Source organism: Pararhodobacter oceanensis (genome assembly GCF_003076755.1).
Lineage (GTDB): Bacteria > Pseudomonadota > Alphaproteobacteria > Rhodobacterales > Rhodobacteraceae > Pararhodobacter > Pararhodobacter oceanensis.
Genome location: NZ_QDKM01000001.1, coordinates 800,809 through 913,969, shown reverse-complemented (window position 1 = coordinate 913,969; position 113,161 = coordinate 800,809). Strand labels below are relative to the sequence as shown.

The 113,161-nt window shown below is 62.9% G+C and carries 104 protein-coding genes, 1 pseudogene and 1 riboswitch (2 of these 106 running past the window's edge); of the genes and pseudogenes, 65 read left to right on the top strand and 40 right to left on the bottom strand.

The window, feature by feature from the left end; translation table 11 throughout:
- From dctP (DDE20_RS04090) to DDE20_RS04080, 3 genes are all read right to left on the bottom strand, one after another.
- A protein-coding gene (dctP, locus tag DDE20_RS04090; protein WP_116557129.1) for a TRAP transporter substrate-binding protein DctP crosses the window boundary here: on the bottom strand, window positions 1-444 show its start. 558 nt of this gene lie to the left of the window's left edge; the window shows 444 of its 1,002 coding nt (coding positions 1-444); the start codon lies at window positions 442-444; its stop codon lies off the left edge, out of view.
- 369 nt (window positions 445-813) lie between these two features.
- Window positions 814-2,310: a carotenoid oxygenase family protein gene (locus DDE20_RS04085; protein ID WP_116557128.1), complete on the bottom strand. Its 1,497-nt coding sequence runs from the start codon at window positions 2,308-2,310 to the stop codon at window positions 814-816.
- A 30-nt stretch (window positions 2,311-2,340) separates the two neighbouring features.
- Window positions 2,341-3,534 carry an acetyl-CoA C-acyltransferase gene (locus DDE20_RS04080; protein ID WP_116557127.1) on the bottom strand — a complete coding sequence of 398 codons (1,194 nt, stop codon included), beginning with the start codon at window positions 3,532-3,534 and terminating at the stop codon, window positions 2,341-2,343.
- A 303-nt stretch (window positions 3,535-3,837) separates the two neighbouring features.
- Here DDE20_RS04080 and DDE20_RS04075 point away from each other — a divergent pair, with 303 nt between their 5' ends.
- The 8 genes from DDE20_RS04075 (at window position 3,838) to DDE20_RS04040 (ending at window position 12,672) form a co-directional block, all read left to right on the top strand.
- On the top strand, window positions 3,838-5,526 hold the full coding sequence (locus DDE20_RS04075) for a class I adenylate-forming enzyme family protein (protein ID WP_116557126.1): 1,689 nt from the start codon (window positions 3,838-3,840) through the stop codon (window positions 5,524-5,526).
- 16 nt (window positions 5,527-5,542) lie between these two features.
- Entirely contained in the window at window positions 5,543-6,358 is an 816-nt protein-coding gene (locus DDE20_RS04070) for an alpha/beta fold hydrolase (protein WP_165814413.1), read from the top strand.
- A complete protein-coding gene (locus DDE20_RS04065) occupies window positions 6,351-6,782 on the top strand; it encodes an acyl-CoA thioesterase (RefSeq protein WP_116557124.1) in 432 nt (143 codons plus the stop codon). Before DDE20_RS04070 ends, DDE20_RS04065 begins: the two co-directional genes overlap by 8 nt.
- Before the next feature lie 354 nt (window positions 6,783-7,136).
- Window positions 7,137-7,652 (top strand): TRAP transporter small permease, encoded by a 516-nt coding sequence (locus DDE20_RS04060; RefSeq protein WP_116557123.1) that lies wholly within the window; start codon window positions 7,137-7,139, stop codon window positions 7,650-7,652.
- Entirely contained in the window at window positions 7,649-8,959 is a 1,311-nt protein-coding gene (locus DDE20_RS04055) for a TRAP transporter large permease (protein WP_116557122.1), read from the top strand. Before DDE20_RS04060 ends, DDE20_RS04055 begins: the two co-directional genes overlap by 4 nt.
- A 92-nt stretch (window positions 8,960-9,051) precedes the next feature.
- On the top strand, window positions 9,052-10,008 hold the full coding sequence (locus DDE20_RS04050) for a winged helix-turn-helix transcriptional regulator (protein WP_116557121.1): 957 nt from the start codon (window positions 9,052-9,054) through the stop codon (window positions 10,006-10,008).
- Window positions 10,009-10,206: 198 nt separating this feature from the next.
- Window positions 10,207-11,151, top strand: a complete 945-nt coding sequence (locus tag DDE20_RS04045) for an NAD(P)H-dependent flavin oxidoreductase (RefSeq protein ID WP_240607828.1) — start codon at window positions 10,207-10,209, stop codon at window positions 11,149-11,151.
- A gap of 60 nt (window positions 11,152-11,211) precedes the next feature.
- A complete protein-coding gene (locus tag DDE20_RS04040; protein ID WP_116557120.1) occupies window positions 11,212-12,672 on the top strand; it encodes an MFS transporter in 1,461 nt (486 codons plus the stop codon).
- Window positions 12,673-12,686: 14 nt separating this feature from the next.
- On the opposite strand, the gene DDE20_RS04035 is transcribed toward DDE20_RS04040, so the two are convergent.
- Window positions 12,687-13,442, bottom strand: a complete 756-nt coding sequence (locus DDE20_RS04035; RefSeq protein ID WP_116557119.1) for an SDR family NAD(P)-dependent oxidoreductase — start codon at window positions 13,440-13,442, stop codon at window positions 12,687-12,689.
- Window positions 13,443-14,071: 629 nt separating this feature from the next.
- On the opposite strand from DDE20_RS04035, the gene DDE20_RS04030 reads away from it, so the two are divergent.
- Genes DDE20_RS04030 through DDE20_RS04020 form a run of 3 tightly spaced genes read left to right on the top strand, consistent with a single transcriptional unit; the run spans window position 14,072 to window position 17,582 of the window.
- Window positions 14,072-15,736 (top strand): class I adenylate-forming enzyme family protein, encoded by a 1,665-nt coding sequence (locus tag DDE20_RS04030; protein WP_165814412.1) that lies wholly within the window; start codon window positions 14,072-14,074, stop codon window positions 15,734-15,736.
- On the top strand, window positions 15,733-16,683 hold the full coding sequence (locus DDE20_RS04025; RefSeq protein WP_116557117.1) for a DUF1295 domain-containing protein: 951 nt from the start codon (window positions 15,733-15,735) through the stop codon (window positions 16,681-16,683). Before DDE20_RS04030 ends, DDE20_RS04025 begins: the two co-directional genes overlap by 4 nt.
- Window positions 16,683-17,582 (top strand): SDR family NAD(P)-dependent oxidoreductase, encoded by a 900-nt coding sequence (locus DDE20_RS04020; RefSeq protein WP_116557116.1) that lies wholly within the window; start codon window positions 16,683-16,685, stop codon window positions 17,580-17,582. Before DDE20_RS04025 ends, DDE20_RS04020 begins: the two co-directional genes overlap by 1 nt.
- A 554-nt stretch (window positions 17,583-18,136) precedes the next feature.
- Here the strand turns inward: DDE20_RS04020 and DDE20_RS04015 are convergent.
- From DDE20_RS04015 to DDE20_RS04005, 3 genes are all read right to left on the bottom strand, one after another.
- Window positions 18,137-19,216 carry a quaternary amine ABC transporter ATP-binding protein gene (locus DDE20_RS04015; protein WP_116557115.1) on the bottom strand — a complete coding sequence of 360 codons (1,080 nt, stop codon included), beginning with the start codon at window positions 19,214-19,216 and terminating at the stop codon, window positions 18,137-18,139.
- Window positions 19,217-19,228: 12 nt separating this feature from the next.
- Window positions 19,229-20,263 (bottom strand): ABC transporter permease, encoded by a 1,035-nt coding sequence (locus DDE20_RS04010; protein WP_116557114.1) that lies wholly within the window; start codon window positions 20,261-20,263, stop codon window positions 19,229-19,231.
- A 222-nt stretch (window positions 20,264-20,485) separates the two neighbouring features.
- Entirely contained in the window at window positions 20,486-21,466 is a 981-nt protein-coding gene (locus DDE20_RS04005) for an ABC transporter substrate-binding protein (protein ID WP_205961613.1), read from the bottom strand.
- A gap of 647 nt (window positions 21,467-22,113) precedes the next feature.
- On the opposite strand from DDE20_RS04005, the gene DDE20_RS04000 reads away from it, so the two are divergent.
- On the top strand, window positions 22,114-23,025 hold the full coding sequence (locus DDE20_RS04000) for a NifU family protein (protein WP_116557112.1): 912 nt from the start codon (window positions 22,114-22,116) through the stop codon (window positions 23,023-23,025).
- A gap of 9 nt (window positions 23,026-23,034) precedes the next feature.
- Here DDE20_RS04000 and DDE20_RS03995 read toward each other — a convergent pair whose 3' ends face one another.
- From DDE20_RS03995 to DDE20_RS03975, 5 genes are all read right to left on the bottom strand, one after another.
- Window positions 23,035-23,745, bottom strand: a complete 711-nt coding sequence (locus DDE20_RS03995) for a type 1 glutamine amidotransferase (protein WP_116557111.1) — start codon at window positions 23,743-23,745, stop codon at window positions 23,035-23,037.
- Window positions 23,746-23,767: 22 nt separating this feature from the next.
- Window positions 23,768-25,063, bottom strand: a complete 1,296-nt coding sequence (locus tag DDE20_RS03990) for a TRAP transporter large permease (protein WP_116557110.1) — start codon at window positions 25,061-25,063, stop codon at window positions 23,768-23,770.
- 1 nt (window position 25,064) lies between these two features.
- Entirely contained in the window at window positions 25,065-25,571 is a 507-nt protein-coding gene (locus DDE20_RS03985; protein WP_165814411.1) for a TRAP transporter small permease, read from the bottom strand.
- Window positions 25,572-25,640: 69 nt separating this feature from the next.
- Complete coding sequence (gene dctP, locus DDE20_RS03980) at window positions 25,641-26,624, bottom strand: TRAP transporter substrate-binding protein DctP (RefSeq protein WP_116557108.1); 984 nt, start codon at window positions 26,622-26,624, stop codon at window positions 25,641-25,643.
- Window positions 26,625-27,190: 566 nt separating this feature from the next.
- Window positions 27,191-27,805 (bottom strand): hypothetical protein, encoded by a 615-nt coding sequence (locus tag DDE20_RS03975; protein ID WP_116557107.1) that lies wholly within the window; start codon window positions 27,803-27,805, stop codon window positions 27,191-27,193.
- Between the two features lie 307 nt (window positions 27,806-28,112).
- Between DDE20_RS03975 and DDE20_RS03970 the strand changes: the two genes are divergently transcribed.
- Genes DDE20_RS03970 through DDE20_RS03955 form a run of 4 tightly spaced genes read left to right on the top strand, consistent with a single transcriptional unit; the run spans window position 28,113 to window position 32,046 of the window.
- Window positions 28,113-29,540, top strand: a complete 1,428-nt coding sequence (locus DDE20_RS03970) for a circularly permuted type 2 ATP-grasp protein (RefSeq protein WP_116557106.1) — start codon at window positions 28,113-28,115, stop codon at window positions 29,538-29,540.
- A gap of 1 nt (window position 29,541) precedes the next feature.
- Window positions 29,542-30,483, top strand: coding sequence for an alpha-E domain-containing protein (locus tag DDE20_RS03965; protein ID WP_116557105.1), 942 nt, complete (start codon window positions 29,542-29,544; stop codon window positions 30,481-30,483).
- Entirely contained in the window at window positions 30,483-31,280 is a 798-nt protein-coding gene (locus DDE20_RS03960; RefSeq protein WP_116557104.1) for a transglutaminase family protein, read from the top strand. Before DDE20_RS03965 ends, DDE20_RS03960 begins: the two co-directional genes overlap by 1 nt.
- 34 nt (window positions 31,281-31,314) lie before the next feature.
- Window positions 31,315-32,046: a proteasome-type protease gene (locus DDE20_RS03955; RefSeq protein ID WP_165814410.1), complete on the top strand. Its 732-nt coding sequence runs from the start codon at window positions 31,315-31,317 to the stop codon at window positions 32,044-32,046.
- Window positions 32,047-32,190: 144 nt separating this feature from the next.
- Here DDE20_RS03955 and DDE20_RS03950 read toward each other — a convergent pair whose 3' ends face one another.
- The 3 genes from DDE20_RS03950 to DDE20_RS03940 all read right to left on the bottom strand — a co-directional run bounded on the left by DDE20_RS03950 (window position 32,191) and on the right by DDE20_RS03940 (window position 35,447).
- Window positions 32,191-32,649 carry a tRNA (cytidine(34)-2'-O)-methyltransferase gene (locus DDE20_RS03950; RefSeq protein ID WP_338066505.1) on the bottom strand — a complete coding sequence of 153 codons (459 nt, stop codon included), beginning with the start codon at window positions 32,647-32,649 and terminating at the stop codon, window positions 32,191-32,193.
- 334 nt (window positions 32,650-32,983) lie between these two features.
- Window positions 32,984-34,201, bottom strand: a complete 1,218-nt coding sequence (locus DDE20_RS03945) for a Vgb family protein (protein ID WP_205961612.1) — start codon at window positions 34,199-34,201, stop codon at window positions 32,984-32,986.
- Window positions 34,202-34,406: 205 nt separating this feature from the next.
- A complete protein-coding gene (locus tag DDE20_RS03940) occupies window positions 34,407-35,447 on the bottom strand; it encodes a substrate-binding domain-containing protein (RefSeq protein WP_116557101.1) in 1,041 nt (346 codons plus the stop codon).
- Window positions 35,448-35,604: 157 nt separating this feature from the next.
- Between DDE20_RS03940 and DDE20_RS03935 the strand changes: the two genes are divergently transcribed.
- The 19 genes and pseudogenes from DDE20_RS03935 (at window position 35,605) to iolB (ending at window position 55,598) form a co-directional block, all read left to right on the top strand.
- A complete protein-coding gene (locus tag DDE20_RS03935) occupies window positions 35,605-36,633 on the top strand; it encodes a sterol desaturase family protein (RefSeq protein WP_116557100.1) in 1,029 nt (342 codons plus the stop codon).
- Between the two features lie 85 nt (window positions 36,634-36,718).
- Window positions 36,719-37,696, top strand: coding sequence for a substrate-binding domain-containing protein (locus DDE20_RS03930; protein ID WP_116557099.1), 978 nt, complete (start codon window positions 36,719-36,721; stop codon window positions 37,694-37,696).
- Between the two features lie 150 nt (window positions 37,697-37,846).
- Window positions 37,847-38,866 carry an ABC transporter permease gene (locus tag DDE20_RS03925; RefSeq protein ID WP_205961611.1) on the top strand — a complete coding sequence of 340 codons (1,020 nt, stop codon included), beginning with the start codon at window positions 37,847-37,849 and terminating at the stop codon, window positions 38,864-38,866.
- Window positions 38,867-38,877: 11 nt separating this feature from the next.
- Window positions 38,878-39,921: an ABC transporter permease gene (locus tag DDE20_RS03920; RefSeq protein WP_116557097.1), complete on the top strand. Its 1,044-nt coding sequence runs from the start codon at window positions 38,878-38,880 to the stop codon at window positions 39,919-39,921.
- A gap of 50 nt (window positions 39,922-39,971) precedes the next feature.
- Complete coding sequence (locus DDE20_RS03915) at window positions 39,972-40,925, top strand: substrate-binding domain-containing protein (protein WP_116557096.1); 954 nt, start codon at window positions 39,972-39,974, stop codon at window positions 40,923-40,925.
- Between the two features lie 257 nt (window positions 40,926-41,182).
- Complete coding sequence (locus DDE20_RS03910) at window positions 41,183-42,115, top strand: ABC transporter permease (protein ID WP_205961610.1); 933 nt, start codon at window positions 41,183-41,185, stop codon at window positions 42,113-42,115.
- Window positions 42,116-42,124: 9 nt separating this feature from the next.
- A complete protein-coding gene (locus tag DDE20_RS03905) occupies window positions 42,125-42,949 on the top strand; it encodes an ATP-binding cassette domain-containing protein (RefSeq protein WP_116557094.1) in 825 nt (274 codons plus the stop codon).
- An 86-nt stretch (window positions 42,950-43,035) separates the two neighbouring features.
- The gene (locus DDE20_RS03900) at window positions 43,036-44,040 is read left to right on the top strand and encodes a Gfo/Idh/MocA family oxidoreductase (RefSeq protein WP_116557093.1); all 1,005 of its coding nucleotides are present in this window, start codon (window positions 43,036-43,038) and stop codon (window positions 44,038-44,040) included.
- Entirely contained in the window at window positions 44,037-44,996 is a 960-nt protein-coding gene (locus DDE20_RS03895; RefSeq protein WP_116557092.1) for a sugar phosphate isomerase/epimerase family protein, read from the top strand. The genes DDE20_RS03900 and DDE20_RS03895 overlap by 4 nt, the downstream gene beginning before the upstream one ends.
- Before the next feature lie 10 nt (window positions 44,997-45,006).
- A complete protein-coding gene (locus tag DDE20_RS03890) occupies window positions 45,007-45,318 on the top strand; it encodes a MocE family 2Fe-2S type ferredoxin (RefSeq protein ID WP_116557091.1) in 312 nt (103 codons plus the stop codon).
- 2 nt (window positions 45,319-45,320) lie between these two features.
- Complete coding sequence (locus DDE20_RS03885) at window positions 45,321-46,094, top strand: TIM barrel protein (protein ID WP_116557090.1); 774 nt, start codon at window positions 45,321-45,323, stop codon at window positions 46,092-46,094.
- 3 nt (window positions 46,095-46,097) lie between these two features.
- The gene (locus DDE20_RS03880; RefSeq protein ID WP_116557089.1) at window positions 46,098-47,285 is read left to right on the top strand and encodes an NAD(P)/FAD-dependent oxidoreductase; all 1,188 of its coding nucleotides are present in this window, start codon (window positions 46,098-46,100) and stop codon (window positions 47,283-47,285) included.
- An 18-nt stretch (window positions 47,286-47,303) separates the two neighbouring features.
- Window positions 47,304-48,122, top strand: a complete 819-nt coding sequence (locus tag DDE20_RS03875) for a 3-methyl-2-oxobutanoate hydroxymethyltransferase (protein ID WP_116557088.1) — start codon at window positions 47,304-47,306, stop codon at window positions 48,120-48,122.
- A gap of 69 nt (window positions 48,123-48,191) precedes the next feature.
- Window positions 48,192-49,187: an inositol 2-dehydrogenase gene (gene iolG / locus DDE20_RS03870; RefSeq protein WP_116557087.1), complete on the top strand. Its 996-nt coding sequence runs from the start codon at window positions 48,192-48,194 to the stop codon at window positions 49,185-49,187.
- A gap of 53 nt (window positions 49,188-49,240) precedes the next feature.
- A complete protein-coding gene (gene purU, locus DDE20_RS03865) occupies window positions 49,241-50,125 on the top strand; it encodes a formyltetrahydrofolate deformylase (RefSeq protein ID WP_116557086.1) in 885 nt (294 codons plus the stop codon).
- Between the two features lie 13 nt (window positions 50,126-50,138).
- Window positions 50,139-52,052 (top strand): annotated as a pseudogene (locus tag DDE20_RS03860) (bifunctional 5-dehydro-2-deoxygluconokinase/5-dehydro-2-deoxyphosphogluconate aldolase).
- Window positions 52,049-53,878 (top strand): 3D-(3,5/4)-trihydroxycyclohexane-1,2-dione acylhydrolase (decyclizing), encoded by a 1,830-nt coding sequence (gene iolD / locus DDE20_RS03855; RefSeq protein WP_205961609.1) that lies wholly within the window; start codon window positions 52,049-52,051, stop codon window positions 53,876-53,878. Before DDE20_RS03860 ends, iolD begins: the two are co-directional and overlap by 4 nt.
- Window positions 53,878-54,783 carry a myo-inosose-2 dehydratase gene (gene iolE / locus DDE20_RS03850; RefSeq protein WP_116557085.1) on the top strand — a complete coding sequence of 302 codons (906 nt, stop codon included), beginning with the start codon at window positions 53,878-53,880 and terminating at the stop codon, window positions 54,781-54,783. The genes iolD and iolE overlap by 1 nt, the downstream gene beginning before the upstream one ends.
- Window positions 54,784-54,791: 8 nt before the next feature.
- A complete protein-coding gene (gene iolB / locus DDE20_RS03845; RefSeq protein WP_116557084.1) occupies window positions 54,792-55,598 on the top strand; it encodes a 5-deoxy-glucuronate isomerase in 807 nt (268 codons plus the stop codon).
- Between the two features lie 151 nt (window positions 55,599-55,749).
- Here iolB and DDE20_RS03840 read toward each other — a convergent pair whose 3' ends face one another.
- The 3 genes from DDE20_RS03840 to DDE20_RS03830 form a co-directional block, all read right to left on the bottom strand.
- Window positions 55,750-56,178 (bottom strand): glyoxalase superfamily protein, encoded by a 429-nt coding sequence (locus tag DDE20_RS03840; RefSeq protein ID WP_116557083.1) that lies wholly within the window; start codon window positions 56,176-56,178, stop codon window positions 55,750-55,752.
- Window positions 56,175-57,572, bottom strand: a complete 1,398-nt coding sequence (locus DDE20_RS03835; protein WP_116557082.1) for an MATE family efflux transporter — start codon at window positions 57,570-57,572, stop codon at window positions 56,175-56,177. Before DDE20_RS03835 ends, DDE20_RS03840 begins: the two co-directional genes overlap by 4 nt.
- Window positions 57,573-57,882: 310 nt before the next feature.
- Window positions 57,883-58,311 carry a GNAT family N-acetyltransferase gene (locus DDE20_RS03830; protein ID WP_116557081.1) on the bottom strand — a complete coding sequence of 143 codons (429 nt, stop codon included), beginning with the start codon at window positions 58,309-58,311 and terminating at the stop codon, window positions 57,883-57,885.
- 202 nt (window positions 58,312-58,513) lie between these two features.
- Between DDE20_RS03830 and DDE20_RS03825 the strand changes: the two genes are divergently transcribed.
- Complete coding sequence (locus DDE20_RS03825; RefSeq protein WP_116557080.1) at window positions 58,514-59,161, top strand: TetR/AcrR family transcriptional regulator; 648 nt, start codon at window positions 58,514-58,516, stop codon at window positions 59,159-59,161.
- 128 nt (window positions 59,162-59,289) lie between these two features.
- Complete coding sequence (mgrA, locus tag DDE20_RS03820; RefSeq protein ID WP_116557079.1) at window positions 59,290-60,321, top strand: L-glyceraldehyde 3-phosphate reductase; 1,032 nt, start codon at window positions 59,290-59,292, stop codon at window positions 60,319-60,321.
- A gap of 91 nt (window positions 60,322-60,412) precedes the next feature.
- On the opposite strand, the gene DDE20_RS03815 is transcribed toward mgrA, so the two are convergent.
- Together DDE20_RS03815 and ettA are read right to left on the bottom strand one after the other, a co-directional pair.
- Entirely contained in the window at window positions 60,413-60,799 is a 387-nt protein-coding gene (locus DDE20_RS03815; protein ID WP_116557078.1) for a DUF302 domain-containing protein, read from the bottom strand.
- A 643-nt stretch (window positions 60,800-61,442) separates the two neighbouring features.
- Window positions 61,443-63,098, bottom strand: a complete 1,656-nt coding sequence (ettA, locus tag DDE20_RS03810) for an energy-dependent translational throttle protein EttA (protein WP_116557077.1) — start codon at window positions 63,096-63,098, stop codon at window positions 61,443-61,445.
- Between the two features lie 201 nt (window positions 63,099-63,299).
- Here ettA and DDE20_RS03805 point away from each other — a divergent pair, with 201 nt between their 5' ends.
- Together DDE20_RS03805 and DDE20_RS03800 are read left to right on the top strand one after the other, a co-directional pair.
- Entirely contained in the window at window positions 63,300-64,181 is an 882-nt protein-coding gene (locus tag DDE20_RS03805; RefSeq protein WP_116557076.1) for an SPFH domain-containing protein, read from the top strand.
- Complete coding sequence (locus tag DDE20_RS03800; RefSeq protein WP_420812353.1) at window positions 64,181-64,465, top strand: NfeD family protein; 285 nt, start codon at window positions 64,181-64,183, stop codon at window positions 64,463-64,465. The genes DDE20_RS03805 and DDE20_RS03800 overlap by 1 nt, the downstream gene beginning before the upstream one ends.
- Window positions 64,466-64,536: 71 nt before the next feature.
- Here the strand turns inward: DDE20_RS03800 and DDE20_RS03795 are convergent, their stop codons facing one another.
- Window positions 64,537-64,965 carry a MarR family winged helix-turn-helix transcriptional regulator gene (locus DDE20_RS03795; RefSeq protein WP_116557074.1) on the bottom strand — a complete coding sequence of 143 codons (429 nt, stop codon included), beginning with the start codon at window positions 64,963-64,965 and terminating at the stop codon, window positions 64,537-64,539.
- Window positions 64,966-65,056: 91 nt separating this feature from the next.
- On the opposite strand from DDE20_RS03795, the gene DDE20_RS03790 reads away from it, so the two are divergent.
- Genes DDE20_RS03790 through DDE20_RS03780 form a run of 3 tightly spaced genes read left to right on the top strand, consistent with a single transcriptional unit; the run spans window position 65,057 to window position 67,838 of the window.
- Window positions 65,057-66,007 (top strand): MBL fold metallo-hydrolase, encoded by a 951-nt coding sequence (locus tag DDE20_RS03790; RefSeq protein WP_116557073.1) that lies wholly within the window; start codon window positions 65,057-65,059, stop codon window positions 66,005-66,007.
- 11 nt (window positions 66,008-66,018) lie between these two features.
- Window positions 66,019-67,647: an FAD-dependent oxidoreductase gene (locus DDE20_RS03785; RefSeq protein ID WP_116557257.1), complete on the top strand. Its 1,629-nt coding sequence runs from the start codon at window positions 66,019-66,021 to the stop codon at window positions 67,645-67,647.
- 2 nt (window positions 67,648-67,649) lie between these two features.
- Window positions 67,650-67,838, top strand: coding sequence for a DUF2783 domain-containing protein (locus tag DDE20_RS03780; protein WP_116557072.1), 189 nt, complete (start codon window positions 67,650-67,652; stop codon window positions 67,836-67,838).
- A gap of 346 nt (window positions 67,839-68,184) precedes the next feature.
- Here DDE20_RS03780 and DDE20_RS03775 read toward each other — a convergent pair whose 3' ends face one another.
- The 3 genes from DDE20_RS03775 to DDE20_RS03765 all read right to left on the bottom strand — a co-directional run bounded on the left by DDE20_RS03775 (window position 68,185) and on the right by DDE20_RS03765 (window position 70,626).
- The gene (locus DDE20_RS03775; RefSeq protein ID WP_116557071.1) at window positions 68,185-69,375 is read right to left on the bottom strand and encodes a UbiH/UbiF family hydroxylase; all 1,191 of its coding nucleotides are present in this window, start codon (window positions 69,373-69,375) and stop codon (window positions 68,185-68,187) included.
- Window positions 69,376-69,487: 112 nt separating this feature from the next.
- The gene (locus DDE20_RS03770; protein WP_116557070.1) at window positions 69,488-69,724 is read right to left on the bottom strand and encodes a hypothetical protein; all 237 of its coding nucleotides are present in this window, start codon (window positions 69,722-69,724) and stop codon (window positions 69,488-69,490) included.
- Window positions 69,725-69,984: 260 nt separating this feature from the next.
- Entirely contained in the window at window positions 69,985-70,626 is a 642-nt protein-coding gene (locus tag DDE20_RS03765) for a pyrimidine 5'-nucleotidase (protein WP_116557069.1), read from the bottom strand.
- 156 nt (window positions 70,627-70,782) lie between these two features.
- Between DDE20_RS03765 and DDE20_RS03760 the strand changes: the two genes are divergently transcribed.
- Window positions 70,783-71,439, top strand: coding sequence for a GntR family transcriptional regulator (locus tag DDE20_RS03760; protein ID WP_116557068.1), 657 nt, complete (start codon window positions 70,783-70,785; stop codon window positions 71,437-71,439).
- Window positions 71,440-71,441: 2 nt separating this feature from the next.
- On the opposite strand, the gene DDE20_RS03755 is transcribed toward DDE20_RS03760, so the two are convergent.
- From DDE20_RS03755 to DDE20_RS03740, 4 genes are all read right to left on the bottom strand, one after another.
- A complete protein-coding gene (locus DDE20_RS03755; RefSeq protein WP_240607827.1) occupies window positions 71,442-73,442 on the bottom strand; it encodes a glycosyltransferase in 2,001 nt (666 codons plus the stop codon).
- Window positions 73,443-73,769: 327 nt separating this feature from the next.
- Entirely contained in the window at window positions 73,770-74,933 is a 1,164-nt protein-coding gene (carA, locus tag DDE20_RS03750) for a glutamine-hydrolyzing carbamoyl-phosphate synthase small subunit (RefSeq protein ID WP_116557066.1), read from the bottom strand.
- A 212-nt stretch (window positions 74,934-75,145) separates the two neighbouring features.
- A complete protein-coding gene (locus DDE20_RS03745; RefSeq protein WP_116557065.1) occupies window positions 75,146-75,601 on the bottom strand; it encodes an Lrp/AsnC family transcriptional regulator in 456 nt (151 codons plus the stop codon).
- Between the two features lie 106 nt (window positions 75,602-75,707).
- Window positions 75,708-76,166: an Lrp/AsnC family transcriptional regulator gene (locus DDE20_RS03740; RefSeq protein ID WP_116557064.1), complete on the bottom strand. Its 459-nt coding sequence runs from the start codon at window positions 76,164-76,166 to the stop codon at window positions 75,708-75,710.
- Window positions 76,167-76,296: 130 nt separating this feature from the next.
- Here DDE20_RS03740 and ilvC point away from each other — a divergent pair, with 130 nt between their 5' ends.
- From ilvC to DDE20_RS03720, 4 genes are all read left to right on the top strand, one after another.
- Window positions 76,297-77,319, top strand: a complete 1,023-nt coding sequence (ilvC, locus tag DDE20_RS03735) for a ketol-acid reductoisomerase (RefSeq protein WP_116557063.1) — start codon at window positions 76,297-76,299, stop codon at window positions 77,317-77,319.
- 208 nt (window positions 77,320-77,527) lie between these two features.
- Window positions 77,528-78,094 carry an NYN domain-containing protein gene (locus DDE20_RS03730; protein WP_116557062.1) on the top strand — a complete coding sequence of 189 codons (567 nt, stop codon included), beginning with the start codon at window positions 77,528-77,530 and terminating at the stop codon, window positions 78,092-78,094.
- 92 nt (window positions 78,095-78,186) lie between these two features.
- Entirely contained in the window at window positions 78,187-78,732 is a 546-nt protein-coding gene (locus DDE20_RS03725; protein WP_116557061.1) for a hypothetical protein, read from the top strand.
- Window positions 78,733-78,805: 73 nt separating this feature from the next.
- Window positions 78,806-79,060: a sulfurtransferase TusA family protein gene (locus DDE20_RS03720; protein WP_420812352.1), complete on the top strand. Its 255-nt coding sequence runs from the start codon at window positions 78,806-78,808 to the stop codon at window positions 79,058-79,060.
- Here the strand turns inward: DDE20_RS03720 and mobA are convergent.
- Window positions 79,057-79,659 carry a molybdenum cofactor guanylyltransferase MobA gene (mobA, locus tag DDE20_RS03715; RefSeq protein ID WP_116557060.1) on the bottom strand — a complete coding sequence of 201 codons (603 nt, stop codon included), beginning with the start codon at window positions 79,657-79,659 and terminating at the stop codon, window positions 79,057-79,059. The two genes, DDE20_RS03720 and mobA, sit on opposite strands and share 4 nt — an antisense overlap.
- 153 nt (window positions 79,660-79,812) lie before the next feature.
- On the opposite strand from mobA, the gene DDE20_RS03710 reads away from it, so the two are divergent.
- The 4 genes from DDE20_RS03710 (at window position 79,813) to DDE20_RS03695 (ending at window position 84,305) form a co-directional block, all read left to right on the top strand.
- A complete protein-coding gene (locus tag DDE20_RS03710) occupies window positions 79,813-82,293 on the top strand; it encodes a heavy metal translocating P-type ATPase (RefSeq protein WP_116557255.1) in 2,481 nt (826 codons plus the stop codon).
- Entirely contained in the window at window positions 82,290-82,712 is a 423-nt protein-coding gene (locus tag DDE20_RS03705; protein ID WP_116557059.1) for a MerR family DNA-binding protein, read from the top strand. Before DDE20_RS03710 ends, DDE20_RS03705 begins: the two co-directional genes overlap by 4 nt.
- A 118-nt stretch (window positions 82,713-82,830) precedes the next feature.
- Window positions 82,831-83,220 carry a DUF2147 domain-containing protein gene (locus DDE20_RS03700; protein WP_116557058.1) on the top strand — a complete coding sequence of 130 codons (390 nt, stop codon included), beginning with the start codon at window positions 82,831-82,833 and terminating at the stop codon, window positions 83,218-83,220.
- 191 nt (window positions 83,221-83,411) lie between these two features.
- Entirely contained in the window at window positions 83,412-84,305 is an 894-nt protein-coding gene (locus DDE20_RS03695) for a DMT family transporter (protein WP_116557057.1), read from the top strand.
- A 61-nt stretch (window positions 84,306-84,366) separates the two neighbouring features.
- Here the strand turns inward: DDE20_RS03695 and DDE20_RS03690 are convergent, their stop codons facing one another.
- Window positions 84,367-85,083, bottom strand: coding sequence for a sulfotransferase-like domain-containing protein (locus DDE20_RS03690; protein WP_116557254.1), 717 nt, complete (start codon window positions 85,081-85,083; stop codon window positions 84,367-84,369).
- Window positions 85,084-85,085: 2 nt separating this feature from the next.
- Window positions 85,086-85,907, bottom strand: a complete 822-nt coding sequence (mazG, locus tag DDE20_RS03685) for a nucleoside triphosphate pyrophosphohydrolase (RefSeq protein ID WP_116557056.1) — start codon at window positions 85,905-85,907, stop codon at window positions 85,086-85,088.
- A gap of 64 nt (window positions 85,908-85,971) precedes the next feature.
- Here mazG and DDE20_RS03680 point away from each other — a divergent pair, with 64 nt between their 5' ends.
- The gene (locus tag DDE20_RS03680) at window positions 85,972-87,126 is read left to right on the top strand and encodes a M20 aminoacylase family protein (RefSeq protein WP_116557055.1); all 1,155 of its coding nucleotides are present in this window, start codon (window positions 85,972-85,974) and stop codon (window positions 87,124-87,126) included.
- Window positions 87,127-88,130: 1,004 nt separating this feature from the next.
- Here DDE20_RS03680 and gltA read toward each other — a convergent pair.
- Together gltA and gltX are read right to left on the bottom strand one after the other, a co-directional pair.
- Complete coding sequence (gltA, locus tag DDE20_RS03675; protein WP_116557054.1) at window positions 88,131-89,426, bottom strand: citrate synthase; 1,296 nt, start codon at window positions 89,424-89,426, stop codon at window positions 88,131-88,133.
- Window positions 89,427-89,485: 59 nt separating this feature from the next.
- Window positions 89,486-90,898, bottom strand: coding sequence for a glutamate--tRNA ligase (gene gltX / locus DDE20_RS03670; protein ID WP_116557053.1), 1,413 nt, complete (start codon window positions 90,896-90,898; stop codon window positions 89,486-89,488).
- Window positions 90,899-91,078: 180 nt separating this feature from the next.
- Here gltX and DDE20_RS03665 point away from each other — a divergent pair, with 180 nt between their 5' ends.
- The 6 genes from DDE20_RS03665 (at window position 91,079) to DDE20_RS03640 (ending at window position 98,370) form a co-directional block, all read left to right on the top strand.
- Window positions 91,079-93,139, top strand: a complete 2,061-nt coding sequence (locus tag DDE20_RS03665; RefSeq protein WP_338066504.1) for a ComEC/Rec2 family competence protein — start codon at window positions 91,079-91,081, stop codon at window positions 93,137-93,139.
- A gap of 127 nt (window positions 93,140-93,266) precedes the next feature.
- Window positions 93,267-94,367, top strand: a complete 1,101-nt coding sequence (locus tag DDE20_RS03660; protein WP_116557051.1) for a Hint domain-containing protein — start codon at window positions 93,267-93,269, stop codon at window positions 94,365-94,367.
- Between the two features lie 160 nt (window positions 94,368-94,527).
- On the top strand, window positions 94,528-95,148 hold the full coding sequence (gene rpsD, locus DDE20_RS03655; protein ID WP_116557050.1) for a 30S ribosomal protein S4: 621 nt from the start codon (window positions 94,528-94,530) through the stop codon (window positions 95,146-95,148).
- A gap of 265 nt (window positions 95,149-95,413) precedes the next feature.
- Complete coding sequence (hisC, locus tag DDE20_RS03650) at window positions 95,414-96,499, top strand: histidinol-phosphate transaminase (RefSeq protein ID WP_116557049.1); 1,086 nt, start codon at window positions 95,414-95,416, stop codon at window positions 96,497-96,499.
- Window positions 96,499-97,416 carry a prephenate/arogenate dehydrogenase family protein gene (locus DDE20_RS03645; protein ID WP_116557048.1) on the top strand — a complete coding sequence of 306 codons (918 nt, stop codon included), beginning with the start codon at window positions 96,499-96,501 and terminating at the stop codon, window positions 97,414-97,416. The genes hisC and DDE20_RS03645 overlap by 1 nt, the downstream gene beginning before the upstream one ends.
- Window positions 97,417-97,419: 3 nt before the next feature.
- Window positions 97,420-98,370, top strand: a complete 951-nt coding sequence (locus tag DDE20_RS03640; protein WP_116557047.1) for an extensin-like domain-containing protein — start codon at window positions 97,420-97,422, stop codon at window positions 98,368-98,370.
- A gap of 6 nt (window positions 98,371-98,376) precedes the next feature.
- Here the strand turns inward: DDE20_RS03640 and DDE20_RS03635 are convergent, their stop codons facing one another.
- Window positions 98,377-99,408: an alcohol dehydrogenase catalytic domain-containing protein gene (locus DDE20_RS03635; RefSeq protein WP_116557046.1), complete on the bottom strand. Its 1,032-nt coding sequence runs from the start codon at window positions 99,406-99,408 to the stop codon at window positions 98,377-98,379.
- A gap of 199 nt (window positions 99,409-99,607) precedes the next feature.
- On the opposite strand from DDE20_RS03635, the gene DDE20_RS03630 reads away from it, so the two are divergent.
- Window positions 99,608-100,324 carry an alpha/beta fold hydrolase gene (locus tag DDE20_RS03630; protein WP_116557045.1) on the top strand — a complete coding sequence of 239 codons (717 nt, stop codon included), beginning with the start codon at window positions 99,608-99,610 and terminating at the stop codon, window positions 100,322-100,324.
- 130 nt (window positions 100,325-100,454) lie between these two features.
- On the opposite strand, the gene DDE20_RS03625 is transcribed toward DDE20_RS03630, so the two are convergent.
- Window positions 100,455-101,126: a nitroreductase gene (locus DDE20_RS03625; RefSeq protein WP_116557044.1), complete on the bottom strand. Its 672-nt coding sequence runs from the start codon at window positions 101,124-101,126 to the stop codon at window positions 100,455-100,457.
- A 62-nt stretch (window positions 101,127-101,188) separates the two neighbouring features.
- On the opposite strand from DDE20_RS03625, the gene DDE20_RS03620 reads away from it, so the two are divergent.
- Complete coding sequence (locus DDE20_RS03620) at window positions 101,189-102,076, top strand: hypothetical protein (protein ID WP_133240317.1); 888 nt, start codon at window positions 101,189-101,191, stop codon at window positions 102,074-102,076.
- 82 nt (window positions 102,077-102,158) lie between these two features.
- On the opposite strand, the gene DDE20_RS03615 is transcribed toward DDE20_RS03620, so the two are convergent.
- Both DDE20_RS03615 and DDE20_RS03610 read right to left on the bottom strand, forming a co-directional pair.
- Window positions 102,159-102,905: a glycosyltransferase family 25 protein gene (locus DDE20_RS03615; RefSeq protein WP_116557042.1), complete on the bottom strand. Its 747-nt coding sequence runs from the start codon at window positions 102,903-102,905 to the stop codon at window positions 102,159-102,161.
- 99 nt (window positions 102,906-103,004) lie between these two features.
- Window positions 103,005-103,460 carry a YtoQ family protein gene (locus DDE20_RS03610; protein ID WP_116557041.1) on the bottom strand — a complete coding sequence of 152 codons (456 nt, stop codon included), beginning with the start codon at window positions 103,458-103,460 and terminating at the stop codon, window positions 103,005-103,007.
- A 209-nt stretch (window positions 103,461-103,669) separates the two neighbouring features.
- On the opposite strand from DDE20_RS03610, the gene DDE20_RS03605 reads away from it, so the two are divergent.
- On the top strand, window positions 103,670-104,386 hold the full coding sequence (locus DDE20_RS03605; protein ID WP_116557040.1) for an inner membrane-spanning protein YciB: 717 nt from the start codon (window positions 103,670-103,672) through the stop codon (window positions 104,384-104,386).
- Window positions 104,387-104,523: 137 nt separating this feature from the next.
- Here DDE20_RS03605 and DDE20_RS03600 read toward each other — a convergent pair whose 3' ends face one another.
- Entirely contained in the window at window positions 104,524-105,510 is a 987-nt protein-coding gene (locus tag DDE20_RS03600; protein WP_116557039.1) for a lipase family protein, read from the bottom strand.
- A gap of 225 nt (window positions 105,511-105,735) precedes the next feature.
- A complete protein-coding gene (locus tag DDE20_RS03595) occupies window positions 105,736-106,173 on the bottom strand; it encodes a hypothetical protein (protein ID WP_116557038.1) in 438 nt (145 codons plus the stop codon).
- A 179-nt stretch (window positions 106,174-106,352) separates the two neighbouring features.
- Window positions 106,353-106,429: riboswitch (SAM riboswitch) on the top strand.
- Between the two features lie 64 nt (window positions 106,430-106,493).
- On the opposite strand from DDE20_RS03595, the gene metZ reads away from it, so the two are divergent.
- From metZ to DDE20_RS03575, 4 genes are all read left to right on the top strand, one after another.
- Window positions 106,494-107,681, top strand: a complete 1,188-nt coding sequence (gene metZ / locus DDE20_RS03590) for an O-succinylhomoserine sulfhydrylase (RefSeq protein WP_116557037.1) — start codon at window positions 106,494-106,496, stop codon at window positions 107,679-107,681.
- 148 nt (window positions 107,682-107,829) lie between these two features.
- The gene (folE2, locus tag DDE20_RS03585) at window positions 107,830-108,951 is read left to right on the top strand and encodes a GTP cyclohydrolase FolE2 (protein WP_116557036.1); all 1,122 of its coding nucleotides are present in this window, start codon (window positions 107,830-107,832) and stop codon (window positions 108,949-108,951) included.
- 60 nt (window positions 108,952-109,011) lie between these two features.
- Window positions 109,012-109,971 (top strand): 1-phosphofructokinase family hexose kinase, encoded by a 960-nt coding sequence (locus DDE20_RS03580; protein WP_116557035.1) that lies wholly within the window; start codon window positions 109,012-109,014, stop codon window positions 109,969-109,971.
- A 104-nt stretch (window positions 109,972-110,075) separates the two neighbouring features.
- Window positions 110,076-111,524, top strand: a complete 1,449-nt coding sequence (locus tag DDE20_RS03575) for a TrkH family potassium uptake protein (protein WP_116557034.1) — start codon at window positions 110,076-110,078, stop codon at window positions 111,522-111,524.
- Window positions 111,525-111,697: 173 nt separating this feature from the next.
- On the opposite strand, the gene DDE20_RS03570 is transcribed toward DDE20_RS03575, so the two are convergent.
- On the bottom strand, window positions 111,698-113,161 hold the 3' portion of the coding sequence (locus DDE20_RS03570) for a trypsin-like peptidase domain-containing protein (RefSeq protein WP_165814409.1). The gene runs 480 nt beyond the window's last position; 1,464 of the gene's 1,944 nt are visible here — the last part of the coding sequence; its start codon lies off the right edge, out of view; the stop codon is at window positions 111,698-111,700.

Below are 113,161 nucleotides of genomic sequence, written 5' to 3'. Positions count from 1 at the left end.
GGGGCCAGTGGTCCAGACCGAGACGATTTTCAGATTGTCGCCGGTTTCCAGAATACCCTCTTGGTGCAGCTGCCAAGCGACATTGCTGCCCTGTTCGACGCTGGTCACCATGCCGGGCAGTTCAAACAGCCCGTAATGCGGATAGACACCGGGATTGCGGCCGGGAACGATATGGCCGAAATCGGCAATGCCGGTCGAGACAATGCGGTCTTGCTGGTTCGGGTCACGGCCCAAAGTGCCGCCCGAATAGACCACCACCGAGAACTCGCCATTGGCCTGCTCGGTGAGCCATGCCGCGAAAGGTTCGAGCATTTCGGTGACAAAGGATGCGTTGGCCGGAAAATAGGAGGCCAGCGACATTTCGCGGGCGTCGGCCCCCTGCGGAGCGAGCCCAGCGACGCTGGCCAGCACGGCACCGGTGATCACGGATTTAAATGCGTTCATGAAGTTCTCCCATCGTTGGCGCCGATTTTGTGGTCACCAGTTATGTTGATTCGCCTGAAGCTAATGTAGGGATATGATCAATTAGATGAACCTATTGTGTCAATGATTTTCGCGCGTAAATGGCGAGAAGTTTGGCGCGATAGGTCGTTCGCCCATCTATTGCAGCGAATTTCAACGACTTGAGGCATTCCCCGCAGTGACTGTTGCGCGGCCTCGGGTCTGTTAACTGTATTGAGGTTGCGTGTTCCAGCGGGCGCCCCCGCGTTCCCCGATCCGCGCGCATGGCCTGCAGCGGGGAGGCCCCGCCCGCGCGAGGGAGGGCGCGCGGGCGGGGTTGTGGCCCTTCTCGGGGCCAGTCTTATGCGCGGATCAATCCGCCAGCGAAACGCCGTTCTCATAGAGCATATGCGCTCCGGCCCAGAAGGCATGCGCGCCGGTCGGCACCTGATACGGCATAATCACGCGGCAAATTGGGCCTTTGTCGATGTTCTGCGCGTCAAACAGCACGCATTCGCCCTTGCCGCTGTTCATATTGGTCACGAAGGTCACGATATAGCCGTCATCCTCACCCTTGGCGTTGATCCGCGGTGCGAAGGGGGCCTCGCTGACGAATTCGCCCTTGGGCATGATGAAACGGTCGGTCTTGCCGGTCTGGAAATCGTATTTCTTCAACCCGTCCAGCAGCCACTCGCCTTTGACCGGCAGGGCGTTATAGCTGAACCGCGACTTGCGCCCGTTATACATGCCGTTGACCATCGGGAATTCGCTGATCTCGTCGTCGAGCTTTTCTTCACGGGTCTCGCCGGTCTTCATATTGAAGCGCCAACGGTGCATATGGGTGCCCTGCGTGTGCATATCGAGCATCCGGCACATGCGCTCATAGCCCTCTTTCGGCAGATCGCTCAGATCGGGCACCGGATTGGGCATGATGCAGCCTTCCTGCACGACCCAATCGCCCTCTTCATAGCAGTTCGACAGATGCAGGATGTAGCAAGGCTCGGCCTCGAACCAGCGCACATCCTCATTCGAGCCAAACCGCGGGATCACCCCGAAGCGCGCCGGAACATCGCGCCAGAAGCCCAGTCTGTGGCTGCCCTTCTTGAGCCGCTCGGGATCAAAGAACATCGGCAGATCATGCAGGATCGAGTAATTCTCGGTCATCCCCATATCATGCGGCCAGCGCGGACCGGGCAGATCAATCGGCACGTAATGCACCAGATTGTTCTCGGCATCGACGACGCCGTAGTTCATATAGGGCGGTTTTTCGGCGAAGTTGAAGAACATCATATGGCCAGTATGCTCATCGACCTTGAAGTGCGAGCAAATCCCGCGATCCCCAAGTGCCGCCGCCCAATTGTCATCGGGTCCCAGCGTCTCGAGCGTCTGGCTGTCGATGCGGTAGGGTTCCGAGCATTGCGACATCGCGACGATGATCTTACCCGCATGCACCACAACGTCGGTGCCGGTGTTATCCTTCATCGCGCTGATGCTGCCCCAGCCGCGTCGCTGTTTGCGGCGGGGTTCCATGATCCCCGGCCAGAGCGATTTTCCCGCGCCTTTCTCGGCCAGAAAGCCGGTGGTCTGGGTGTAGCGGTTGCGATATTCGACCTTGCCCTCGTTGAACCAGATCGCATGCAGCATGCCGTCGCCGTCGAACGGATGATATTTGCCGATCGGCTCATGCACCTGATTGTGGCCGTTGCGCACATACATGCCCTGCAGGTCCTTGGGGATCTCGCCGATCACCTCGAGTTCGGGGCCGCGGGCGGTGTATTCCAGATCAATCGGCTTATGCGGGCCATTCAGATATGGGTTGTCGTTCTCGGCGCTGATCGTCGAGTGACCATGGGCGAAAATATCTAGCATCTGTCTCCTCCTCAATATCGGTTAACGGGCTCAGTCCACGAGTTCCAGAACCGCAGCGCTGGCGACACCGGCGGCACCGGTGATCGCAACCACGCCGCGCCGCAATCCGCGCAATTCCAATTCGTCCAGCAGGCTGCCGACCAGAACCGCGCCGGTCGCGCCCATCGGATGCCCCAGCGCAATCGAGCTGCCGTTGACATTAAACTTATCCATCGGCGCCTTCATTTGCTGGATATAATGCAGGGTGACGGCGGCGAAACTGTCGCGCACCTCCCAGAGGTCCATGTCGTCGGCGCTCATATTCGCACGGGCCAGCGCTTTGCGTGTCGCCTCAACGGCGCCGATCTGGGTGATCGCCACATTCGCCTCGGCGGTCGAGATAATCCGCGCGCGCGGCTTCAGCCCGTGGCGCTTGGCCGCCGCCTCGGAGGCCAGCACAACCAGCGCCGCGCCATCCGCCATCGCGGGGGAGTTGCCGGCGTGGTGCACGTGGTTCAGCGGCCCGAGGTCGGGGAAAAGCGCGCGCACCGTATCGCCGTCGCGGCCCTCGCCAGCTTTGACGAAAGCGGGGTCAAGCGCGGCCATCTTCTCGGCGGTATTGCCGCGGCGGATGGTCTCGTCCTGCGCAAGAATGACCTCGCCCGCGGCATTGCGCACCGGCACGATCGAGCGAAAGCGGCCCGCGTCCTGCGCCGCGGCCGCACGCTCTTGCGACAGTGCGGCATAGGCGTCGCAGTCCTCGCGGCTAAAGCCGAATTGCGTCGCCACCAGATCCGCCGCAACGCCGGGATGCATGGCGCCGAGTTTGCGCGCGATCTCGGGGTCCATGAACATCGCGCCCTTGTCCGAGAGCATCGGTGTGCGCGACATCATCTCGACCCCGCCCGCGACCGTCACCACGCCATGGATCGCCGCGCGTTCCGCCATCATCGCGGTCGCCGACAGGCCCGAGGCGCAGAAGCGGTTCAGCGTCGCCGCCGGAGCGCTATGCGCCCAGCCCGCCATCAAGGAGGCGGCCTTGCCGATATTCGCGCCCTGATCGCCAACCTGCGTGGCGCAGCCGATCAAGGTGTCATCGGCATAGCTGTCCAACCCGTCGAATCGCTGCGCCATTTCGGTGAACAGCCCGCCCAGCAGGTCAACGGCGCGCAGCTCGGAGAGGGTGGCGCCTGCCTTGCCGCGCCCGCGCGGTGTGCGAATGGCATCAATGATGAAAGCGTCCATGAGTCCTCTCCCGGATAGTCCCGTGTTTCTGGCGTCACAATACATACCCTGAACCAATAATCAAGCGATTGAATCGCGGAGGTTTCGAAAAAATCGCCGAGGGCAGGGGTGCGATCTTTGGTGGCGTGCGGTCCATGATGCTATATATATAAGGCATAGGGTGGTGTTCGGCTTGCTTTGTCCCGTGGGCTTGTGTGGCGATAAATCTGTGTTTGAGGTGCATAAGAAATATTGATTAGGTCTTTTTAATGTAATACAAGGGTGCGGAATCGAGTTCTAGTGAGAGGGTGCGCCTTGGATAAAATGCCTGAAATCAGGGTTCTTCCGGACCTTCTGGCCCGCAATCGCAGCACCTATGGCGATTGGACCTGCCTTGTTGATCCGCTCGACCGCGCGCGGATCGCTGATGGGCCGGCGCGGCGGTTGACCTGGGCGCAGTTCGGCGCGCATGTGGATCGCGTGGCGCTGGCGCTTGCACGGGCGGGGTTGCACCGCGGCGATGTGGTGGTGCTGGCCGCGCCAACGCTGAGCGAGACGCTGGTCGCGCAGATGGCCTGTCTGGAGTTGGGGCTGATCATCGCGCCGGTCGCCGCGCAGTATCGCGAGGGCGAGATCGGCGCGATCATCGATCGTCTGTCGCCGCGCGCCCTGATCGGGTTCACGCGCTTGGGCAAGCACGCCAATGCCGCGATGCTGGCTGCGCTGGCACAGGGGCGCGGGCAGGGCGGGGCGCTGGCTCCGACGGTTTTCGCGTTTGGCGATGATCTTCCCGAGGGTGTGCAGAGCCTCAATGATGATGCCGCGCTGACGCCGGATGAACAGGCCGAACTGGATGTCGCCCGCGCCGCTGCCGCGCTTACCCCCGAAGATACCGCCTTCATTATCTTTACCTCCGGCACCTCGGCGCGGCCCAAAGCGGTGCCGCGCAGCCACCGCGCGACGCTGCATGTGCGCAGCTTCCTTGAGGATGTCGCCGATCTGCCGATGGGCGGGTGTTTCCTCTCGCCGCGGCTGCTGAACACCATCGGATCGCTGGCCAACGGCCTGCCCGCGTGGCTGCATTCGGCGGCGCGTATGGTGCTGCACCACCCCTTTGATCTGGATGTCTTTCTGCGCCAGATCGTCGAGGAACGCCCCGAAGTCACCAGTTGCCCGCCCGCCATGCTCAATATGATCCTGCAGCGTATCGAGGAGGGCGAGACTGTCGATCTCGGTGGTCTCCATCATATCACCTCGGGTTCGGCGCAAATCCGGCCCGAGTTGTTTCGCGAATTCCGCGAACGCTTTGGCATCTCGCTGGTCAATGTCTACGGCTCGAGCGAAGGCGCAATGCTGATCGCCTCGGACAGGGATATCCCCAGCGAGGTGGATCGCGGCCATTGTTTCCCGCGCCATGCCGAAGGGTGCCCCGGATCGCGGCTGCGCACCGTTGCGGGCACGCAAACCCGCATTGTCGATCCCGGCAGCGAGGTGGAAATTACCCAGCCCGGCAAGAACGGCGAGTTGCGGCTGAAAGGCGTGGGCATCCTCAAGGGCTATTGGGATGATCCCGCGGTGACCAAAGAGTCCTTCGATGCGGAGGGTTGGTTCAAGACCGGCGATCTCTTCACCATTTCCGGCGACGCGGGGCAGTATCTGACATTTGCCGGTCGGTTGAAAAACATCATCGTGCGCGGCGGGCTCAATATCTCCGCCGAAGAGGTGCAGGGGCTCGCGCTCAGCCATCCTTTGGTTGCCGAGGCGGTCGCGGTGGCAGTGCCGGACGCCAAACTGGGCGAGAAAGTCGGGCTGGCGGTGGTGCTGCGCAACGGCGAGGGCCTGTCGTTGCCCGATCTCTGCGCCCATCTACGCGATCACTGCAAGGTGGCGGTTTTCAAATTGCCCGAGCATTTCCAAATACTTGACGCTTTGCCCGTGATGCCGAGCGGCAAAACCGATCTTCAGGCGATCCGGGCGCGCTTTCCGGGCAATGCCCCTCATGCAAAGGATTAAGATCATGGACAGAACCATGCCAGACTACAGCGTTACCGGCGACGGCCCCGTCACGCTTTTCTTGCTGCACGGTGCCTTTGGCGCCAAGGAATATTGGCAGAGCCAGTTGCAGGCGTTCAGCGATCTGGGCCTGCGTATCGTGGCTTGGGACGCGCCCGGCTATGGGGCCAGCGCGCTGCCCGAGGGCTTTTCGATTGAACTGGCCGCCGAGGCGCTGACCCATTTAATTGCCCGCGAAAAGACCGAAACCAACCTCGTGCTCGGCCATTCGATGGGTGGCATGGTGGCGATCCGCGCCTATGACATGATGCCCGAGGTGATCGACGGGCTGATCCTCTCGGCGACCAGCGCCGCCTTCGGCAATTCCGATGGCGATTGGCAGCAGCAATTCGTCGCCGCGCGCGTTGCGCCCTTGGATGCGGGCAAGCGGCTTGAGGAATTCGCGCCTGCGATGCTGCGGCGGATGTTTGCACCGGACGCGGATCATCCCGCAACCGATCTGGTGATTCAGGTGGTCTCGCAGATGAAGCCCGAAACCTTCCGCGCGGCGATCTCGGCGATCACCAAATTCGAGGCGCGCGATGTGCTGCCAAAAATCACCGTGCCGACGCTCTGCATCGCCGGTGCGCATGACCTTTCCGCCGCGCCGCCGAAAGTGATGGAGAAAATGGCCAGCAAGATCGCCAAGGGCGAATATCGCTGCATGGATCATGTTGGGCATTTCGGCTGGGCCGAAGATCCCAAAGGATTCAACGCCGAGATCGTCGATTTCCTGACGCAGAATATCCCTGCTGTTGCTGCGCGTGTGACGCAAGAGGTGGCGAATGCCTGAGATGCGCCGCAGCCCCACTGCCGCGCTGCCGTTTCATACGCAAGAGGGGCTGCGCTACCGCGATGTTGACCCGATGGGTCATGTGAACAACTCGGTCTACGCAACCCTTTTTGAGCAAAACCGCGTTGCCTTTCAAAGCGAGCCCGGCGGGTTTTGCGAGGCCGAGGGGCAGATCGCCGTGCTTGCCACGCAGACCATTGATTTCCTCCGCGAGATGCATTTCCCCGGCACGGTGGATATCGGCCTCGGCATCAGCCGCATCGGGCGCAGCAGTTTTGACTTCATCCAAGAGATCACCTTGGAGGGCGGGCTGATCGCGCGCGGCCGCTGCACGCAGGTGCTGATTGACGAAGGGGCGCGCACTTCGGTGCCGCTCTCGGGGTTGCAGATCGAGATGCTGAACCGCTGGCTGGTGGTGCCCTAAGCCCCCGTAAGCGCTTCAGTAGCTGGGATAAGCTGTTCCAAAGGCTCTGGCCTCGTGCCGTCGGCTTGCCGCGATATAGGGAAGGGGCGCACTCAAAAAAACCTGCAATGACCGGCGATTTTTCATTGACAAGAATGGTTCATTAATTGAACTTGTTTGCAAGGGCGGAACTGGGCCAAACCATGCTCCATCTGCCTTTGCGCATCCGCCAACCCCAGGCTGTCCTCACTTTGGCAGACCACATAAGGGGTGAGAGCGGCGCAGGGGCAAGGGGTGGTTGGTGTGGCGAAAAACAGGCGCCTGAACCCGTGAAAAGGGTCAAATGGAAATGCCAACATATAGGGGAGGCTGCAAATGATACTGGCGCGACTACATCGCTACTGCGTTGCTTTGGGCAAGCCGACAGCCGTCATCGGGATTCTGGGCCTGATGCTGATTGCCGTGATCACCATTCTGGCGGTGGTCGCGCGGGCGGTGTTCAACCATCCGCTGGTCTGGTCGCATGACGCGGCCAGCCTGATCATCATCATCGTGGTCGCCAGTTGCTTTCCCACCGGCGTATTGCAGCGCAAACATATCGCGATCGAGTTTCTCGGTGCCGCATTGGGCCAGAGGGCCAACCGCTGGCTCACCGCATTCGGCGCGGCGGTCACCACCCTTGCGCTGGCCGGACTGGCCTGGCAGTTGACCGGTTTCGCGATTCAGGAAACCCAAGGCCACGGCAGCACCATTGTCATGCGCATTCCCACCGGTCCGGTCTGGTGGCTGGCGGCGATTGTCGTCTGGGCCGCGGTGCCAATGCAAATTCTCGTCACCCTGCAAGCCATCACCGGCACGCTTTCGCGCCAAACCGACGGAGATCACGTATGAGCCCTGAAATGATTGGCCTGATGGGGATCGGCGCGCTGATGCTGATGATCCTGACGCATGTGCCGATTGGCATCGCGATGGGCGTCTCGGGGGTGCTGACCTTCGGCCTGTTGCGCAATTTCTCCGCCGCGTTCTCGATTGTCGGCACCGAAGCCTCGACGGTGTTTGCCAGCCTCGAACTGGCGATCATCCCGCTGTTCCTGATCATGGGCAGTTTCGCGGCCTCGGGCGGCATGGGCAAAGATATCTATCGGCTCGCCTTCGCCTTTCTCGGGCATTACCGCGGCGGCTTGGCGATGGCCACAATCGGCGGCTGCGCGGGCTTTGGCGCGGTCTGCGGCTCGTCCATCGCCACCGTCTCGACGATGACGCAGGTGTCTTACGGCGAGATGGTCAAACGCGGCTATGCGGCCTCGCTCTCGACCGGTTCGATTGCTGCCGGTGGCACCTTGGGCATCCTCGTGCCGCCCTCGGTGATCATCGTGCTCTATGCGGTGCTGGCCGAGCAGTTCATCCTCACCCTATTCACCGCCGCGCTGATCCCGGCGTTGCTGGCGGTGATCGGCTATATGATCTCGATCTGGATCTTTGTCGTCCTCAACCCGAATGCAGGCCCGCGCGGCGAGCGTTCGAACTGGTGCGAGCGTGCCGCTGCGGTGCGCGAAAGCTGGGCCACGCTCTTGCTGGCGATCACCGTCGCGGGCGGGATCTACACGGGCATCTTCACGGTGACCGAATCCGCGGCCATTGGCGCCATTATGGCCGTGGCGATTGCGGTGATGCGCGGCAAGATCACCTGGAAAGTGTTCTGGCACAATCTGCACAGCACCGCCGCGACCAGCGCCATGCTCTATGTCATCCTGATCGGCGCCAGCGTGTTCAGCTATGCGCTCACCCTGTCGCGGCTGCCGGCCAACATCGTGAATTATGTCGGCGCGCTGGATGTGGCGCCCTTGGTGATCATCGCGGTTTTGATGCTGATCTACATCATCCTCGGCGCGCTCTTTGACACCGTCTCGGCGATGGTGCTGACCATGCCCTTCGTCTTTCCGCTGATCCTTAACATGGGCTATGATCCGATCTGGTGGGGTATCGTGATGGTGATGGTGATCGAGATCGGCATGGTGACGCCGCCGATAGGCATCAACGCGCTGATCATAAAATCGATGTTACCGGGCAGTAAGTTGAGCGATATCTACAAGGGGATCTTGCCGTTTCTGGTCTCCGACCTTATCCGCCTGACATTGGTGATCCTGTTCCCGGCGCTGATCATGTGGCTGCCGACAATCATGGACCTTCCGCGCTAACACCCTGCAGGGATGCGCCCCTCGGGGCGCCTCCTTGACTTCCGCGCGCCAACCGGTGTGAATCCCGTCACATCATTCACAAAGGGGCTTTCATGTCCGAAAAGGAAGCCGAGTTGACCCCGAGCCCCGCGATGGTGGCCAAATATTCCGTGGTTCGCGCGCTGGCCGTGCTGGGGGACACTTGGACGCTTTTGATCGTGCTCTCGGCGTTCCGAGGCACCAGCCGGTTTACCGATTGGCAAAGCGAGTTGGATATTCCCAAAGCGGTGCTGGCCAACCGGCTCGACCGTCTGGTTGAGGTCCGCGTGTTCACCCGCCGCCCGTCGCAGGCCGGTGGCAAGCGGATGGAGTATTTTCTCGACGAGGCCGGACTTGATCTCTGGGAGCCTCTGGTCGCCATGCTGCGCTGGTCGCGGCAATGGTATGGGCCGGAGGGTCATGAGAGCCTGCACTTCCATCATGAGGGTTGCGGCGCCGATAGCGATTTGGTGCTGAGCTGCTACACCTGCGCAGGCCCTTTGACGCCTTTCAATACATTTGCTGAACCGGGTCCGGGCGAGGGTCTGGAGGCGCGCGTCGAGCCGCATTCGCGCAGGCGCGCCAATTCCGCGATCCGCCACGGCGAAGAGGCCTTCGGGTCCTCCGAGGCGCTGACCTTCTTTGGCGACATGTGGGCACCGGCGATTGTCGCCACCGCTTTGCGCGGCGGGCGGCGGTTCAACGACCTTGTCTCTTATCTGCGCATCCCGCCTTTGGTGCTGTCGATGCGGCTCAAAGAGCTCTTGGCGATGGGCGTTATCTCGCGCCGCACTATTGAGGATAGCGAGCGTTATGAGGCGTTTCACCTAACTCGCAAAGGGTTGGATTTGTTCCCATATGTGGCGATGATCGCGAAATGGGGCGATAAATGGTGCGATGATGCCAGTGGTGTGCCGCTGGTCTTTCACCATAAGGACTGCGGCCATGAATACACGCCGGTGTTCCGTTGCTCCGCATGCGGCGGGCGCATCCACCGCGCCGATGTCAAATTCCTGACCGGTCAGCCCTAGGCCGCTGCACTCTCTCACTTTGGGCCTTTGCTATGCGCGCTTCGGCGGGCTGTCTTCTGCCGTTCTACGCGCGCCGATGCTGCGCGCATCCGGCGTCTTCTGAATTGACAGGCGATTTTTCGTATGTTCTTTTAATGAAGTGAAATCCCGTTGTGCACCGCTCCCGGATCGGGTGTGCGCTGCTTGAAAGGAACTGATGTGTCCCCACGTTTTGGCTCCAAAGACCTGCGCGCAGAGCTGGTCACGCGCTTGGGCGCCGCGCTCCCCGCCATCGCCGCGCCGATGTTCATCGTCTCCGGCGTCGAGCTGGTCTCGGCGGTTTGCGCCCAAGGTATGGTCGGCGCCTTCCCCTCGCTGAACGCTCGCGATCCCGAAGAGTTGCGCGGTTGGCTGGCACAGCTCAACGCCAAGGCGCAAGAGCCCGGTCGCGCCGCCTATGCCGTTAACCTTGTCACCCATCGCAGCAACGCCCGTTTTGCCGCAGATCTCGAGGTCTGCGCCGAGGCCCGCGTGCCGCTGATCATCACCGCGCTTGGTGGTCCGAAGCCCGCAATCGAAGCGGTGCATGGCTGGGGCGGGTTGGTCTTCGCCGATGTGAACTCGCCAAAATTTGCCCGCAAAGCCGCCGAGGCGGGTGTCGACGGGCTGATCCTTGTTTGCAATGGCGCGGGCGGTCACACCGGTCTGGTCTCGCCCTTTGCCTTTGTCGATGAGGTGCGCAGTTTCTTTGATGGACCAATTGTTGTCGCTGGCGGGATCAGCAGCGGCGGCGCGATCCGTGCCACGCAGTTGATCGGTGCCGATCTGGCCTATCTCGGCACGCGGTTTCTGGCGGCGGACGAAAGCAACGCGGTCGAGGATTATAAGGCAATGGTCGTGGACAGCAGCTATGACGATATCATCGCCACCGATGCGATCACCGGCGCCTTGGCCAACAAGCTGCGTCCCAGCCTGTTGCGCGCCGGAATTGACCCGGACACGCTGCAGGGCGGCGGCGGCTTCGACCTGAGCGCGCTTGAGGGCAAGGCGAAGCGCTGGCGCGATCTATGGTCCGCAGGTCACGGCGTCGGCGCCAGCCAGCACCGCCAATCCGCCGCAGAGATCGTCGCCGAGCTCAAAGCCGGATACCAAGCCGCCGGTTGACGCGACAGGCCGTTAGGTCGGGGCAGGTCTTGTAAAGCGCCCCCCAAGAAAGCCAAACTGATGGTTAAAACCCCCGAGAGGCGCGCGCCCGCCGCCTCCGCCCATACCCATGCGGAGGGTGAAGATCCGATCCGCTGGCGCATCCTCGCGGTGCTGATCGTCACCATGTTCATGACGCTGATCAACGTCAGCATTGTGAATGTGGCGCTGCCCTCAATCGGGCGCGGATTGGGCGCGACGCCTGCGGATCTGCAGTGGGTATTATCCGGCTATGCGTTGACCTTCGGCGTGATCCTGATCGCCGCAGGGCGCGCGGGCGATATCATGGGGCGCGGCGGAATATTCGTTGCTGGCGTGGCGATATTCACCCTGTCTTCTGTCGCGGCAGGCATGGCGCCAAGCGCCGAGTGGCTCAATATCGCGCGGGTCACCCAGGGGATCGGCTCGGGTCTGTTGAACCCGCAGGGGTTGGGCATGATCCAGCAGTATTTTCGCGGCGCCGAGCGCGGACGGGCCTTTGGTCAACTCGGCATCGCGGTCGGGCTCTCGGTCGCTATTGGGCCGGTGCTCGGCGGGTTGCTGATCGAATTGGGCGGGCCAAATCTGGGTTGGCGGCTGACCTTTCTGGTCAATGTGCCCATCGGCATCGCCGCAATTGTGCTGGCGCTCAAGTGGTTCCCGCGCCCCTTGATCCGCCGCTTTCCCAGCCTTCCCGTGGCGCTGCGCGACCTCGACGCCATCGGCGCACTGCTGCTCGGCTTGGCGCTTCTGGCGCTGCTCATTCCCTTTGTCGAAGCGCGCAACACGCCGATCCTCTGGCTCCTGCTCCCCTGCGCCGCCGCGCTAACCGCGCTCTGGCTCTGGTGGGAGCGCCGCTATCAGCGGCTCGGGCTTGACCCGATGTTCGACCTGCAGATTTTCAGGCACAGCAGCTTTCGCAACGGCATTCTGGTGATCGCCTTTTTCTTTATGGGCATGCCCAGCCTCTGGGTATTGGTCGCGCTTTATGTCCAGGAGGGCGGCGGTGGCACGGCGCTGGATGCCGGTTTGATCGGCGTGCCCTCGTCATTGATCGGCGCCTATGCCGCGCATTGGGCGGGCAGCCGCGTGGCGCGCTACGGGCGCAAAATGGTGATCGGCGGGATGCTCGTCACGCTCATCGGTGTGGTGCTCTGCGTGCTGGTGATCCTCTTGCATGAGGTGGGGCAGGTCAGTCTCTGGTGGCTCGCCGGTGCGATGTGTTTTGTCGGCGTGGCGCAGGGGTTGGTGATCAGTCCGAACCAGACCCTGACGCTAGAGCAGGTGCCGCTGGATTATGCCGGCAGTTCCGGCGGGATCATGCAGACCGGCCAGCGGATCGGCACGGCGGTCGGCTTTGCGGTGATCACCGCCGCGACCTACGCCACGCTCGCGGTGAGTTCCTGGGCGCTGGCGGTGACGGCGGGGCTGGGCCTGATCGCGCTGATGGTGCTGCTGGGAATGGCGGTGGCTTACAAAGACCTGCGCGCGCGCAAAGCCTAGCGCTCGGGAAGTGGTTAATGAAACACCCGACCGCCGTTGACCAGTAGCGTCTGGCCGGTGATATAGCGCGCCCTATCCGAGGCGAGAAACAGCACCGCATGGGCGATGTCCTCAGGCTCGCAAATCACTTTCATCGGCGCCTCGTCCCGCACCTTGGCGCGGTTTTCCTCGGTCATACGCTGCACCGCGCGGGTGTTCGTCGGGCCGGGGCAGACGGCGTTCGCGGTGATCCCTGCGCGGCCGAATTCGCGCGCAATCCCGCGGGTAAAGCCCAGAATCCCTGCCTTCGCCGCCGCGTAATCGACGCAGCCCAGATCGCCGTTCAGCGCCGTATCCGAGGCAATCGAGATCACCCGTCCGGTCTTGCGCGCCTTCATCGACGGCAGCACCTCGCGGGTGCAATGGATTGCCGCGCGCAGCGAGATGTCCAGCACGAAATCGAGTGTTTCATGGCGCGCCGTGGCAAAGGACGACATATCTGCGCGCGCCGTTTGGCCGAGGTTGTTAATCAAGATGTCCACCGGTCCGAGCACCTCCGCGGCCTCGGTAAAGGCGGAGGTGATCGTTTCGAGTCGGGTGAAGTCCCCCTGCACGATATGCACGTCGCTGCCCAATGCGCTTGCGTCCCGCGCGGTTTGTGCCAGCGCCTCGCCGTCAATATCAAAGAGCGCGAGCCTCGCGCCCTCTGCCGCAAAGCCGAGCGCAATCCCGCGTCCGATCCCCTGCGCGGCGCCGGTGATCGCCACCACTTTCTTGTCGAATTGCGTCATTGTGCATCCTTTCGGTCATCGGTTTATCTGCCAGTTGCAGGTGTCGGCGCCCGTGATGTCTGGCCCGTCCTGCGCGCAGCGAATCAACGCACGGTAGGTGGCGAAGGGTCAAAGAGGGGGAGCGCTGCGGTTGCTCATCATGTTACACTTGCTGAACGTGAATAAAAGGCCGTTTCCACCGCTCTGGCGAGATATCTCGAACCAAAGCCTGCATGGGCAGGGTTTTGCAGCTTTCTCCCCCGCGTAAACCTCATCTGCGGCATGCAGAGCGCAATGTTCGCGAAATTCCCTTGAAAAATAGTGGCTAAAGTGATCCCGCGGGCGACGTTCTTCGTCAGCATCGATTGGGGCTATCCACTGCTCAGTCCATTGATCTGCGAAGTGCAGCAACCGCTCGCCAAATAATTTCGCACCCTTCGCTTGACGGGTCGATTTTAAAGTGTTCTTTAAGTGTAGCAATTGACGCAGAGGCAACCGGAGAGCCCCTATGACGCCGCGCTCTGAACTCCCCGCATTCCCCCGGCGCCCACGCGCTGCCTGCGCGCCAATCCAGCGCGACACCGGCACGCAAACCCGCGCCCGCGCCGACCATCCAACTCCCTGACGCAGCCCACTTAAGGAGGCGCCCCGTGCGACCGACGCAAGCAGACATCGACAGATACCGCAACGCCGGGCTTTGGGGCGATGAAACGCTCGACGACCGTTTTCAGGCGAATGCGCGGCGGGTGCCGGAGCGCGTGGCCTTGATCGACGCGCCCAACCGCAGCGATTTCACCGACGGCGCGCCGCAGCGACTGACCTACGCCGAGGTCGACGCGGCCGCATCCCGTACCGCCGCCCGCATCCGCGCGCTTGGCGTGCAGCCGGGGGAGATCGTCGTTTACCAATTACCCAATATCGTTGAGTCGGTGATCCTGCTGCTCGCCTGCAACCGCGCGGGCATGGTGGCAAGCCCGCTCTTGGTGCAGTTCAACGGGCATGAAATCGACTATGTGCTCCGGCAACTCAAGCCCCGCCTGTTCATCGGCGCGCGCTTCAAAACCCGCGATCTGACCGCCGAGGCCTCCGCGCTTTGTGCCGCGGCGGGCTGTATGACCGCACGCGTCGACGAGATCACCGAAGGCCCCGCCACGCCGGTTGATCGCGGCACCCGCGACGCCGATGATCTGGCGACGATCTGCTGGACCTCGGGCACCGAAGGGCGGCCCAAGGGGGTGATGCGCAGCTCCAACAACTGGTTCATCACCGCGCGCAATATGCTGCACGGCGCGTCGATGCGCGAAGGCGACGTTATCCTTAACACCCGCCCCTTGGTGAATATGGCCGCGATGAGCAATCTCGTCGGCTGGCTGGCCACCGCCTCGACGCTGGTGATGCATCATCCGCTGGATATGGAACTGGTGGTGCAGCAAATCCGCGACGAGCGGGTAACGATGACCTTGATGCCGCCCGCCTTTTTCGTTGCGCTGCTCAAGGATGATGCGCTGCGGGCCCGCGCCGATCTGTCGAGCCTGCGGCTTCTGGGCACCGGCTCGGCCTCGATCCCGCCATGGGCGACCGACAAGATCGAGGGCGAATTCGGCATCGAGATCGTCAACTTCTTTGGCTCGAATGAGGGCACCAGCCTGCTGAGCACGGGGCGCGAATTGCCCGATCCCGGCCTGCGCGCCACCCATTTCCCGCGCTTTGGCCGTGATGAATTCGACTGGCCCTCCTTCCCGCCGACGCAGGATTTCGAGTCCTTCCTCATCGACCCCGAGAGTGGCGAAGAGATCCTCGAGCCGGGCCGTCCGGGCGAGTTGCGTCTCAAAGGTCCGGGGATTTTCATCGGCTATTACGGCGAGCCCGAGTTGACCGCCAAAGCCTTCGACGAGGAGGGCCGCTATCGCACCGGTGATATTTTCGAGATCGCCGGTGAGGGCGAGATGGCGCGGTTTTACAGGTTCATCGGCCGCAACAAAGAGATCATCGTGCGCGGCGGGCTCAAGATCTCGCCTGCCGAACTTGATGAACTGGCCGCCGATTTCCCCGGCGCGACCGAGATCGCCTTTTTCGGCTGCGACGACGACCGCCTTGGCGAGATCGTCGGCGTCGCCGTGGTCCCTGTTGCCGGCCGCGAGGTGACGCTGGCTGAGATCATCGCCTGGCTCAAAAACAAACAAGTGGCGATCTACAAGCTGCCGCAGCATCTGCTGACGCTGACCGCTCTGCCACGCAACGCCATGTTCAAAATCCAGCGTGACCGGTTGCGCGAATTGGATCTTGAGATCAATACAAAGGAGGAAATTCAATGACATACGCACTGATAATCTGGCTGGTGTTTATCGCCTGCTGGCGCTTGGCCATGCCCAAAGAGGCGCGTGGGCGGAATTGGAACTACAGCCATATGGCGATGCCGGGCGTGGCGATGGCCATCTATGCCTTCGCGCCCGCGGGTCTGGCGGGGCCGATGGAGTTCTGGCTTTGGGGGCTGATCACCATGGTGGTTCTGGGCACCATCGGCTGGATCATCGGCCAGGCGCTGAGCAATCACTCGATCATGGATGTGGTCTACCCCTGCATCAGCTTTGGCATCGCGCTGTCGGTGGCTTTGATGGCGGCGCCCGAGATGACCCTGCGGATCTATATCGCGCTTGGTCTGATGGCGTTCTGGATGCTGCGCATGGTGCGCCATGCTTTCGGCACCAATTACGAAGTCGAACAACAGCCCTATGCCGCGCATCGCAAGCGGTTCGGCAAGCGCTGGCCGGTCTGGAGCTTCTTTGCCGTCTATATGCTGCAAGGCACGCTGGTCTGGGTCTGGTGCCTGCCTTGGGCCTTTATCGCGTTGTCGCCGGAAACCACCATGCATGTCACTGACTGGATCGGGGTTGCGGTCTGGATCGTCGGCATCCTGTTCCTGATCGTCGCCGACGCGCAGATGAACGCGTTCAAAGCCAATCCGGCGAACAAAGGCGGGATCATGGACAAAGGTCTCTGGGCACGCTCGCGCCATCCCAACTACTTTGGCGAATGCCTGACCTGGTTCGGCTATTTCATGTTCGCCCTGTCGCATCCTTGGGGCTGGATCAGCATCATCGCGCCGATCTACACTACGTGGTTCATGGGCTGGGGCTCGGCCGCACCCGGCAACGAGGGCCATATGCGCAAGACCCGTGGCGCGCTCTGGGATGATTATGTGGCCCGCGTGCCGCTGTTCTTCCCGCGTCTGTTCCTGCGCCGGGACGGAGGAAACTCCTGATGAGCGCGCTGCCGGATCTCTCGGGCCGCGTCGCCATCGTTACCGGCGCGGGCAAGGGCTTGGGGCGTCAATATGCGCTGGATCTGGCCCGCGCCGGGGCGGCGGTGGTGGTGAACAACCGCCGCCATCCGGGCGAGGCGGATGAGGAGACCTCGGCGGCGCGCACCGCTGCCGAGATCACCGCTGCCGGTGGCCGCGCCGTCGCCGATTGGTCGGCGGTGCAGGATCCCGCCAGCGGCCAGCAGATGGTTGACCGCGCGATCGAGGCCTTTGGGCGGCTCGATATCGTCATCGCCAATGCCGCCGCCCCGCAGGCGCGCAGCTTTCATAAGCTGACCGTGGATGAATTTCGCGCGGTCTTTGATGTGGGGTTTCTGGGCACGCTGCATCTGGTGCATGCCGCCTGGCCGATCCTGCGCGACCAGGGGCACGGGCGGATCATCATGACCAGTTCCAGCGCCGGACGCTATGGCCAGCACGGGATGAGCGCTTATGGCGCCTCGAAAAGCGCGGTCGACAGTCTGGTGCGCACATTGGCTGCCGAGGGCACCTCGAATGGGGTGATGGTGAATGGCGTTTCGCCCTATGCGCATACGCCGATGACCGCGAGCCATATCACCGGCGAGATGGCCGAGGCCTTCGTGCCCGCGCGGGTGTCGCCCTTGGTGCTCTGGCTGGCATCTGATGCCTGCGATGTCAGCGGGTCGATATTGGTCGCCGGTGGCGGGCGGTTCCGCAGTGTCGAGACGGTGGAGACCGTCAGCCTCGATGCGCCGGAGGGGATCGCCGATATGATCGCGCGCTTGCCTGATGCCGAACGCGCGGCGCATCCCAACTCGAACCATGCGTTTGACACGCTGCTGGTCGAATGCGGATTCGCACCCCGCGCGCCGGTTTGACGCGTAGGGGCAGGGGGGGGGGCGCCCAGCCATAGTTGAAGCAAATCTTACTCCGGCACATGCAAAGGTGCCGGAGTTTTTTCGTCGTCGGCATACCTGCTCAACCCGTCTAGCCCGGGGCCACCCCGGGCCGCGCCCGACCCTCCCCATGGGAGGGCGCCTTGGCGATGGCGTGAGATGCTCGACTGACATCTCTGCTTTCGAGCGCACCGCTCTGTGGAGGGGGTAGTTACGCTCACCCAAGGACGGGCGCGTCCCCTTGCGCTTTACTCGCAGGCAGACCAACCGTCAGGCCCGGTGGCGCCGCCGGGCCGCGCCCGACCCTCCCCACGGGAGGGCGCCTTGGCGATGTCTTGTGTGGCTCGGACGGCATGCGTGCTTTTGAGCGCGCCGCTTAGTGGCAAAGGAAATAGCGCCCACCTAGGGTCGGGCGCAGCCCTTTGCGCTATGCTCCAGCGGCGGCGCAATTGCTTCAACCACCCCAGCACTACGAAAAACTCCGGCACAATTGCTTGCGCCGGAGTTCCTCATTCCAAGCCGGCTCAGCGCCGATCTCACCCCGCGCGGCGCGCCGCCTCGGGGTCATCCGAGCCGCCCTGCGGCACCAGCGCCCGCACCAGATCGCGCATCTGCAGCAAGCCGATATGCTCACCGTTCTTGGTCACACGGTAGAGTTTGGTGGTATCCCCACCCGACATCTCGATCACCGATTCCAGATTGTCATCGTGATCCACCTCACCGGCCACTTCAACCGATGGATCGCCGCCGCGCTTCATCACCGACCGCGTGCGCAACACCCGCGCGCGGTTAATATCGCTGACAAAATCCTCGATATAGGGATCGGCGGGGTTCAGCAGGATATGCTGCGGCTCGCCCTGTTGCACGGTGAACCCGTCCTTGAGGATCACCAGATGATCCGCCAGCTTCAGCGCCTCATCCAGATCATGGGTGATGAACACGATGGTCTTTTGCAGCTCGCCCTGCAATTCAATCAGCAGGTTCTGCATATCCGTGCGGATCAACGGATCAAGCGCCGAGAAGGCCTCGTCCATCAGCATCACATCCGAGTTCGAGGTCAGCGCGCGCGCAATCCCCACCCGTTGCTGCATCCCGCCCGAGAGCTGGTGCGGATAGAGCGCGCCTTGGCCTTCCAGCCCGACACGGTCCAGCCATTTGCGCGCCTCATCGGCATAGGCGCTCTCGCGCTGGCCTTCGACGGCAGGGGCCAGGCCGGCATTCTGCAACACCGTGCGATGCGGCATCAGGGCGAACTTCTGGAACACCATCGACATGCGGTGCTTGCGCAATTGCCGCAATTCGCGCTGATTATAGCCCAGAATATCATCGCCATCGACCAGCACCTGCCCCGAGGTCGGCTCGATCAGCCGGTTGAGGTGGCGGATCAGGGTCGATTTGCCCGAGCCCGACAGGCCCATGATTACCGTCGTGCGACCGGTGGGCATGTCGATGTTGATGTCGTTGAGGCCCAGCACATGGTCATGCTCGGCCAGCAACTCGGTCTTGCCCATGCCCGCACGGACATGCTCCAGCGCCATCTTCGGGTTGGCGCCAAAGATCTTGTAGAGGTTGCGGATAGAGATTTTGATCTCTTGCGGTTCGTTTGGATCAATCATGTTCGGATCTTCCTATCGCGGCTGCGATGCGTTGATGCGCGCCAGCGCGGCTTTGGTCACACGGTCCAAGACGATGGCCAGCAGAACAATGCCCAGCCCCGACAACAGACCCACGCCCAGTTCCAGACTGCGAATCCCGCGCAGCACCAGCACACCCAAGCCGGGGGCCGAGACCAGCGAGGCGATCACCACCATGGCAAGGCTCATCATAATGGTCTGGTTCACACCGGCCATAATGTTGGGCAGCGCCAGCGGGATCTGCACGCCGAACAGCTTTTGACGGTTGGTCATGCCAAAGGCGTCGGCGGCCTCGATCACATCCTTATCAACAAGCCGGATGCCCAGATCGGTCAGACGCACCACGGGAACCATCGCATAAAGGATGATCGCGATTCCATAGAGCTTGGGTTCGGTGACGCTGAACAAAAAGATCAATGGGATCAGATAGACGAAGGGCGGCAGGGTCTGGAGCATATCCAAGACCGGAATCATGAAGCGCTGGAAGCGGTCACTGCGCGACATCGCAATGCCGATCGGCACCCCGAAGAGCACGCATATGAAGGCGCAGACAAAGATGATCGCCAGCGTCTGCATGGTGTAATCATAGTAATCGACAAAGGCGAGAAAGCCGAAGGTCAGCGCCAATAGGCCGACGATCTTGAACGAACGGCCCACCAGCCATGAGATCAGCATCAACAGTGGGATCATGATCCACCACGGCACCGCCTGCATCAGCCAGAGCGCGTCGTTGAGGGCCCAGCTCAGCGGTTGGGTCAGCGGGTCGACAACCACTTTCAGGCTGTCCTTGATCGTCATGAACCCCTCTTCGAGCCCGGTCGTCAGATCCCGCGAGCGCGGGACCGCGGCGCAGGCGTCATGCAGCGCGTCGAGCGAAGGAAAGGGCGTGTCCCAGGCCGAGACCGTGGTCTCTTCGCCCGAGCTTTGACCGAGCAGTTGCGCCATCGTCATCGGGCCGCCTTCGCCGCCGTGGCTGTCGCACCAGTCGCGCAGGTTCAAGCTGTCAAATATAAAGTCATAGGTTGCCATGCGGCCTCGTTTCCGGGCGTTTCGCGCCCGCCGGTTGATCTGAACCCAAGAAAAGCGCCCGCTGGAAACTGCGGGGCCGAGGGACACGCCGGCCGAATTGCCGGACGCCCGTCTGCGGGTCTTATCCTGTCAAAAATCCAAAACGCCGCCGCTGGAACTTGCTCGGAGACGCTTTAGCGAGAACGGGCACCGAAATCTCCGGTGCCCGTCCCAAACTTGCTTTTACTGGCCGAGCAGCGCCGACAGACGCGTCCGCGCGTCGTCATTGAGCCACGCGCTCCAGGTGTCCTGGTTGGTGGTCAGGAAATACACCGCAGCCTCTTCGTTGGTCGCGTTGTTTTCATCCTGCCAAGCCAAGAGCTGGCTCATCTCGTTGGTCGAGAAGCTGATGTTGGTCAGCAGTTCCGAAATCGACGGATGCGACTCGTGGAACTCGGCGGTGACGATGGTCAGAACCGGCGCGGTTGGGAAGGAAGACGGCAGCGGGTTCGCAGCATTGGCGGTCTGGTTGGCCACATGCGCGGCTTCGTCATACTCGCCCAGATCGACGCTGGTCATGTCGTATTTGCCCAGCGGCGTGGTCGGGGCCCAATAGTAGCCGAACCACGGCTCTTCGGCCTCGAATGCCGCAGCCATCGAGGTGGCAAGGGTCTCGCCCGATCCGTGGTTGAACACGGTGATGCCCGAGCTTTCCAGATCAAAGGCGCGCACCAGATTGTCGCTGACCACGCGGCAGCCCCAGCCATCGGGGCAGTTGTTGAACATACCACCGACCAACTCGGGGTTGGCCATGATGCCTTCGATGGTGGTCAACTCGGGGTGCTCTTCGGCCAGATAGGTGGGGATCCACCAGCCTTCGACACCGCCCGGATTGAGCACGCTGGTCAGTTCGACGATATTGCCATTGTCGCGCAGACGGTCGTAAACCTCACCGGCCGAGTTCGGCCAGAGTTCCGGCACGATGTCCGGCTCGCCGTTTTCCGACAGCGAGGTGACCGCAGGCGTTGTATCCGAGGGCACGACCTGCACGTTACAGCCATAGCCCTGTTCCATCAGGAACTTCGACACCGCGACAACGATACCCGCCGAGGCCCAGTTCATTTCGGCCATGGTCACATCGCCGCAGTCCTCGGCCAGAGCTGCCGTCGGCGCTGCGAAAGGCACCGCCAGAGCGATGGCGGAGGATAGTAGAATTCGTTTCAAGTGACTTCTCCCAGTTTTAGAGTCTCATATCGGAATGCAGGCCCCGAAGGGCCCCTACCGGACGCTGAATCAGGCTCCGCCCGATCATCATTCCACAGAAGCATTCACAGGCATAGCCTGCATTTATGATCGCTGAAAAACAGAAGATGTCGGGCCCCCAGCCTGTTGCTGTCGAGCGGGGTATCTATCATTTTCTATATAGAAAACAACCACTCTGGCGGAAATCCGTGAAAAAAACCGTCTTTTAAAGCGATAAAGTGCTTCTTATGCCGAAACTCGGGCGCTCTGGATGCAGTATCTTTCGCATTTGATTAGTGGTGCAATTTTCGGGGTTGACATAAAAATCCGCAACCGCGCCAGTGTATTGTGGCATCCATATTATAGGTGTCGCGCTTCGCATTCGGCCCGATACCCGCGCGGGGTGGCGGCGCCTCGCGGCCCGCGAGATCAGGCAGGTACCTGCGTCAATTCGCGACAATTGCGGGCGGTTGCGGATTGCCCGTTTGCGACATATGCGCGAGGATGGGCAAGGCGCGCGCCGCTTCTCCGGCCTCGGGCGACTCAGGTCACCACGGCAAGACAGGCCGGCATAACTCGTGGACGGGGCATCACCGGCGCGGCGCTCTCGGCGAACCCTTGGGGGCACGATGGACATAGCGCAACCAGATGACAGCGACGCCGCGCTTTTGGCGCGGGTCAACGAGGTGCTCGACCGCAAGGCCAACCCCTCGATCGCCAAACACCGCGGCGCGGTGAACGCTGAAAGCGTCGAAGATGGCATCGTGTTCCTGCGCATGTCGGGCGGTTGTCAGGGCTGCGCCTCGGCGGCAATGACCCTGCGCCACGGGGTTGAGGAAATCCTGCGTAAGGATATCCCCGAAATCCGCGATATCGTCGATGTCACCGACCATGCCACCGGCGAGAACCCGTTCTATACCGGCACCCCCGGCGCGGTGCCCTCGTTCACGCGGTTGATCCCTGCCGAGCGGATCGGCTGGGAGGATGGGCAACTAGCCATCGACCCCGAGTATCTGGCTCCCTGTCTCGGCCTGACGCCCGAGCAATTGCAAGACGGGCTGGCGGGCGGTGTGGTGACTATCGAGACCAAACCCTCGGGCAGTCGCACCCGTGTGGTGGTGCGCGGCCCGCTGCGGTCTTGGGCGGCGGATGTGCTGCCCGATGGCACCGCGCGCGAAGTGCCGCCGCCGCGCCCGCCCTCGGCTGCCGAACAGGCGCAAAACACCCTGCCGCGCCGCATCCGCGAGCATCTCGAGGCGCAACCCGCCGCGCAATTGCCCGTCACCTATGGGCAGATCGCGCGCGCGATGGGGCTTTATGCGCCCGGATCGCGGCGCAAGGTCATTGCCGCGCTCGAGACCACCATGCATGAGGATGCCGCCGCCAATCGCCCGTTCATCGCCGCCCGCGCGGTCTCGCGCCGCAAGCTGCCGCATAAACGCTTCTTTGCCTTCGCCGCCGCCACTGGCCGCGGCGCACAAGCAGGCGAGAGCCAAGCCGACTGGCATCAGCGACTGCTGGCGGCCTCGCTCTCCGGCTAAGCCGCGGGTCTATGCGGGCGCGTCACCGCGAAACAATCTGGCGAAGGCCTGCGACATCGCGTCGTTGCTTTCCATCACCATGCCCTTGAGCGCCTGATCCGCCTGTTCCGGCAGGATACTGCCATCGGGATTCCGGTGGATCAGCGCGGCGATATAGGCGGGGGCGAACTCGGGGTGGAATTGCACCGAGAGCGCGCGGTTGCCGTAGGCCAGCGAGGCCCAAGGGCAATGCGCGTTTCCGGCCAGCGCGGTGGCGCCCGGCGGCAGGCTCACGATCTGGTCGCGGTGGAACGAGAGCGCATTGATCGGATCGGCGCCGAACCAGTCGCTCCCTTCGGTGCTGGTCCGGTATTCGGTCTTGCCCAAAGCCCAGCCGTCCTTGCACAGGGTCACGCGCCCGCCCATCGCCTCGGCCATCAACTGGTGCCCGAAACAGATCCCGCCGACCGGTATCGCCGAGGTCATCGCCTCGCGCACGAAGGCTTTGAGCGCATGGATCCACGGCAGATCATCATAGGCGCTGAACAACGAGCCGGTGATCAGATAGCCGTCATAGGCATCGACCGAGGCGGGCAACTCGCCGGCATAGGCCGCCACGCGGGCGAATTCGGCCTCGGGCAACCACGGGCGCAGCCAGGCCTCGAACATATCGGCATAGGTGCCGGCAATCGGCAGCAGGTCGTCGGCGGGGGTATCCGCCTCGAGAATGCAAAGTCTCATATCGCTTTCTCCGCGATGGGTATTAAAGGGCCCCCAGCAAGCGTGGCACGGCCAGCGACAGGGCGGGGATAAAGGTGACCGCGATCATGATCGGCAGGGCGACGAAAAAGATCATCTGTAGCGCCGGTGTGACCGCGTGGTGGATCGAGACCTTGCCGATGCGGCAGGCCATATAGAGGATCGGGGCGACCGGCGGGCTGTTGGCGCCGATCACCACCGAACAGGCGACAATCGAGCCGAAATGCACCGGATCGACGCCGACATCCTGCATCAGGGGCATGAACAGAGGTGCGATCACCACGGTGACCGAAAGATCGTCCATGATCATGCCGACAAAGATCAGGAAGGCGTTGACCAACAGCAGGATCAGGATGCGGTTCTCGGTCAGTGCTGCAACCGCGCGGGTCAGGTCTTGGGGCACGCCCTCGGCGACCATCACCCGCCCGATCATAAACGAGAACAGCAGAATGAAAATAATCGTGCCGGTGGTTTGGCCTGCGTCGACGAAACTGTCCCAGAGCCCGCGCAGGCTGAGGTCGCGGTAGATGAAGAAGCCGATGAAGATCGCGACGACGCAGGCGACGGCGGCGGCCTCGGTGGGGGTAAAGACCCCGCCATAAATGCCGCCGAGAATGATCACCGGCATCGACAGCGCGGGGAGAGCCTTGCCGAAGATCCGGCCGCCGCTTTCGGGTTTGGTGATGGTGTCGGCGGCGGGGAGGTCGTCGGGGAGGAAGCGTTTGGCCATGAAACGGTTGAACAGAATCAGCCCGACCAACAGCAGGATACCGGGCACCAAGGTGGCGGCGAAGAGGGCGGTGATCGACTGGCGGGTGACGACGCCGAAGAGGATCATCGTCAGCGAGGGCGGGATCAGGATACCCAAGAGCGAGGACAGGCCGAGAAGGGCGGAGGTATAGCCGCGCGGATAGCCGCGCTGGGCGAGCGGGTCGGCCATGATCGTGCCGATCGAGGCGACGGCGGCGGTGGCGGTGCCGGAGATCGCGCCGAAGACCCCCGAAGACAGCACCAAAGCCGCGCCGAGACCGCCTTTGCGGCCGCGCACCATCAGCTCCATAAAGCCGATCAAACGCCGCGCGACGCCGCCGCTTTGCATCAGGTATCCGGCCAGCACGAACAGCGGCAGGGCCAGCAGGACCACCGAGTTGAGCGAGCGGAAGCCCTGCAAAAGCAGCGTCGAGGTGCCGACATCGTAGACATAGATCAGGAACATCAAAACGCCCGCGAAACTCCAGGCAACAGGGACGCCGAAGACCATCAGGGCGATAAGGATGAGGATGGCAAAAACCGGTTCCATATCAGGCCTCGCGGTAAGAATTGCGCACCGCGATCAGGGCTTTGATCAGGTCGCGGATTGTATAGGCGAGGCCGAGAACGGCGGCGGTGATCAGCGCGGATTGACCGGCGAGCAGGGGGATATTCAAACCCGGCGTGACCTGCGGACGGCGCTGGGCCCAGATCAACATGTCCCACGCGAGGGACAAAAAGAAAACGCCTAATATCAATATGATAAGCGAGACAAGTGATTCGTGTAACGCGGTCAAACGCGGGGATTTCAGCGATTGGGCGGTGAAATCGACGGTGATATGCTCGCGGTTGCGCGAGGCGACGACGGCGCCGATCATATAGAGCCAGAGCGCGCTGAGGGTGGAGAGTTCCAGCATCCCGATCACCGACCAGCCGAAGACATAGCGCGACAGGATCAGAAAGCTGATCAGACAGACAATCGCGGCGGTGCTGGCGAAAATCACCAGCGACATCAGCCGCATCAACCAGTGGTCGAGTTGTTCAAAAACCGCGCGCATAGGCTCCCCCCTCCCTCGCGTAAAAATGGCGGCACCCCGCAAAGGATGCCGCCTTGTTTTCATAGACGATCAGTTGGCATTGGCGCGCATCTGACCGACGATTTCCGAACCGATATCGGCCTCCATCAGCGGCCAGACCTCGGCGCGCACCGCTTCGATCATCGGGCGCAGCTCCTCAATCGAGGGCTCAAAATACTCCATACCGCCCTCAATCGCGATTTGCACATTGCGCTCGTCCTCGGCGCGGGCCTCGACGAATTGCGCCTCCATGATGGTCACCGCCGCGTCGCGGATCAGCGCCTGATGCTCGTCCGAGAGCGATTCCATAGTGCCAGTATTGGCGACCAGATTGCCGGTGACAAAGATATGCTTGGTGCGCACATAGTAGTCGAGAATTTCGCCAAAATACTCGTAATCCCAATAGATTACGTTGCCCGCATCGCCATCAACGACGCCGGTCTGGATCGAGGTGAAGACCTCGGACCAGTCGATTGCGGCGGTCTGGTAGCCCATCGCTTGCAGGGTCTGCGGGATCGGGAAGAACGGCGGCGTACGCACATTCAGCCCCTCGGCGCTGGCGATATCGAGCGCATAGCGGTCACGCGTCGCAACACCGGCAAACCCCTCGGGCCAAGCGCCGAAATAGGTGATGCCGAGATCGGCAAACACGTCATTGAGCGTGGCATTCACCCAGCCGCCGGGCTGATAGGCCGCGAGCGCCTCTTCCCATGAGGTGACCATATAGGGCGCGTTGAGCACGCCGATGCGGCGGTCATAGGAGGTCGAGGGCCAGCTGAGCATCAGGTCGACTTCGCCGGCGACAAAGAGGTCAAACACCTCAAGCTGCCCGCCAAGCTGGTTCTGGTAGAAGACGCGCACTTCAAGATCGCCATCCGAGCCCTCTTCGATCATCTCGGCCCAACGCGCGATGGCATTGCCCGAGGGCGAACCTTCGGGCCCCGAATCGGTGGCCACCCGCAATGTCGTTTGCGCGGCAGCCTGGCTTGCGAGCAGGGCCAACACGGCGGCGCCTTTCAAAATCCATGTGGTCAAGACGGTCTCCTCCCAGAGATAAAGGGTCAAAACGGCGACATAACAGGTGTTATGCTGTAGCTATTGTTAGAGACAGAACCGGCGGCTTGTCAAATGTTGTTGTGTGGGCAGGCGAAGATTGGCGATGACAGACGACGGGCGGCTAGTTCGCAGCCTAGCCGCCGCGATTGCGAGAAAACGTCGCGAAACGGCAGGTTTACCAAGTTTTGCGCCGCTTAGCCCGTGGGTTGGGGTGTCATCCAATGCCAGCAAGGTGGGCAAAACGGACGCTGACGGTTTTGGCTATCTGTTGCTGTTGGTTCTCGACCGGAGATATTTCGAAGCTGATCGAAAGCGGCTTGACCCTGCTGCCTCCACCCAACCTCCGGGTGTGCAAGCATCATTTTCTGCACCCGTCGCCAATTGGCGTCGGTCTGGCCGTCAGGCAATGGAGAGTGCTTTCACCGCTTGAGCGCAGCGATCCGAAGAGGCTCCTAGAACCGAAGTGTTTCTTGATTTCGCAGGCTGGTGCCTGTGATTGGCTTCGGGGCCGCCGCCGGCCCCGAAGACGCGTGCTGATGAACGGTTCAGGACCCGAGGGCGATGGTCAGGCCCAGATTGATGGTCGGTTTCGCACCCTCTGCCACTTCGATCAGGAGGCTAGCCGAGGTCATCTCGTTAAACGCATAGGATACACCCGCTTCGCCATAAACGTCGGCGCCGTCATGGCCGACGAGGGCGCTATAGGTGAAGCGATCATTCGCTTCGAACTCGGCACCGAAGCTGACATCGGTGGCCCGCGCCGTCAGATCGCGCACGACCTCGAAGGTGCCGCTTGTCCGGTCCATGATCGGGAAATCCAGGGCAAGGCCGACCTCATGCGAGTCGAACCCGCTATTGTCGAGGTAGGTGCGCGCATAGGTACCGGTCAGGGCAACATCGGGCGCCAGTTCTGCGCCGTAGCCCAGCGACAGGGTGAACTCGGCGTTGTCGGTGGGATCTTGATAGAGCGTTTCAAACTCGGCACCAACAAACGCACCACCAAACGTCAGTTCCACGGCACCGTTCACAGTGGGTTCGCTGGTGCCGCCCGAATGGGCCAAATTGGCGCCCAACTCGGCTGACCAGCCGAATTCCTGAGCCGAGGCAGAGGTTGCAAGAAGCAGTGAAAGGACGCCAGCAAGGCAATAGGTCTTGTTCATCGTTTATCTCTCTATTTGATGAGGACACCCGTGTAGTGCTGGCGTAGGGCTTGCTGTGCAGGGGCGTTGAGATGGTTACTGGAAAACTGCCGAGGGGTTGTCAAGGCGGTCGGGCTGTCGGCACCGGCCCTGAGTGGTTCTTGGCCGGTGCGTGACGCTCTGCGGTGCAGCTTATATTTCAGGCTATCTGCTCAAAAAGGGTGCATAAGCCCTGCAGGACTGCCCAAATATTCGCCATGCCCGACATCGCGGCGCAAGTTGAGATGCATCTTGTTGCTTCGGCCCGCTGACCTTCTAACGTCAATATATGACAAAAGAGAACGCCTACTTCAGCGAAATGCATGCTTCAGACGGGGAGCCGAGAAGCCCTTACATTGGATATGATGCCTGGTTCGCCAAGCAGAATAATGAACGGTTCGCCAAGAAATCTCAGGAAGCCAAAGCGTTTTTCCGCCGCACCGGGATCACCTTTAACGTCTATGGGCAGCAGGACGCCGAAGAACGGCTTATTCCGTTCGATCTGGTGCCGCGGATCATCGCGGCACGCGAATGGACCAAGCTGTCGAAGGGTATTGAACAACGTATTCGTGGCCTCAACGCTTTTTTGCATGATATCTATAATCGGCAAGAGATCCTGCGCGCGGGCGTGGTGCCCGTCGAACTGATTGCGCAGAATGACGCCTTTCTGCCCCAGATGATGGATTTTTGCCCGCCGGGGAACATCTATACGCATATCGTCGGCACCGACATCGTGCGCACCGGCGAGAATGATTTTTTTGTGCTCGAAGACAATGCCCGCACGCCCTCCGGTGTCAGCTATATGCTGGAGAACCGCGAGACGATGCTGCAGATGTTTCCAGAGCTTTTCAGCACCATTCCTGTTCAACCGGTCAGCGACTATCCCAAGAACCTGCGCCGGTCGCTTGAGGCCTCTGCGCCGCCTGGGTGTAAGGGCCGTCCCTGTGTGGCGATACTGACACCTGGGATTCACAACTCCGCCTATTACGAGCATAGCTTTCTGGCCGATCAGATGGGCGTTGAGCTGGTAGAAGGGCATGATCTGCGAGTCGTTGACGGCCATATCGCCATGCGCACCACGAAAGGCTACAAGACAATTGATGTGTTGTACCGCCGGGTGGATGATGAATACCTTGATCCGCTCACCTTCAATCCCAGTTCTATGCTGGGGGTGCCCGGGATCATGGATGTTTACCGCGCGGGCAACATCACAATCGCCAATGCGCCCGGCACAGGCGTTGCGGATGACAAGGCCGTCTATAGCTACATCCCCGAGATCATCAAGTTTTACACGGGCGAACCCGCGATCCTCAAGAATGTCCAGACCTTCCGATGTTCGGAACCGCAGTCGCTGCAATATGTGCTCGATAATCTCGCGGATCTGGTGGTGAAAGAGGTGCATGGTTCTGGCGGCTACGGCATGCTGGTTGGACCTGCCGCCTCTAAACAAGAGCTGTCAGATTTTGCCGACAAGCTGCGGGCGCGGCCCGGGAACTATATCGCGCAACCGACGCTGGCGCTGTCTACGGTTCCTATTTTCACCGACAGCGGACTTGCTCCGCGCCACGTCGATCTGCGCCCCTTTGCGCTGGTATCACCGAACGGGGTTAACATCACCTCGGGCGGATTGACCCGCGTTGCGCTGACAGAAGGATCGCTGGTGGTGAATTCAAGCCAGGGCGGCGGGACCAAAGACACTTGGGTATTGGAAGACTGATATGTTGGGAAAAACCGCAGGCGGTCTTTACTGGATGTTTCGCTCGCTCGAGCGGGCCGAGAATACCGCGCGTCTGATCGAGGCGGGGTTTCGCATCGCGTTGACCCGCTCGACCACCGCCGAGGCCGAATGGCAGTCGGTGATTTCCACGCTCGCCGCACAGCACGCCTATGAGGCGATCTGCGACGGCTATGACAGTGCGCAGGTGGTGAATTTCTTGCTGCGCGAACCGACGAATCCCAGCTCGGTTCTGTCGATCATCAAATCCGCCCGCGACAATGCCCGTCTGGTCCGAACCGCGTTAACCACCGAAGTCTGGTATGCGGTCAATGAAACATGGATGCTGTTCACCGACCTGTTGAAAGACGAGATTCCGCAGACGGAATTGCCCGCCGTGCTGGCCACCATCCGCCAGCAGTCAGGGCTGGTGCGCGGTGCGCTTCACGGAACCATGCTGCGCAATGACATTTATGATTTCTGCTGTCTCGGCACCTTTGTCGAACGCATGGACAACACTGCGCGTATCATTGATGTGAAATACTATTCGCTGCTGCCATCGCCGTCCTTTGTGGGCAGTCGGCTGGACAACGTGCAATGGGAAACCATCTTGCGCTCGGTCTCGGCGCATCGCTCGTTCCGCTGGGCTGTGGAGGAAGATTTCACCGCTCCCGCCATCGCCGAGTTTCTGATCCTCGACAAGCGCATGCCGCGCTCATTGGCGTTTAGCGCAGGTCAAATCGTAAATAGCCTGTCGCATATGGCCGAGGAATACGGGACCAGACATGCGTCACATGACTTGGCTGACGCGCTGAAGGCGCGATTGGGGAACCCGGATATACATACAATCTTTGACGAAGGGCTGCATCAATTTGTGACCGGCGTGATTGATAGCACGGCCAACCTCGCCCAGCAGATAGAAGTTGACTACAGGTTTGCGCGATAATGGAACTCAGCATCAGCCACACAACCGAATATACCTATACTGCGCCGGTGGATTACGCGCTGCAAAAGCTGCGGCTGCGGCCTTTGTCCTCGGTGATGCAGCAGGTCGGGCAATGGGAGGTTGAGATTGACGGTGGCAAGATCGAAGCCAGCTATCGCGATCACTACGGCAACCATATTGATCTGGTCAGCATTGAGCCGGGTGCATCCGCATTGACCATTCGCGCCAGCGGGCAGGTGCGCACGCTGAACTCCACGGGTGTGCTGGGGTCGGTCATGGGCCGCGCGCCTCTGTGGCACTTCTTGCAGCCCACCGCCCTGACCATGCCCGGAGAGGCGATCAAAGCCTTGCCCCGCGTCGCCTCGGATGTCAGCGCGCAGGTTGCCGATTTGCATAGGCTCTCGGACATGATCCTGAAAACGCTCCCCTATATGTCGGGAGGCACTGCGGTGGACACCCCGGCCGAAGACGCACTGAAAGGCGAAACCGGCGTGTGTCAGGACCACGCGCAGATTTTTGTCGCCACCGCGCGCCTGTCGGGTCTGCCCGCTCGTTATGTCAGCGGTTACTTGCGGATCAACGAACAGGTGCAGCAGGAAGCCACCCACGCTTGGGCCGAGGTGTTCCTGCAAGGGCTTGGATGGGTTGGGTTTGACGTCTCGAACGGGGTGTCGCCCGACGAAAAATATGTGCGCATCGCGATCGGTCGGGATGCGCGTGACGCCGCCCCCGTGGAAGGGCTGCGCATGGGAGATGCAGATGAATCCCTCATGGTATCTTTGCAAGTACAGCAGTAAACAGATGCAGAGGCTTCTTTGCGGATAGAAAAAAGTGACCTATTGCATCGGAATGCGGCTGGAACACGGGTTGGTGTTTATGTCGGACACACGCACCAGCGCGGGGGTTGATAACTTCGCGGTCAGCAAGAAGATGTTCAGCTGGCAGGTGCCGGATGAGAGATCCATCACATTGATGACTGCAGGCAACCTTGCGACAACACAATCGCTTATTAGCCTGCTGCAGGAACGATCCGTTACCGAAGAAGATCGGGATCCCAGCATCCTGCGCCAGCCCACCATGTTTCAGGTCGCGCGGCTGGTTGGTGCGACATTGCGCGAAGTGATTTCCGGCTCGTCACCGACGGGGCAAACTTCGGATGATCAGTTCGGCGCATCAATTATCCTGGGCGGGCAGATCAAGGGCGGCAAACCCACGATCTTTATGATCTACCCCGAGGGAAATTTCATCGAGATCACCGACGACACGCCGTTTTTCCAGATCGGGGAAACCAAATACGGCAAGCCGATCCTTGTGCGGGCTTATGACAGCCAGATGGATTTTGCGGATGCGATAAAGCTGCTGCTTGTCTCGTTTGACTCGACGGTGAAATCGAACCTGTCCGTTGGCTTGCCTTTCGATCTTCAGGTTTATGAGAACGATTCCTTCTCCTGCGACCGTACAAAACGGATCAACGCGGACGACGCGGTGTATCAGGCAATCACCAAGGGCTGGGGAAACGCCCTGCGCGACGCTTTCCAGCTGCTGCCGAGTTACCGGCTTTAGTCTTAACGGTCAGCTTTCGGCCAGTAAGCGGCGGCACCTAGATCCCCGCCCAAATCGCGACCAGCTTGTGCGAGAAAACGCTCGTTTGCAGGGCTATACTGGACCCTTCGCATGTGACGCCTTTCGGGGGCGAGTTCCAGCGAGTTACCCCATCAGTTGACTGCGCATTGCTTGGTAGACGACGGCGGTTGCGACGTTTGCTAGGTTGAGCGATCTGACGCGGGTGTCGAGCATCGGCAGATTGAACACCCGGTCAGTCATACCGTTGAGGATTGTCGCTGGCAGGCCCGCGGACTCGCAGCCGAACACCAGATAGGCGTCGTCTGGATATTCCGGTGCGTAGAAGGTCTGCGCGCCGTGTTCCTCAAAGAAAAACAGGGTCTCGCGCGCTGGGGTGCGGTGGTGCAGAAAACCGTCCCAGCTGTCGTATTCGGTGAGCTCGACATGTTTCCAATAGTCGGTTCCCGCCCTCCGCACCGATTTTTCATCCAGCGAAAATCCATAGGGTTTGATCAGGATCAGCTCGAGGTTGAGAGCGACGCAGGTGCGTCCGATCGCGCCGGTATTGAACGGGATTTCGGGTGTCACCAACACCATTTTCATACGCGGATTGGACATGGGATGCGGGCGCTTTCTGGGTCTGGGGGCTTTGGTGGTGCCCTCATAGCCGGAACGCTCGCCATTTCACAACGTCGATCCCGGGAAACGCGGGTTGAGTGGGGGCCGCGCGGGTGGTTGGGGGCGGATTGCACAGCGAACCTACCGATCAGAGGGAGTCCCTGTGACGAGGGATGCGGCCAAGGTCGGAGGAGTGCGTGTTGAGGGTGCGATGTCTGTTCAGGCGAGGGCGCTCGTTTGAAGCGCATCGGTGCAGAAGGGCAGGGCCGGTGCCGCCGTCTCGGCCGCGAGACGCTCAACCTCCATCGCCGCACCGGGATCAGGGGCGCAGGCGCATCACCGTGTTGGTCGCGCTTTGGTGGATCAAGAGGGCAGAGCCGTCGCGGGTCACGCGCATATGTCTGAGGATGCCGGCGTGAATGCTACCGGAGGGGATCGGCCAGCTCTGGAAGCTCTCGGTCTCGGGGTCAAACCGGACCAGCATATCGGGGCGCATACCGGATTCGTTATACCAGACCGCATTGTCGAACCAGACCAGCGCATAGGGATGCGATGCAGGCCCGCTGGGGCTGGGCCATTCGCGCAGCGCGCCGCTTGCCGGATCAAACTGCCCGATGCGCCCGCGGCCCGAGTTGACATACCAGATCGTGCCATCGGGCGCGATATCGAGCCTGCGGATATGGCTCTCGGCATGCGGGATTTCGTGATCGGTGACCGCGAGGCTCTCGGGGTCGATACGATAGAGACGGTTCGAGCCGTTCGCCGCGACCCAGATCGTGCCATCCTGCGCCTGTCTGATCCCATAGGGGCGCGAGCGCGGCACCGGCATGGTGACCAGATCGACCGCAGAGGTCGCGGGGTCCAGCCGACCGACCATATTGCCGCGCTGCACGGTGAAATAGACCCGCCCGTCGGCACCGACGATGGCCGAATGCGGATCGGTCGCGGCGGGGTCGGGCATCGGGTATTCGGTGATCTCGCCGGATGCCGGATCAAGCCGGCCCATGGTGGCGTTGCCATTGCCGGTATACCAGATCATCCCGTCATCCGCCGCGGTCACCGTATGGGCGCGGGCTCCGGCGGGCAGGTCGTATTCGCGCATCTCGCCGCTCTCGGGGTCCAGCCGTGTCAGCAGGTCGGCCCATTGTCCGGTCCACCAGATCGCGCCGTCCGGCGCCTCGACCGGATCCCGCGCCCTTTGGCCACGGGTCGGGCCGGACCAGCTCTCGATACTGAGGGTAAGTGGCCCGTTGATCTGCACCGGCGCGCGGGTGTCATTGGGGGGGAAATGCCGGGCCAGATATTCCGTGATGACCGCGAGGTCGGGCTGCCCGTCGAGATAGACCATGGTCGAGACCAGCGCCGTCCAATCCGCCGCGGTATAGCCCAGCGACCGATGGATCAGCCGCGTGCTGTGGCAGGCGGTGCAATACATCTCGACAAGATCGCGCCCCTCGTCGCGGGGCAAATCCTGCGCAGGGGCGGCGAGGGGGATTAGCGCAAGAGGCGTCGCCATCGCCATGAGAAAACGTCGCATGAGCATCCTGACCTTTCGAGCCTCCTGACCCGGTGAGCGATGGGCAGGATCGCCCAACTGCCTGCGGCAAGAGTATCACCTTTCCCCTGATCGGCAAAATCAAGCCTTGCGAGGGGGGGCTTTGATGCGGGGGCGCAGGGGCGTCGCGTGGCGGTGGGGGCGGAGGATTGGCGGAAGCGCTGCCCGCGGGGGTTGGTAAGGCGCGTTACACGTTCTCGGGGGTGTAGATATCGAAGCCCAGAGCCACATATTGCGCGCCGGCGTCGATATCGGCCTGTTTGGCCTTGATCAGCGTGTTGATTGTCTCGCGCGCAAAGACTTCCATCGGGTGCGAAATCACCATCGAGAGCGTGCCGTCGATCAGCGCGGCGCGGGTTTCGGGGAACAGCTCGTAACCGACGGTGACAAAGTCCCCGCGCCTTGGTGCCTCGCGCAGGGCTGCCAAAGCGCCGGTGATACCGCCGCCCGAGATGAACAGGCCGCAGAGATCGGCGTGGTCCTTCAGCATGGCTTCAACCAGCTCGCGGGCGGCGGCGGCGGATTCGTAAGTGGCGATGGGCTCGAGCAGGGTGAACTGCGGGTTATGCTCGCGGAAATAAGAGCGAAAGCCGCTCTCGTTCAGCTCTTGGTTCCGGTAGCGGTGATTGCCCAGCAATATGCCGATCTTTCCGGGCTCATGCACCATCTTGCCAAAGGCCCAAGCGGCGGTGCGGCCGACCTTCCAATTGTCCAGACCGACAAAATTGACCGTGCCGCTGGCAGAGAGCGGGGCGATCAGGCTGGTCACATGCACGCCCTTGGCGGTGACGGTATCAATGGCATCGGCGACCAGCGGGTGTTGCGCGGCAACAAGGGCCACGGACTCGCAGGTCTCGGCCAGAGCGACAAGCCGCGCGGCAACCCGGTCGGGCGACAGATCGTCGAGATACTCCAAAGTGAGCGCCACGCTATCGCCGCTGCGGGATCTGGCCTCGGCTTCTATCGCGTTGCCCAGCTTGCGATAGAAGGCGCGGCCTTTTTGCTGCAGCAATATTCCCAACCGATGGGTCTTGCGGCCAGTGCGAACGGCCTGTTCGATCGTGCCCAGACCGTAAAAACCGATCTCTTCGGCCGCGGCCATGACGCGCTCACGGGTAAGCTGGCGGACCGATTCCGGTTGATTGAGCACCCGGTTCACAGTGGACACGGATACGCCTGCGGATTTGGCCAGATCGGGGATTGTTGGGCGTTTTACAGTCTGGGTCATCTCATTTCACCTCAAAAATTGTCCTGCATGATACTTTATGAGACGAAATATCAAGCATCACAAATGTACCCTTGATTTGATCTATATCAAACTGCCAGTAAAAGCATCACCAAAGTTCTGAGCAGAACACCGTATCGCAGTGAGGGGGGAGCGATTCATGGATGACCTAAAATTTGGCACACGTGATAAGCGCGGCAATTGGACGCCCAACGCGACACTGGAAATTGCGCCGTTCTGGATCGGAAAATGGAGCCGGATCGGTCATTTTATCAAAGATATGATCTGGCCGTGGAATGCGTTCCATATGGCGACGGCGCTGCTGTATTGGGCGTTTGTGCTGCCCGACATCGAGACGATGAAAACCTTTGGCTGGGGCTGGGCGCTCTATCTCTTTGCGGCAAACGCAATTGGCATCTTCGTGCTTTACGGTGCCATCGAGATGTTTTTCTACGTCAAGCGCAAACAAGAGAACAGGTTCAAGTTCAACGGCAAATTCCCGGCTGAAAACCCGTCTGATGTTTTCTGGTTCAAAAGCCAGAACCTTGACAATTTCATGCGCAGTTTCTTTGTCGGAATTCCGATCTGGACGGCGGTCGAGGTGGTTATGCTGTGGTGCTTTGCCAATGGCTATCACGTGTTTGGCTGGCTCGACTGGCAGGATAACTGGCTGTGGCTGGTTGCGCTGACGCTTCTGGTGCCTGCGATCCATGAGGTTCATTTCTTTTGTATTCACCGCCTGATCCATGTGCCGGTGCTCTATAAGTGGATCCATTCGGTGCATCATAATTCGATCAATCCGAGCCCCTGGTCATCGCTGTCCATGCATCCGGTCGAGCATCTGCTCTATTTTGGCGAGATCGTCTGGCATTTTATTATCCCGTCCAATCCGATTGTTATGATGTTCAACAGCCATGCCGTCGGATTTGGCGCGCTGAACGGGCATATCGGTTTTGACAAGCTGGAAGTGACCGAGGATACACCGCTCGATACCCATGCCTATGCGCATTATTTGCACCACAAGTATTTTGAAGTGAATTACGGCGCTGATGGAATTGTGCCGCTCGATAAATGGTTTGGCTACTGGCACGATGGCTCGAAAGAGGCAGAGGAGCAAATGAAGGCGCGGTTCAGGGCTAAAAAGGAAAAACTCAAAGCGAGGCAGGCGCGAACGACACCGGCTGAATAACCTGCCACGGAAATGCGGAGGAGGTATTTCCAATAGCAGCGGCGAGTATGTCGCCAGATACCAAGCACTCGAGGGAGGAGACCCAATGAAACTGATTAAAATCCTTGCGACGACCACAGCACTGGCCCTGACCGCATCATTCGCGGTGGCAGACGAGCACGATGGCCCGGATATCTTTGTCATCGGCGACAAGCCCGACGATCCGTTCTGGTCCCGCGTCAAGCTGGGCGCCGAGCATGCCGGTCTGGTGGCAGAAATGCACGGTGGCTCGGTGACCTGGCTTGGCCCGCAGAATTACGACAACCTTGGCCCCGATGCGGCGGAGTTGATCCGTCAGGCCATTGATCAGGGTGCCGATGCGATTGTCGCCCCGAACTGGGTGCCCGAGGCGATGGATCCGGCCTTTGAAGCGGTGGTTGCCGCGGGCATCCCGCTGGTGATCTTTAATGCCGGCGGTATCGAGGCTGCCGACCGTCTCGGGGCGTTGAACTATGTCGGCACGGTTGACTATAGATCCGGCTATGCGGCGGGCGAATATCTTGCCAATGACGGGCAAAGCAACGGCGCCTGTCTGAATTCCCTGCCCGGGGCGGCGAATATCGAGGCCTTCTGCAGCGGCTTTCAGGACGGGATGATCGAGTCCGGCGGAAGCGGATCGGTTTTGCAATTGCCCGCCACCGCCTTTGGCGATTCCACCGCCATGGCCCAAGCGGTGCGCGCACATCTCTTGCAAAATCCCGACATCGACGCGCTGTTCGCCATCGGTGACCAAGATACCAATGCTGCGATCAGTGGCGTCCAGCAGGCAGGCAGAATGGGCGCGGTCGAGGTTTGCGGGATGAACTTTAACGACTCGATTCTGGCCAATATTCAGGCGGGCACACAGGCCTGTGCGATTGATCAGCAGGGCTATCAACAGGGCTATTTCGCCACCTCCATCCTGATCAACTATGTCCAGTATGGCACGACAATCGCCACCCGCGAGATCCTGACCGGGCCGGGTATCATTGATGAAAACAACGTGGAACTGGTGATCGCGGGCGTCGAGGCCGGCGCGCGCTAAGGGGGGGCTCACTGCGATTGTGGCCGGACAGACCGGTCGGTCACGAGCGCAGGGACACCCCGATCACCGCCCCGCAAATCAACCTTCAATCGATGTGCTCGGTTGCCTTGGGACGATGTCCTGCAAGGCGGACCAAAAAGGATGGATCAGATGCCAACGTCTCATCGGACTTCGGGAAAACACTCGGCGCTTGCTACGTTTGCCAGACGGCCCGAAACGGGATCGTTGATTGGCTTTGTGGTCGTCTTTGCCTTTTTCGCCAGCCTTGGCGGCCCGGTATTCATCGGCGCTCCGGGCTGGTCCAGTTGGCTCAATATCGCGGCGGAGGTGGGCATTATTGCCTTGCCGGTGGGGCTGTTGATGATCTCGGGCGAGTTCGACTTCTCGGTCGGCTCGGTGGTGCCAGCCTCATCCATGACCGCGGCGATGTTGTCCGGCCATTATGATTTGCCCGCCTTTATCGGCATCGCTGGGGGGCTGGGTGTCGGGCTGGCAATCGGGTTTGTGAACGGCCTGCTGGTCACCCGCACCAGTATTCCGTCACTGATCGTCACCATCGGCGTCATGTTCGCGGTCATGGGGCTGACGCTGGGCACTGCGGTGTTGATCAAGGGATCGACCAGCGTGTCCTATGTGCCTGATCCGACCACCAAGGCGCTGCTGGGGCAGTTTATCAACGGTATGTTCAATGTCGCCATCCTGTGGTGGATCGGCTTTGCTGCCGTGTTCTTTTACATCCTGCATATCTCGCCGGTCGGGAACTGGATTCTGGCCATTGGCGGCGACCGTGAAAGCGCGCGCAATGCGGGGATCCCGACCGCGAAAGTAACCATCGGCCTGTTTATGGCGTCGGGCTTTTGTGCGGCTTTTGTCGGCGTGGCGCAGGTGATGACCTATCAGCAGGCGCAGGTCGCGGGCGGGCAGGCCTTTATCTTCAATTCGATCATGTGCGCCGTCATCGGGGGCGTTTTGCTGAACGGCGGCGCCGGGTCGATCATCGGTATTCTGCTGGGCACGATGACCTTTGCGGTGGTGAACCAAGGCGTCTTTTTCGCCGCGCTCGATCCCAATGTCGGCTCGATCATTGTTGGCGCGCTGCTGCTGGCCGCCGTTCTGTCCAACGACAGCTTCCGTGCACTCGCGATGCGTGTCGCGGCGAAGAAATCGTGAAGGTGACGGGAATGAAAATAGTCTCAATACTGCTTCGGCGGCCCGCATCCGCATCCGTGTTAAGCCTGATCGGCGTTCTGGCTTTCTATGTGGTCATCGGCGGCGTGGACTTCGGGCAATTGATCGGGGCGGCCAGCTGGGTCAATTATGCGGCGCGGATCGGCATTGTCGCCATCCCTGTCGGGCTGTTGATGATCTCGGGCGAGATCGACATTTCCATCGGTGCGATGATCCCGGCGGGGGCAATGTCGACCGCCATCATCACCGGCTATTACGAGCTTCCGATGGTCTTTGGCATCCTCGGGGCCTTGGCGCTGGGCGTGGTTATTGGCGCGATCAATGGCATTCTGGCGGTGCGCACGAATGTGCCGACCCTGATCATCACACTGGCCACGCTGGTCGCGATGCAGGGTGTGGTGCTGGCGGGTTCCAAGCTGTTGACCGGCAGCGCCTCTGTCCCCTTGGCGGCGCCGGAGTGGGCCAAGTTCATGTTTGGCCAGTTCATTTTCGGCGGCAGCCATCAAGTGGTGATCATCTGGTGGATCATATTCGCCGCCGTGTTCTGGTTCGTCCTTCATTACAGCAAATACGGAAACTGGATCTTCGCCATGGGCGGAGACAAGGAAAGTGCGCGCAATGCGGGTGTGCCGGTGGATCGCATGACCATCTTGCTGTTCATCCTGACCGCCACCTCTGCCTCATTCGTCGGCATGTGCCACGCGATATTGTTCAACTCGGCGCAGGTCTCGGGCGGGATGAACGATATTTTCAACATCATCGTCAGCGTCGTTGTGGGCGGCGTGATTTTGACCGGTGGTTTCGGATCGGTTCCCGGTGTTTTTGTCGGCACCCTGACCTTTGCGATCGTCAATAAGGGCATCGATTTCACCGCGATTGATCGCAATTGGTCCAATCTGATCATCGGCGTGATGCTGCTGCTGGCGGTGGCGATGAATGAGAATTTCAAAAAGCTGGCGCTGAGTTCAGCCGCCGGAAGACCATGGAAATCCAAAGACAATTCGCCTCAGGCGGCGGCCAAAGAGCCAAAGACGTAACGAGGAGTGGGCCCGTCACATCCGGCAGGTCAATCAGGGAGGATATCAAGATGAACGTCACTAAACACATCGCGGCGGCGGCGGTGGCAGCGCTTATGGCGAGTGGTGCCTATGCGCAGGATATCGCAGTGATCGCAGGGTCGATCGAAGACGCATTCATGGATAAGATCAAAAGGGGCGTGGATGACGCGACCCATATGGTCGAGGCCAATGGCGGCACGGTCCAATATCTGCGCACCCAGAATTACGAGAACTTCGGCCCCGATCTGGTCACGCTGATCAATCAGGCGATTGCTCAGGGCGTTGACGGGATTGCGATCCCGGTCTGGGTGCCCGAAGCACAGATCCCGGCGCTGCAGGTGGCCCGCGACGAGGGGATTGTCATCATGCAATATAACGCCGGTCTGCCGGTGCAGGCCGAGATCGGCGCGGTGAATTACTTTGGCTCGGACGAATACCACTCGGGCTATGGCGGCGGTCGGTATATGGCCGAACAGGGCGCGACGCATATTGTCTGCCACATCCAGATCCCGGGCGCGATCAACCTAGAAGAGCGTTGCCGCGGTGTCACCGACGGGGCGACCGAGGTCGGCGCGCGGGTGACGATCCTTAACACCCCGGCCAATCTTGACGGCGATGTGACCGGCACTGCCGAGGTCATCAAGGCCGAGTTGATCGGCGACAGCTCTATCGACGCGCTGATTTCTTGCGCCGAGTTTGGCGCGGCGGCAGCGGCGAATGCCGTTGAGCAAACCGGCGTTGACCTGATGATCGGGGCCTTTGACATCAGCCCCGCGTCGCTGGATCGCATCGCCGCTGGCACGCAAACCATGGCCATCGACCAACAGCCCTATTTGCAGGGGTTTCTTGCGACCTCGATGCTGTTTGCGCATCTGCGGTTCGGCACCGAGATCGCGACGGATCCGGTTTTGACCGGTCCGGTGATCATTGATGCCGCGAATGTCGAGGCGGTTCGTGCCGGTGCCGCGCTCGGCGCGCGCTAAACCAGCCCCGGTTGCGGCCTGATCATTGGCCGCAACCGGCGCTGCAACGAACCCCACATCGATAGGCAAAGCGGGCAACCCAAGCTCATTTGAAGGAAGATAGGATCATGGTTGATGCACCGGTCGACATTAGTTCGACAAAAGAGAAACGAAGTATTTCCTTTCTTGGACCCTTGCGACGGCCAGAAGCAGGAGCGGCGGCGGCCTTTGTCCTCATTCTTGTTTTCTTTGGCTATTTCGGCCTCGACAGGAACTTTATGACGGCGCTGGGGGCATCGACCTGGCTGAATTTCGCCTCGAAAGTCGGCATTATCGCCATCCCGATCGGGTTTTTGATGATTGCCGGAGAGCTGGATATCTCGGTCGGGGCGCTGATCCCCGCCGGTGGCATCGTGCTGGCGATGTCGGTTGAAACCTTCGGGCTCAATATCTGGCTTGGCGTCGCCATCAGCTTCGGCTTCGCCGCCGCTATCGGTTGGGTGAACGGTATGCTTGTGACCCGCACGCAAGTGCCCTCGTTTATCGTGACGCTGGCGACGCTTTTTGTCGTCGCCGGGCTCAACGCCTATGTCAGCAAACAGGTTGCCGGCACGACGCAGCACAGCCTGCAAGATGCCGGGGTGGTTTCTGAGTTCATCTTCGGTGACTACCACTCGCTGATCCTCGGCGAGGGCGAGACTGCGATCACCGTTTTCCGCAGTTTGCAAAGCTCGTTCTTCATCTGGATCGCCGTGGCGATTGCCGGTTTCTATGTCTTGCATGTGTCGCATTGGGGGAACTGGATTTTCGCGATGGGCGGCGATCAGGAGAGCGCGCGAAATGCCGGTATCCCGACCGCAAAACTGAAGATCGCGCTGTTTATCCTGTCGGCAATGGCGGCGGCGCTGGTCGGCATGACCGAGGCGGTCTTGGCGAATACGGCCAGCACCACCACGCAATTCGGGATGATTTTCAACACCATCATCTGCGTGGTTGTCGGTGGCGTGCTGCTCACCGGGGGCTTTGGCACCGTCCTCGGCGTGGTTTTCGGAACATTGACCTTCGGGATCGTGTTTCAGGGGATCAACTTCACCGCCTTCGACAAAGACCTGAACATGCTCTTCATCGGCTCCTTGCTGCTGGTTGCAGTGCTGATGAATGACACCCTGCGAAACCTGGCGACCTCTGCGGCGACCACAAAGAAAAAGTGAAGGCACATCATGTCAGACAATACAGCTGTTCTAGAAATGCGCAAAGTCGACAAGAGCTTTGGCCCCATCGATGTTTTGCATAGCATCAGCCTGAAGGTGAAAGAGGGCGAGGTTCTCTGTCTTCTGGGCGATAATGGCGCGGGGAAATCCACCCTGATCAAGACGCTTTCGGGGGTGTTCCAGCCGACCCGCGGCGAGATGTATATGGACGGAAAGCCGGTCAATTTCACCCGACCAAGCGATGCCCAGAATGCCGGTATTGCCACGGTGCATCAATTCGGCGGCACCTATCCGCTGATGTCGGTGGGGCGCAATTTCTTTGTGGGTCAAGAGCCGACCAAAGGCTACGGCCCGTTCAAGATCTATGACCGCGAAAAGGCCAATGCGATTGCGGTGGAGGCGGTGCAGAACTTTGGCATCACGCGGATCACCGATGGGGACCGGCTTGTTGGCGGCCTGTCGGGGGGCGAGCGCCAGTCCCTTGCCATCGCCCGCGCGGTGCATTTCGGCGCCCGGGTCCTGATCCTTGACGAGCCGACGGCGGCGCTGGGTGTCAAACAGGCCGCCCATGTGTTGCGCATCGTGAATGAAGCCAAGCGGCGCGGGCTGGCGGTGATTTTCATCACCCATCAGGTGATGCATGCAATGGCCGTCGGCGATCACTTTGCGGTTCTGATCCGCGGCGCCATTGCCGCTGATTTCCGCGCTGGCGAGAAGAGCCGCGAGGAAATCGCCGACCTGATGGCCGGTGGCGAGTCGATGGCCGATCTGGAGGCCAATATCGAAGGCTATATGGAGGCCCATGACGGGCAACCACCTGAACCTGCACACTAATCTTGGGTCGGGCAACTGCTCGCCCCCCCTTGCAACCCCCTTGGTAACGGACGGCTTCAAGCCGGTCCGCCTTTTCGGAGACTGCCGTGACTATAAGAATTGCCGTCATTGGTGCGGGCCTCATGGGCGCAGATCACGCCAAGATCGTCGCCGAAGACATGCCCGGCGCCCGTCTGCAACTGGTCTGCGATCTGGACCCAGAGCGCGCGAAATCGGTGGCTGATGCACATGGGGCGGCCGATGTTGCCAGCGACCCCGAGTCGGTGATCGCGCGCGCCGATGTGGATGCGGTGATTATCGCCTCGCCGGATTTCACCCATGCGCCCCTGTCCAAGGCCGCGATCGCCGCGCGCAAGCCGGCGCTGTGCGAAAAGCCCCTGTCGCAAGCCTCATCCGAGTGCTTTGAGGTCATGCAGGCCGAGCAGGCCGCGGGCGCGCGCCACATCATGCTGGGCTTTATGCGCCGGTTTGACCGCTCTTATATGGAAATGCGCAGCGCCTTGACCGATGGCACGCTGGGTCGCGCGTTGATGATGCATAATTTCCACCGCAACGTGGAAACGCCGGCGTCGGATTTCACCGGTGCGATGGCGATTACCAACTCGGCGCCGCATGAGTTTGACGTCGTGCGCCATGTGCTGGGCACGGAATATGCGTCGATCACGGTGCATCAGCCAAGGCGTTCGGATGCGCGCGTTGCGCCGGTGGTGATGGTTTTGGACACCACCGATGGCCAGCTGGTCACCATCGAGATCAATAACAACGCCGCCTATGGCTATGACCTGCGCGCCGAGCTGGTCGGCGAGCAGGGGGCGATTGCGATGAACAATGTCGCCTATACCCGCACCGACATAAAGCTCGCCTCGGCCACCCGCTATGACGCGGATTGGCGGGGCCGCTATCACGAGGCCTATGTGCGCCAGAACCGCGCGTTTCTGACTTTCGTTGAGACCGGCGCCTTCCCCGAAACCGGCTCGGATTGCTGGGATGGATATTGCGCTGCGGTCACCGCCGAGGCCGGCGTCAAAGCACTTGAAACAGGAATGAAACAGCCGATCGAGCTGATTGCAATGCCGGAGTTCTACCGATGAAACTTGGATTCGTAAGCGACAGTCTTGGCGCGATGTCATTCACCGAAATGCTGGATCACGCCGCCCGCATGGGTGTTTCGGGGGTCGAGGTCAACACCTGCGGCTGGTCGACCGCGCCGCATTGCAAAATCGACGATCTGCTGGGCAATCCGGCGGCGCAGGCGGCGTTTCAGCAGGCATTCACCGACCGCGGGCTTGAGATCATCAGTCTCAATGCCAATGGCAATCCGCTGCATCCGACCGACCTGAAACAGGGCGAGGATCTGAAGAAAACCATTCGTCTGGCCGGTGAGATGGGGATCAAAACGGTCTGCAGCATGTCCGGTCTGCCCGCCGGATCAGCACAGGATACGATGCCCAACTGGGTGGTTTCCAGCTGGCCGCCGGAGACGCAGGAGATCCTGCGCTATCAATGGCACGAGAAACTGATCCCCTTCTGGACCGAGATTGCCGCCTTTGCCAAAGCGCATGGTGTCGAGAAAATCGCGCTGGAGCTGCATGGCAATCAATGCGTTTACAACGTGCCGTCGCTGCTGAAACTGCGCGCGGCGGTCGGGCCGGTGATCGGGGCGAATCTTGACCCCAGCCATCTGTTCTGGATGGGTGCCGATCCGCTGCTGGCCGCCGAAGCCCTGGGCGAGGCGATCTATCATGTCCACGCCAAGGACACGATGTTGAATGCCCCCGTGCAGGCGGTGACCAGCCTACTCGAGACCGGCAGTCTGATGGATATTCCGGCGCGCAGTTGGTCCTATATCACCCTTGGGTTCGGCCATGGCGAGGAATGGTGGCGGCAGTTCTGCTATCGCCTCAAGATGAGCGGCTATGACGGATGGCTGAGTATCGAGCATGAGGACGTTCTGCTCAACTCGCTGGAAGGATTGGAGAAATCCGTGTCGCTTCTGCAGGGCGTGATGCCCTCCGCCGCCGCTGATTACAAGCCACAAGACATTTGAGGAGGCAAGAATGGCCAATTGGGTAGACGCCTGCGCAACCACCGATATCGACGAAGAAGACGTGATCCGTTTCGACCACGGCGCGCGGACCTTCATCATCGTGCGCGATCATGAAGACAACTATTACTGCACCGACGGGTTATGCACCCATGAAGACGTGCATCTGAGCGACGGTCTGGTGGTCGAAGCAACGATCGAATGCCCGAAGCATTCCTCGATCTTTGACTGCACCAATGGTGAGGTCGAGACACCGCCTGCCTGTGAAAACCTGCACACATATCCAACCAAGGTCGAAAATGGCCGGGTTTTCGTGGAGATCTGACCATGGGCTTTCAACTCTCGGCCTGTGCCGAAATGCTTTGGCAGGACCGGCCCATCCATTGGCGGGCGGCGGCGCTGCACGAGATGGGTTTTGGCGTCGGTCTGTGGAACTGGCCTACGTGGGATCTGGACGCGCTGGCCGCCACCGGCGCCAGTTTCACCATCATGAACGGCTATCTTGAGGGGCGTCTTGCCGATGAGGCGGGGGCCGAGCTGCTGCTCGCCTCGGCGCGCGAGACGGTTCAGGTCGGCAAACGGCTGGGGGTGCAGCGGTTGAACCTGCATGGCACCGGACTTGGCGATCACGGTATCCCTGTGCCGCAGATCGCGCATGTGGCGCCGGGCATGTGGCTGCGGGCGCGGGATACGCTGCACCGGATTTGCGATCTGGCCGAGGAAGAGGGGGTCATTTTCACCCTCGAAAACCTCAATCTGCGCGAACATCCCGGCTGCCCGTTCAACAGCACGGCTGATGTGCTGTCGCTGGTGTCCGCGGTTGACCGCCCGCAGTTGCGGATCAACCTTGATCTTTATCACACGCAGATCGGCGAGGGGGATGTGATCCGTTGGGCCAAAGCCTGTCTGCCGTGGATTGGCGAGGTGCAGGTCGCGGATAATCCCGGCCGGTGCGAACCGGGCACCGGCGAGATGAACTGGCCGGTGATCGCGCGCGCCTTGGCGGATATGGGCTATGATGGGCCGGTGGGGCTTGAAGCCTTTGCCAAAACCCGCCCGGAGCAAGCGCTCGACGCCTTTCGCGCTGCCTTCACGGTGTAGGCCATGACAGGGATTGTCATCATCGGGGCAGGGGAATGCGGTGTCAGGGCCGCGTTCGAACTGCGCGCCAGAGGCTATGGCGGTTCGGTTGCGCTGGTGAATGGCGAGGCCGGTTTGCCCTATGAACGCCCGCCGCTGTCCAAGCGCCTCGGGTCAGCGCCAATACTGATCAAGAGCGCAGCGGCATTTGCCGAGGCGGATATCCATCTGCGCAGCGGTCAGACCGCGCTCTATATCGATTCGTCGCATAAAACCGTGGCGCTGGCTGATGGCGAGACGTTGGATTATGACCGGTTGCTGATTGCGACCGGGGCAAGGGCGCGGGTGTTTTCGGGTATGGAGACCTGCCTGACCCTGCGCACCGATGAGGATGCCGCCGCGATTATGGCGCAGCTCAAGCCGGGCGCGCGCATCGGTATCATCGGTGGCGGGTTCATTGGTCTGGAACTCGCGGCAACGGCGGTCAAAGCCGGTGCCGAGGTGACCGTTGTCGAAGGGGCCGCGCGGCTATTGCAACGCGCCGTGCCCGCGCCGATCGCGGATATCCTGCACCAGCGGCACGCGGCCGAGGGGGTGACGATCCTGACTGAAACCGGCGTTGCCACAGCCGAGGCGACCAGCATCACGCTGGCTGATGGCACCGTGCAGGGGTTCGATCTGGTGATCGCCGGCGTTGGCGCGCTGCCAAACACCGAACTGGCCCATAAGACCGGATTGGCGGTGACCAATGGCATCGTGGTGAACGAGTCTTTCCAGACCTCCGATCCGCATATCTATGCCGCGGGAGATTGCTGCAATTTCACCTGGCGCGGGGCAAGGCTGCGGCTGGAAAGCTGGAAAGCGGCACAGGATCAGGGTGCGCATGCGGCGGCGGCGATGCTGGGCGAGGCCAGCGCCTATAATGCGGTGCCGTGGTTCTGGTCGGACCAGTATGATTTGACGCTGCAGGTGGCGGGCCTGTTTGACATCTCCGCCCCTGTTCATACGCGCCCCACGGTCTCGGGCCAGTGCCTGTTATTCCAGTGCAATGCGCAGGGCTGTCTGACCGCCGTGGCCGGCATCGGGTCCGGCAATAGCATCGCCAAGGACATCTCGATTTTTGAAAAACTGATCGCACGCGGGGCCGCCCATGATCCGGCTGTGCTGCAAGACCCGGAACACAACCTCAAACGGCTACTTCGCGCCGCCTGAACGACAAGGACGTCAACCATGTATCACAATCGCCCCCACGCCCATGACATCCGCAAGATGAAACAGCGCGGTGAGAAAATCTCGATGCTTTATGTCAGCACGCCGGATGAGGCTGCGGCGGCTGCGGCGGCAGGCATCCATATGCTGTCGATCGAAGGCAAGGTGTTTGATGCCGAAATGCGCGAGGCGGCGGGGGACTGCTTTGTGCAAGTCGGTCTGCCCTATGGCGGTTGGGGCCAGTTCAATGGCCGTCCCTTGGCCACCGCCGAGGATTATCTGCGCGCCGCCTTCCACTATGCGGCCTTGGGCGGCGACTGCTTTTATTGCGCGGCCTCCTACGACATCCAGAAGGTGCTCTGTGACAACCATATCGCTGTTGTCGGCCATATCGGACTGACGCCGTCCTATATCACTTGGACCGGATGGCGGGCGGTGGGCAAAACGGCGGATGAGGCCGCCGCGCTCTGGCGCCACGCCCGCAAGATGGAAGAGATCGGCGTCTTTGCCGCCGAGCTGGAGGTGGTGCCGGACCGTATCGGCCAATATCTCAGCGAGAACTCCTCACTGATCACGCTGGGGATGGGGTCGGGCAAATATGCGGATGCGCAGTATCTGTTTACCGAGGATGTCTGCGGCTACGGCGTTAACCACAAGCCGCGCCATGGCAAGATCTACCGCGATATGTCCGGCCTGCTGGACAAGCTGCAGCAGGAACGCATCGCCGCCTTCACCGCTTACAAGGCCGATGTGGATGCGGGCAGCTATCCGGCCGCCGAGCATACGGTGGCGATCAAGGATGATGAATTCGACGCCTTTCTCGCCAATGTGCAAGGCTAACCCGACCCATTGGCGCGGATGAATGCGCGCGCCGCGGGAGGCTTCTCCCGGTATTGAAAGAACAACAGAATGATCAAAGTAGGACTTCTTGGGGCTGGCCGCATTGCCGGTGTGCATGCGGCGGCGATTTCCACCCATCCGGCAAGCCGGCTGGTGGCGGTCTCGGACCATTATCCCGATATGGCTGAAAAGCTGGCATCAGACTATGGTTGCGCGGCCCGCAGCACCGCCGAGATCATCGCCGACCCTGAGATCGACGCGGTGCTGATCGCAACATCGACCGACACGCATTCCGACCTGATCGAGGCCGCCACGGCGGCGGGCAAGGCGGTTCTATGCGAAAAGCCGGTTGATCTGAGCCTTGAGCGCGCGCGCGCCTGCCAGCAAGCCGCCGCCAAAACCAGCCAGCCGGTTATGATCGGCTTCAACCGCCGCTTTGATCCCGGCTTTGGCGCGTTGAAGGCTGCGCTCGATGCGGGTGAGATCGGCAAGGCTGAACTGCTGTCGATCACCTCGTTTGATCCCGCGCCGCCGCCGGTCGCCTATATCAAGGTCTCGGGCGGTTTGTTCCGCGACATGATGATCCATGATTTTGACATGGCGAATTTCATCATGGGCGCGGCGCCGGTGTCGGTCTCGGCCATGGCCTCGTCGATTGTCGACCCCGAGATCGGGGCGGCGGGTGACGTGGATACCGCGGTTGTCACCCTGAGCTATGCCGACGGGCGTATCGGCGTCATCAAGAACTCGCGCCGCGCGGTCTACGGGCATGACCAGCGGATCGAGTTGTTGGGGTCCGAGGGGCTGCTGCAAGCGCAGAACATGCTGGAGAACACCGTGGTGAAATCCACCGCCAACGGGGTGATCAGCGCCAAGCCGACCTATTTCTTTCTGGAACGCTATATGCCGGCCTATGCCGCCGAATGGGCCGCTTTTGTCGAGGCCATTGTGGCGGGCACATCGGTGCCGGTCTCGCTTGCTGATGGTGTTGCGGCCCTCGCCATGGCCGAGGCCGCGAGCCGCTCGCTCGCGTCCGGCGCGCCGGTGCGGCTTGCCGAGATCTAGTCCCGTTCCTGTGCCGCAATGTCTTGGCGCAAATACTTGAAGGTAGACGACCGATGACCAAATTCGCCCTCCGCGTTCAATGCAACAGCCGCCGCGGCATTGTCGCTGCTATCTCGGGTTTTCTGGCGGATCAGGGCTGCAACATTACCGACAGCGCGCAATTCGATGATGGCGAGACCGGCAATTTCTTTATGCGCGTCAGCTTTCAGTCGGAAGAGGGGCGCGGACTGGATGCGCTGACCGAACATTTTGCCCCGGTGGCAGAGCAATTCGGCATGGAGTCCGCGTTCTTTGACGAAAGCGCCAAGCGCAGGGTCATCATCATGGTGTCGCGCTTTGGCCATTGCCTGAATGATCTGCTGTATCGGGCGCGGATCGGGGCGCTGCCGGTCGAGATTGTCGGCGTGATCTCGAACCATATGGATTACCAGAAGGACGTGGTGAACAGTGATATCCCGTTTCACTGCATCAAGGTCACCAAGGAGAACAAGCCCGATGCCGAAGCCCGCATCATGGCTGTGGTCGAGGAGACCGGCGCCGAGCTGATCGTTCTGGCGCGTTACATGCAGATCCTGTCCGACGAGATGTGCCAGAAAATGTCGGGGCGGATCATCAACATCCACCATTCTTTCCTGCCGTCGTTCAAGGGCGCGAACCCTTATAAACAGGCCTTCGAGCGCGGCGTGAAGCTGATCGGCGCGACCTCGCATTATGTGACCGCCGACCTCGATGAGGGGCCGGTCATCGAGCAGGATATCGTGCGTGTCACCCATGCCCAATCGCCCAGGGATTACGTCTCGCTGGGGCGCGATGTCGAGGCACAGGTCTTGGCCCGCGCGATCCACGCCCATGTGAACGGGCGGGTGTTCATCAATGGCAACAAGACGGTGGTTTTCCCGCCATCACCCGGCTCATACGCCTCAGAGCGCATGGGCTGACGAGGAGACTGATATGACCAAAGCACTTGACCTTATCACCATCGGCCGGTCCTCGGTTGATCTCTATGGCGCGCAGATTGGCGGGCGGTTGGAGGACATGGGATCGTTCGATAAATATATCGGCGGTTCCCCGACCAATATCGCCTGTGGCACCGCGCGGCTGGGTATGAAATCCGCGGTCATCACCGGCGTCGGCGATGAGCATATGGGCCGGTTCATCATCGAGCAGTTGCGGCGCGAGGGGGTGAACACCGACGGGGTAAAGGTCGATCCCGAGCGGCTGACCGCGCTGGTGCTGCTGGGCATTCGCGACAGTGAGCAGTTCCCGCTGATCTTTTACCGAGAGAATTGCGCGGATATGGGGCTGACCTGCGATGATGTGGACGAGGGGTTCATCACCTCGGCCCGTGCGGTGGTGGCGACCGGAACGCATCTGAGCAATCCACAGGTGGAGGCGGCGACACGCAAGGCGCTGGAGATCGCCCGTGCAAACAATATGCAGACCGCGCTCGACATTGACTACCGTCCCAACCTTTGGGGCGTGGCGGGGCATGGCGAGGGCGAAAGCCGCTTTGTCGAAAGCGCGGCGGTGACGGAGAAATTGCAGGCCAGCTTGCATCTGTTCGATCTGATCGTCGGCACCGAGGAAGAGTTCCATATCGCCGGCGGGTCCACCGATACGCTTGCCGCCTTGCGCGCGGTGCGGGCGGTATCGGGGGCGTCGCTGGTCTGCAAGCGCGGCGCCGATGGCGCGGTGGCCTTTGCCGGTGACATTCCTGACAGTCTGGACGCGGGGCAGGCCGGTCCCGGCTTTCCGATCGAAGTGTTCAACGTCTTGGGCGCGGGCGACGGGTTCATGTCGGGCCTGCTCAAGGGATGGCTTGACGGGGCCGACTGGCCGACGGCTTTGACCTACGCCAATGCCTGCGGCGCCTTCGCTGTCTCGCGGCACGGCTGCACGCCCGCCTATCCAAGCTGGGAAGAGCTACAGTTTTTCCTCGAGCGCGGGATCAAACGCCCCGATCTGCGCAACGACACGGAGTTGGAGCAGGTGCATTGGGCGACGAATCGCGCTGGCGATTGGCCATCTGTCAAGGCCTTCGCCTTTGATCACCGTATGCAGCTTGAGCAGATGGAGGGGTATACGCTGGAAAAGGGCGGCGCGTTCAAACAGCTTTGCCTTGATGCCGCGCTGCAGGTGCAGGACGGGCAGGGGGGGCACGGGATCCTTTGTGACAACCGCATTGGACGCGAGGCGTTGCACCGGGCCAGCGGAAGCGGTCTTTGGATCGGGCGGCCCACTGAATTGCCCGGTTCCCGCCCGATCGAATTCGAGCCTGATCTGGGCGAGGATCTTGGCGGTCTGCGGGAATGGGCGCGCGAGAATGTGGTGAAGCTCTTGGTCTTCTGTCACCCCGATGATGGCGAGAAGACCACGCAGATGCAGGTGGCGCGGGTCAAACGGCTGTTCACCGCCGCGCGGCGCAACGGGCTGGAATTCCTGCTTGAGATTATCCCGTCAAAGGTCGCGCCGGCGAATGACTAGACGTCGTCCCGGCTGATCCAGATGTTTTATGAGGCGGGGATCTACCCCGACTGGTGGAAGCTCGAGCCATTTAAAACCGATGCGGCCTGGGCCAATGCGGTGTCGGCCATCGAGCGCAATGATCCGCATACACGCGGTATTGTCGTGCTTGGGCTCGATGCGCCGCAGGATGAACTCGCGGCCAGTTTCGCAATGGCCGCCAAACAGCCTTTGGTCAAAGGTTTCGCGGTTGGTCGCACGATCTTTGGCGATGCGGCGCGGGCCTGGATGAAGGGCGAGATGACCGATGCCGAAGCGGTGGCGCAAATGGCCGGTCGGTATCGCCAATTGTGCGAAACATGGGAGTTGGTGCGGCGTGGCGCACAGGAGGATGCAGCATGATCAAGACCGTTAGACTGACCGCAGCGCAGGCAATGATCCGCTATATTGCCGCCCAGAAAAACGAAGAGGGCGAAGCGATCATCGCTGGCTGCTGGGCGATATTCGGCCATGGCAATGTCGCGGGGCTGGGCGAGGCTCTGCACGGCGCCAAAGCGTATTTCCCGACCTGGCGCGGGCATAACGAGCAGACAATGGCCCATGCCGCCATCGCCTACGCCAAGCAATTGGGCCGCAAGCGCACGATGATGGTGTCGTCGTCGATCGGACCGGGGGCGACAAATATGGTGACCGCGGCGGCGCTGGCCCATGTGAACCGGCTGCCGGTTCTCTTGGTGCCCGGCGATGTCTTCGCCAATCGCGGCCCTGACCCCGTATTGCAGCAGATCGAGGATTTCGGCGACGGAACCGTCAGCGCGAATGACGTGTTTCGTCCGGTGACACGGTATTTCGACCGTATCTCGCGGCCTGAACACCTGTTGACCGCCCTGCCGCGGGCCTTTCGCATCCTGACCGATCCCGCCGATTGCGGGCCGGTTTGCCTTGCCTTCTGTCAGGACGTGCAGGCCGAGGCCTTTGACTATCCTGTCAGCTTTTTCGAGCCAAAGATCTGGCGGCAGCGCCGTATCCGCCCTGATCTGGCGGAGCTTGCGGCGATGGCCGAAGCGATCAAATCCGCCAAGCGCCCGGTCATCGTGGCCGGTGGCGGGGTCCATTACTCGGGCGCAAGTGAGACGCTGCGCCGCTTTGCCGAGGCGCATAATATCCCGGTTACCGAAACCCAGGCCGGAAAATCCGCGCTCCCATGGGATCATCCGCTGAACCTTGGTCCGATCGGTGTCACTGGCGGTGAACCGGCCAATGCGGTCTGCGCGGAGGCGGATCTGATACTTGGTGTGGGCACGCGGTTTCAGGATTTCACCACCGGAAGCTGGGGGTTATTCGCGCATCCAGACCGCCGGATCGCCTGTCTGAATGTCGCCGCCTATGACGCCAGCAAACACAACGCGCTGCCCTTGCTGGCCGATGCCAGAATCGGACTGAGCGAACTGTCGAAGGCCTTGGAAACCTTTAGGGTTGCTGCGGGTGTCGAAGGGTTGAAGGCCGCATGGTTCGCCGCGGTAGATCCCTTGACCGAGGCCCCCGGCGGCGATGGATTGCCGACCGATATGCAGGTGATCGGTGCGGTGCAGCGCGCATCGACCGAGGAGACCGTGGTGATCTGCGCGGCTGGCAGCATGCCGGGCGAGTTGCACAAACTTTGGAAATCGACCCGCCCGATGTCCTATCACATGGAATACGGCTTTAGCTGCATGGGCTATGAGATCGCCGGTGCGATGGGGATCAAGATGGCCCAGCCAGTGCGGGATGTGATCTGTTTCACCGGCGATGGCACCTATATGATGGCCAATTCCGAGATGGCGACGGCGGCGATGATGGGGATCAGCTTTACCGTCGTGGTGACCGATAACCGCGGCTATGCCTGTATCAACCGCCTGCAAATGAACACTGGCGGCGCCGAGTTCAACAACCTGCTGGAGCATACGATTCACCAGCAGCCCTCGGATATTGATTTTGCCGCCCATGCGGCGTCGATGGGGGCGAGATCGGTCAAGGTCTCGTCGATCGCAGAGTTGGAAGCGGCGTTGGCCAAACGCGGCGAGGTCAACGGCCCCTATGTCATCGTCATCGACACCGATCCCTACCCCAGCAGCGAACCCGGCGGCACATGGTGGGATGTCGGGGTTCCCGAAGTCTCGGAGCGCACGCAAGTGACCGCGGCGCGGGCCGCATATGAGGCGAAAAAAGCCAGCCAGAGGACCGACTGATGGCGGTGAGACTAGGCATATCGCTGGTTGCATGGCAGAATGATGACCTGCCAGACCTGACCGCGGGTTTCACCACCGAAGGCGCAATGAAGGACGCGGCACGCATCGGCTATGCGGGGGTCGAGCGTGGCCGCCGCATGCCTGCCGATACCGACGGGCTGCGGACCTATCTGGACCGTTTTGGCGTGGCGCTCTGTGGTGGCTGGTGTTCGGGCAATTTGCTCACTGCCTCGCTGGCAGAGGAGAAAGACGCCATCCGCCAGCAGGTTGAGCAATTCGCCGCGCTGGAGGCGCCCTGCGTCGTCTATGCGGAATGCTCGAACTCCATTCAGGGTGCGCTAAACACACCTGTGTCGCGCCGCCCGAAGCTGGGCCGTGATGAGGTGATCGCCTATGCCGCCAAACTGTCCGAGCTTGCCAAATGGTCCGCCGATCAGGGCTGTGCTCTGGCCTATCATCACCATATGGGCGCGATGGTTCAGGATGCCGAAGATATCGACTGGCTGATGGAGGGAAGCGACGACGCGCTGGCCCTGCTCTATGACACCGGCCATTTGCATTTTGCCGGGGCGGACCCTTTGGCGGTGCTGGACAAATGGGGCCACAGGGTGGGTCATGTCCATTTCAAGGATGTGCGCCAGCCGGTTCTGGATTGGGTTCATGCCGAAGACCGGAGTTTCCTTGATGGGGTGGCGGCAGGGGTGTTTTCCGTGCCCGGCGATGCCCAAGGCTGCATCGACTTTCAGGCCGTCACCGATGCCTTGAAGGCGATGGATTACAACGGCTGGATCGTGGTCGAGGCCGAACAGGACCCGGCCAAAGCCGATCCCTTTGCCTATTCAAAACTCGGATACGACCATATCACCCAGATATGTCACCGCTCTGGCCTAACCATTCAACGATGAGGCGTGATATGCCCGATCTTCTCAAGAAACCCTTTGGAACCCGTGGCAAGGTCCACCAGATCACGCCCGAAAGCGCCGGGTGGCGCTATGTCGGCTTTTCGCTTTACCGGCTGAATGCAGGTGACAGGGCCGCCGAGGCAACCGGAGACCGCGAAGTCATTCTGGTGATGGTGGAAGGCCGCGCGCAGATCACCGGCGCGGGGCAGGACTGGGGTGTGCTGGGCGAGCGGATGAATGTGTTCGACAAAACCGCGCCGCATTGCCTCTATCTGCCCAACGGCACCGAATGGGAGGCCAGGGCAGATACCGATTGCATCATCGCGGTCTGCTCGGCGCCGGGTATGGGCGGCCACGAGGCGCGCCGAATTGGACCGGATGGCATCACCCTGACCCCGCGCGGCAAAGGCGCAAACACGCGCTATATCAATAACATCGCGATGGAAAACGAGGATTACTGCGACAGCCTGTTGGTCACCGAGGTGTTTACACCGGCGGGCAATTGGTCGTCCTTTCCCAGCCACCGTCACGACGAGGATGACTATCCCCGCATCACCTATCTTGAGGAAACCTATTACCACCGGCTCAACCCCGCCTCGGGATTTGGCATCCAGCGGGTCTATACCGATGACCGCAGCCTTGATGAAACCATGGCGGTCTCGGACGGCGATGTGGTCTGCGTGCCCCGTGGCCACCACCCCTGCGGCGCCCCTTACGGGTTCGAGATGTATTACCTCAACGTCATGGCCGGACCCAAGCGCAAATGGCGCTTTGTCGCCGCGCCCGAAGTGGAATGGATCATGGAGCGGGATGGCTGAGACGTGCCATTGAAGGCTGGGGTATTGGCGTTTGAGCGGCGATAGGTTCCGCGGTTGGGTCATCTGTGGGCCGGGGTGGAAGCCTGCAGCATCCACGGTTTCAAGCCGCCCTGAAGGGATGGAGTTTTGGCAATCCTTCAGGGCTGTCGGGTCAGTCGCCGGTGATGTCGATGATCAGATGCGGTGTGCCGTCTGAGGTTTTGCGGGGGGAGCGGCCGTCGGGGGCGACCACGGCTTTGATATGGCGGCGCAGGTTTGAGAAACTCTCGAATTGCACCGCATCCACCGGCTCATCCAGCCGCAGAGATAGCTGCGTATTCGGGCCGAGTTTCGAGAGCGCGACGATCCGGCCGGTGAAGGCCTGCCCCAGATACTGCCCGCGCACCTGATCGTTCAGATGGAAGGCCTGCGGCTCGCTCCGTGACAGTTTGGCCTGCAGCGTATTCCAGTCGCGCGCGCCGTTTTGCTGGGCGATCAGTTCCAGAGCCTGCGCATGGGTGATGCTGGTGCCTTGGGCGGATAGGGCTTTGCGCAGGATTTTAGCCTGTGACTTGGCGTCTTTTACCGATTGCAGGGTCATTGTATTTCCTCCGCTGCCGGAAGCCCGAACGCATTGACGCCCCCGCCGTTTTTCTGGCTGGTGATCACGATCCAGATGGCAATGACGATGACAATCGCGTCACCGATGGGGAAGGCAAACCAGATCGCCTGCGCACCGAATGTAAAACCCAAGGTCGAGATCAACAGCGGGCTCAGAATAAAGGGTCTGATCAGCGTGAGCGCGGCGGTATGGGCGGGCCGTCCGATTGCTTGAAAATACAGCGCGAGGACCAGCAGCGGGCCGGAAAACAGATAAAGCGACACCATCGGGCGCATTATTCTGCCGACCTGTGCGATCACCTCAGGGTTATCGACAAAGGCGCGGCCAATCCAGCCGGATCCGGTGATTAAAACCAGCTCGATCGTGGCGCAATAAACAACGGCCACGGTAAGGGCGAGGCGTAGGGCGGCATTTGAGCGCTGGTAAAGTTTGGCGCCGAAATTATTCCCGACAATGCTTTGCGTGGCCAAGGCAATCGCCATCAAGGGCATGAAAGTGAAACTGAACACCCGTGTCACGATGCCATAGGCGGCCATGCTCTCGACATAGGCAGCGCCGGAGGTCAGGCGCAGGGTGGTGATCACCGTCGCCGAGACCAATGCGATGCCGATAAAGCTGAGGCTGACGGGGGCGCCGAGGGTCAGGATGATCCGCCATTTCCCCACCCAGCGCGCGAATTTCAGGGATTGCAGCGATAGGGTGCCACCGCCGCGCAGGCGCAGCCCGACGAGCAGCGCAAGCCCCAACCCCTGCGCGATGGTGGTGCCCCAGGCCGAACCCGCAACGCCCATATCAAGCCAAGCGATCAACAGGTAATTGAGCGCGATATTGGCCAGCGTGACGCCCACCGACATCAGCGCCATAAGACCGGCGCGGCCCTCGTTGCGCCAGGCATCCGCATGGACGCTCAACAGCAATTGCACCGGCGAGGCGAGGATCATGATCGCCAGATAGGTATAGGCCATGCGGGCGATATCGGCCTGACCGTCCGAGAGCGCGGCGATCACCGCCCCGCCAAAGATGCCGAAACCCGCAATCAGCAGGAGGGATAAAAACAGTGCCAAACCATGGGCTTGGGCGAAAACACCGGCGGCGTCCTGATGGTGTCCGGCGCCCAGATGACGGGCGAGGAGGCTGGACATGCCACCGCCGACCAGCGTCGAAAGGGCGATGGTGATCATGATAACGGGAAAGACGACGCTGACCGCGGCAAGGGCTCCGGCGCCGACAAAATGGCCCAGAAACGCGGCATCGACCACGGTCAACAGGCCGCTCATCATCATGACAAGGATCATCGGCAGCGCGTTGGCCACAAACAGCCGCGCCGGTGTGTCCGTTAGAAAACGGTTTTCGGATGCGTGGGGGGACGACATTATCAACTCCTCAAATGAGGCATTTCAAATGCGATGGGAGCCTGCATTGCCACCAACGAAATGCTTCGAGGGTGTGTGTCGTATCCATGTCGGGCTTCACCGTGACTTGCGTCTGCAGGCGGCAGGTGCCCATAACCTGCGCTGTCTTACGGTTTCGCGGCGCGCGGTGTCAAGTGGGTTCCTGACCCTCGCAAGTCCGGTTTTCGGCCCGTCCGGCAGGGTGTTTGCAAGTGTGCGGGCGTGATGGATTGCTGATGTTTGAGGAGTGAATTGTGGAGGGGCTCAATATCAATTGCCCGATGGGTGAGGATTATACAGCGGGCATTGCCATTTTGAAGGTCTCGTCGCCACTGGCGTCGAATTTGCCTTCTCCAGTAATCTCGAACCCATAACGTTGATAAAATGGCACGCCGATCTGGTTGTCTTTGAACACCTCCACCGTAAGCGGGCCTTTTAGGGTGACGATGTGATCAACCAATTGGCGGCCCAAGCCTTTGCCGTGACAGGAGGGATCAAGAAAGAGCCCGCCGATTTCACGGTCGATCATGGCGATAAACCCGACCGGAGCGCCTTGATCCTCAATCACCCAGACCTCGGCATTGGGCAGATAGATGTCGCGAATATCCTTGCGCACTTGGGCTCTGATCTCCGCTGGTAAAAACGGATGGGCAAGCGCTTCGGCCTTGTCCCAGATATTCATCAGGTGATCGGTATCGGAGGGCTTAAATTTGCGGATCATGTTTTTGCCTTCGGTTTACTGGCCAATTGTTTTGGCCCTCTAGGGTTGCGCCGGGCGTTATATCCGAGGCTGCGGTGCTGCTGGTCGAGCCGCAAAAGCACCATACGGGCCGCGAGGTCAGCCACATATACAATGACTTACAGGGTTTCCATGGCCAAGCATATGTTATCAACATAGATGTAGCCGGGCAGAATTTGATCAGATGCGGATGGGCAGGGTATTGGGAAACGCGAAGAAAAACAGTCATTTAATCCATGACGACTGGATCAGGGCAGCGCGGGGGATCCTGATCAGTGACGGCGTTGGCGGGTTGAGCCTGCGGCGGATCGCGGCGGTGCTGGAGGCGACGACGGGGGCGTTTTACTGGCAATTCGCCAATCTCGAGGCGCTGCTGGCGGATCTGCGCGAGGATTGGCGGCGGCGCAACTCGGCGGCGTTTGACCGGGTGTTTGGCGATCCCGATCTCGACGGGTTCGGCCGCTATCTGGGCTATGTGCGGATTTTGCTGCGTGAAGATGAATATGATCCGAAATATGACAGTGCGATGCGTGATTGGGCGCATTCTTGCGAGAAATCCCATGCGGTGGTGACCGAAGTGGACGCGCGGCGGGTGGCGCAGCTTGAGGGGTTGTTCACCGAATTGGGGTTCAATTCCCGCTCGGCGCGGGTGCGGGCGATGATGACCTATTTTCACCAGAGCGGCTATTACCAGATGAATATTGACGAGACGCAGGAGGAGCGGCTGGCGAATATTCCGTATTATGCCGAGATCATGGTCGGGCCGGGGTTCTTTCCGCCGGAGTTGCGGGGCGAGACGCTGCGGCGGATGATTTTTGACGACGCGGAGTGAGTGGCGCGGGGCGGCGATTGACGCCGTTTGACGCGGGCGGTGCGAGCGCCTAGGACAGAGGTCACCGCCCGTGCCATTCCGGCATCGGGCGCGCGCCTTCCATCACCGCGCAACAGTCGGAGACCCCCATGTCCTATACCCCCGCCGAGGATCGCTATTCACGGATGCCCTACCGGCGTTGCGGACGTTCTGGGTTGAAACTGCCTGCCGTGTCGCTGGGGCTGTGGCATAATTTCGGCCATGACACGCGCCATGACACCAAACAGGCGATCTGTCGCAAGGCGTTTGATCTGGGCGTCACCCATTTTGATCTGGCGAATAATTATGGCCCGCCGGCGGGTTCGGCCGAGGAAGCCTTCGGGCAGATCCTGCGCGAGGATTTCCGCGGTTACCGCGACGAGATGATCATCAGTTCCAAGGCGGGCTATGATATGTGGCCGGGGCCCTACGGCGAATGGGGCAGCCGCAAATATATGATTGCGTCATGTGACCAGTCGATGCGTCGTTTGGGCGTGGATTACGTCGATATTTTCTATTCGCACCGCTTCGATCCCGACACGCCGCTCGAGGAAACCATGGGCGCGCTGGAGCATATCTGGCGCTCGGGGCGGGCGCTATATATCGGGATTTCCTCGTATAATTCGCAGCGCAGCCGTGAGGCGGCGGATATTCTGCGGGGTCTTGGGGTGCCGCTCCTGATCCACCAGCCGAGCTATAATATGTTCAACCGCTGGGTCGAGCGGGACGGGCTGTTGGAGACGCTGGACGAGTTGGGCGCGGGCTCGATTGTGTTCACGCCGCTGGCGCAGGGGCTGTTGACCGGTCGCTATTTGAACGGGGTGCCCGAGGATTCGCGCGCGGCGCAGGGGACGTCCTTGAACAAGGCGTTCCTGACGCCGGAGCGGCAGGCGGATCTGCGGGCGCTGAATGATATCGCCAAAGCGCGGGGCCAGACGTTGGCGCAGATGGCGATTGCCTGGGTCTTGCGCGGCGGACGGGTGACCTCGGCGCTGATCGGCGCGTCGCGGCCCGAGCAGGTCGAGGATTGCGTCGGCGCGGTGGGCAATCTGGAGTTCACGGATGCGGAACTGGCCGAGATCGACCGGCTCGCGCCTGATGCCGGGGTGAACCTGTGGAAGGGCTCCTCCGAGGGGGTCTGACGGGCGCGGTTTTTAGCCGGTTAGGGTGAGTGCGATTCGTCTGCGCTCACCCCGACAGCAGATAGGCCGGGCGGGTCGTTCGCGGCGGGGTCTAGATCGCCGCGATTGCTTCGGCGAGCATCTCGCGGACCTCTCCGGCGACCCTGTGCAGCTCGGCGTTGTCGATGGCGGACATCGAGGCGACGGGATCAACGGCGGAGACCTCCACGCCGCCCTTGACCTCGCGCAGGATCACATTGCAGGGCAGCATCGCGCCGACGCGGGGCTCGATCCCGATCGCCGCATAAGCCATGCCGGGGTTGCAGGCGCCAAGGATGCGGTAGCCGGACATGTCCTTGTCGAGCTTCTTTTTCATCGTCGCGGTGACGTCGATCTCGGTGAGCACGCCGAAGCCCTTGGCTTGCAGGGCGGCGCGGGTGCTTGTGTCGGCATCTTCAAAGCTGACACCGGAGAGAAGGCGGTCGATGGTATAGGCCATGGTCGGTCCTTTCGGTTGCTTACCCTCAACATGGGGGCGAAAGGGGGCCGAACAAGGGGCGCAATGGTCGCAGGTTGGGGGGAGGGCTGGACGGTCGGCTGCGCCCCCGCGCGGAATCAAGGCGTAAGCCGCCGCGCATCGCCAGACCGCCCGCAGGGCTGGCGATTTGGTGGGTGTAAGCGCTCCGCTTGGAGCTATTGCGGGGTTGCCGGTATAAAGCGCGTTGTTCGGCGGGTGGGTCGCCAACCCGCGGTCTGGCGATGCGCGGCTTGGTGATTGGTCTGGTTTCTCAGAGCAACGACTACGGCGGTATTCTTAGGCTGTCGTTCCTGCCAGTGCGCCGCGCGGAATCAAGGCGTAAGCCGCCGCGCATCGGCAGACCGCCCCGGGGGCTGGCGATTTTGTGGGGGTAAGCGCGTCGTTCGTATGTTGGATGTAGAATGCGCCATGAAGCACTTCGTTCGGCGGATCGGGCGCCATCCCGCGGTCTGGCGATGCGCTCTGTGGGGTGTGGTTTCCCGCGGGGCGGCAAGGAGAACCCGCTTTGCTTTGCCATCCCGCGGTCAGGCGATGCGCGGCTTGGCGCCCGAGGGTGGAAATAGAAAGGCCGCCCCTCGGGGCAGCCTGAGCAGAACTCCCGCGATCAGCGCGAGAATTTCTTGTATTTCACCCGCTTCGGCTCGACGCTATCCGGGCCGAGGCGGCGGATTTTGTCTTCCTCATAGGCCTCGAAGTTGCCCTCGAACCATTCGACATGCGCGTCGCCCTCGAAGGCCAGAATGTGCGTGCACAGCCGGTCAAGGAAGAAGCGGTCGTGCGAGATGATCACCGCGCAGCCGGCGAAATCATCCAGCGCGGCTTCCAGCGCCTGCAGGGTTTCGACGTCGAGATCGTTGGTCGGCTCGTCGAGCAGCAGCACGTTGCCGCCCTCGCGCAGCAGTTTCGCCATATGCACGCGGTTGCGCTCACCACCGGACAACAGGCCGACGGTCTTCTGCTGGTCGCCGCCCTTGAAGTTGAACGCCGAGCAATAGGCGCGGGAGTTCATCGTGATATCGCCCAGTTCGAGCACTTCGAGCCCTTCGGAAACCTCTTGCCAGACGGTTTTCTTGGGGTCGAGATCGTCGCGCGACTGGTCGACGAAGGCCAGTTGCACGGTGTCGCCGTAAGTGATCGTGCCCTCGTCGGGCTGCAATTCACCGGTCAACATCCGAAACAGCGTCGATTTACCGGCGCCGTTCGGGCCGATCACCCCGACAATGCCACCGGGCGGCAGCGAGAACGAGAGATCCTCGATCAACAGCTTGTCGCCCATCGCCTTTTTCAGACCTTCGACTTCGATCACCTTGCCGCCCAGACGCGGGCCGTTGGGAATGATGATCTGCGCGGTCGACATCTTCTCGCGCTCGGTTTTTGAGGCCATTTCCTCATAGGCGTTGATCCGCGCCTTCTGCTTGGCCTGACGCGCCTTGGCACCGGCCCGGATCCACTCAAGCTCGCGCTCGAGGGTCTTCTGGCGGGATTTATCCTCGCGCGATTCCTGCGACAGACGCTTGGCCTTCTGTTCCAGCCACGAGGAGTAATTCCCCTCATAGGGAATGCCGCGCCCGCGATCCAGCTCGAGAATCCACGAGGTGATATCATCGAGGAAATAGCGGTCGTGGGTGACCACCAAAATCGTGCCCTTATACTCAATCAGATGCTTTTGCAGCCAGGCGATGGTCTCGGCGTCCAGGTGGTTGGTCGGCTCATCGAGCAGCAGCATATCGGGCGCTTCGAGCAACAGCTTGCACAGCGCCACGCGGCGTTTCTCACCGCCTGAAAGCGTGGTCACATCCGCATCATCGGGCGGGCAGCGCAGGGCTTCCATCGCGACGTCGATCTGGCTGTCGAGATCCCAAAGATTCTCGGCGTCGATCTCGTCTTGCAACTGCGCCATCTCGTCGGCGGTCTCGTCCGAGTAGTTCATCGCCACTTCGTTATAGCGCTCGAGTTTCGCCTGTTTCGCGGCGACCCCCAGCATCACGTTGCCGCGCACATCAAGGCTTTCATCCAGATGCGGCTCCTGCGGCAGATAGCCGATCTTGGCGCCTTTCGCGGCCCAGGCGTCGCCGGTGAAATCCTTGTCGATCCCCGCCATGATGCGCAGCAGCGTCGATTTACCGGCGCCGTTGACGCCGACGACACCGATTTTCACACCGGGCAGGAAGTTCAGGCGGATGTTTTCGAAACATTTCTTGCCGCCGGGATAGGTCTTGGACACGCCGTCCATGTGATAGACAAACTGATACGCCGCCATGCCGATGCTCCGAAAACTTGGGATAAGATAAGGGGAATTTGCCGCTTCCCTATCGTGACATGGGGTGCGGTGCAAGCTTTCGCAAGCCAACGTGAGGCCTCGGGGGCTTTTCCTGCGGGCTTCCTTTGCGCATAAAGGGTCTATTGATTTATCTGTGGTCCTGTTGTGAAACCAGACACGCCCTTTATTCCGGAGACATCCATGCCCCTCGATTTCGTGAATGGTGGCAGTATCATCCTGCTGCTTCTTGCCGTCTTCATCATCGTCTCGCTGTTTCTGGGCGTGCGGATCGTGCCGCAATCGCAGAAATATGTCGTCGAGCGGTTTGGCCGCCTGCGCTCGGTGCTGGGGCCGGGGATCAACCTGATCGTGCCGTTTATTGATACGGTGGCGCATAAGGTCTCGATCCTCGAGCGGCAGTTGCCGAACCAGCAGCAGGACGCGATCACCACCGATAACGTGCTGGTGCAGGTGGAAACCTCGGTGTTCTACCGGATTATGGAGCCGGAAAAGACCGTCTACCGCATCCGCGATGTCGATGCGGCGATCCTGACCACAGTGGCGGGGATCGTGCGGTCCGAGATCGGCACCATGGAGTTGGACGAGGTGCAATCGAATCGCGCCCGTCTGACCCAGAAGATCGGCGCGGCGATTGCCGATGTGGTCGATGACTGGGGCATTGAGGTGACGCGGGCGGAACTCTTGGATGTGAACCTCGATGAGGCCACCCGCGCCGCGATGTTGCAGCAGCTCAACGCCGAACGCGCACGCCGCGCGGCGGTGACCGAGGCCGAGGGCGCGCGCCGAGCGGTGGAACTGCGGGCGGACGGTGAGTTATATGCCGCCGAGCAGGCGGCCAAGGCCAAACGGGTCAGCGCCGATGCCGAGGCTTATGCCACCGGCGTGATTGCCGAGGCGATCCAGAAGAACGGGCTAGAAGCGGCGCAATATCAGGTGGCGCTGGCGCAGGTCGAGGCGCTGACGCAAGTGGCGGTGGGCGATGGCAAGCAGACGGTGCTGATCCCCTCGCAGGCGCTCGATGCCTTTGGCGATGCCTTCAAGATGCTGAAAGGACGCGGCTGATGTTTGACGAATGGTGGGTCTGGGTGGCCGCCGGTCTGGCGCTGGGCATCGTTGAACTCTTGGTGCCCGGTTTCCTGTTTGCCGGCTTCGCCATCGGCGCGGTGCTGACCGGCGCGATCATCGGGCTGGGCATTCCCGGCGCGGGCTGGATGAATGTGACGCCGGTCAATGCGCTGTTGGTGTTTGCGGTGCTTTCGGTGGTCGCATGGCTGTCGATGCGCGCGATTGTCGGGGTGCGTCACGGGCAGGTCAAACGCATCGACCGCGATATCAACGACAACTGAGCGCACGCGCTGTTTGCTGCGGTGGCGGCGCAGGATTTGGCGCGCGAATTGACGTGGGGGTTCGCGGCGGATCAATCGCGCTCGAACAACCGCTCCAGCACCGCCAGCCCCTCGTCAATCTTGGCGCGCTCCTCGGCGCTCAGGGGCGCCAGCAGCGCCTCGGTGGCGGCGATCATCTCGGGCTGGATCGTGGCCAGCGCGCGTTTGCCCTTGGCGGTGATCACCGCATGGGCGATGCGGCGGTCGCTGCTGTCGGTGCTGCGCTTGACCCAGCCGCGCGCCTCCAGATCCGCCAAAGCGCGGCTGACCTTGGTCTTATGCGCCGGCACCAGCTCGCATAACTCGCTGGCGGTCAGCGACGCCACCTCGGCCAGATTAACCAAAACCCGCCATTGGGTGCGCGTCAGCCCGTGCCGCTTGCGGTAGATGTCGCGGGTGTTCTGCGAGGTTTTTTCCGCCAAAAGGTTCAGCCTATAGGGTAGATAATTGTTCAAAAACATGATGCTAGCCGTGAGTGTTGATAGTTACATTTTCAACTATTAGTCTGAGACATATGATTCGGATACCCCATTTGGCACAAGTGAGACACTCATGAGCAAATCCTTCGCCTCCGCCGGAGATATGGAAGACAAAGAGATCAGCTTTACCCAGATCGGCGAGGGGCTCTATGCCTTCACCGCCGAGGGCGACCCGAACAGCGGCGTGATCATCGGCGACGAGTCGGTGATGGTGATTGAAGCGCAAGCGACGCCCCGTCTGGCGCGCAAGGTGGTTGAGTGCATCCGTAGCGTCACCGACAAGCCGATCAGCCATCTGGTGTTGACCCATTATCATGCCGTCCGCGTGCTCGGTGCCAGTGCTTACGGCGCGCCCGAAATCATCATGTCCGACGCCGCTCGCGCGATGGTGGTCGAGCGCGGGCAGGAAGACTGGGACAGCGAATTCGGCCGTTTCCCGCGCCTGTTCCAGGGCCATGAGGAAATCCCCAGCCTGACTTGGCCGACGACGACCTTCAGCGACAAGATGACCGTCTATCTGGGCAAGCGCCGCGTTGATATCATGCATCTGGGCCGCGCCCATACCGCCGGTGATGCGGTGGTTTGGGTGCCGGATGCCGAGGTGATGTTCACCGGCGATATCGTCGAATACCACTCGGCGTGTTATTGCGGTGACGGGCATTTTGCCGATTGGGGCGATACTCTGGCGGCGATTGCAGATTTCAATCCGGTGGCCATTGCCCCCGGTCGCGGGGATGCGCTGGTTGGCGAAGAGATGGTCGAAGCGGCGCTGTCGAACACCTATGATTTCGTTGAAAGCACCTACCGGCCGGCGCAGCGTGTGGCTGCCCGTGGTGGTTCGCTGAAAGAGGCTTGGGACGCTGTGCGCGCCGAATGCGATCCGAAATTCGCCGATTACGCGATTTACGAGCATTGCCTGCCGTTCAACGTCGCCCGCGCCTATGATGAGGCCCGCGGCATCGACACCCCCCGCATCTGGACCGCCGAGCGCGACCAGCAGATGTGGAGCGATTTGCAAGGATGAGCGCGATGACCATGCAGGACCGCTATCCGCTGGCCTATAAGACCTATCCTTACGCCAAATGTGCCGATCAGGAGGCCGAGGCGCCCGCGCGTCATCCGGTGGTGGTGGTCGGCGGCGGGCCGGTGGGCATGGCTTTGGCGCTGGATCTGGCGCTGAAGGGCACGCGCGTGCTGGTGCTTGATGACCATGAGGGCGTCGGCATGGGCTCGCGGGCGATCTGCTTTGCCAAACGCCAGCTCGAGATCCTTGACCGGCTGGGCTGCGGCGAGACGGTGGCGCAAAAAGGTGTCGTCTGGAACATTGGCAAAGTGTTTCACGGCGAGGAAAAGGTCTATGAGTTCAACCTCTTGCCCGAGGATGGCCATAAGTTTCCGGCGTTCATCAACCTGCAGCAGCCCTATTTCGAGAAGTTCGTTCTGGATCATGTGGCGGCGTTGCAGGCGCAGGGTCTGCCGCTGGAAATCCGTGGCAAGAACCGCGTTGATGCCATCGAGCAGGACGCAGAGGGCGCCACGCTGACGGTGATGACGCCGGACGGGCCGTATCAGGTCGCGGCGGATTATGTGGTCGCCTGCGACGGCGCCTCCTCGCCCCTGCGCAAGATGCTGGGGCTGGGGTTCGAGGGCGAGGTGTTCAAGGACAGCTTCCTGATTGCCGACGTGCGGATGAAGGCCGATTTCCCCACCGAGCGCTGGTTCTGGTTTGATCCGCCGTCCAAGGCCGGGGCCTCGCAACTCTTGCACAAACAGCCCGATGATGTCTGGCGGATTGATTTCCAGATCGGCTGGGACGCCGACCGCGCCGAAGAGATGAAAGAGGCGAATATCCGCAAGCGCGTGGCGCAGATGATCGGCGATGATGTGGAATTCGAGCTGGTCTGGTCGTCGATCTATACCTTCCAGTGCCGCCGGATGACCCAGTTTCAGGATGGCCGGGTGATCTTCGCCGGTGACGCGGCGCATCAGGTCTCGCCCTTTGGTGCGCGCGGGGCGAATTCGGGGCTGCAGGACGCGGATAATCTGGCGTGGAAGCTGCAGCTGGTGCTCGAGGGCAAGGCGCCGCCCGCGCTGCTGGCGAGCTATGACGACGAGCGGATCCACGGCGCCAAGGAGAATATCCTCAATTCGACCCGCGCCACGGATTTCATCACGCCCAAATCCGAGGTCAGCCGCCAGTTCCGTGATGCGGTGCTGACGCTGTCCAAAGATCATGATTTCGCGCGGCCGTTCGTCAATTCCGGCCGTCTGTCGGTGCCCTGCACCTATGACGGTTCGGCATTGAACACCGATGATGCGCTGCCCGCGGGGCCGCCGCGCACGCGGCCGGGCGCGCCATGTCCCGACGCGCCTTTGGACGAGGGGTTCCTGCTGGGCAGGTTGGGGCGCGCCAAGGATGCGGCGTTCCAGCTGCTGGCGCTGGATGCCGAAGTGCCCGAGGCGTTTTCGGCCCATGGGATCGACTGCGAGGTGATCGCGCTCTCGGTGGCAGAGAACGACATGCTGCGCGAACGCTATCTCGGCGGGGCGCGCTCGGCGGTCTATCTGATCCGTCCCGATCAACATGTGGCGGCGCGTTTTGGGTCATTTGACGCGGCCGAGACCACCGAAGCGCTGGGCCGCGCCATCGGCAAGGAGCTGTGAGAATGGGACAGTTGAACACCACCCGCAATATGGCGCAGGCCGATGATGTCTATGAGATGCTGATCGACGCGCATGAGGGCAAGAGCAAGCCCGAAAGCGACGCGTTTAATGCGCGGCTGATCATCACCTTGATCAACCATATCGGCGATAAAGAGGTGATCGCGCAAGCGCTGGCCATTGCCGAGGGGTAGGCGCCCGTCAGCTCGGCCCCCCGTCAGCTCGGCCCCCCGTCATCTGTCCAAAAATATCCTGGGGGTGAGCGCGCAGCGCGAGGGGGCAACGCCCACTTTCTTACCTGTTTGGCCCGAAACGGCTTTGGACTGTCGGAGCAATGCGCGAAGGGACGCGCCCGACACTGGGTGGGCGCACCTGCGCTTTCCATGGCGCGTGGAGCTTGAAAGCACTCATGTCGGGCGAGCGGTGCCTTACATCGCCGATGCGCCCTCCCGGGGGGAGGGTCGGGCGCGGCCCGGGGTTCCCCCGTGCCAGAGGGTGGGGTGCTGCGGGGCTCATAAACTTATTGGCTCCCGCCCCCTTTCACCGCATCCCGATGCCCAATTGCATCAGGCTGCGGCGCACCGGGGCGACGGAATAGAGCGCGTTCAACGCGCCTGCGCGCAGATCGCGCAGCGGGCGGCTCTCCAACATCGACGCGCGGTTGAGCGCATCGACCCCGACCTGCCGCAGTTTGACCTCCAGCGCGCGGCGACGCTCATAGGCCTGCAGCATCTCGGGCGTGCCCAGCGTCTCGGGCGTGGCGAGTTCCAGCAATGTGGTCAGATCGGCGAGGCTCATGTTCAGCCCCTGCGCGCCAATCGGCGGCACCACATGCGCGGCTTCGGCCATCAGCGCGCTGCGTTGGCCGGTCCAGCGCTCGGCAATCTGCGAGATGATCGGCCAGACGGTCAGCGGCGTGGCCAGTTCCAGCCAGCCATAGAGCCCGCAAGACCGCGTGTTCATCGCTTCGGTGAAGGCTTCGGGCGACAGATTGCGCAGGCGCTCGATCTCGGGGCCGGTTTCCATCCAGATCACCGCCGAACAGGGTTTGCCTTGATGATCGGGCAGCGGGACCAAGGTGAAAGGGCCTCCGCTGCGGTGGATCTCGGTCGAGACATTGCCATGCGGCTCGGGGTGGGTGACGGCGAAGGCCAGCGCCTTTTGCCCGTAGCGGGTGGTGCTGACACCGATGCCGAGCGCCTTGCGCACCTTTGAGTTGCGCCCGTCGGCACCGATCACCAGTTGCGCCCGCAGCTGCGCGCCGTCACTCAGCGTGACCAGCGCCTCGCTTTCGCGGGTGAACAGGGATTTGGTGCCGGTGCCGGGGCGGAAATCGACATTCGGGAGGCGCGCCAGATGGGTGACAAATTCGCGTCGCAGCAGCCAGTTCGGCAGGTTCCAGCCAAAGGGTTGCTCCGAGACATCGGCGGCGTTGAAGTCATGGACAATGCGGGCTTCGGGCTCGGCGCCGCCGGCATCGACAATCCGCATCACCTGCAGCGGCATCGCATGCGGCTCGAGCCGCTCCCAGAGGCCGGTGTCGCGCAGAACCGGAAGCGAGGGCTGCAAGAAGGCGGTGGTGCGCAGATCGGCACCGGTCGCGGTGCCTTCGGTGATCGGCGGGGCGGGGTCGACAATGACCACCGAATAGCCTGCCGCGCCGAAACCGGCGGCGGCGGCCAGACCGGCCACGCCTCCGCCAGAAATCAAGATATCCACCGACTCGCGCATAGTGACCTCCGATTGCCTGCCGCCTGTGTAACGCAGGCGCGCGCGGGTTGCGAGGTCAGGGCCAGCGCCAGATCAGCGCAGGCACCGGTTTTATGCCACTGACGGGGCGGATTTAGCCGCGGGTGATCGCGACCAGCATGGCAATCATCATCGGCGCGAAACCGACCGCAGGCAGATAGAGACCGGGCAGGCCAAAGATCGCCACCGCGCTGGCCCAGAGCGCGACCACCACCAAGACCACATAGAGCGGCGCATGCTCGCCCATGGCGGCCCAAAGACGGGCAATCGCGCCGAGCGAATTCCGCTGGCTGCGCGAGGGGGCAAGGGTGAAGCTGTCTGCGGTGGTCATGGGGCACTCCGGTTCAAAGATATATGCCGGATATGGGTTTGCCCTGCCGCGCCCGCCATTGGACGAAATGCCACGGCGCGACATTCTGCCCCCTGCGACAAAACGGCGCTGCGGCTGCGAGGTAGAGGGGCGCAAACGGCGCCCGATCAGAGGCGCCACAAGGGCGACCGCGCAACAGCAGACCGGCAGCGATCTGGTGTCAGGCCAGCGCCGGAATAGTGACAGGACAGCGAGAGATCGGCAGCAGACCCGCCCTGCGATCAGAGCCGCGTCAGAAAGCCGGTCAGATCGTCGGTGTGGTGATGGACATGGTCATGGGCCTCATGCTCGGGGGTCACCAACACCGTGCGCATGCCCAGATCATGCGGCACTTTGAGGTTGCGCGGATCATCCTCGAACATCGCCGCGCTTTGGGTTTTCAGCCCGTCGCGGGTGAAGACCTTGTCGAAGGCTTCGGCGCGGGGCTTGGGGTGATAATCGGCATCCTCGACCCCGTAAACTGCATCAAACAGGCCCGAGAGCCCGCGTGCTTCGAGCACCCGCTGCGCATAGGGGGCCGAGCCATTGGTATAGACAATGCGCCGCCCCTGCAGACGGGTGATCGCCGCGCGCAACTCGGGATCGGGGTCGAGCACGGAGAAATCAATGTCATGCACCTCGACCAGATAGGGCACCGGATCGACACCGTGATGCGCCATCAGACCGGCCAGCGTGGTGCCATATTCGGCCCAATAGCTGCGCCGCAGGTGATGCGCCTGCGCGTGATCAACGCCGGTGGTGCGGATGACATAATCGACCATTTTGCGCTCGATCTGGTCGAAGAGGCGCATATGGGGCGGGTAAAGCGTGTTGTCGAGGTCAAAGACCCAAGTGTCGACATGCTGGAAATCTATCTGTGCCATGAGTGATCGCTAGCCGCTTGGCGTCTGTGGCGCAAGGGGCGGGGGCATCTGCGGGGCGTGCGGCTTGCGGCAATCGGGGCTTGCAGAGCGGCGCAGCGCAAGACCATAGTGGCCCGCGCAACCGATAGATGCCCTCAACAGCCGTGTGACCTTGCTATGAATGACGCCCGCCAGACCTCGCTTGATGCGTATTCGCTGATCCTGCAGGCGATTGATGACGGTGTCTATCGGCCCGGTGACCGGCTGGTGGAATCGGAACTGGCCGAGCGTCTGGGCGTCTCGCGCACCCCGATCCGCGAGGCGCTGCAGCGGTTAGAGACGCAATCCCTGCTGACCCGCGACGGGCGCTCGCTGATTGTCGCCTCGCTGGATCACAACCAACTGGCCGAACTCTATGTGGTGCGCGCCGAACTCGAGGGGTTGGCGGCGCGGCTGGCGGCGAAACATGCCAATGTCGAAGAGGTGCGGCTGCTCAATGCGATGATCGAGGAGGATCAGGCGCTGGTCGATGACCCGCAGGCGCTGAGCCGCGCGAACAAACGGTTTCACAAGCAGATCCATCTGGCCTCGCACAACCGGTTTTTGGTGCAGCAACTGGATCTGGTGCATCGCTCGATGGCGCTTTTGGCGACTACCTCGCTGGAGGTTGCGGGGCGCGGTTCGGCGGCGCTGGACGAGCATACGGCGCTGGTCAGGGCGATCGAGCGCGGCGATGGCGAGGCGGCGGATGCGGCGCTGCGCAATCATATTTCCAAGGCCTTCGAGGCGCGGCTCAAGCTGGAATCCGAGGGCCGCGACCGGCAGGGACCTTAGGCCTATCCCGCCATCGGGCGCAGAGCTTGCAAAGGCGGCAGGCTGGCGCTGTCATGGATGCCATGGGCGGTTTTATCCCAGTAAAACGGGCTGGTGATCATCTCCCAGAGCCCCTTATAGGCGGCGACGGCGGCGAGCGGGAAATACAGATGCAGTGACAGCGCCCAGAGCCGCAAGAAGCGGTGGCGCGCGGCCTTGAGGGCGATGATATTGATCGTCAGCCCCGCGACTTCGGACAGGAAGAATATCGCCGCCACACAGGGCAGGGCCCAAGCGGGCAGGGTCGCGGCCAGCGGATGGCCAAGGCCGAAAAGCATGATCCAGAAGCTCCACAGGATCGGCGCCAGCAGGAACTGGATCAAGGTGCCGAGAAACAGCACCTGCATCCCGAAAAACCGCCGCGCGCCCAATTGCCGCCAGAGCAGCGCCGGTTGCCGCATATGCACCGCATAGGTCATCGCGTAGCCCTTGAGCCAGCGCGAGCGTTGTTTGATCCACGGCCAGACGCGGCAATTGGCCTCCTCCATGGTCACGGTTTGCAACAGCTCCGTGCGGTAGCCGTGGCGCGCCAGCCGGATGCCGAGATCGGCGTCTTCGGTGACGTTATAGGCGTCCCAACCGCCGAGTTTTTCCAGCAATGCACGGCGAAAGAACAGCGTGGTGCCGCCGAGGGGCACGACCAGCCCGAGTTTTTCAAGCCCCGGCAGCATCAGCCGGAACCATGCCGCATATTCGATGGTGAAACAGCGGCTGAGCCAGTTGGTGCGCGGGTTGTAATAGTCCAGAACCCCTTGGATACAGGCCAAATCCGGTGCTGCGCGGGCGAAATGCGCGGTGACGCGGTGGAGTTGGTCGGATTCGGGCGCATCCTCGGCGTCATAGACCCCGACAATCGAGCCACGGGCGAAATTCAGCGCGTAATTGAGCGCCCGCGGCTTGGTGCGCAGGTCGGAATCGGGCACCGGAATCACCCGCATCCAATGCGGCAGATCGCTGGCCGCCAGCGCGTCGCGGGTCAGATGGTCGTCCTCTTCAACAACCAGCAGGATGTCCAGAAGTTCGCGCGGGTAGGTCAGCGCGCCGAGCCGGCGCACCAGACGCGGCGCGATATCGGGCTCGCGAAACATCGGCACCATCATTGTCACGGTGGGTTTGCGCGCGGTCTGACTGAGCGCCAGATCGCTGTGTCCGCGCGCCTCTTCGGCCCGTGTGGCGCGGATTTGGGTGGTGGCGGCGGCGATTTTCAGCAGGTTGCCCAGCACCAGCGCAAGGATCACCACGCCAAAGAGGGTCAGAAAGGCGGCGACCGGCGCGATCACGCTGGCGATCAGTATGCCGAGGGCGAACCCCGCGATCAACCGGCTGAAACGGCGCGCGTCCCAAGTGCGGCAGCTTTCCTCGGCCTCGACACAGGTTTCCGCCATCAACTGCAGGGTGCTGCGGTGCGAGGCGATCAGCGCGCGGTGCAATGCGGTCTCGCCGATCACCGCCATGGTCACCGGCCCCAGCGCCGCCTCGAGTTCGGGGCGGATACGGGCGAATTGGTCAGGGGTGGAGCAGGCGACCACGATGATGGAGCCGGCGCGCAGCCACGGCAGGCAGTTGAGCCGCAGGCAGCGACGCGGTCCGAGCCTGTCGATCAGCCGCGGGTCGGGGCGGCTGGTGGCGGGGTCGATGACGGTGGTGTGGAATTGCTCGGCCAGCGCGGCGATCACCATCTCTTCGCTGGCCAGCCCATGGGCGCGCAGGATGTCGCCAAGCCGCGCCTGTTGGCGTGACTGGATGTCGAGCGCATAGCGCAGCGCGGCGGGGGTGATCGCGCCCTTGCGCAAGAGGATCGCGCCCAAGGGCAGGCGGTTCCCGGCGGTGGTTTCGGGCGGGGTTTCAGGGGGAGGATCTGCTGGCGTGAGGTTGCTTGGCGTGATGGGCGCAGGGGCGCGCGCCGGTGCCAGTGGCGGCAGCGCGGATGGTGTCGGCGATACTGCGGCAGTTGCGAGCGTCACGCGGTTGCCCCCTTGCGCCCCGGGTGAGGGCCAAAGGCTCAGCATGGGTGAAAAGGGGTTAACGGGAGGTTAAAGCGGGCCGCAGTCCAAAGGATTTGCGCAGACGCCGGTTGCGCCGAGACCGTAATGGCAAGGCGAATACCGCCCCGCCAACGGGTTTGTTGCAACTCACTGCGAAAGGCGGCGAAGCGCCCTGTGACACATAGATCGGAGGAAGTGCCGGAGGGGGCGAGGCACTTTGCATGGCAGATGCGCTCACACCATCCGGCGCGTTCAAATCAAGGCGAGTGGCGCCAAGATCAGGCGGCTGATCTTGGGCGGCTGGTCTTAAGCGGGCACCCGCGCGGCCATCGCCTTGGTGAAATCCTCGAACAGATAATGGCTGTCCTGCGGGCCGGGGCTGGCTTCGGGGTGGTATTGCACCGAAAACACCGGCTTGTCGGCCAGACGGATGCCGCAGTTCGAGCCGTCAAACAGCGAGATATGGGTCTCGGTGACGCCCGCGGGCAGGCTCTGGCTGTCGACAGTAAACCCGTGGTTCATCGAGGTGATCTCGACCTTGCCGGTGGCGTGGTTTTTCACCGGATGGTTGGCGCCGTGGTGGCCGTGGTTCATTTTCACCGTCTTGGCGCCGAGCGCCAGCGCCAGCATCTGGTGGCCAAGGCAAATGCCAAAGACAGGCAGATCGGCGGCCAGAACGCCCTTGATCATCGGCACCGCGTATTCGCCGGTCGCCGCCGGATCGCCGGGACCGTTGGACAGGAATACGCCGTCAGGATTGAGCGCCAGCACCTCTTCGGCGGTGGCGGTGGCGGGCAGCACGGTGACATCACAGCCCGCCGAGGCCAGCGAGCGCAGGATGTTGCGTTTGGCGCCGAAATCGAGTGCGACGACCTTATGCAGCGGTGCGGTTTGCGTCGCATAGCCATCGGGCCAGGCCCAGAGCATCTGGTCCCAGCGGTAGCTTTGCGTGCAAGAGACCTCGCGGGCGAGATCGCGGCCCTCAAGCCCGCTCCAGTCGCGGGCCTGTTGCAACAGCGCGTCGATGTCGAAATTGCCCTCGGGATCATGCGCCAGCGCCACATGCGGCGCGCCCAACTGGCGGATCGCGCGGGTCAAGCGACGGGTGTCGATCCCGCCGATGCCGATGCGCCCCTGACGGGTCATCCACTCGGTCAGATCGGCCGTGGCGCGCCAGTTCGACGGCTCGGTCGGATCCCATTTCACCACCATGCCGGCAGCGACACCCTGCTGCGATTCGTCATCCTCGGCGGTGACGCCGGTGTTGCCGATATGCGGGAAGGTGAAGGTCACCACCTGCCCCGCATAGGAGGGGTCGGTCATGATTTCCTGATAGCCGGTCATTGCCGTGTTAAAGCAGAGTTCCGCGACGGTCTGGCCGGTGGCGCCGAAGCCATAGCCATAGAAAATTGTGCCATCGGCGAGAACGAGACAGGCGGTCGGGCGCGGCGACTTCTGGGCGGCTTGCATCGGACGGCTCCTGAATTGAATCGGGCTGTCTCTACGGGGGTTAGCGGGGGGAATCAAGGGTGCTGCGCGGGGAATGCGTCGGGAAAGGGGCGATTAGGGGGCGGTCATCGGGGGCATCGAGCCCCCAATGACCGCATGGGCCTGCCCACACCCGCCAAGGGGGTTTTCCACCCCCTTGGAGACCCCCGAGGATATTTTCTGGACAGATGACGTTAGAGGGGGCCGGGGCGGCGGTCTTCGCTCAGCAGCACATTGGCGTCGACATTGCCCACCCCGGGCAATGTCATGATCCGGCGGCGCAGCACACGCTCGAAATCCGGCAGGTCGCGGGCGACCACCCTTAGACGGTAATCGTAATGACCCAAGACATGCTGCACGGTTTGCACCTCGGGGATGGCGCTGACCGCGCGCTCGAAATCCTCGAGCGAGACGCGGCCTTTGGTGGCGAGAGTGATGCCCAGAAATACCGTGACGCCAAAGCCAAGCGCGGCGTGGTCGAGGATCAACCGGCGGCCCGCCAACGCGCCGCTCTCGGTCAGGGCTTTGATCCGGCGCCATGTCGCGGGTTGGCTCAGGCCCAATTGGCGGCCCAGAGCGCCAGCGCTGAGGGTGGCGTCCTGGCTGAGCGCGCGCAGGATCGCGCGGTCGGTGTCATCGAGGGTTAGCATCGGGTTAGCATCGCGGGGTGCTTGTTGTGGCCGTAGAATGAGTATTTGGGGCAAGTTGAAGCCGGGGTGTGCAGGGCCTTCGCGGTGCGGGCGTTGGTTGTGGAGGTCATATCGGCAGGGTCTCGCCGCGTTTGATTTCGGCGATATGCATCAGCGCCTCGATGTCCGAGATATGCGGCAGGGTGAGGATGCGGCTGCGGTAGACCTCTTGGTAATGGGCCATATCGCGGGCGATGACCTGCAGGCGCATATCGACGCGGCCGAGGAAGGACTGGATCTCGATCACCTCGGGTACCTCGCGGGCAGCGGCGGAGAATTCGTCAAAGGCATGGGGGTGGGTTTTGTCGAGGCTGACGCGCAGCGAGACCTCGACCTCCCAGCCCAGTTTGCGCCAGTCGATCACCGCCTGCTGGCCCTTAAGAATGCCGCGCTGGCGCAGGCGTTCAAGCCGGCGCGAGGCCGTCGCCTCGGTGACATTGGCGCTGCGGGCGAGGGCGGCCATCGACTGCGCCGGATCGGCTTGCAGATGGCGCAGGATGCGGCGGTCGGTGTCGTCAACTTGCATGGATTTCACCATTTTGGCGCTAATGGCGCATGAATACCACTCAGATACCGGTGATTCCATGGGGAATTGCAACCAAATTCCGCCGAGCATCGCTATGCTGCACCCATCATCTAATGGAAAGGACCGTATCATGCGCGTTTATTATGATCGTGATTGCGACATCAACCTGATCAAGGACAAGAAGGTCGCGATTCTGGGCTATGGCAGCCAGGGCCATGCCCATGCGCTGAACCTGCGCGATTCGGGCGCGAAGAATGTGGTCATCGCGCTGCGCGAAGGCTCGGCCTCGGCGGCGAAATGCGAGAAAGAGGGCCTGAAGGTCATGGGCATCGCCGAAGCCGCGGCCTGGTGCGATGTGATCATGTTCACCATGCCCGACGAATTGCAGGCCGAGACCTATAAGAAATACGTCCATGACAACCTGCGCGAAGGCGCGGCGATTGCCTTTGCCCATGGTCTCAACGTGCATTTCGGCCTGATCGAGCCCAAGCCCGGCGTCGATGTGATCATGATGGCGCCCAAGGGCCCGGGGCATACGGTGCGCGGCGAATACACCAAAGGCGGCGGCGTGCCCTGTCTGGTGGCGGTGCATCAGGATGCGACCGGCAAGGCGATGGAAATCGGCCTGTCCTATTGCTCGGCCATCGGTGGCGGGCGCTCGGGCATTATCGAGACCAACTTCCGTCAGGAATGCGAAACCGACCTGTTCGGTGAGCAGGCGGTGCTCTGCGGCGGTCTGGTGGAATTGATCCGCATGGGCTTCGAGACGCTGGTCGAGGCCGGTTACGAGCCGGAAATGGCCTATTTCGAGTGCCTGCATGAGGTGAAGCTGATCGTCGACCTGATCTATGAGGGCGGCATTGCCAATATGGATTACTCGATCTCGAACACTGCCGAATACGGCCAGTATGTCTCGGGCCCGCGGATCCTGCCTTATGAGGAAACCAAGGCGCGGATGAAAGCGGTCCTGGCGGATATCCAGACCGGTAAATTCGTCCGTGATTTCATGCTGGAAAACGCCGTTGGCCAGCCGACGATCAAAGCCTCGCGTCGCTCGAACGACGAGCATCAGATCGAAGTCGTGGGCAAGAAGCTGCGCGATATGATGCCGTGGATTTCGGCCGGTAAAATGGTTGATAAAGCGCGCAACTAAGCGCTGTTCACTCACCATTCGGGGCCGTCTTACGGATGCAGGGCGGCCCTTTTTTATGCCGCGGAGCATGGCGCCTTGGGCCGTGCCCGAGAGGGTCCCGCGATTGTTGCGGTTGCGGAACCACAGCGTTGTGAAATTAACCCGCAGGGCCATGGAATTGCCACAGATCGGCCCGCCTTGGACCATTTAGACTGCGCAGGTTGCGCGCATGCAGATTCCCTTGGTCCTTTTCTCCCTCTCCATCGCCACCGTCTTCGGCAGCATGCTTCCCGGTAGCCCATTGGGGCAGACTGCCTTGTTGCTCGGGCTGGTCTCGGCCTCGGCGGCGTTCCTGCTGTTGGTGCTGGCGGCGCTCAAGCCCGAGGCGCCGCGGCGGCGCGGGCATGTGGTGATCGACGGCTCGAATGTGATGCATTGGCGCGACAACAAGCCCGATCTCGACAGCGTCAAACAGGTGGTTGGCGCACTGCAGCGCGAAGGGCTGACGCCGGTGGTCTGGTTTGATGCGAATGCAGGCTATCTGACCAAAGGGCAATATCTGGGGCCGAAGCCTTTGGCGCGCCATATCGGGGTGCCGGAGCGGGCGATTTTTGTCGCGCCCAAGGGCACCCCCGCCGATCCGCTGATCCTGAACAGCGCCAAGACCCTGCGCGCGCGGGTGGTGACCAATGACAAATTCCGCGACTGGAGCGGCGAATTTCCGTTTCTGAGTGATTCGGGTTTTCTGATCCCCGGGCGGTTTGTCGAGAATTCAGTGCGTCTGCGGCTGCTGTGAGGGCGCAATATCGCCCGCGCGCGCAGAGGTGATCCAAGCCCGCGCCGCGATGTGCTATAGAGGGGCGAATGCAGCAACGCTAAGATGTCCCGATGGATCGCAGGAGTTTTTCGCTTGGTTTCGGCAGCGCCCTGATGGGCGGCATGCTGGTCTCTCCTTTCGCCCGTGCCGCGCGGGCGAATGAGGGCGAGGTTTTCACCCAAGGCGCGCTCAGGGCGTTGCGGCTGCGGTTTCCCGACGCGACCTTCCAGACGATGGACGGGTTCATTGTCACCGATTCCAGCCGTGCAGTCGGGGTAAGCTGGACGCAGCATCTGCCGTGTTATCATGAGGATCGGGTGAATCTGTCGGGCTCGGGGCTGGGCGGGCTGTTTCGCACGCCGTTTCGGGTGCGTTGGCAGCAGGCGCGGGTCGTGGGCAATGTCGATCTGGTCGGCTCGAGACTGGTGGCGCGGGGGTCTCCGGCGGCGGCCTCTTCGATGCGGGTGACGGTGGGCGCGGGCGATTACTCTTGGGACCTGCCGGGGCGGTTATCGGCGGCCTCGGCGCTGGGCGCGGGCGGGCGTCCGGTGGGCGCGCTGCGGCAGGAAGAGGACGGGCGGCTCTTGGTCAGGGTGAACGCGACGCCGGCGTTTTAGAGTGCCCGCGTTTAGGGGCGCCCGCGTTCTGAGCGCGCTGGACAGGGCGGCGGCGGCGGCCTAAGGCGAGGGCATGAGCCAGATGCCCGATTTTCCCTATGATGCCGAGATTGATGCGCGCGATCTGCTGTGCCCCCTGCCGGTGCTGCGCGCGCGCAAGCGGCTGTTGGCAATGGAGGCGGGGCAGGTGTTGCGGGTCTGGGCGACGGATCCGGCGGCGGTGATCGACATGCCGCATTTCTGCGCGCAATCGGGGCATGACTATCTGGGGATGCATGAGGATGACGGCGCGGCGGCGCATCTGATCCGCTGCGGTGGGGCGGGTTAAAGGCGCGCGAGCCGTGCCTCGGCCAGTGCCAGATCCTCGGGCGTGTTGACGTTGAAAAACGGGTCGGGCTGTTCGGCAAACAGGCAGCGGCGCGCGCCCATATGGTCGGCGAAACGGCCAACACGGCGTTCGCCCCCCTCCAAGGCTTGGCGCAGATCGGGCGCCAGCGATACCGGCCAGAGTGCGGCGGTGGGATGGGCGCGGGGGTGGCCCTCGGGGTCGGGGCTGGCGGCCACCGCGAAGCCCTCGCCCAAGCGTTGCACCAGATCGCGCGGCAGAAACGGCGTATCGGCGGCGACGGTGAGCACGCGGCTCGCGCCCAATGTTGCGGCGTGTTCCATCGCGGCGAGAACACCGGCGAGCGGGCCAAGGTGGCCTTGGACCGGATCGGGCAGGACCGTCAGCCCGTAGGCGGCAAACCGCGCCGGATCGCCGTTCGCGTTGAGCGCCAGCGCATCGACCTGCGGCTGCACCCGTGCGATGATATGGGCGAGCATCGTCTGGCCGCCGAGCAGCAGCGCCCCTTTGTCGCCGCCGCCCATCCGCGTGGCGCGGCCACCGGCCAGAATGACTCCGGCGATCTGGGGGGATAGGCTCATATCGGCTCCTCGTGCTGCGCGCGCAGCATAGCAGGGGCGCCCCTGCCGACAAGCGGCGGCGCAGGCGAGAAAGTTGAAAACATCCTCTTGACCCTCCATCTACTGGAAGCCCTATGTCCGGTGTAGGATGGCAAAACGAGGTGTGAGATGACCATGGCCGAACAGCAGGAAATCAGCCAGACGCTGCGTGTGGACGGCATGAGTTGCGCGTCCTGCACCTCGCGAATCGAGCGGATGCTGGCCAAGGAAGAGGGCGTCACCGGGGTGCGCGCCAATCTGGTCACCGCCACTGTGTCGGTCGATGGCGCCGCCGATCCGCTGGTGCTGGCCGAGCGGCTGGGCAAGGCGGGGTTCTCGGCGCCGAGCCAGACCACGGAATTGGCGATCAGCGGGATGAGCTGCGCGACCTGCGTCGGCAAGGTCGAGCGCGCTTTGGCGAAGCTGCCGGGCGTGCAGGAGGCGAGCGTCAACCTTGCCACCGAGACCGCGATGATCCGCCATCTGGATATTTCGGGATTGCCCGAAGATTTGCTGAACGCGGTGGCCAAGGCGGGGTATCAGGCGCAGATTGCCAGCGAGGATGCGCGCGAGGATCTGGCCGAGGCGCGCGATGCCGAACAGGCGTCGCTGCGGCGCGCGGTGCTGATCGCGGCGGTGCTGACGCTGCCGGTGTTCATCCTCGAGATGGGCGGCCATGCGGTGCCCGCCTTCCACCATTGGCTGTATGGGGCGGTCGGGCAGTTTCCGGTCTGGGTGGCGCAATTCCTGCTGGCCTCGGCGGTGCTGTTCGGCCCCGGCTTGCGGTTTTACCGCGCTGGCGTGCCCGCGTTGATCCACGGCGCGCCGGATATGAACAGCCTTGTGGTGCTGGGCGCGAGCGCGGCTTGGGCGTTTTCCACGGTCTCGACCTTTGCGCCCGATCTGCTGCCCGCGGGCACGCAGGCGGTGTATTTCGAGGCCTCGGCGGTGATCGTGACGCTGATCCTTTTGGGTCGCTGGCTGGAGGCGCGGGCCAAGGGACGCACCGGCGCGGCGATTGCGCGGCTGGTCGGCTTGCAGGCGAAATCGGCGCGGGTCGAGCGCGGCGGCGAGGTGGTGGAATTGCCGATTGGCGAGATCGTAGTCGGCGATGTCCTGCATCTGCGCCCCGGCGAGCGGGTGGCGGTGGATGGCACGGTGGACAGCGGCCAGTCGTGGATCGACGAGAGCATGATCTCGGGCGAACCACTGCCGGTGGAGAAAGCCGCGGGCGATGAGTTGACCGGCGGCACCGTCAACGGCAATGCCGCGCTGACCTTCCGCGTGACGCGGATCGGTGCGGATACGGTGCTGGCGCAGATCATCCGTATGGTCGAACAGGCGCAGGGCGCGAAACTGCCGATCCAAGCGCTGGTGGACCGTGTGACGCGGGTGTTTGTGCCGATTGTGATGGCCGTCGCGGCACTGACGTTTGTGGTCTGGCTGCTGGTCGGGCCGGAGCCGCGCCTGTCGCATGCGCTGATCGCGGCGGTGGCGGTGCTGATCATCGCCTGCCCCTGCGCGATGGGTCTGGCGACGCCGACCTCGATCATGGTCGGCACAGGACGCGGCGCGGATATGGGGGTTTTGTTCCGCCGCGGCGACGCGTTGCAGGCGTTGCAGGGCGTCTCGGTGGTGGGGTTTGACAAGACCGGCACGCTGACCGAGGGCCGCCCCGATCTGATCGAGGTGATCACCGCAGGCGGTGTCGACGCCGACCACGCGTTGGCGGTGGCGGCAGCGGCAGAGCGGTCGTCCGAGCATCCGATTGCCGGGGCTATTGTGCGCGCGGCACAGGAAAAGGGGCTGAGCTTGCCCGCAGCGGAAGGGGTGACTGCGATCACCGGCTTCGGGCTGGAGGCCGTGGTCGGTGGCCAGAAGATGTTGATCGGTGCGGCGCGGCTGATGACCCGTGAGGGCATCGCGCTGGGTGATCTGCCCGCCGCGGCCGAGGCGCATGCGGCGCGCGGTGGCACGCCCCTCTATATCGCGATTGACGGCGCGGTTGCGGCGCTACTGGTGGTCGCTGACCGGATCAAGGACAGCACCCCTGCAGTGATCGACGCGCTGCATGCGATGGATTTGAAGGTGGCGATGATCACCGGCGATGCGCAGGCCACGGCGCAGGCGGTGGCGGCGGAACTCGGCATTGATCATGTGGTCGCCGAGGTGTTGCCCGGCGGCAAGACCGAGGCCATCGAGGCGCTGCGGTCAGAGGCGGGCGCGGTGGCCTTTGTCGGCGACGGGATCAATGACGCTCCGGCGCTGGCAGCGGCGGATGTGGGCTTGGCGATCGGCACCGGCACCGATGTCGCGGTCGAGGCCGCCGAGGTGGTGCTGATGTCGGGCGATCTGCGCGGGGTGGTCGACGCGATCCACCTGAGCCGCAAGGTGTTAAGCAATATCCGGCAAAACCTGTTCTGGGCCTTTGCCTATAACGCGGCGCTGATTCCGGTGGCGGCGGGGGCCTTGTTTCCGGCGTTCGGCATCACCCTGTCGCCGGTGCTGGCGGCGGGTGCGATGGCGCTGAGCAGCATCTTTGTGCTGAGCAATGCGCTGCGGCTGAAAGCGCTGCGGCGTCAAGAGCTTAGCGCGGGATCGGAGGTGCGCGCATGAATATCGGAGAGGCCGCCAAAGCCTCGGGTCTGCCGGCGAAAACCATCCGCTATTATGAGGATATCGGGCTGATCCGCATAGGCCGTGACAGCAATGGCTACCGGGTGTTTGACGCTGATGACGTGCACCGGCTGGCGTTTTTGAACCGCTCGCGGGGGCTGGGGTTTTCCATCGAGGACTGCCGCGCGCTGCTGGATCTTTACGATGATACCGGCCGCGCCAGCGAGGATGTCAAACGGCTGGCCAGCGAGCATCTGGCGCGGATAGACGCGCGGATTGCGGAACTGGGCGAGTTGCGGCGCACCATGGCGGGGCTGGTCTCGGCCTGCGCGGGTGATGCGCGGCCCGATTGCCCGATCCTCAAGGATCTGGCCTCGGGGCAGCGACTGGCAGCGGGGCATCAGCGTTTGCGCGAGTGACTGTGCAGGTTGACGCAGCCTGCCAGAGCGGGCGCGCGCGGGGAATCGCGCGGGGCTGAACATGGGGCTTGCCTCGCTGCTCACATCCAAGGATGCTGCGGCGAGGGAGGATCAACCGATGAAAAACCTATATGTTGCGATCTCTGTTCTGGCGCTGAGTGCGAGCGCCGCTTGGGCCGACCCTGCCGAGGGCCGCTGGAGCACCCAGCCCGATGACAATGGCAATACCGGCGTGGTGACCATCTCCATGTGCGGCAACACGCTCTGCGGTGTTTTGGGCCAGCCTCGGGATGCTTCGGGCAATCCGATGGAATCCGAGAATACCGGACGGCGGATCGTCTGGGATATGGAGCCGCGCGGCAGTGGCCAGTATCGCGGCGGGCGGATCTGGGCGCCGGACCGCGATCAGGAATACCGCGCGACGATGGATCTGGCGGGCGACCGGCTGACCGTCTCGGGCTGTTTTCTGGTGATCTGCCGCGAGCAGGTCTGGACCCGTATCGACTGAGGCGTTCACCGGCAGAATTGCGCAGGAAACGGGTCGCTTGTGGCGGCGGATCACGGCAGGGTCGAACCCTGACGAAGCCGGTCGCGATCGGGCTCTCTGCGGGTTGGGGTAAGGCGGCATGTGACAGGCACATGCGCGCCCCGACGGCAGGGTTTTCGCATCGCGGCGGGCTCTAACAAAGGGTTTTGGACATGTCGATTGGGGATTGGCTGCGGTTGGCGCTGCTGTCGCTGCTTTGGGGCGGCTCGTTTTTCTTTGTGCAGGTGGCGGTGCCCTATTTGCCCGCCTTCACCATTGTGCTCATCCGCGTCGGCTTGGGCGCTTTGGTGCTGGCCGTCTTGCTGCCGCTGCTGCGCATCCCGTTTCCACGCGGGGGGCAGGCTTGGGCGGCTTTGGCGGTGATGGGGTTTTTGAACAACGCGGTGCCGTTTACCCTGTTTGTCGTCGCGCAGGGGCAGATTTCCAGCGGTCTGGCCTCGATCCTCAACGCCACCACGCCCCTGTGGAGCGTGGTCGTCGCGCATCTGGCGCTATCGGACGAGCGGATGACGCCGGCCAAGGCGCTGGGCGTGGTGATCGGTTTCGCCGGTGTCGCGGTGATGATGGGCGCGGCGCTGGGCGAGGGCACGATCTGGGCGCAGGCGGCCTGTATCGGCGCCGCCTTCAGCTATGCGGTCTCCAGCGTCTGGGGCCGGCGGTTCCGCGCGATGGGCATGGCGCCCCTCTCGACCAGTTTCGGACAGGTGGCGATGTCGAGCCTGATGATGCTGCCCTTGGTCTTGGTGGTCGACCGGCCATGGGCGCTGCCGATGCCGGGGCTTGAGGTGATACTGGCGCTCATTGGCTTGGCGGTGCTCTCGACGGCGCTGGCCTATTGGCTCTATTTCGGGCTGATTTCCAGCGCCGGGGCGGTGAATGCCTCGCTGGTGACCTTTCTGATCCCGGTCTCGGCGATTGCGCTGGGCGTGCTGGTGCTGGGCGAGGTTCTGCTGCCGCGGCATGTGGCGGGGATGGCGCTGATCGGCCTCGGGTTGGCGGCGATCGACGGGCGGCTCTGGCGACGCTTGCGGCGCGGCGCGGCTTAGGGCCTGCGTTCGGGTGCCGGTGGCAGGCCGCGGAGTTTGGATATTTAGAGCATAAAGAGGGCTAGCCGGTCAGCTTATGGGCGGCGAGGCGCGTATAGGCGGGGAGGGCGGCGTCGGCGAGGCTCTGGTAGGCCTTTGGCAGTTCGGGCAGCGGGCCTTCGGCGGCGTCGAAACCGGTCGAGCCATGCACCGCGTGATACCAGACCGGCGCCCAGATACCGTCTTCGGGCTTGGGGCCTTCGGGCCAGTGCAGCATCGCGTCGCTATAGGGGATGTCGAGCGCTTGGCAGAGCGCGCGCAGCATCGGCGCCGGATTGGCGCGGATATCGGTGCTGTCGATCACCGGCGGCGCGGTGCCGGTGCTCTGGCAGATCCGGTCGAAGAGCTCTGCCTGCTGGGTGAAGCCGATGTCTTCCAGCACCGGCGCCTCGCGTTTGCGCGCATAGGAGGCGATGACCCGCGCCGGATGGCGGATCAGGAAGGCGTGGCGGCAAGACCCCATCCAGTCGCGCGGCATCTGCGGGATCATATGCTGGGTCATATGCTTTTGATACCACAGCGGTTCTGGCTGATCCTGCGTCAGCGTCTGCGCCACCACCGCGGGGTCCTGGGGCTGGCTGGCGAGAATGGCGTCGCGCATCGGGTGGTTGAGACCGGTGGCCGCAAGATAGGCGGCGTAGAAGGGTTCATCGCTGACCTTGCAATCGCCGCGCGCGCGAAAGGCATACATCAGCGCGGTCGAGAGGTTGCGCGGGCCGGACCACATGGCGATGCGGATGGTCACGCGGGCTGATCCTTCTTGGTGGTTCGCTCGGCGGCTTTGGCGGCATCCCAGAGCGCATCCATTTCCGCCAGATCCGAGTCGGCGGGGCGGCGGCCCTGAGCGGCGAGCGCGGCCTCGATAAAGCGAAACCGGCGGGTGAATTTATCGTTGGCGGCGCGCAGGGCGGCCTCGGGGTCGATCTGAAGATGGCGGGCGAGATTGGCCATGACGAACAGAAGATCGCCGTATTCCTCAAAGCGGTCTTCGGGCGCGGCCTCGGTCAGTTCCTGCGCTTCTTCGGCAACTTTATCAATGACTTGTGCCACATCGGGCCAGTCAAACCCGACCCGTGCGGCGCGGTTTTGCAGTTTGATCGCGCGGGTCAATGCGGCATGGCCCAGCGGCACATCATCAAGGACGCCGGTCTGCGCCTTGGCGGCGCGCTCGCGGGCTTTGACCTCTTCCCAAGCGTCGGTCTGCGCCTCGGCGCTGTCGATCACCGTGTCGCCGAATACGTGCGGGTGACGCGCGACCATCTTGTCGGCAATCCCGCGCAGCACGTCATCAAGGGTGAAATGCCCCGCCTCCTCGGCCATCTGCGCGTGATAGACCGACTGGAACAGCAGATCGCCCAATTCGCCCCTCAGCCCGTCCCAGTCACGGCGCGCGATGGCATCGGCGACCTCATAGGATTCCTCGATGGTATAGGGGGCGATACTGTCGAAATCCTGCTCGATATCCCACGGGCAGCCGCCCTCCGGCGCGCGCAGCCGCGCCATGATCATCGCGAGGCGGGGCAGCCCGCCCTCGGGGTCATAGATCAGGGGATCGTCGGCCATTGCAAGTGCTCGCTTAATTGCTCAATCTAGGCCGTTGTTTCAAACCAGACTGCCGGAGTCCACCATGCCTGTGATCAATCGTATCGCCGATTTTGCCGATGACCTGAAGACATGGCGGCGGCATTTGCACCGACATCCCGAAATCCGTTTCGAGTGCCACGAGACGGCGGCTTTCGTGGTCGAGCGGCTGCGCAGTTTCGGGATCACCGAGATCCACGAAGGGATTGCCGAAAGCGGCGTGGTGGCGATCATCGAGGGGCAGGGCGAGGGGCCGGTGATCGGTCTGCGCGCGGATATGGATGCGCTGCCGATGGATGAGGAAACCGGCCTGCCCTATGCCTCGACGGTGGCGGGGAAAATGCACGCCTGCGGTCATGATGGACACACCACGATGCTGCTGGGCGCGGCGCGCTATCTGGCGGAAACGCGCAATTTCGCCGGCAAAGTGGCGCTGATTTTCCAGCCCGCCGAGGAATGGGGTGGCGGTGCCGGGGTGATGGTCGAAGAGGGGATCATGGACCGCTTCGGGATCACGCAGGTCTACGGCATCCACAATGCGCCGGATGTGCCGGTGGGCGAGTTTCACGGGCGCTCGGGGCCGCTGATGGCCTCGGCGGATGTGCTCTGGGTGACGGTGAACGGGCGCGGCGGCCATGGTGCGCATCCCGAGAATTGCGCCGATCCGGTGGCGGCGATTGTGCAGATGGTCTCGGCCCTGCAAACCATCGTCAGCCGCAACCGCAAGGGCACCGATGCGCTGGTGATCAGCGTGACGCAAATCCACACCGGCTCGGCGGATAATGTGATCCCCGATCAGGGCTGGTTCTGCGCCACCGTGCGCACCTTTGACGAGGAGGTGCGCGGCATGGCCGAGCAGCGCAGCGCCGAGATCGTCCACGGGATCGCCGCCGCCATGGGGGTGAGCGCCGAGGTCAAATACGAGCGCGGCTATCCGGCGACGGTTAACCACGCCGAGAACACCGATTTCGCCTTTGACGTGGCGCGCGAGATCGGCGCCGGCACCGGCGAGAGCGCGCCAGTGATGGGGGCGGAGGATTTCTCCTATATGCTGGAGGCGCGGCCCGGCGCGTATCTGTTTTTGGGGCAGGGCGAGAGCGCGGGGCTGCATCATCCGAAGTATGATTTCAACGACGAGATCGCGCCGATCGGGGCGAGTTTCTTTGCCCGGCTGGTGGAGCGGGCGCAGCCGCGGGGGTAAAGGTTTGGGGGCTTTGCCCCCAGCCTGCGGCTTCCCCCAGGATATTTGGGGCATAAAGTGGGGGCGGGGTAGGACTGGCAGGTCTAGCGATTATTGGCCCCGCAGGCGTTTACTGCGTTGAGCAAAGCGCGAAGGGACGCGCCCGATCCTGGGTGGGCGCAGGTGCCGGTTGAGCGATGCGCTGCGCCTCGAAGCATCTATGTCGGGCGAGCGGTGAAGGACATCGCCGATGCGCCCTCCCGGGTGACATGGAGCAGGTAAGGTTCAGCGGCGCGGGCGGTCCTGCCGTGGCTATCCCTCAGATCATCACGCGCTGACACCGTTGAACGAAGCGCGAAGGGACGCGCCCGAGCCTGGGTGGGCGCAGGTGCCGGTTGAGCGATGTGCGGCGCCCCGAAGCATCTATGTCGCGCGAGCGGTGAAGGACACCGCCAATGCGCCCTCCCGGGGGGAGGGTCGGGCGCGGCCCGTGGTGCCCGCGGGCCAGGCGGGTGACATGGAGCAGGTAAGGTTCAGCGGCTCGGGCGGTCCTGCCGTGGCTATCCCTCAGATCATCACGCGCTGACACCGTTGAACGCGGCACGAAGGGACGCGCCCGGCCCTATGTGGGTGCAGGTGCCCGGTGAGCGATGCGCAGCGCATGAAAGCTTCAATGTCGGTTGGGCTGCGTGAGGCATCGCCAATGTGCCCTGCGTGGAATCAAGGCGAAGCCGCCACGCATCGCCAGACCGCCCACAGGGCTGGCGATCTGGTTGGCCGAGGCGCTACGCTACTATGTTTGCCGGACTTTGCAGCTATAAATCGCGCTGTTCTATCGTTGCGACGCCATCCCGCGGTCTGGTGATGCGCGGCTTGCGCCCATGGGTTGGGGCGAGCGAGGCCCGTGGTGCTCACGGGCCAGAAGAGGGGAGCGGGGCGCGCAAATTGGAGTGGGTGTGACAGTCCCTCGGAAACAAGAAAACGCCGCCCGGGTGGGGCGGCGTTTTGTGTTTGGGTGTCGCGGTTTAGCGGTCTTCGACTTCGGCGTAGTCGCGGCGCGGGGCGCCGGTGTAGAGCTGGCGCGGACGACCGATTTTCAGCTCTGGATCCGAGATCATCTCTTTCCACTGCGAAATCCAGCCCACCGTGCGGCTGAGCGCGAAGATCGGGGTGAACATCGAGGTCGGGAAGCCCATCGCCTCGAGAATGATCCCCGAGTAGAAATCGACGTTCGGGTAGAGTTTCTTCTCGACGAAATACGGGTCTTCCAGCGCGATCCGCTCAAGCTCCTTGGCGACTTTCAGGGTCTCGTTGTCCTCGATCCCCAACAGGCCAAGCACCTCGTCGGCGCTTTCCTTCATCACCCGCGCGCGCGGGTCGAAGTTCTTATAGACGCGGTGGCCAAAGCCCATCAGACGGAACGGATCGTCCTTGTTCTTGGCGCGCTCGATGAACTCGGGGATGCGGTCAACGGTGCCGATTTCGCGCAGCATCTCGAGGCAGGCCTGATTGGCGCCGCCATGGGCCGGACCCCAGAGACAGGCGATACCAGCAGCGATACAGGCGAAGGGGTTGGCGCCCGAGGAGCCGGCCAGACGCACGGTCGAGGTCGAGGCGTTCTGCTCGTGATCGGCGTGGAGCATCATGATCCGGTCCATTGCCTTGGCAAGGATCGGGTCGACGACATAATCCTCGGCGGGCACGGCAAAGCACATATGCAGGAAGTTGCCGGCGTAATCGAGGGTGTTCTTGGGATACACGAAGGGCTGGCCGATCGAGTATTTATAGGCCATCGCCGCAATCGTCGGCAGTTTCGCGACCATGCGAATCGCCGCGACCTCGCGCTGGTAGGTGTCATTGGTGTCGGTGGAATCGTGATAGAAAGCCGACATCGCGCCGACCACACCAACCATCGTCGCCATCGGATGCGCATCGCGGCGGAAACCACGGAAGAAATACTGCATCTGCTCGTGAACCATCGTGTGACGGGTCACCAGGGCTTCGAACTCGAGCATCTGTTTGGCATCCGGCAGCTCACCGTAAAGCAGCAGATAGCAGACTTCGAGATGATGCGATTTATCGGCCAATTGCTCGATCGGATAGCCGCGATAGAGCAGCTCGCCCTTGTCACCATCAATATAGGTGATGGTCGAAGAGCAGGACGCGGTCGAGGTGAACCCGGGATCATAGGTGAACACATCGCCCTGACCGTAGAGCTTGCGGATATCCAAGACATCCGGGCCCGCCGTGGGGGTAAAAATCGGCAATTCCAGCGACGTCTCGCCTACTGTCAGTGTCGCACTCTTTTTGGATTCGGCCATCGATTCCCTCGCTTATTCTGTGTGGTCTGCGGTTTTTGGGTCCGTCTGACGGGCCCCGCTTATTCTGTGCCCTCCGAGGCGGCGTCGCTCAGCCGCGCCAGGGTTTCGTCTCGTCCCAGAACGACCATCATGTCGAACACGCTAGGGGACACCATCCGTCCAGCCAGCGCGGCGCGCAAAGGTTGGGCCAGTTTGCCAAGGCCCAAGCCGCGTTGCGTGGCGCATGTGCTCACAATGGTTTCCAGTGTTTCGCGCTCCCAGCTAGCAGTTCGCAACTGCGGCGTCAATTCATCCAGTATACCACGGGATACATCATCCAGCGCTTTTGCTGCCTTGGCATCCGGTGCAATCGGCCGCTCGGTCAGAATAAAGTGAGCGCGTTCAATGATTTGGCCGAAATTCCGGGCCTTGTCCTTGAGCGCGGGCATGGCTTTGAGAATTCCATCTGACTGCGCGTCAGTTAGCGGGGCGGCCTCGGTCGCGGCCAGATATCCCGCCAGCTCATGCAGCGCTGCAGCATCCTCCATCGCGGAGAAATGCTGCGCTGCCAAATGCTCGAGTTTCTTCAGGTCCAGCCGCGCCGGAGCCTTGCCGATACCGCCAAGATCAAACCACTCCAGCGCCTGCGCATCGGTGAAAAACTCGTCATCGCCATGGCTCCAGCCGAGCCGCGTCAGATAGTTGCGGATCGCCACCGCGGGAAAGCCCATGCGCTGGTAATCCTCGACCCCCAGCGCGCCGTGGCGTTTCGAGAGTTTCTTACCGTCCGCGCCATGGATCAGCGGGATATGGGCAAATACCGGCACCGGCCAGCCCATCGCGTGGTAAATCTGGATCTGCCGCGCGGCGTTGTTCAGATGGTCATCGCCGCGGATGACATGGGTGACGCCCATATCATGGTCATCAACCACCACTGCCAGCATATAGGTGGGTGTCCCATCCGAGCGCAGGCACACCATATCATCAAGCTGTGCGTTCTTGATCACCACGCGGCCCTGCACCTGATCCTCGATTACCGTCTCGCCATCGCGCGGCGCTTTCAGGCGCACCACATAGGGCGCATCGGGGTGGCTGGCCGGATCGGCATCGCGCCAGGGCGATTGATAGAGCGTGCTACGGCCATCGGCGCGGGCTTCCTCGCGGAAGGCTTCGATCTCGTCTTGGGTGGCAAAGCATTTATAGGCGTGGCCGCTGTCCAGCATCTGAAGGGCAACCTCGGCGTGACGCTCGGCGCCTTCGAACTGGCTGACCGCCTCGCCGTCCCAATCGAGCCCGAGCCATGTCAGGCCGGTGAGAATCGCCGCGGTGGCCTCGGGCGTTGAGCGGGCGCGGTCGGTGTCCTCGATGCGCAGCAGGAATTTGCCGCCACGGCCACGGGCATAGAGCCAGTTGAACAGCGCGGTGCGTGCCCCGCCGATATGCAGGAACCCGGAGGGCGAAGGGGCGAAGCGGGTCACGACTGGGGCGTTCATCGGGTGTTAACCTTTCGGAAACTATGCGGAGGATAGGGTAGGGAATGCTCTAGGCAATGATGCGGGTGATCTCAAGTGTCGAGCGGTGCATCCCCTGAAACCTCGCCATATGCGTCAGCCGCTCTGGGTGCCGAGAATCGGGGGCTGCGCGGTGCCGTGGCGCGGGGTCTGCGGGCGCTATTGTTACCAGTTATGGTGGCGCGCGGGCATTTATTTCCCTTTGTGCCGGTGTTTTTGGGCGCCGGTGTCGGTGTCTATTTTGCTGGTAGCGAGGAGCCCACGGGCGGCCTGCTGCTGGGCGTTGCCCTCGCGGCATCTGCGCTGCTGGGCGCCGCCTTGCGCGGGCCGGAACTGGCGCGGCCGGTGTTTTTGGCGCTCTCGCTGATGGCGCTGGGCTTTGCCGCGGCGGGGCTGCGCACGCGGATGGTCGAGGCGCCGGTGCTGGGCTGGCAGCGCTACGGGCCGATTGAGGGGCGGATCGTGGCGGTAGACCGCTCGGCCTCGGGCGCGGTGCGCTTGACGCTGGACCGCGTGGTGCTGGCCGGGCTGGAGCCGGAGCGCACGCCCGTGCGAGTGCGGATTTCGCTGCATGGCGGGCCGCTGGATGTGGCGCCGATTGCGGGCACGCGGGTGATGATGACCGGCCATCTGGCGCCGCCCTCGGGGCCGACCGAGCCGGGGGGCTTTGATTTTCGCCGCCACGCCTGGTTCGCGCGGCTGGGTGCGGTCGGCTATACGCGCGCGCCGGTGGTGGCATGGAGCGCGCCGGAAACGGGCTTCACACCGGGGATCGCGGCGGGGATCGGGCTGGCCCTGACCCGTTTGCGCCACCGGATGAGCGCGGGGATCCGCGCCCGCCTGCCCGGCGAGACCGGCGGCTTTGTCGCGGCGATCCTGACCGGCGACCGCTCGGGCGTGGGGCTGGCGATGACCGAGGCGCTGCGGCGGTCCAATCTGGCGCATTTGCTGGCGATTTCGGGGCTGCATATGGGGCTGTTGACCGGCGTGGTCTACGGCGGCGCCCGCGCGGCGCTGGCGCTGATCCCGGCGCTGGCGCTCTATTGGCCGATCCGCAAGATCGCGGCGCTTTGCGCGCTCATGGCGGCGCTGGGCTATCTGGCGCTCTCGGGCGGGAATATCGCCACCCAGCGGGCCTTTGTGATGGCGGCGGCGATGCTGGTGGCGGTGCTGATCGACCGGCGCGCGATCTCGATGCGCTCGGTGGCGCTGGCGGCGCTGATTGTGCTGGTCTGGCGGCCCGAATCGCTGTTGTCGGCGGGGTTCCAGATGTCATTCGCGGCCACCGTGGCGCTGGTCGCGGTGTTCCGGGCGCTGCGCGAGCGGCGGCAGGCGGCGGGCGGCAAGGGGCGGCCCACGCGGGCGATGCGGCTCTTGCGGGTGGTGGCGACGGCGGCGCTGTGTTCCTTGGTCGCGGGGCTGGCGACGGCGCCGATTGCCGCCGCGCAATTCCACCGGTTCACCGATTACGGGCTGTTGGCGAACCTGTTGAGCGTGCCCTTGATGGGGCTATTGGTGATGCCGGCGGCGGTGGCTTCGGCGCTCTTATGGCCCGTAGGCTTGGAGGGCGTCGGGCTGTGGCTGATGGAATTGGGCACGCGCTGGATCCTGTTTGTCGCGCAGACCGTCGGCGGCAGCGCGGGCGCGGTGCGTCTGGTCGCGGCGCCGCCGGTCTTTGTGGTGCCACTGCTGGCGTTGGGCGGGCTGTGGCTGGCGCTCTGGCCGGGGCGGGCGCGCTGGGCGGGCGTGGTGCTGGCCGGTGTCGCGGCGCTGGGCTGGGCTTCGGTAGAGCGTCCGGCGCTGTTGATCGACCGCGGCGGCGCTTTGGTCGGGCTGATGACGCCCGAGGGCCGCGCTTTGAGCCGTGCGCGCGGCGCGGGCTTTGTGGCGCGGCATTGGCTGGAGGCAGACGGCGATGCAGCGACGCAGGAGGTTTCGGCGGCGCGGGGCGGGTTTACGCCGGTCGCGGGCGGCGTTCGGTTTCGCTTTGCCGGGGCGGACTGGCTGCATTTGCGCGGCGTTGCAGGCGAGGCGGCGCTGCCCGCGTGGTGCCGCGAGGGGATGACGATTGTCACCGACATCCGGCTGGAGGCGCCTCCGAGCGGCGCGTGTCGTTTGCTTGATCCGCGGGCCTTCCGGCGCAGCGGGGCGATTGCACTCTATGAGGACGGGCGCGAGGTAACGGCGCGGCAGGTCTCGGGCGCGCGGCCTTGGGTGTATTGACCACTGACGCGCGGTGATCAGGTGGCAGCGCCGCAACAGCGCGCACCGCGATTCGGGGTGCGAATCAGTTAAAACTGGTCAGACTCTGCCGGCTTTGTTAACCAAAGGAAAACAAACAGGCATAACAATGAGCAGTGTTTCCGGTTTCAACGGCGTGTATGCCGTGGACTGGGCGCAAACCGCGCCCGGCGAGGAATGGGGGCTGGACCCCGCATTCCTGAAGATTGGCATGATCTGGCAGTGGCGCGGGCGCGCGCGACGGCTGGATGCACCGGTGGAAACCCTGCTCTTGGACCGGCCGGTGGACCGGATTGATGCGCGGGCGCGGGTGCGCGCGCGGATGGAGCGGCTGGCGCTGGCCGAGATGCCGCATCGCGCTGCGGTTCTGCCCGATGACGAGATGCCGCCGGGTGACGGGTTCACCCTCACCGACGGGATACGCGAATATAGCGCGCGGATTGTGCGCAGCGGCGCGCGGCTGCTGGCGGTGTTTGATCCCTTATTGCCGCCGCCCGACTGCAAGCTGTGGATCAGCGCGCTGCAGATCGCACCGCTGGCAACGCAGCGCCGCATGGGGGTGATTTGTTTCCTGCCCGGCACGCAGATCGCCACGCCGCAGGGGCTGCGACCGGTTGAGGAGTTGCAGCCCGGCGAGCCTGTCGAGACCCGCGATAACGGCGCGCAGCCAGTTGTCTGGCGCGGCGAAACCAAGCTAACCGGGGCGGAGCTCTATCTTTATCCGCATCTGCGGCCGCTGCGGATCCACGCCGGCGCGCTGGGCAATGATCGGCCCGAGGCGGATCTGCTGGTCTCGCCGTCGCACCGGATGTTGATGCCTTTGGCGCAGCAGGCGGCGCGCGGGGATCTGCCGCACGGTGGGGCGGCGGCGGACGAGGTGCTGATTGCCGCCGAGGATCTGGAGGACGGGCGCTTGGTCCGCCGCGATTTCACCCTTGAGACGGTGCGCTATGTGCATCTGATGCTCGAGCGTCACGAGATCATCAGTGCCAACGGCCAACCTTGCGAAAGCTTTCATCCCGGTCTGGCCGATCCACGGGTGATCGCCTGGCACGCGCGCTCCCTGGCGCAGGTCGATCCGGCGCTGGCCAGCCATCCCGAGCGTTTCGGCGCGACCGCGCGTCGCTGTTTGTCGCGTGGCGAAGCGGCGATCTTGCGCGCCCAGCCGGCCAACGCGCCACCCCGCGCGCCAAGCCGCGCGCCGGTTTAACGGCAAAACCGATTGACACCATCTGCCGCGCCGCTATAAGCGCCCCGTCCGGGGGCTTTGCGCCCGGCATTTTATTGGTGTTGGTGGACCTCGCAAGAGGATACCTGTCACCCCTCGGGGGAAGGACAACGCCCTTCGCTTTAACAGAAGGAGATCAGCGATGACCAAACGCACCGCTGCCAAGTATAAAATTGACCGCCGCATGGGCGAGAACATCTGGGGCCGCGCCAAATCGCCGGTCAACCGCCGTGAATACGGTCCGGGCCAGCATGGTCAGCGCCGCAAGGGCAAGATCTCGGACTTCGGCACCCAGCTGCGTGCCAAGCAAAAGCTCAAGGGCCATTACGGCGACCTGACCGAGAAGCAGTTCAAGCGCATCTTTAGCGACGCGACCCGGATCAAGGGCGACACCGGTGAGAACCTGATCGGTCTCTTGGAGCGTCGTCTCGACGCCGTGGTCTACCGCGCGAAATTCGTGCCGACGATCTTTGCCGCACGCCAGTTCGTCAACCACGGTCATGTCACCGTCAACGGCCAGCGCGTCAACATCGCCTCGTACCGTGTTAAAGAAGGCGACGTGATTGCCGTGCGCGAGCGTTCGCGCCAGTTGGCCATCGTGCTGGAAGCCACCCAGTTGGTCGAGCGTGAAGTGCCCGATTACATCGAAGCCGATCACTCGAAAATGACCGCCACCTACCTGCGCACCCCGACGCTGGCCGATGTGCCCTTCGCCGTGCAAATGGAGCCGAACCTGGTGGTCGAATATTACGCGAAGAACTGATTTAGCCTCGGCTTTTCAGGTCTTGCAGATGCATTGGGGCCGCGCCGGGAGAACCGGCGCGGCCCTTTTGTCTGTTGTGCAGGGCGTTTGCGGGGCCGGCGGGGTGTAAGGGTCTGGCGTTGTGCCCGTGGCAGGCCGTGTATGAGTATTTAGGGCAAGATGAAGCCGGATAGGGCTTTCACAGCCGCAGATCTGGGCGCGCAATGGGCGGTCAGATGGGGCGGCAGGTAGAAACGTCCGCAAGGGCAGGGAACGGAGACTGAGGATGGGCGAGATCATCCCACCGCAGCCGGGTATCATGAATATCGCGCTGTATGTCAGTGGCGAAAGCCAGTTGGCGGGGCAGACCGAGGTGTTGAAACTCTCGGCCAATGAAAACCCTTACGGGCCGAGTGCGGCGGCGAAAGCGGCCTATGCCGCGGCCTCGGGCGAGTTGCACCGCTATCCGGCGACCGATCATGCGCCCCTGCGCGCCGCGATTGGCGAGGTCTACGGGCTGGATCCGGCGCGGATTATCTGCGGCGTGGGCTCGGATGAGGTGCTGCAATTCATCACCCAATGCTACGCCGGTCCCGGTGACGAGGTGATCACCACGCGGCACGGGTTCTCGATGTATCCGATTCTGGCCCATGCCGCAGGCGCGGTGCCCGTTGAAGTGGATGAGGCCGAGCGGGTGGTTGATGTGGATGCGATCCTTGCGGCGGTGACGCCGCGCACGCGGATCGTGTTCATCGCCAATCCGGCCAATCCCACCGGCACAATGCTGGAGGAGGGCGAGTTGCAGCGGTTGGCGCGGGAATTGCCGCCCTCGGTGCTGCTGGTCCATGACGGGGCCTATACGGAATATGCGGACGGGTTCGACGGCGGCGTGTCGCTGGTCGAAGAGTTCCCCAATGTGATCATGACGCGGACGTTTTCCAAGATTTACGGGCTCGGCGGGCTGCGCATTGGTTGGGGCTATGCGCGGCAAGAGATCATTGATGTGCTCAACCGTGTGCGCCAGCCGTTCAACCTGTCGAACGGGCAGATGGCGGCGGCGGAAGCGGCGGTGCGCGATGTGGAGTATACCCGCTGGTGCGCCAGTGAGAACGCGCGTTGGCGCGACTGGCTGCGTGCCGCTTTGGAGCAGATGGGTGTCGGCTGCGACGAGAGCCACGCGAATTTCCTGCTGGCGCGGTTTGACAGCCCCGCCGAGGCCGAGGCCTGCGACGCGGCGCTGCGGGCGGCGGGAATACTGGTGCGCAAGGTCGGCGGTTACCAATTGCCCGATTGCCTGCGGATCACCGTCGGAGATGAGGACGCCTGCCGCCGGATCGTGGCGGTGATCGCAAAATTCAAAGGGGTCCGCTGATGGCTGTGATCTATGAGCGCGTGGCGCTGATCGGGATGGGGCTGATCGCCTCGTCGATGGCGCATGCGATGCGGCGGCACGGGCTGGTGGCGCATATCGCGGGCTATGCGCGCAGCGCCGAAACGCGGGCCGCGGCGCTGGAGATCGGCTTTGCCGATAGCGTCTATCAAAGCGCCGCCGAGGCGGTCCAGGGCGCCGATCTGGTGGTGCTGGCGGTGCCGGTGGGGGCGATGGCCGAGGTCGCCGCCGAGATCGCGCCGCATCTGAAACCGGGGGCGACGGTGACTGATGTCGGCTCGGTGAAACAGGCGGTGATCGAGGCGGTGGCGCCGCATATCCCCGAGGGCGTGGAGTTCGTGCCCGGCCACCCGCTGGCGGGGACCGAGCATTCCGGCCCGTATTCGGGGTTTGCGACGCTGTTCGAGAACCGCTGGTGGCTGTTGACGCCGCTGGAAGGGAGCGCGCCGGCGCCGGTGGCGCGGCTGCGCGACTTGCTGGAGGCGCTGGGGGCGAAGGTCGATGAGCTGGACCCCGAGCATCATGATCTGGTGCTGGCGGTGGTCTCGCATACGCCGCATTTGATCGCTTACACGATGGTCGGTGTCGCCGATCACATGCACCGTGTCTCGAAATCCGAAGTGATCAAATATTCCGCCTCGGGGTTTCGCGATTTCACCCGGATCGCGGCCTCGGACCCGACGATGTGGCGTGATGTCTTCCTAACCAATAAGGCCGCGACGCTGGATATTCTGGGGCGGTTCACCGAGGAGCTGTTCGTTTTGCAGCGCGCGATCCGCATGGGCGACGGCGAGCAGCTACATGCGTATTTTACCCGCACACGCGATATCCGGCGTGGTATCATCGACGCCGGGCAGGACACCGATGCGCCCGATTTTGGCCGGATCAAACGGGACTGAGGCATGCGGAGGCTGGCAGGGGCAGGGATGATTTGCGCGCTACTGGCGATCGCCGGAGCGGCGGCGGCGCAGGTGCCCTGGCACTCGCTTTTCCCGCGTCCGCGTCCGGCGCATCTGGGCGGCGCGACGGGCACTTTGCCGCTGAACGTGCCGCTGCTGGTGCCGCAGACCGATGGCGCGGTGGCGCAGGCGCTGGGTGTCGGCACACAAAGCGCACTGCCCAGCCCGCCGCCCCTCTCGCCGCCCGCCTCGCCGCTAACGCTGGTTGATCCAAGGCTGCCCGGCGTGGCGCGCAGCCTGCACCCAAGGGCGCGGTCACGGGCCGCGGCGGCGCGTTTTGCCGCCGCTCAGGCCAGATTGGTCCAGACCCGGCCTGCACAGGTGGCACGGGTGGCGGCGCCCCTGCGCGGCGCCAGCGGCGGCGTGCGGCAGGGTATCTGCGGCAGTCGGGCGCTACAGGGGCGGCAATTGCCGCGTATCCGCGCGGCAACGCGGGGCTGCGGGGTCGAGGAACCGGTGAGTATCACAGCGGTGCACGGCATCCCGTTGTCGCAGCCTGCAACGGTGGATTGCGCCCTTGGCCGCGCTTTTGCCGATTGGGTGCAGGGGGCGATGCTACCGGCGGTCGGGCGGCGCGGGGGCGGCGTTGCGCAGATCCGTGTGATCGGGGATTATTCCTGCCGCACCCGCAACAACCGGCCCGGCGCGCGGATTTCGGAACACGGGCGCGGGATGGCGATTGATGTGGCGGGCTATAGGCTGAACAACGGCGATGTGGTGCGGGTTGACCGGCACTGGCGCCGCCGCCCGCATCGCAGCGATCTGCGCGCGATGTATAGCGCCGCCTGCGGCATCTTCCGCACCACGCTCGGCCCCGAAGCTGACCGCTATCATCAGGATCATTTCCACTTCGATCTGGCCCGCCACCGCAATGGCGGAACCTATTGTCGCTAAGGGATCCTAGGGTTTGATCAACACCTTGCCCGCGCCTTGGGCGAGCAGCGGCAGCACCTTGTCGAGCGCCTGATCCAGCGGCACTTCGGCCGCGACGCGGGTGCTCCATTTGCCGCTGGCAAAGCGTTCCTGCACCTTTGTGATCACTGAAGCGCGGCGCTCGGGCGGGGCCGAGGGGAGCCAGCGGCTGAGCCAGAAGCCCTCGATATGTTTGTCCATAAAGATGAACTGGCCCATCTGGGTGAGGCGCGGGGCCTCGTCGGACATTTTGCCGTAGCTGATCCAGCGCGCGCCCGAGGGCATGGCGAAGAACAGATCGGCGGTGGATTGATCGCCGACCGCATCCAGTAGCACTCGCGGTTTATGGGCTTTGAGCGCGGCGCTTGTTTGCGCGGCGGCGTCGGCGTCGGCGGCGGTGATCACCTCGGCGGCGCCCAGATCGCGGAGTTCATCCTCGACACCGCTGCGGCGGATCACCGCGATAGCCGCGAGCCCCTCGTCGCGGGCCAAGCCGAGGATCAAGCGGCCCAATTGCGAGCCTGCGGCATTGACGATGAAGGATGTGCTGCCCGCCTCTTTGACCCGCTCGACCAGCGCCACGGCGGTCAGCGGGTTGACGATCAGCGCGGCGGCGTCGGCGTCAGCAACCGCGTCATGCAGGGGAATGCAGAGCGCCGCATCCGAGATCGCATACTGCGCCCATGTGCCACTGCCGGTGCCCAGAAACGAGACCCGCTGGCCGATCAGCGCCTCGGCGGCTTTGCCGTTGCCCGAAATCACCCGCCCGACACCCTCGAACCCTGCCGCCTGTCCTTGCACGCGGGGCTGGCCATAGCCGCCCTGGATGAAGAACAGGTCCGACGGGTTGACCGGCGCGAGGATCACTTCGATCACCACTTGGCCCTCGGCAGGAGCGGGCAGGGTGACGTCGGTGCAGTCGAGATGTGCGGCGAGGCTCTCGGGGGTTTGCGGCGTGGGCGCGCTGGCAAAACCGCCGTCGCGCAGGCTGAGGGCTTTGGTGCTGGTCGGATGGGTCATGGCGTTTTCCTTAGGCTGCCTTGGCGATGCGGGTCAGTGGTCAGAGATCTGTCGGAAAGGTAACGCGGCGGGGCGCTGGCGCAAGCCATAGGCTCTGGCCGACGCAACGTCAGTGGCCGGATTGGGTGGTTGCGCAGGGGGATCGCGCGGGTAGGATTTGACCGGTAAGGTATGGCGACAGATAGGGCGGGATGACAGCATGGCACGGATAATTTTGATCCACGGGGCATGGGGCACGCGCAAAACCTGGGCGGCGGTTGCGCCTTTGTTAACCGCCGCCGGGCATGATGTTGAGGCGCTCGATCTGCCCGGCCATGGCGAAAGCGCGGTGCCGCCCGATCAGGTCGGCATGGCGGAGTATGTGGCGCATGTAGAGGCGGTGCTTGCGGGTGGGCCGCCGGCGGTATTGGTCGGCCATTCGATGGGCGGGATGGTGATCGCGCAGGTGGCGGCGCGTCAACCCGCGCGGGTGCGTGCCTGTGTCTATGTCGCGGCGCTCTTGCCACGCGACGGCGAGAGCCTGCTGGACCTGATCCGCCAGCAAGACGCGCGCGGCGTGCAGGACGCGGTGCGCCCCGGTCCTCTGCGCGGCACCACGGTGTTGGAGCCCGAGCTGGCGGCGCAGGCGCTGTTTCCCGACGCCAGCCCCGCGCAGGCGGCGCGCGCGATGCAGGAGGTCTGCGCGCAATCGAATAAGGCGCAGGGGGATCCGGCGATCCTTGGTGGCGGTTTCGCGCAGGTGCCGCGGGCCTATGTGTTTTGCGCGCAGGACCGCGTTGTCACCCTTGCATTGCAACAAGAGATGGTCGCGCGCACCCCCTGCGAGGCGGTGTTTACGCTGGACAGCGGGCATGTGCCGCAGCTGACGCAACCGAAGGCTCTGGCGCGGATCCTTGACGGGTTGGCGCAGGTTTGAGTTGTTAAATTGTCACCGGGTCTGGCGCCCCGGTGGTGGGTATGAGCGCCTTGCGGCGCGGTTTCAGGGGGCGTTGCCCCCTCGGCCCTGCGGGCCTCACCCCCAGAGTATTTATCGCAAGATGAAGCGGTTAGGCGGGATGGCGGGTGAGGATATCGGTGAGCGCGGCGCGGTCGGTGCGGGCGGTGTTACTCGGGTGATCGGGGTCGATATGGCCAAAGGCGATGCCGCAGATCAGTTGCGGGCCTTGTGGCAGGCCGAGGTGATCGCGCACCAGATCTGGGTAGAGTGAAAGCGCGCCCTGCGGACAGCTGCCGAGCCCCTGCGCGGTGAGCGCGAGGAGGAGCGTTTGCACGAAACCGCCGAGATCGGCGGCCTCGCGGGTGCCGAAACCCTCGGGCAGAAAGACGAAAAACGCATGCGGTGCGCCGAAAGCGTCGAGATTGCGCAGGAAGGCGTCGGTGCGGCCCTGATGGTCGTCGCGGGCGATCTCCATTGCCGTATAGAGCGCTTTGGCGGCGCCGATCTGGCGACTGCGGAACACGTCTTGATAGGCGGTATCCATCGGCACATCGGGGGCGGGTTGCCCCGTGCTGGCCTGTGCGATCATCGCTGCCCCGAGGGCGCGCAGATTGGCGCCCGACACCAGATGCAGCGACCATGGTTGGACGTTGCAATTCGACGGGGTCCAGAGCGCGGTTTGCACGGCTTGGGTGATCACCGCATCGTCAACGGGATCAGGCAGGTAACCGCGCACCGAGCGGCGGCTGTGCACCAGCGTGTCGAAATCTTTGGGCGTCATGGATGTCCTCCGGTTGGGATTGGCATAGCGCGCGCAGCCGAGGCGGGCAAGATGCGGGGCGAATGCGCTGGTTTGTATGGAAATTGCGCGTTAGCTTTAACGCTATGTTCAGGTTTCGCAGGTTTCATGAGTGTATCGCGCGGCTGGTCTTGGCCGTGGTGTTGGTGGTGTCTTCGCTGGCTGCGGCGGCGCAGGAGGTGCCGCTGGATCTGCGGATTGTGATGTCGGGGCATAGTCTGACCGATCCGGTCCATGATCCGCTGGAGGCGATGATCCGCGCGGCGGGTGGCCCGCGCGGGTCGGTGGAATTATCGACGATCCCCGGCAGCCCGATGGAGTGGCGCTGGAATAATGCGCCGCGACTGGACCTGCGGGCGCGGATGGCGGAGTTCGATCTGCTGGTGCTGACCGAGCGTGTGGCGCTGTCGAATACCGTCCGCTATCACGACAGTATGGGGTTCGCGCGGCGGTTTGCCGAACTGGCTTGGGCGGCGGGGGCGGATGTTGTGCTCTATGCGTCCTGGGTGTCGCTGGAGAGCGGGCCGGAGTTTGAGGGGCGTGGCTCGGATGTGGAGCGGGGTCTGCCGTGGCGCGAGCGGCTGGACCGAGAGTTGCGTGTCTGGGAGGAGATCCGCGCTTCGGTCAATGAATCGCGGCCCGCGGGCGTGGCGGAGATGCGGTTGATCCCGGCGATCTCGGTGATGGCGGCGCTCTACGATGAGATCGAGGCCGGACGCGCGCCGGTGGCGGATATCAGCGCCCTGTTTCGCGATGCGATCCATCCCTCGGAATTGGGCGCTTGGCTGGTGGCGCTGGCCCATTACGCGGTGATTTTCAGGAGCGATCCCAGCGGGTTGACGCGGCCCGAGGGGGTGAGCGCGGCGCAGGCGGCGTGGTATGAGGCGCTGGTCTGGCGGGTGGTGTCAGGGCATGCGGGGAGCGGGATTTAGAGCCTGTCGGGGCCCATCCGTTGCAGGTTTGTCTGTTGGGCTGGCGCAGTGATTGCGCAGCGCATGCGGGCGCGCCAGAAAATCAGCGCCGCTTGCCTTGGCGGTATGTGCGCAGCGCCGCGCTGAGGTGGCGCAGGAGCGGCAGGCGGTCGAACCAGCGGGGCGCGGCGATATCGCTGCGTGAGGCGCGTTGACCGGCGATCTCGGGGCTGATGGCGAGCGCAGTCAACTCGGGATGGCAGCGGCGCACCCAATTGAGCGCGCCATCGACATGCATCGGCCCGCCCTCGGGGCTGCCCACGGGGCGGGTGAGCATGGCGCGCAAATCCGGCACCGCGGTCTGCGCGAAATCACGGGTCACGGCGTAGAAATGCAATTGGATCAACCCGAGATCGGCGGGCAGGGGGATCAGACCCTCGGCGTCAGGCGCCGGGGTTTGATCGGGCTTATGGCCGGGGTGGCCGTAAAGCATGTGCCAGTCGCGGGTGGCCAGCGCCGTGGCAAGGGCGGGCAGGCGCGCGGCGAAATCGGGCGCGAACCCCATGTCGTCCTCAAGGATCAGGGCGCGGTCCCAGCCCTCGGCAAGCACATGTTCCAACACGCCGAGATGGCTGTGGAACGCCCCATGCGCGCCGATCGAGGGGAAGCCGCCGTCATCCTTGGGCCGGATCGCCGGAAACAGGGTGACGGCGGGATGGGTGAGCGAGAGGCCGAAGCGGCGCAGCTCGCGGTCAATCTCGCGGCGCCGGTCGGCGCGTCCCGGCAGGTTGATGATGATGATATGCCCGAAGCTCTCGATCAAACTGTCGGCAAGGCGAGGTTCGGGCATGATGCGATCCGCTGCGAGGTCAGGTTTCCTTGTGCCGTTCAAGGCGGCGGTATTCAATTGTGCATTCGCGGTGCGGCTAAGCGCGCCGGCCGCGCGCGGTTACGCGGGCAGGGTGCCGCGCTGCACATAGGTGAGGAGTTGCACCACCTGCTGCGGGGTTTCGGCAACGGCGAGGGCGGCGGCGTCAACCTCTTTGAGCGCGTGCTGGTGTTCGGCGCTGTGCAGCACGATCAGCGATTTGCCCAGCGCGGCGGCCATGCCCGCGTCAAAGGCGGCGTTCCATTGTTTGTATTTCTCGCCAAAGCGGACGACGACGATATCGGCATCCTGAATTGCCTTGCGGGTGCGGATCGCGTTGAGTTTCGCGCCCTTGTGGTCATGCCAGAATTTATCGGATTCGGCGCCGAGGATGGCGACGCCGCAATCATCGGAGGCATCGTGATCGGTGACCGGTGCGGAAAAAGTGACATCGAGACCGGCGGCGGCGCATCCGCTTTCGATCTCGTCGCGCCAATTGGTGTGGATTTCGCCGGACAGATAGATGGACAGGGTCATTTGGGCCTCCGCAGGGAATGGGGTCGCAGTGGATGGATCGTTGCCTTGTGTATGCCGCGCGGCAGGGGGGAAAGGCAAGCAAAGCGCCGGTGTCGCAGTCGGTATCACAGCCGGTGTCGCGGGGTCGTGAGCGCGGCGGGGCGGGATGCGGCTTGCCTTGCAGGGGTAAAACCGGGCAGATGGGGCCGCAGTGACCCTTCGGAGTTTAGATGACCGATCCAGACAAATCCCGCGCGCCTGATGTTGAGCCGATCTCGCCCGTAGAGCCCGCAACCGCGGCAGGCGCCGAGCCGCAAGATGCCGCCCAGCCCACATCGCAGCCTTCACCGCAGCCAGCAACGCAGCCCTCACCGCTGGTCAAACAGCTGTTGGAATTCGGCCCGCTTTTGGTGTTTCTGGCCGCCTACCTCTGGCTGCGCGATGCCAGTGTCACGGTCGCGGGGCGTGACTACGGCGGGTTTGTCGTGGCGATTGTGCTGTTTGTGCCGCTGCAGATCGCCTCGGCGCTGGTGCTGCGTAAGCTCACCGGGCGGCTGTCGCGGATGCAACTGGTGACGCTGGCGATGGTGGTGGTGCTGGGGCTGGCGACGGTCTTGTTCAACGACGAACGCGTGTTCAAGATGAAGAGCACGTTTATTTTCGGCCTGTTTGGTATTTTGCTGTTCATCGGTCTGTGGCGCGGGCAGTCGTGGCTGGCCTTTGTGCTCGATCAGGCGCTGCCGATCAGCCATGAGGGCTGGATGGTGCTGACCCGGCGCATGGCGTGGTTTTTTCTGGTCTTTGCGGCGATGAATGAAGTGGTCTGGCGCAATTTCTCAACTGATATCTATGTGCTCTGGGACACCTTCGGGCAGATGGGGGTGATGTTTGTGTTCCTGATGGGCAATTACAGGTTGATCGACCGCTATTGGACCGGGCCGCGCTAAGTCGGGCTGCTGAGGCTGGCGCGGGGCTGTAGGGGGCGGGACTTAGGGCCATCGAGGCCCTGCGGCCCGCCGGGAGGCTTTGCCTCCCACGGTGCTGGCGCACCTCCCACCAGGATATTTATTGCACAAAGATGGGGTTAGAGGGGCTGTGTCAAGCCGGGCGCAGTTATTGGCTGCGCGCGGCGGCGCAGGCGGGACCAGCGTGGCTCGGGCGGGGTGGCGAGGCTTTCGGTGAGCACCGGCAGGGTCAGGCGCGTGCGGTCGTGCAGGAGCGCGCGGTAGAGGCGGAAGACGCCGGGGCGCAGGTAGACCGACCAATGGCAGATGCGCGATTTCGGCGGCGCCAAGGGCAGGCCGAGGCGGCGCAGGGCCAGGTCGGTGGCGGGGTTGTCGAGTTGGATATCGAGCCAGTTCGGTGCCGCTGGCAGGCCGCGACCGAGCGAGGCGCCTGCGCCGCGGGGCGAGAAGGCGCGCTCGAAGAGGAAATCGTAAAGATCGTTCTCGCGGGTGGTGATGTTGAAAAACTCCGCCTCGGCTCCGGCAAGGCTTGCGCGGGCATGGAGCGCGCGGTGGGTGAAATCGGCGCCGGCGAGCATCAACACACGGCCGACACTGCCTGCGGCGAGGAGCGGCAGCGCGCCGAGAATGATGCGCACGCCAAGCGAATGGCCGATCAAATCGACGCGGCGCGAAGGATCGGCGCGGCGGATGATCTGGATGAGGCGCGCGAGCATCGGCGCGGTGGCATCGGCGGCGGCGGTGGCGCGCCACAGGCGGCCGCTGGCATCCCAGCCGAGCGCGATACACAGGCCGAGGGGCTGGCGCGGGCCGGGCAGGGCAAAGCCCAGGCGCCGCGGCCAGGAGACAAAGCGGCTGCGGCCATGACCGGCGCGGGGGGCGAAAATCAGATCATGGGGGTCTTTGCCCGAGACACCGGGGCAATAGCCTTTGCCGTGGAGCATGATCACCACCGGCGCCGAGGCGGGGAGATGTTTGAGCGCTGCGGCGATGGCCAGATCCGGTGCCTTGTTGCCCTGTCCGCCGCCGATATCCCCGCCCAAATCACCGCCATCACCTGCCAGCTGCAGGCCGGTTTTGGATGCGGTGATCGGGATCAGGGTCATCTCGCGGCTTTCACTTAAAATCTGCGGTTTATGGGGCGTCCTTATTCTCAAATCTAGCTTGGCTGGCGGGCACCGGTCGCGGCGCGGTCGTCCAGCCTATGGAAGTAAGACGGTCAAATCGCCTCATCAGTTCAGCCTGAGCGCGATAAATGTCGAAAATGTGAAAACCGCGTGACGGTGACCCCGTCCGCGGCTTTAACCCTGCAGCTGTGGTTTTTGGGTCGCTCAGAGCACCAGTTGATAGGTGGTCAGCATGTCGATCGCGCTATCGGTGCCGCCGGGGCGCATCACCCCGCGGGCGTGCAATTCGGCCTCGGTCAGCATCGCGTAATCGACCAGCGCACGGGCCACGGTCAGGTCATCGCGGCCAATATATTCGCGAAAGGTTGCATGAATGCGCGCATAGGCGAGGCTCAGCGTGGCGTCATCCATCGCCCGCAGCGCCGCTTCGGTCGATTGCCGCGCCGGGCGGGTCATATGCAGCTCTTGCAGCGGCATGACCAGCGAGATTTCGGTCTGCAGCATGGTCTGGGCGCGCGCCTGATCGACAAATTTGCCAAGGCCAAAGACCGAGGCGCCGAACACCGAGGCGGTCAGGGCTATGATATTTAAAGGGACACCGCCGAACTCGTTACACACAAAATTCTTGATCGTCGGTTTCATATTAAATTCGTCCTGCACTCATTCTACCTGCTGCTTGTCGCGCCCAATCGGGGCAATAGCGGGGCAGGCGGCGGGCGATTGCGGGGCGTTGTTTGGGAAATGCCGCGGCAGGGCGCAGCGCAGGTGCGGTGAAAACCACCGCAGCGGCATTGACGAAACCCGCGCAAATGCCGTAACGCAAGGCGTAACGTGGGGCTTTGTGCCGGCTTGCGGTCCACGCTAAACCTTCCGCTAAAGAGGCTTGGTTTCGCGTCACTGCGCAACCGCCCCTGCCGGCGTCGGATCACGCGGTGTTGAGCGCCGCAAAAGGGACACAGGCGATGGTCAATTCATCTGGTTGGAAGTCACGCACGCGCGCGGTTCATGGCGGCGCCCGCCGCAGCCAATATGGCGAGATGGCCGAGGCGATGTATCTGACGCAGGGTTTCGCCTATCCCGATGCGGCCAGCGCCGAGGCGCGGTTCGTCAAATCCGGCGCGGATGAGTTCATCTATGCGCGCTATGGCAACCCGACGGTGGCGGTGTTCGAAGAGCGCATTGCCAGTCTTGAGGGCTGCGAGGATGCATTCGCCACCGCCTCTGGGATGGCGGCGGTCTCGGGTGCTTTGCTGGCGTTGTGCCAAGCGGGCGACCATGTGGTCGCCAGCCGCGCGCTTTTTGGCTCGTGTCTTTATGTGCTTGAGGATGTGCTGGGGCGCTACGGGGTTGAGGTCGAATTCGTCGATGGCACCGATCTGGCGCAGTGGCAGGCGGCGATCCGCGCGGATACCAAGCTGGTGTTCCTTGAGAGCGTGTCGAACCCGACGCTGGAGGTGATCGACCTGCCTTCGGTGATCGAGATCGCCCATAAGGCGGGCGCTTTGGTGGTGGTGGATAATGTCTTTGCCACCCCGGTGTTCAGCCGCGCGGCCGAGCATGGCGCTGATATCATTGTCTATTCCGCGACCAAACATATCGACGGGCAGGGCCGCTGTCTGGGCGGGGTGATCCTGGGCTCGCGGGAGCTGATCCGCGGCAAGATCGAGCCCTATATGAAACATACCGGCGGCGCGATGAGCCCGTTTAACGCCTGGATGCTGCTCAGCGGGCTGACCACGCTGGAACTGCGGGTCAAGGCGCAGGCGGCCAGTGCGCAGGCGATTGCCGAGGCGCTTGCGGGCCATGCGGCGGTCTCGAATGTGCTGTTTCCGGGGCTGCCTGCGCATCCGCAACACGCGCTGGCGCAGGCGATCATGGGCGGGCCGGGCACGGTGCTGGCGATGGATCTGAAGGGCGGAAAAACGGCAGCTTTTGCCTTTATGGATGCGCTGGAGATTGTGCTGATCTCGAACAATCTGGGCGATGCGCGCTCGATCGCCACGCATCCGGCGACGACCACCCACCAGCGGCTGCCCGAGGATCAAAAGGCGCTCTTGGGGATCACCGACGGGTTGATCCGGCTCAGTGTCGGGCTGGAAGATACCGGCGATCTGCTGGCGGATTTGCAGGCGGCGTTGGCATCCGTATAGTGTCGCCAAAGGGTGATCCGATGGCGAGATTGGCGCGTATGACCGTTGAAACTGCGCGTGTGAGGTTTACCTTATAGGCCCTAAGTGCCCGGGGACGGGCCGAGCCACAGGTCGAGCAAGGTGATCGTCATGTTTTGGGGGGCGAGCGATGAATATCCAGAAACCTGCGGCTGATTTCGAGCCGGATACCGCACAGGCCGAGGCCGCGCTGGACGTGTTGCGCGCCTTTGCCGCGCGCGCCAGCGATGCGCAGCTTGCGGCGATGGACCCCGCGCTGCGTCGTCTTTTGCCCGGTGAGCCTGACCCCGCCTATCCCGAATTCCGCCGCGATTACCCCGCCGAGTTCGAGGCCGATACCGCCTATAAACGCACCATGCCGGATTTACAGAACGGCCCGTCGAGCCTGATCAAAGGCGCGCGGACGGCGATCCAGCATGTGGGGATTTCCAATTTCCGCCTGCCGATCCGGTTCATGACCCGCGATGGCGGTGGCGATAGTGCTGAGCATGGCGATGTGACGTTGCAGGCCTCGATCACCGGCACGGTCAGCCTTGAGGCCGAGAAAAAGGGCATCAATATGTCGCGGATCATGCGCAGTTTCTATGTGCATGCCGAAAAGCGCTTTAGTTCGCAGGTCGTCGAGGCGGCGCTGGATGACTATAAGAACGACCTCGAGAGTTTCGATGCGCGCATCCAGATGCGGTTTTCTTTCCCGCTGAAGGTCAACAGCCTGCGTTCGGGGCTGACCGGTTGGCAATATTACGATATCGCGCTGGAGCTGGTCGATACCGGCGGCGTGCGGCGGCAGTTTATCCATCTCGATTACGTCTATTCCTCGACCTGCCCCTGCTCGCTGGAACTCAGCGAACACGCGCGCGCAGGGCGCGGGCAACTGGCGACGCCGCATTCGCAGCGCTCGGTGGCGCGGATCTCGGTCGAGGTTCTGCCCGGCAAAGTGCTGTGGTTCGAAGACCTGATCGACGCCTGCCGCAGCGCCGTGCCCACGGAAACGCAGGTGATGGTCAAACGCGAGGATGAACAGGCCTTTGCCGAACTCAACGCCGCCAATCCGATCTTTGTCGAGGATGCCGCGCGGCTGTTTTGCGAGGCTTTGGAGGGTGACGCACGGATCGGCGATTTCCGCGTCGTGGCCAGCCATCAAGAGAGCCTGCACAGCCATGATGCGGTCAGCGTGTTGACCCGTGGTGCCGCCTTCGAGGCGCAGAGCCTTGATCCCAAACTCTTCTCGACGCTGATCCATATCGGGTAATATGATCGGATGCAGGACAGGCAGCAGCGATCACGGCGACACTTGCAAAGAGGGCCGTGAATGTCCGAAATCCTGACCATCACCCTGAACCCCTGCCTTGATCTGAGCGCTGCGACCCCGCAGGTCAGCGCCGGCCCCAAGCTGCGACTGCAAGACCCGCGCGAAGAGCCGGGCGGCGGCGGGATCAATGTTGCGCGGGCGATTGCCGCGCTGGGCGGGCAGGCGACGGCAGCGGCGGCGCTAGGCGGTGTCACCGGCGCGCGGGTGATGAAACTGCTCGAGCCCTCGGGCGTCACTGTGGCGCGGTTCCGCATTGAGAGCGAGACGCGGCAGAGCCTTGCGGTGACCGAGGAGGAGACCGCTGCGCAATACCGTTTCGTGATGCCCGGCCCGCTGTGGTCCGGGGATCTGGCGGCGGCGTTTCTGACGCGGGTGCGCGAGGAAAGCCAGCGGATCGGCGCGGGGGCTGTGGTGGTGCTCTCGGGCAGCCAGCCGCAGGGGGTGCCGGATGATTTCGCGCAGGAGCTGGCGCGGCAGGTGGCGCCGTCCAGACTGATCGTCGATACCTCGGGCAGCGCACTGTCCTATCTGGTGGCGCATCCCGACCCGCAGCAGCCGCTGTTTGCGCTGCGTATGGATCTGCGCGAATCCGAGGCGCTGGCCGGGCGGGCGCTGGACACTGTGAGTGACAGTCTGGATTTCGCGCAGTCTTTGGTGCGCGGCGGCGTGGCGCAGGTGGTGATACTGGCGCGCGGCGCCGAGGGCTCGGTTTTGGCCTCCAAAACCTTGCGTTTGCACTGCGCGCCGCCTGACGTGTCGGTGGCAAGCAAGGTCGGCGCGGGTGATAGTTTCACTGGCGGATTCGCGCTGGCATTGGCGCAGGGCGCCGATCTGGCCGAGGCCCTGCGCATGGGCACAGCGGCGGCCTCGGCGGCGGTGATGACGCCGGGCAGCGCGCTGTGCCGCGCCGAGGATGTGGCGCGGCTGAGCGCCGATTGTCCGATCCACACGCTGCCCTAACCCCTTGTGACGCGCCGCTTTCGCGCCTTGGACAGCAGGCGCGCGCCCCGCACCGCAGACCGGAGCCGCTTGACAGCGCTGCGCGCCGCCGCCAAGGCTTTGCCATGATTGATTTCAGACCCGTCGCCCATATTATCGGCTGGTTGCTGGTGTCCCTCGGGGCGCTGATGATCGTGCCGCTTGCGGTCGATATCACCGCTGGCAGCTCTGATTGGAAGGTGTTCGTCCAATCGGCCTTTGTCACCATGGTGGCGGGCGGGGCGCTGATCCTGACCACCGCCAACAGCCTTGGCGCGGCGCTGACCCTGCGGCAGTCGTTCCTCCTGACCACGCTGACATGGACCGTGCTGCCGCTGTTCGGCGCGGTGCCCCTGATGCTGGGGCTGGGGCATATCGGCTGGACCGATGCGATTTTCGAATCGATGTCGGGGCTGACCACCACCGGCTCGACGATTCTGGTCGGGCTCGATGGTCTGCCCCCCGGTCTGACGCTCTGGCGCTCGATGTTGCAATGGCTGGGCGGGCTGGGGATCGTGATCGTGGCGCTGATCTTCTTTCCGGTGATGAAGGTTGGCGGCATGCAGCATTTCCGCTCGGAAGGCTTTGACACGATGGGCAAAGTGCTGCCGCGCGCCGCCGATATCAGCTGGATGCTGGTGCAGATCTACGCCGGTCTGACGGTGCTCTGCGCGCTCTCCTATCTGGTTGGCGGGATGGGCGCGTTTGATGCGATCAACCATGCGCTGACCACGGTCTCGACCGGCGGGTTCTCCACCCGCGACACCTCGTTTGGCGAGTTCGACGGCCAGATCCACTGGATCAGCGCCGCTTTCATGTGGCTCGCCGGTCTGCCGTTCATCCGCTATGTGCAGATGGTCAACGGATCGGTCACGCCGCTGTTTCGCGACATTCAGGTGCGCGCCTATTTCCGCTGGACGCTCTATGCAATCGCGCTGGTGTCGCTATATCGCGCGTTCCACAGCGAAGCGGCGATCGAGCCGATCATCCGCGAGGCGACCTTCAATGTGGTGTCGCTGTTCTCGGGCACCGGTTACGGCAGCGCCGACGTGGGGTCTTGGGGAGATTTCCCGATCCTTGTGTTCATTGTCGGCGGGTTCATCGGGTCTTGCACCGCCTCGACCGGCTGCTCGCTGAAAGTGTTCCGCTTTCTGGTGCTGTTCGAGGCGATCCGCGCGCAGTTGCGGCAGTTGGTCTCGCCCAATCGGGTGATATTGCTGCATCTCGACGGGCGGCGGCTGGATGATGATGTGGTGGTCTCGGTGGTGGTGATGTTCTCGGCCTTTGTGCTGGGCTTCGGCATTCTGACCATCGGGTTGTCGCTGACCGGCCTCGAGATGCGCACCGCCTTCACCGCCGCATGGACCTCGATTTGCAACATTGGCCCTGCGTTCGGCGCGGGTGTCGGGCCGACCGGCGCGATGGATGCCTTTCCCGACAGCGCCAAATGGCTGATGACCGCGGCGATGTTGATGGGGCGGCTGGAGATGATCGCGGTGCTGGTGATCCTGCTGCCACGGTTCTGGCGCAGTTGATCGCAGGGCAGGGGCGGCCTCGGGGTGAGGTGACCAATCGGCGCGAGGGCATCGGCTTGGCCATCCCTGTATGACCACAACAGGCGAAGATGCGAAGCCTTGGAGGCATGATCTGCACAATGCAAACGGGCGGCCCGATCAGGGGCCGCCCGTTGTGGTTTATAAGCTGTGGATCAGTTCCAGCAGGAGACCAGAACCGTCAGATCCGCCGAGACGCGGGTGAGGATTTCCGCCGACATCGGGATCGCCACGCGGCTTTGGGTGCCGGTCAGCCCCGCGCCTTGCAGTGCCGAGAGGATCGCGTTCGAGGAGACCGCGAAATTCACATCATCGGGCAGCATCCGGCCCGGGGTCTCGGGACGCGGCAGCAGCATGCCGATGACGGTGCCGTTCGAGTCGAACACCGGCCCGCCGGAATCGCCCGCTTCGGCGCCCACGGTCAGGCGGCGCAGCTCGGGTTCGCCGTTCAGCCCCTGCAACTCGCTGAGTTGGCCGAAGGTGATGATCGGACGGGTCAGCGTGTCCTGATAGCTGAAGCCCGAGACGCGGATGTCCGAACCGGCGCGCGGCGCGGCCGAGGCGAATTGCGCGAAGGCCAAGGGCACCAGCGGCTCTTGCGGCGAGAGAACCGCGATGCCGTTGGCCGCGTCGACGGTGCGGATATCGGCGCCATAAGCCTCGTCAATCGTCACCCGCTCACAGCTTTGCACCGCTTCGGCGCTGGTCACCACCGTGCCCACCGCATCGACGAAAAAGCCGGTGCGCGAACGGTCGGGGCGGCGCACGTCCAGCCCTGCGATCAGGTCACGCCGCGCCACGGTCGAGGCGGCAGCGCCGAGGTTCGAGGGCAGCACGCCTTCGATCGGGCGGAAGCTGTCGCGCATCGAATCGATCACCAGCGTAGCGTCGGCATCTGCCGCAGGCTCCCAGAACAGCGCCCAACCCTTGATCTGGCCGTTTTGCAGGCGCGCTTCGACATGGGCGCGCTGCGTGGCGCTCTGGCCGGTGATGATAAACCGGTCACGCCCGCGATCACGCTCGCCTTCCAGCGGGATGATTTCCAGCGTTTGCAGGATTTCATAAAGGCCAAACAGCGTCGCTTGCGAGCCTTCCTGGCTGAGCAGCAGGGCGCGCATGTTACTGTCGTTGGTCTCGGAGAAATGAGCGAAAGGCGCTTCGTGGCGGTCGAATTGCAGCATGCCCAGCGGCAGGGTGATTTCGATCCCCGCAGCCTCATCGCGGAACGGCGCGAAAGCATAGCGGGCGACGGCGGCGTCATAGCCGTTGAGCAATTCCATCCGCTGCGAGGTGCTCAGGAAGCCCCAAGGCTCATAGCCTTTGTCGGTCTGCCAGTTGCGGATCGCCGAGCGGGTGCCGGGGCCGAATTGCGCGTCGATGCCCGAGCGGTAGAAGCCGAACCACTGCAGGGCGATCTGGATCGCAATCCGGTCGTCGCGGGTCAACTGGCGCTCATCGGCCTGCGCGGTGGCGAGGGTCTCGATGATTTCGGGCTCGGGTTCCGCAACGGGTTCCGCAACCGGAGCAGGCTCGGTCTCCGCGGCAAGGACGGTCTCGGCAACCGCCTCGGGGATCACATCAGTGGCGGTTTCAACCAGTTCGACGGTTTCCTGCACCGG

Bases quoted from the DNA above. Each gene is read 5' to 3' on its own strand.
- DDE20_RS04085 (WP_116557128.1), bottom strand. From the start codon at position 2,310: ATGCTAGATATTTTCGCCCATGGTCACTCGACGATCAGCGCCGAGAAC.
- DDE20_RS04080 (WP_116557127.1), bottom strand. From the start codon at position 3,534: ATGGACGCTTTCATCATTGATGCCATTCGCACACCGCGCGGGCGCGGC.
- DDE20_RS04075 (WP_116557126.1), top strand. From the start codon at position 3,838: ATGCCTGAAATCAGGGTTCTTCCGGACCTTCTGGCCCGCAATCGCAGC.
- DDE20_RS04070 (WP_165814413.1), top strand. From the start codon at position 5,543: ATGCCAGACTACAGCGTTACCGGCGACGGCCCCGTCACGCTTTTCTTG.
- DDE20_RS04065 (WP_116557124.1), top strand. From the start codon at position 6,351: ATGCCTGAGATGCGCCGCAGCCCCACTGCCGCGCTGCCGTTTCATACG.
- DDE20_RS04060 (WP_116557123.1), top strand. From the start codon at position 7,137: ATGATACTGGCGCGACTACATCGCTACTGCGTTGCTTTGGGCAAGCCG.
- DDE20_RS04055 (WP_116557122.1), top strand. From the start codon at position 7,649: ATGAGCCCTGAAATGATTGGCCTGATGGGGATCGGCGCGCTGATGCTG.
- DDE20_RS04050 (WP_116557121.1), top strand. From the start codon at position 9,052: ATGTCCGAAAAGGAAGCCGAGTTGACCCCGAGCCCCGCGATGGTGGCC.
- DDE20_RS04040 (WP_116557120.1), top strand. From the start codon at position 11,212: ATGGTTAAAACCCCCGAGAGGCGCGCGCCCGCCGCCTCCGCCCATACC.
- DDE20_RS04035 (WP_116557119.1), bottom strand. From the start codon at position 13,442: ATGACGCAATTCGACAAGAAAGTGGTGGCGATCACCGGCGCCGCGCAG.
- DDE20_RS04025 (WP_116557117.1), top strand. From the start codon at position 15,733: ATGACATACGCACTGATAATCTGGCTGGTGTTTATCGCCTGCTGGCGC.
- DDE20_RS04020 (WP_116557116.1), top strand. From the start codon at position 16,683: ATGAGCGCGCTGCCGGATCTCTCGGGCCGCGTCGCCATCGTTACCGGC.
- DDE20_RS04015 (WP_116557115.1), bottom strand. From the start codon at position 19,216: ATGATTGATCCAAACGAACCGCAAGAGATCAAAATCTCTATCCGCAAC.
- DDE20_RS04010 (WP_116557114.1), bottom strand. From the start codon at position 20,263: ATGGCAACCTATGACTTTATATTTGACAGCTTGAACCTGCGCGACTGG.
- DDE20_RS04000 (WP_116557112.1), top strand. From the start codon at position 22,114: ATGGACATAGCGCAACCAGATGACAGCGACGCCGCGCTTTTGGCGCGG.
- DDE20_RS03995 (WP_116557111.1), bottom strand. From the start codon at position 23,745: ATGAGACTTTGCATTCTCGAGGCGGATACCCCCGCCGACGACCTGCTG.
- DDE20_RS03990 (WP_116557110.1), bottom strand. From the start codon at position 25,063: ATGGAACCGGTTTTTGCCATCCTCATCCTTATCGCCCTGATGGTCTTC.
- DDE20_RS03985 (WP_165814411.1), bottom strand. From the start codon at position 25,571: ATGCGCGCGGTTTTTGAACAACTCGACCACTGGTTGATGCGGCTGATG.
- DDE20_RS03975 (WP_116557107.1), bottom strand. From the start codon at position 27,805: ATGAACAAGACCTATTGCCTTGCTGGCGTCCTTTCACTGCTTCTTGCA.
- DDE20_RS03970 (WP_116557106.1), top strand. From the start codon at position 28,113: ATGACAAAAGAGAACGCCTACTTCAGCGAAATGCATGCTTCAGACGGG.
- DDE20_RS03965 (WP_116557105.1), top strand. From the start codon at position 29,542: ATGTTGGGAAAAACCGCAGGCGGTCTTTACTGGATGTTTCGCTCGCTC.
- DDE20_RS03960 (WP_116557104.1), top strand. From the start codon at position 30,483: ATGGAACTCAGCATCAGCCACACAACCGAATATACCTATACTGCGCCG.
- DDE20_RS03950 (WP_338066505.1), bottom strand. From the start codon at position 32,649: ATGAAAATGGTGTTGGTGACACCCGAAATCCCGTTCAATACCGGCGCG.
- DDE20_RS03945 (WP_205961612.1), bottom strand. From the start codon at position 34,201: ATGCGACGTTTTCTCATGGCGATGGCGACGCCTCTTGCGCTAATCCCC.
- DDE20_RS03940 (WP_116557101.1), bottom strand. From the start codon at position 35,447: ATGACCCAGACTGTAAAACGCCCAACAATCCCCGATCTGGCCAAATCC.
- DDE20_RS03935 (WP_116557100.1), top strand. From the start codon at position 35,605: ATGGATGACCTAAAATTTGGCACACGTGATAAGCGCGGCAATTGGACG.
- DDE20_RS03930 (WP_116557099.1), top strand. From the start codon at position 36,719: ATGAAACTGATTAAAATCCTTGCGACGACCACAGCACTGGCCCTGACC.
- DDE20_RS03925 (WP_205961611.1), top strand. From the start codon at position 37,847: ATGCCAACGTCTCATCGGACTTCGGGAAAACACTCGGCGCTTGCTACG.
- DDE20_RS03920 (WP_116557097.1), top strand. From the start codon at position 38,878: ATGAAAATAGTCTCAATACTGCTTCGGCGGCCCGCATCCGCATCCGTG.
- DDE20_RS03915 (WP_116557096.1), top strand. From the start codon at position 39,972: ATGAACGTCACTAAACACATCGCGGCGGCGGCGGTGGCAGCGCTTATG.
- DDE20_RS03910 (WP_205961610.1), top strand. From the start codon at position 41,183: ATGACGGCGCTGGGGGCATCGACCTGGCTGAATTTCGCCTCGAAAGTC.
- DDE20_RS03905 (WP_116557094.1), top strand. From the start codon at position 42,125: ATGTCAGACAATACAGCTGTTCTAGAAATGCGCAAAGTCGACAAGAGC.
- DDE20_RS03895 (WP_116557092.1), top strand. From the start codon at position 44,037: ATGAAACTTGGATTCGTAAGCGACAGTCTTGGCGCGATGTCATTCACC.
- DDE20_RS03890 (WP_116557091.1), top strand. From the start codon at position 45,007: ATGGCCAATTGGGTAGACGCCTGCGCAACCACCGATATCGACGAAGAA.
- DDE20_RS03885 (WP_116557090.1), top strand. From the start codon at position 45,321: ATGGGCTTTCAACTCTCGGCCTGTGCCGAAATGCTTTGGCAGGACCGG.
- DDE20_RS03880 (WP_116557089.1), top strand. From the start codon at position 46,098: ATGACAGGGATTGTCATCATCGGGGCAGGGGAATGCGGTGTCAGGGCC.
- DDE20_RS03875 (WP_116557088.1), top strand. From the start codon at position 47,304: ATGTATCACAATCGCCCCCACGCCCATGACATCCGCAAGATGAAACAG.
- iolG (WP_116557087.1), top strand. From the start codon at position 48,192: ATGATCAAAGTAGGACTTCTTGGGGCTGGCCGCATTGCCGGTGTGCAT.
- purU (WP_116557086.1), top strand. From the start codon at position 49,241: ATGACCAAATTCGCCCTCCGCGTTCAATGCAACAGCCGCCGCGGCATT.
- iolD (WP_205961609.1), top strand. From the start codon at position 52,049: ATGATCAAGACCGTTAGACTGACCGCAGCGCAGGCAATGATCCGCTAT.
- iolE (WP_116557085.1), top strand. From the start codon at position 53,878: ATGGCGGTGAGACTAGGCATATCGCTGGTTGCATGGCAGAATGATGAC.
- iolB (WP_116557084.1), top strand. From the start codon at position 54,792: ATGCCCGATCTTCTCAAGAAACCCTTTGGAACCCGTGGCAAGGTCCAC.
- DDE20_RS03840 (WP_116557083.1), bottom strand. From the start codon at position 56,178: ATGACCCTGCAATCGGTAAAAGACGCCAAGTCACAGGCTAAAATCCTG.
- DDE20_RS03835 (WP_116557082.1), bottom strand. From the start codon at position 57,572: ATGTCGTCCCCCCACGCATCCGAAAACCGTTTTCTAACGGACACACCG.
- DDE20_RS03830 (WP_116557081.1), bottom strand. From the start codon at position 58,311: ATGATCCGCAAATTTAAGCCCTCCGATACCGATCACCTGATGAATATC.
- DDE20_RS03825 (WP_116557080.1), top strand. From the start codon at position 58,514: ATGCGGATGGGCAGGGTATTGGGAAACGCGAAGAAAAACAGTCATTTA.
- mgrA (WP_116557079.1), top strand. From the start codon at position 59,290: ATGTCCTATACCCCCGCCGAGGATCGCTATTCACGGATGCCCTACCGG.
- DDE20_RS03815 (WP_116557078.1), bottom strand. From the start codon at position 60,799: ATGGCCTATACCATCGACCGCCTTCTCTCCGGTGTCAGCTTTGAAGAT.
- ettA (WP_116557077.1), bottom strand. From the start codon at position 63,098: ATGGCGGCGTATCAGTTTGTCTATCACATGGACGGCGTGTCCAAGACC.
- DDE20_RS03805 (WP_116557076.1), top strand. From the start codon at position 63,300: ATGCCCCTCGATTTCGTGAATGGTGGCAGTATCATCCTGCTGCTTCTT.
- DDE20_RS03800 (WP_420812353.1), top strand. From the start codon at position 64,181: ATGTTTGACGAATGGTGGGTCTGGGTGGCCGCCGGTCTGGCGCTGGGC.
- DDE20_RS03795 (WP_116557074.1), bottom strand. From the start codon at position 64,965: ATGTTTTTGAACAATTATCTACCCTATAGGCTGAACCTTTTGGCGGAA.
- DDE20_RS03790 (WP_116557073.1), top strand. From the start codon at position 65,057: ATGAGCAAATCCTTCGCCTCCGCCGGAGATATGGAAGACAAAGAGATC.
- DDE20_RS03785 (WP_116557257.1), top strand. From the start codon at position 66,019: ATGCAGGACCGCTATCCGCTGGCCTATAAGACCTATCCTTACGCCAAA.
- DDE20_RS03780 (WP_116557072.1), top strand. From the start codon at position 67,650: ATGGGACAGTTGAACACCACCCGCAATATGGCGCAGGCCGATGATGTC.
- DDE20_RS03775 (WP_116557071.1), bottom strand. From the start codon at position 69,375: ATGCGCGAGTCGGTGGATATCTTGATTTCTGGCGGAGGCGTGGCCGGT.
- DDE20_RS03770 (WP_116557070.1), bottom strand. From the start codon at position 69,724: ATGACCACCGCAGACAGCTTCACCCTTGCCCCCTCGCGCAGCCAGCGG.
- DDE20_RS03765 (WP_116557069.1), bottom strand. From the start codon at position 70,626: ATGGCACAGATAGATTTCCAGCATGTCGACACTTGGGTCTTTGACCTC.
- DDE20_RS03760 (WP_116557068.1), top strand. From the start codon at position 70,783: ATGAATGACGCCCGCCAGACCTCGCTTGATGCGTATTCGCTGATCCTG.
- carA (WP_116557066.1), bottom strand. From the start codon at position 74,933: ATGCAAGCCGCCCAGAAGTCGCCGCGCCCGACCGCCTGTCTCGTTCTC.
- DDE20_RS03745 (WP_116557065.1), bottom strand. From the start codon at position 75,601: ATGCTAACCCTCGATGACACCGACCGCGCGATCCTGCGCGCGCTCAGC.
- DDE20_RS03740 (WP_116557064.1), bottom strand. From the start codon at position 76,166: ATGCAAGTTGACGACACCGACCGCCGCATCCTGCGCCATCTGCAAGCC.
- ilvC (WP_116557063.1), top strand. From the start codon at position 76,297: ATGCGCGTTTATTATGATCGTGATTGCGACATCAACCTGATCAAGGAC.
- DDE20_RS03730 (WP_116557062.1), top strand. From the start codon at position 77,528: ATGCAGATTCCCTTGGTCCTTTTCTCCCTCTCCATCGCCACCGTCTTC.
- DDE20_RS03725 (WP_116557061.1), top strand. From the start codon at position 78,187: ATGGATCGCAGGAGTTTTTCGCTTGGTTTCGGCAGCGCCCTGATGGGC.
- DDE20_RS03720 (WP_420812352.1), top strand. From the start codon at position 78,806: ATGAGCCAGATGCCCGATTTTCCCTATGATGCCGAGATTGATGCGCGC.
- mobA (WP_116557060.1), bottom strand. From the start codon at position 79,659: ATGAGCCTATCCCCCCAGATCGCCGGAGTCATTCTGGCCGGTGGCCGC.
- DDE20_RS03710 (WP_116557255.1), top strand. From the start codon at position 79,813: ATGGCCGAACAGCAGGAAATCAGCCAGACGCTGCGTGTGGACGGCATG.
- DDE20_RS03705 (WP_116557059.1), top strand. From the start codon at position 82,290: ATGAATATCGGAGAGGCCGCCAAAGCCTCGGGTCTGCCGGCGAAAACC.
- DDE20_RS03700 (WP_116557058.1), top strand. From the start codon at position 82,831: ATGAAAAACCTATATGTTGCGATCTCTGTTCTGGCGCTGAGTGCGAGC.
- DDE20_RS03695 (WP_116557057.1), top strand. From the start codon at position 83,412: ATGTCGATTGGGGATTGGCTGCGGTTGGCGCTGCTGTCGCTGCTTTGG.
- mazG (WP_116557056.1), bottom strand. From the start codon at position 85,907: ATGGCCGACGATCCCCTGATCTATGACCCCGAGGGCGGGCTGCCCCGC.
- DDE20_RS03680 (WP_116557055.1), top strand. From the start codon at position 85,972: ATGCCTGTGATCAATCGTATCGCCGATTTTGCCGATGACCTGAAGACA.
- gltA (WP_116557054.1), bottom strand. From the start codon at position 89,426: ATGGCCGAATCCAAAAAGAGTGCGACACTGACAGTAGGCGAGACGTCG.
- gltX (WP_116557053.1), bottom strand. From the start codon at position 90,898: ATGAACGCCCCAGTCGTGACCCGCTTCGCCCCTTCGCCCTCCGGGTTC.
- DDE20_RS03660 (WP_116557051.1), top strand. From the start codon at position 93,267: ATGAGCAGTGTTTCCGGTTTCAACGGCGTGTATGCCGTGGACTGGGCG.
- rpsD (WP_116557050.1), top strand. From the start codon at position 94,528: ATGACCAAACGCACCGCTGCCAAGTATAAAATTGACCGCCGCATGGGC.
- hisC (WP_116557049.1), top strand. From the start codon at position 95,414: ATGGGCGAGATCATCCCACCGCAGCCGGGTATCATGAATATCGCGCTG.
- DDE20_RS03645 (WP_116557048.1), top strand. From the start codon at position 96,499: ATGGCTGTGATCTATGAGCGCGTGGCGCTGATCGGGATGGGGCTGATC.
- DDE20_RS03640 (WP_116557047.1), top strand. From the start codon at position 97,420: ATGCGGAGGCTGGCAGGGGCAGGGATGATTTGCGCGCTACTGGCGATC.
- DDE20_RS03635 (WP_116557046.1), bottom strand. From the start codon at position 99,408: ATGACCCATCCGACCAGCACCAAAGCCCTCAGCCTGCGCGACGGCGGT.
- DDE20_RS03630 (WP_116557045.1), top strand. From the start codon at position 99,608: ATGGCACGGATAATTTTGATCCACGGGGCATGGGGCACGCGCAAAACC.
- DDE20_RS03625 (WP_116557044.1), bottom strand. From the start codon at position 101,126: ATGACGCCCAAAGATTTCGACACGCTGGTGCACAGCCGCCGCTCGGTG.
- DDE20_RS03620 (WP_133240317.1), top strand. From the start codon at position 101,189: ATGCGCTGGTTTGTATGGAAATTGCGCGTTAGCTTTAACGCTATGTTC.
- DDE20_RS03615 (WP_116557042.1), bottom strand. From the start codon at position 102,905: ATGCCCGAACCTCGCCTTGCCGACAGTTTGATCGAGAGCTTCGGGCAT.
- DDE20_RS03610 (WP_116557041.1), bottom strand. From the start codon at position 103,460: ATGACCCTGTCCATCTATCTGTCCGGCGAAATCCACACCAATTGGCGC.
- DDE20_RS03605 (WP_116557040.1), top strand. From the start codon at position 103,670: ATGACCGATCCAGACAAATCCCGCGCGCCTGATGTTGAGCCGATCTCG.
- DDE20_RS03600 (WP_116557039.1), bottom strand. From the start codon at position 105,510: ATGACCCTGATCCCGATCACCGCATCCAAAACCGGCCTGCAGCTGGCA.
- DDE20_RS03595 (WP_116557038.1), bottom strand. From the start codon at position 106,173: ATGAAACCGACGATCAAGAATTTTGTGTGTAACGAGTTCGGCGGTGTC.
- metZ (WP_116557037.1), top strand. From the start codon at position 106,494: ATGGTCAATTCATCTGGTTGGAAGTCACGCACGCGCGCGGTTCATGGC.
- folE2 (WP_116557036.1), top strand. From the start codon at position 107,830: ATGAATATCCAGAAACCTGCGGCTGATTTCGAGCCGGATACCGCACAG.
- DDE20_RS03580 (WP_116557035.1), top strand. From the start codon at position 109,012: ATGTCCGAAATCCTGACCATCACCCTGAACCCCTGCCTTGATCTGAGC.
- DDE20_RS03575 (WP_116557034.1), top strand. From the start codon at position 110,076: ATGATTGATTTCAGACCCGTCGCCCATATTATCGGCTGGTTGCTGGTG.